The sequence below is a fragment of the Ensifer sp. Root423 genome (assembly GCF_001426275.1).
Taxonomy (GTDB): domain Bacteria; phylum Pseudomonadota; class Alphaproteobacteria; order Rhizobiales; family Rhizobiaceae; genus Ensifer; species Ensifer adhaerens.
On the sequence record NZ_LMEG01000016.1, the window covers coordinates 167,859 to 273,451 of the forward strand.

Consider the following 105,593-nt stretch of genomic DNA (forward strand, 5'->3'; position numbering starts at 1 on the left):
GACGTCGCTGTTCATGAACTGGTTCAATGCCCGCATGGCCCTGGTGGAGAGATAAGATCATGAACACACACCAGGCAACTTTTGTCCGTACCTCAATGATCGAAGGGTCCGCCCCGCCGGTCGCCGAAGGTGGCATCGTCCATTGGCTGCGCGAAAACCTGTTCGCGACGCCAAAGGATGCGGTGCTCACCATCGTCAGCCTGCTTGCGCTTGCGTGGCTCGTGCCTCCGGCCATCCAGTGGCTCTTCATCGACGCCGCCTGGACCGGCGGCGGCCGTGGCGTTTGCGCCACGGTTGCTCAAGGAGGCTCGCAGCCGGATGGCTGGAGCGGTGCGTGCTGGGCCTTCGTCAACGCAAAACTCGACCAATTCGCCTACGGCCGCTACCCGCTCGATGAGCGTTGGAGACCGACGCTGGTCGGCATCCTCTTCGTGCTTTTCCTCATTCCGATGTTGATCCCGAAGGCTCCCTTCAAGGGCATCAACGCCATCCTGCTCTTCGCCGTGCTGCCGATCATTTCCTTGATCCTGCTTCCCGGCGGCTGGTTCGGACTGACCTACGTCGAGACGCCGCTCTGGGGCGGTCTGATGGTGACGCTCATCCTTTCGTTCGTCGGCATTGCCGTGTCGTTGCCACTCGGCATTCTTCTGGCACTGGGGCGGCGATCGCATATGCCTGTGATCAAGATGCTCTGCACCGCCTTCATCGAACTGGTGCGCGGCATCCCTCTGATTACCGTGCTCTTCATGGCGAGCGTCATGCTGCCACTGTTCCTGCCGCAGGGCGTCACCTTCGACAAGTTCCTGCGTGCACTGATCGGCGTGTCGTTCTTTGCCTCGGCCTACATGGCCGAAGTGGTGCGCGGCGGCCTCCAGGCTATCCCGAAGGGGCAGTATGAGGGCGCGGATTCCCTCGGCCTCAGCTTCTGGCAGAAGATGAACCTCATCGTGCTGCCACAGGCGCTGAAGCTCGTGATTCCGGGCATCGTCAACACCTTCATCGGCCTCTTCAAGGACACGTCACTGGTGTCGATCATCGGCATGTTCGACCTGCTCGGCATCGTCCGCTTCAACTTCACGGACGCCAACTGGGCCTCTTCGGTGACGCCGATCTCAGGGCTAATTTTCGCTGGCTTCATATTCTGGCTTTTCTGCTTTGGTATGTCGCGCTATTCAGGTTTCATGGAACGCGTGCTCGACACGGCCCATAAACGATAAAATGAGGGGAGGATCGCATGGCAAACGCAGCCACTGCTTCCAAAATGACTGTTTCCGCAACGGATGTCGCAGTCGAAATCACTGGAATGAACAAGTGGTACGGGGACTTCCACGTCCTTCGTGACATCAACCTGAAGGTTATGAAGGGCGAGCGCATCGTCATTGCCGGCCCGTCGGGCTCCGGCAAGTCGACGATGATCCGCTGCATCAATCGGCTCGAAGAGCACCAGAAGGGCAAGATCGTCGTCGACGGCATCGAGCTCACCAACGANGTCGGGCTCCGGCAAGTCGACGATGATCCGCTGCATCAATCGGCTCGAAGAGCACCAGAAGGGCAAGATCGTCGTCGACGGCATCGAGCTCACCAACGATCTGAAGAAGATCGACGAAGTGCGCCGCGAAGTCGGCATGGTGTTCCAGCACTTCAACCTCTTCCCGCACCTGACGATCCTCGAAAACTGCACGCTTGCCCCGATCTGGGTGCGCAAGATGCCGAAGAAGCAGGCCGAAGAAATCGCGATGCACTTCCTGAAGCGCGTCAAGATCCCCGAGCAGGCGAACAAGTATCCGGGCCAGCTTTCGGGCGGCCAGCAGCAGCGCGTGGCGATCGCCCGCTCGCTGTGCATGAAGCCGAAGATCCTGCTCTTCGATGAGCCGACCTCGGCGCTCGACCCGGAAATGGTCAAGNCAGCAGCAGCGCGTGGCGATCGCCCGCTCGCTGTGCATGAAGCCGAAGATCCTGCTCTTCGATGAGCCGACCTCGGCGCTCGACCCGGAAATGGTCAAGGAAGTGCTCGACACCATGGTGTCGCTCGCCGAAGAAGGCATGACCATGCTGTGCGTGACCCACGAAATGGGCTTCGCCCGCCAGGTCGCCAACCGCGTGATCTTCATGGACCAGGGCCAGATCGTCGANCGAAGAAGGCATGACCATGCTGTGCGTGACCCACGAAATGGGCTTCGCCCGCCAGGTCGCCAACCGCGTGATCTTCATGGACCAGGGCCAGATCGTCGAGCAGAACTCGCCGGCTGAGTTCTTCGACAATCCGCAGCACGAGCGCACCAAGCTCTTCCTCAGCCAGATCCTGCACTAGAACCGGACGAGACGACACAAAAAGAAGCCCGCCTCATCGAGGCGGGTTTTTTCGTTCTGTCCGTTATCGATCCTACTCGACGCGATAGCGCAGGGTGCCGACTGACCAATGGATTCCGCGCGTGTCGAGATCTTCGGTCCAGTTCTTCTGCAGCCGCGCGATGATCTCGCTCAAGGTCTCGCGCGCATCGACCTCCACCTTGAGGCCCCGCGATATCGGCGCAAGATCGCTCAAGTCGACAGCATCGCTGACGACAAGCGCCACGAAAATGCCGTCCCCCTCGCCCGAGGCCTCGAAATCGAAGCCGTAATATTCATCCGGCAAGGTCAGCGGCACGTCCGGCGCCAACGTCGTGATCTTTTGCGCGAACTCGTTCGGGAAAATCTGTGTTGCATTGCCCTGGCTGTTGACGTCGAAAATCAGGAGATTGCCGGCCGTGTGGCTGTTGACCGTCAGTTTGAAGACTTCGCCGGCCTTCATGGTGGTCGGCTTGTCGATAGAGAGCATGACATCGCCGGCTTCGCTCTTGCCGATGATATCACCGACGGCATCGATGGGGTTGGCCGCCTGATAGCTCGGCACCGCTGCATTCGGAGTAATGGTATACGCACCCTGCCCGCTGCCATCCGCATCGCGCTTTTCCGGCACCATCGCGCTGTCGCCGAGCGCCTCGGGTCTGCCTTCCAACTGCGGGTCGAGATTGCCGCATTGCTCCTGCAAGGCGCAGTAGGAGGCAGATTGCGCCTTTACATATCCAAGAAGCTCGGCGTTGCTCGTCAATCCGTTGCCATTGCCATCGGCAGCGTCGCCGGTCTGGCCGGCGACGAAGGCTGCGGTGAAAACCCCGTGCCGATCCGCTGTCGGTAGCCGGACATCGTCCCAGGCGACCTGATAGGGCGCCGCCGCACTCCAGGCGGTCACCCCGGCATCGACGAGCTTCGGCTTGTCGACGAGGGCAAGATCAATCCTAAGGCCGCGGGTCAGCGCTTGCTCGACCGGCTTGGCATCGGGACGCGGGAGAAAGCGGGCGCCGTCGATAGGCTTTTTGATGTCCTCGGACAGCGACCGGGAGATCGTGCCGGAGTGACAGGCGTCGATCACGACCGTCACAGCGCGCCCCTTCAGGCGCTCCAGCACCGCATCGATCTCGTCGTCGAGGACAGCGCCTTGCCAGTCCGTTTCACCGGCGGCAATGTCGGCAGGCGCAATCGCTTCATCCAGCCCATCCGCTTCGTCGCCATCCGCATCCTTCACCTGCAGGCCGTGGCCTGAAAAATAGAGATAGACGCGATCGCCGGGCTTCGTCGCATCGACAAGCCAGCCGTTCATGGATGACAGGATTTCAGCTCTGGTCGCCTGCCCGTCCTTCAGCACGCGGATCGAGGCACTGTCGAAGCCGAGCCGTTCCGTGAGCAGCCTTTGCATCGCGACCAGATCGTTCGCCGGTCCGGGCAGGGAAAACTCGGTCGGCAGATTCTGATAGTTGCCGACCCCGATCAGCAAAGCCCGATCTCCGGCGACCGCAGGAGCAGCCAGCAGCATGAAACACGCAAGGGCGTGAAGGAACGGCACTCGCGATCTGGCGCCCATGCTCATTGGCCCTGACCTCTCGTGTAAAGCGGTTGAACCGCGATCGTACTCTCACTCCCTTCCAGGCGCGTTTCGAGCAAGCGCAGCAAGGCCGCTGCGTCGAGGTCCGAATTGGCAAAGGCGGCCGCGATCGCGTCGACAGGCGCATTGGTCGCGATGACGACCAGATGGTCCGCACCGAAGGGCTTGACCACCTCCAGGTCACGCAGCTTGAAGGCATGGCTTTCGCTGCCGGCAATCTGCACGTCGAGCAGTTGTGCTTCGCCGGTATTGGCGAGGTTGAAGACCAGCATGTTGGCATAGCCGCCCTGCGGCGCCTCGACGTTCAGGCGGTCGCCGGCAAAGTAGATGTCCTTGACGGGCTTCAGCGAAACGGCTCCCGGGCTCTGCGCCGCAAGTGCTTTCAGAAAATCCACCAGGATGAATTTGTCGACCACGCCCTGGAGCCTTTTGGGCGCGACATGTTCCGCGGCGACGTCCCCGTTCGGCGTATAGAAGACACCGGATGTCGCCTCCCACCGGTAGGGCACGCCGTCGCCACCGATATTGGCAAGATCAGGCATGTCACCGACGACGCTCAATGGCAAATTGCCCGTCCATCCGGTTTCGCGCGGCGACTTCAGTGCATGCTTCGTGCCGCTCACTGTTGGCGCCACGCCGACCTTGGCGCTACGCGGCAGGGACAGCACGATTTCCTTGTCGGAGCGCGCCAGTTGCGGCGTGAAGTTCGGCACCTGCAGGGCTTCCGACTGCAGCTTGACGTTGGAAAACACGTAGTCTTCGAGTTCGACCCGCGAAATCCGCCCGTCGCCATCGCGATCGGCGGCGCCTTCCAACGCACGGGCAAAACTCCAGCTCAGGGCGCCGCGGGGCTCGCCGCCGATAACCACTTCCGGGGTCGGCTGGCTTTCGAGCGATGCGGCGAGGATCGTCACCTGCGACAGCTCCACGTCCCTCACCTTGGCGCCGGACAGCGCCTCCTTGGATGGCGGCGGCAGCTTGGCGCGCACCATCGGCGCCAGCCGCGTCTTGCCGGAGATCGAGCGGTTCATGCCGCCTGAATAACAGCTGTCGGAGACGAACAGGACATGAATGCCCTTGGCTTCCGCCTCCGCGAACCAGGCGCTGAGCTCGTTGTCGACGATGATTTCGCTCGCCGTCTCCTCAGCACGCGCCCGGTCGAAGCCCGGCAACTCCAGGAATTCGTCGAGCCCGTCCTCCTCACTGCCGGCGACCAGCTCCGGCATCTGCGCACCGTGCCCGGCATAGGTGAAGACGATCGTATCGCCGCGCTCAGCGGCCGCCACAAGCTCGCCCCAGGCCGCACGGATTGCATCCTTGGTCGCCTGTTCGTTGATGAATTGGCGGATCGGGGCGACATCCGCCGCCTTCAGCGCCTGCGTGACGTCTTGCGCATCGCGGACGGCACCATCGAGGCTTACTTCGTGCGGATACTTGTCCACCCCGACGACCAGCGCCGAGGTCGAGGCCATCGCCGGGGCCGCCGGCAATGCGAGCAAGCTCATCGCAAGCAGGGTTCTGCACAGCACTGTCATTTCCCCACATCCACATCCACGCGCCGGTCGAGCTGGTGCAACATCTCCTCGCTATAGGCGGTCGGATCATCGGGTTTGAACGGTTCGTCCTCGCCCCTGCCGACAACCGTGCAGGTGCCGGGATAACCGGCGTCGACGAGGTATTGAGCCAACGCTTTTGCACGGGCGAGCGAGAGCGCCATGTTCGCCTCGGGGGTACCTACCGGATCGGTGTGACCGATCAGGGTGATCGCGGCCGGCTTTGCCGACTTCAGGCACTCGAACAGGTCCCTGGCCGACTCGAGGCCTTCGGGCGTAAACTCGGCCGTGCCGAAGACGTAGCGCACCGGCGTCGCCTTTTTCCGGATCGAAACACCGCGATAGGAGAACTTGCAGGCGCCGCGCGCGACGAGCTTGACCGGCTTGGTTGCAGCGAGCCGCATTTCCGAAGCCAGGCGGTCCAGCCGCTCGATGTAGGCCTTGTCCGGCGCCATCCAATCCGGTGTCAGTTCCTCGTTTGCCGCATCTTCCAGCGCTTGCTGATAGGAGGTCGCCGCGGCGTCGTAATCCTTGCGCTCACGCTTGATATCGCCGAGCGCATCGAGGATCTGCCAGGGGCCGCCGGCGTCGCGGCTTGCGGCCGTCAGTTCCGCTTCGAAGGTTTCAAGCTTCGCGCCTTGCCCCACTGCCGCTGCAACCCGGTTGAAGGTTGCGAGCGCCGCGATGCGCCGGGTGAGCGCGATCTCGGTCGCCGAGCAACCCTTCATGTTTACGGGGTCGGCCGCCACCTTAGTGCCGGCCTCGTCGGCGCGGTTCAGCGCCTCGGAGGCCAGGCGAAGACCGTCGCAGGCCATGACCGGCGCGGTGAAGACCGCCAGAACCGCCGAAGCGAGGAGAAATGCTCGTAGCTGAACCATGACTCGACCATCAATCCTTGATCTCGAACGTCACCATCTGAACACTGCTGGCACCCGCGTCACCCTGCGCCCGCTTGGCCAGGTTGATCGCGAGTCCCCGTGTCGGCGGCAACCGCGACGTCGCGACATATTGGCGTGCCTTCTCCACCGTCAGCTTCTGGTCACCGAGCCCGCCGGCACGGCAGAAGGCCAGCATCGTTTCGGCGGGCGCAGGTGTGTCGAAGGTGAGCGTGCCCGTGCCCGGCTGCGGGATCAGGCGTCTCTCGCCCGGCTTAAGCGTGGTGTTGCCGATCATCACGTCCGGGATGACCTCGACGTTGCCGTTCTCCTCGACATAGAGGATTTGCAGCTCGCAGGCCTGGTTGGCGCTGAGTTCGAAGGAAAGCTCGTCGCCAACCTTCGCCGTCGTCGACTTCACGTTCAGGGCCAGCTCGAGCTTGTGGCCAGTCCCCGCATCCTCCTTGCGATAGTCCGGCACGGCGGCCGCGACCGACTGCGGCCTGTCGTCCACCATCGGCTCGGAACCGGCAATGACGATCGCCGTCGTGTCGAGCGGACGGCGCTGGGTTAGCGGCGCCATCAGCAATGCATATTGTTGCTCGACCTCGTTGCGCGGAATGGTTCCGCCCGCTTCCAGCGTCGTCACCCAGTCGAGCCCGAGGCGCAGGACATCGGTGTTTGTCACCCGCTTGATCGTTTCTGAGAATTGCTTGGGCGTCATGTCAAACTCGGCCGCCAGGGCATCGAAGTCGAGCTCGTCTTCGTACTTGTCGGCAAAGTAGGTGATGAGCTCCGCCTCGCCCGGCGCATGCTTGCTCTGGAGGCCCCCATCGGGCGTCGGCTCCGTGATGCCCAGCACCTTCAACGCGTTGACGAAGCGCTCGCGGTCCTTGCGATAGGTTTCGTCCAGTTCCTCCTGCTTCACATACATGGCAAGCAGCACGTCCTGTTGGTCCTTGCTGAACAGCGTCGACGTCTCGATCTGCTCGCGCAGCTGATCGCGTTTCGAAAGGATGCCATCGGCGTGGCAATCGACACAGGACCGCGCGTTGATGATCTCGACGCCCTTGCCGATCGGGCGCTTGCGGAAGGACACGATGGTGGTCGGCCCGACATCAAGCTGCTTTCCTGCTGACGTCGAGAGGTAGTAGCCCTGCAGGCCGTTCGGCAACGAGAAGATCATTTCGCCGCCGTCGTGCTCGAAGGGCACGAGGCCCGCGTCGAGCGGTGCCAATTCCCGAGGCCCGTGCGGGAAGCGCTTCAGCACCTGCTTGCCGATGTCGCCGCCGAAATCATAGGACTTCCAGTAGTAGCCGCCGAACGGCATGTCGTGCCGTTCGAGCATGCGGTTGTGGTCGGAAACCCCGGACGAGCCGTCGGCGAAACCGGCCCGCAACACATCGCGCCTGCGAATGTTGCCGGCCACGTCGATCTTGAAGCGCTTTTCGAGTTCGGCGATCTCGGTCGGCAACTTCATCAGCCGGTTGTAGATCTCCGGGCGCGCGCCGTTGCTCATGAACCAGTCGACCCGCATGATCGGCAGTTGCGTCGCCGTTTCCTTCGAAAGGGCCGAAAGCGACGCATCGCTCTCGGGATCAATCCCATAGAAATAGCGTTTGATCAGGAAGTCATAGTCCGCCGCGTCCCATTGCAGTTCGCGCAGATCAACGCGCACCAGCAAGCCATTGGTGCCGTCGACCTCTGTCGGAAGCACCAGCTTTGGCCCGTAGGACAGCGAATTCAGCAACTTCTTAAAGCCGCCGGCAAGCACGTCCATGCGCTTCATGAAGGTCTGGTCGTCCTCGCAGCCCATCATGCCGTTGTACTGGTCGCGATAGGAAAAGTAGCGCATGTAGGGGCGGTCGAGGGCACTGACCGTCTCGATGTCCTTCAGCGCCGCATCGACGAACTGGCCATAACCCAACATCGGGCGGGCGCGCGCCGGTTTTGCGGCCACCGTCTGCGGCAGGCTCTTTTCGTTCAGTGCGTTGATCCAGTCCTCCAGCACCTTGATCTCTTCGGCAGAGGGGCGCTTGCCAAGCGGCATGCGGCCGCTGACCACAGTCGCGTAGAGCCGTGACTTCGAGGCATCTCCGGGGGTCACGAAGTTTGCGTCGGCGGCAATCGAGGCGAGTTCGCCCGCCGGGTAGCTCCCCTGCGAACTTTCGCCCGGCCCGTGACAGTTGCGGCAGTATCTGCCGATGAAGGCATCGGCCTGCTGCGCCAGCGCCGCATTGCCGCCGCCCAGCGCTTCGGTCGCCGTATTCTCCTTGCAGACGGCCGTGACCGACTGCGCCACCGGCGCGGGGGCCTTCACTTCACGATCGGCAAGGAAGGCATAGATCGCGCGGCGATCGTCGTCAGAAAGAACGCTCAGCCCCTTGGCTATACGCCGCATCACCGGATCGCTGATCGGCGCGCCCGAGAGCTTCTTGCCTTCCTCGATCAGGCCCCTGGTGAAAACGTCGGGCGAGGCAAGACCGGCCATCTTCGTCTTGCTGATGTCGGGCGCGACCGCGCCGCTCAAATCCTTTTCGCCCTCATAGGCGCGCTCCAGGTCGAGCCCATAGGTCGTGGTGCGCGGTGTGTGGCAATCGCCGCAGCCGCCGACATTCTCGACCAGATAGCGGCCGCGCTCGGCTTGCGTCTCCTCGCGCGGCTGGTAGGCCGGCACCGTGAAGTGGCTGCGCTTCCAGAGCGTGATCGTCGTCTGACGACTGAACGGAAAAGCAATCTCATCCTCTTTCGACACTGCATCCGCCTGGGGTAACGTCTCGATATAGGCTTTGATGTCGAGCGCATCCTCCGGCTTCATGCCGCCATAGGAGGTGTAGGGCATAACCGGATAGAGGTTGTTGCCCTCGCGATCGAGACCGACCAGAACCGCATTCAGAAACTGCGCATTGGTCCAGCCGCCGATGCCATTGGCGTGCGGCGAAATGTTCGGCGCATAGAAGGTGCCGATCGCCGTCTTCATCTCCATGCCGCCGGAGAGCAGTTCGGTGTTGTCGCCGGAGCCGTGGCAGGCGCCGCAGCCTGCGGCGTTGAACATGTATTTGCCGTTGTCGACGTTGGCCTTGTAGGTGGAGAAGGCATCCTCAGCGAAGGCATCGCGCGCCGAGGCACCAGCGGGACAGAGCGAGACTGCGACCAGCGCCGCAAATGAAACGGCCCAATATCCGCGGCCAAGACCGGACAATGACGAGGCGCCTTCTCGCTTTCTCTGCAGACCGCGCATGAAACCCACTCCCTAAAACAATAGAATCGCTACTGAAATCCGCTGCACTATCGAAACTGAAATCGCTCGAATTCAACCCGCTTCGGCCGCTTGCCGAGATCTTTCAGACCTTTGACGATCGCCTCCCTGAGAGGTGGCGGGCCGCAAAACCACAGATCGGCTTCCGCCGGATCGATCGCGCTACCGTTCGCGAGCTTGGCCGCATCCAGGCGCCCGTCCACGGAGGAATCGTGCAGGACAAAAGTGAAGTTGCCGAGCTTTCCGGCCTGCCCCTCGAAGGTCTCCAGCCCGATCGCCTCGCGCCGGTCGCGCACGCAATAGACCATGTGGATGTCCTGCCCCTCGTCGCCATTGAGATGCCGCGCCATCGCCAGGAACGGTGTAACGCCGATGCCGCCGGCGAGCCAGATCTGCTTCTTGCCGCCACGGCGGTGGTTGAAGCGGCCATAGCCACCCTCGAGCTTCAACCGGTCGCCGACAGCGATTCCGTCGCGCAGGGCCTGGGTGTAGTCGCCAAGCGGCTTGATCGCGAAGCGCACGACCCCGTCGGGCTCGATACCAGCGATCGTAAACGGATGCGGCTCGCGCAGCCCAGGCTTCAGCACCCGCAGAAAACCGAATTGCCCGGGCTTGGCGCGCAAGGCACGGCGCAGCGGCCGCGCCGCAATCACCGTCGCCCCGTCCTCCCGGGCGACATCGAAGACTTCGTAGCCGCGGGTTCGGAGCCAGGGCAGCAGCTGGGTATAGGTGTAGCTCAGGATGCCAAGTGCTGCGAAGGCGTTGAGGTAGACCGCCAGAAGCGCGGTACCGTCATAGGGGCGCTTGATGAACATCTGGTGGAAGGCGACCATCACGAAGAGCAGGCCGATGAAGCGGTGCGTGTAGCGCCACAGATGGTAGGGGATCTCGATCTTCGTCCGCGGTATGATCTTGACGATACTGAGAACGAGCAGCACGACGAAACCGTAAAAGGCATATTTGCCGGCGGATGCAGCAAGCTGGTTCAGACCGCTCGTCAGCGCCAGGCCCTTGAAGTCTGGTTTCAGGAAATAGTGCACGAGGATGAGGCACAGCACCGAGATGCCTATCCTGCGATGAAAATGATAGACACGGTCGAGCCCCCCGAAGAGAGCCTCGACGAACGGCGGGCGCGCGGCCATGAACTGCGCGACGGCCATGCCGACAAAGGCCGCCGACGACGCCATCAGCGAAAATGTCGTCAATGCATTGGTGTGACTGACTGCGGGTACGGCCAGCAGCGCCGCAAATGCCATCAAGGACCAGACCAGAAACGCGCCCACTTGCATCTTGCGCCCCTCAACGCCGATGGCTGACGGTTGTTGCCTTGCCTTGTGCCTGTTGCCTTCGATCCCTAGCGACCAAGGAAACATGCAACCAGCTTCTTGCCGCAACGACCCACGCGCCTCTTTCACGCCGGGCCTTTGTTGGGAGAGTGGCAAGCACCTCTCGGTTCGTCAACACGATTCCTATTGGAAACGTCCTATGAGGTTCGTTTATTCATGCCTTTGAAATTCGTATTTTTTAAGCATTCGCTTATTTTATTGATCACATAGGCAAACCACCCCCTTTGACCTGCACAAAGCCAGGCAACCGGCGCGCTTGCCTGGTTGTATGAAATCGTGCAAGCTACTGATATATCAGAACCAAAGGAACGGCATGTCACCGCAATCTCAGGCTCACCTCGCCTATCTCGCGCTCGAACGCCTGATCGTCACTCTGAAGCTCGAGCCCGGCGCCCTGGTCACCGAGAGGCAGTTGATCGAACTTGCCGGGCTTGGGCGAACACCGGTTCGCGAGGCGATCCAGAAGCTGGCCTGGCAGGGTCTCATGGATATCCGTCCCCGTGTCGGCTTGCAAATCACCACGATCCGGCCGGACGACCAGGTGCATGTCATGCAGACGCGCCAGAAACTGGAGCCGCTTGCCGCCGCCCTCGTCGCAACGCACGCAAGCGCCGAGGAGCGAAGCGCGATGAAAGCTTGCGGTGCGGAGATGGCCACCTGTCTTGATGCGGGCGAAATGGAGGGCTTTCTCGTCGCCGACAAGGTGTTCGACGAACTGATGGAAGAAGCCTGCCCCAACCGGTTCCTGACCGCAGCACTTGCCCCGCTGCAGACACATGCGCGCCGCATCTGGTTTGCTTCGTCCTCGCCTGAAAAGATGGCCGGATCGGTCCGCCGCCATGTCACGGTGATCGATGCGATCGAGCGGGCCGACGCTGAAGGCGCGTCGGCCGCGATGGCGGACCTGATGAGCTATCTATCAGACGCCTGAAGAAACCTTGCCTGCACGAGAAGAAACAACGGCAAGCGATTGCTTTCACGGTTGTTTCTTCAACACACTTCAGGCCGTCGGCATCATGCTGCCGGTCTTCAGCCGGCGCACATGCCAGTCGAAAGCCTCTTCCAGAATATGCGGGGTCTGTCCGCCACGGGTGGCGACCGCACGATTGAAGTAATCCGACAAAAGCTCCCGATAGGCCGGGTGGCAGCAGTTTTCGATGATGACGGGTGCGCGCTCCCGCGGCGCCAGGCCGCGCAGATCTGCAAGACCATGCTCGGTCACCAGAATATCGACGTCGTGCTCCGTGTGGTCGACATGGGACACCATCGGCACGACAGACGATATCGCCCCGCCCTTGGCAACCGACTTGGCGACGAAGATCGACAGGAAGGCGTTGCGGGCGAAATCGCCGGAGCCGCCGATACCGTTCATCATGTCGGTACCGCCGACATGGGTCGAGTTGACGTTGCCGTAGATATCGAATTCGAGCGCCGTGTTGATGCCGATGACACCGAGGCGCCGAATGATCTCCGGATGATTGCTCACCTCCTGCGGCCGCAGCACCAGCTTGTCCTTGTAGGCGCGGATGTTGCGGAACACGCGATCAGCCCAGGCGCTGGAAAGCGTCATCGACGAGGCCGAGGCGAAGCTCAGCTTGCCGGCCTCGAAAAGCTCGAACGTGCTGTCTTGCAGCACCTCGCTATACATACGCAGATCATGGAACGGACTGTCGACCAGGCCGCTCAGCACCGAATTGGCGATGACGCCGATGCCCGCCTGCAGCGGGTTGAGCGTCATGTCGAGGCGGCCCTTGCGCACCTCCTCCTGCAAGAAGGCGATCAGATGGCCGGCGATCGCCGTCGTCTCCGCATCCGGCGGAGAGATCCGTGCGGCGCTGTCCTCTTTCTCGGTGACGACGATTGCGACGATCTTTTCCGGATCGACAGGAATGTAGGGCGAGCCCGCACGGCTATCGCAGGCAACGACCGGGATCGGCGTGCGGCTCGGTCGCTTCGCCGGAATGAAGATATCGTGCAGGCCTTCGAGTTCGGGACTGTGGCTGAGATTGAGCTCGACGATCACCTTCTTCGCCAGGATCGCGAAGCTTGCCGAATTGCCGACCGATGTCGACGGAACGATGCCGCCGTCTTCGGTGATCGCCACCGCCTCGACCACTGCATAGTCGATCGGGCTGATCTGGCCGGACCGCAACTGCTCGACGGTTTCCGAGAGATGCTGATCGATGAACATCACCTCGCCGCGGTTGATCGCCGCTCGCAGAACCGGGTCCGACTGGAACGGCAGGCGCCGGGCAAGAACACCCGCCTCTGTCAGCGTCTTGTCGATGTCATGACCGAGCGAGGCGCCCGTCATCAGCGTGATGCGAAACTTCTCCCGTGCGGCCCGTTCGGCCATGGCAAGCGGCACGGCCTTCGCGTCACCGGCCTTGGTGAAGCCGCTCATGCCGATGGTCATGCCGTCCTTGATCAGCGCGGCCGCCTCTTCCGGCGTAGCGATGCGATCACGCAGCGATTTGCAGCGGATCCTGGCTTCCAGGTCGGTTGGCGGAACATGACTCATCGGGCACTCCCAGAAATGGCCCACGAGGCTCATATCAGGACGGCGCGGGCTTGGTTCGTCGTGCGCTTATTTTCGCATGTCTGCGTGCGCACGCTATGAAGATTTGCAGGAGCACGATAGCCGCTCGGACCGCAGGGCGGTACGCAGAATGGGCAAGGCGGAACTACCGCCGACGCATAGCTCGATGGCATTTCGCCTTAAACGACGCGGGGCGCACCCTTGGCGCGCCCCTCTAACGATAAACTGCACAAAAAAGGGTCAGCCGACGAAGGCGCGTTCGATCACGAATTCGGCCGGCTTGTTGTTGGCACCTTCGGTGAGACCAGCGGCCTCGAGGATTTCCTTGGTGTCCTTCAGCATCGCGGTCGAGCCGCAGATCATGCCGCGATCGACAGCCGGATCGAGCGGCGGCAGACCGAGATCGGAGAAGAACTTGCCGTTTACCATCAGGTCGGTAATGCGGCCCTTGAACGGGAAGTCTTCGCGGGTCACCGTCGCGTAGTGGCGCAGCTTGTCGCCGACAATCTCGTTCAGGAACTCATGGTTCCGGATTTCCTCGACCAGATCGAAGCCGTATTTCAGTTCGGCAACATCGCGGCAGGTATGGGTGAGGATCACTTCCTCGAATTTTTCATAGGTCTCGGGATCGCGGATCAGGCTTGCAAAGGGCGCAATGCCGGTGCCGGTCGAGAACATGTAGAGACGGCGCCCGGGAACGAGCGCGTCGAGCACCAGCGTACCGGTCGGCTTCTTGCGCATCAGCACCTTGTCGCCCGGCTTGATCCCCTGCAGGTGCGAGGTCAGCGGGCCATCCGGCACCTTGATCGAGAAGAACTCGAGTTCTTCGTCCCAGGCGGGGCTAGCGATCGAATAGGCGCGATAGACCGGCTTGTCGCCGACCATTAGGCCGATCATCGCGAATTCGCCCGAGCGGAAGCGGAATTCGGCAGGGCGGGTCATGCGGAAGCGGAAGAGCCGATCCGTATAGTGTTCAACGCTGGTCACCGTCTCGACGTAGACGCCTGCCGGTGCCTGGATCGCGAAATCTTCCGTTTTTGCCGGAGCATTCATCTTAGCTACAAGTCCTGTAAATGATGACCCTGTCTATCAACAATAAGCCGATATTCCAAGCTGCGCCTTGTTGAAAGGAAATCTCTTCCAAATATAGTCGCTTTTGGGGATTTCGGCGTGCTTCACACTGTCGCGGCCAACCCTACCCTATGACACCCGGCGCCAGCTATAGGATTTAGCATCGGTCGAGGGCTTGGCGGTCGGCTGGTAGTGCACAGCAATGCCCGGCAGGCGTCCTTCGGACAAACGCTTCAGCGCCGTCGCATTGCTGACAGCGAAGCTTTCGACGCCACAGCGCAGCATCAGCGGGATCTGGTCGATCAGCACGTCGCCGACCGCCCTCACCTCGCCGGTAAAGCCAAGGCGCGCGCGCAGCAGCGACGCATGGCTGAAGGCGCGGCCGTCATTGAACGCCGGGAACGCGACGGCGACCAGCGCAAGGCGATCAAGGTGCGGTGCGAGCTTCGTCACGTCGTCTGCCGGCGCGATGACCACGCCAAGACCGGTTTCGTCGCTGTCTGCAACCTTGGCCAGGAATGCGTCGAGACCGACGATCGCCTTCTCGTTCGAGCCTGCCTTGGTTTCCTCCGTCTCGATGACCCAGGGATCATCGCCCACGAAACCGGTTTCCTTCCAGATTTTCGTCATTTCCGTTCCTCAGCGCCTCAGGCAGCTTCCTGCGCGCTGCCGTAGAGCGCATCCTTGAAGGGTTGTGGGCCGACGCGGCGATAGGCTTCGAGGAAGGTCTCTTGACCGTCGCGGCGCAGTCCCAAGTAGGTGTCGACGATGGTCTCGACGGCGTCGGTCACCTTCTCCGGTTCGAAGCCGCGGCCGATGATCTCGCCAATCGAGGTGTTTTCGTCGCCGGAGCCACCAAGCGTAATCTGATAGAGTTCCGCACCCTTCTTTTCAACGCCAAGCAGCCCGATATGGCCGACATGGTGATGACCGCAGGCATTGATGCAGCCGGAGATCTTGATCTTCAACTCACCGATCTCGGCCTGACGCTCGGGCGAACCGAAGCGGGTCGAAATTTCCTGCGCCACGGGGATGGAGCGCGCATTGGCAAGCGCGCAGTAGTCCAGCCCAGGACAGGCGATGATATCCGTGATCAGGCCGGCATTGGCAGTGGCAAGACCTGAGGCGACCAGCGCGCGGTAGACCGGCTCGAGATCGGCCAGCGCCACATGCGGCAGGATCAGGTTCTGTTCGTGGCTGACTCGGATTTCGTCGAAGGCGTATTCCTCGGCGATATCGGCAACGGCATCCATCTGCGCGTCGCTGGCGTCGCCCGGAATGCCGCCGATCGGCTTCAGCGAGATCGTCACCATGCCGTAGTCCGGGTGCTTGTGCGGCTGCACATTCTGCTGCACCCAACGGGCAAACTCGGGATCGGTCTTCTTCCAGCGCGCGAGGCTCTCCCAGCCTTCAGCACGGTTTTCGAGGGCCGGTGGTGCGAAATAGGTGGAGATCGCCTGGATGTCGGTCTCCGGCAGCTTCAGCTCGGTGTCCTTGAGGGCCGCGAACTCGACTTCGACCTGACGCGACAATTCTTCGGCGCCGGTCTCGTGTACGAGGATCTTGATGCGGGCCTTGTACTTGTTGTCGCGGCGGCCGTGCAGGTTGTACACGCGCATGATCGCCGTCGTGTAGGACAACAGGTCCTCCTCCGGCAGGAAGTCGCGGATCTTCTTGGCGATCATCGGCGTGCGGCCCTGACCACCGCCGACATAGACGGCAAAGCCGATGCGGCCGTTTTCGTCCTTCTTCAGGTGCAGACCGATATCATGGACCTGGATTGCGGCGCGGTCGCGCTCAGCGCCAGTGACGGCGATCTTGAACTTGCGCGGCAGGAACGAGAATTCCGGATGTACGCTCGACCACTGTCTCAAGATCTCGGCGTAAGGCCTTGGGTCTGCGACCTCATCGGCGGCCGCGCCGGCAAAGTGATCGGCGGTCACATTGCGAATGCAGTTGCCCGAGGTCTGGAGCGCATGCATCTCGACGCTTGCGAGCTCTTGCAAGATATCCGGCGTGTCGGACAGACGCGGCCAGTTGTACTGGATGTTCTGGCGCGTGGTGAAGTGGCCGTAGCCGCGGTCATATTTGCGCGCGATATGGGCGAGCATGCGCATCTGGCGGCTCGACAGCGTGCCATAGGGAATGGCGACGCGCAGCATATAGGCGTGAAGCTGCAGGTAGACGCCGTTCATCAGGCGCAGCGGCTTGAAGGCGTCTTCGGCAAGCTCGCCACTCAGTCGCCGCTCGACCTGATCGCGGAACTGTTCGACGCGGGAGGAAACGAAGGCGTGGTCGAATTCATCGTAACGGTACATCGGGTATCGGTTCCTCAGGCAGCGTGTTTCGGGCCGGAAAGGCCATTGTAGCCGGCAGCGTAGGGGATCGAGGGGCCTTCAGCGCGGATGCGCTCGCGCATGCGCAGCGGGCGAAGTGTGCCGTTGATCTCTTCGACGTCGACGACGTTGGCATCGACGACCTTGTTGTCATCGAACGCCTGCTTACCGGTGGCTTCGAGCGCCGTCACGGCCTCGGCATGGCGAGCGATGAAGGCATCCTGAAGCTGCTCGACCCAGTTGCCCGCGGCATCCAGCCAGACGGAAATGCCGTCCGAAAGTCGATTTGCCGTCAAAACCTTACTCACCATGACCTCTTCCTCAGTTCAAAATCTGTTCGTCGCGCCCGAAAGCGGCTTCAATGTTTTTCTTCTCGCCACGTGCCTTGCCTGCGACAAGCGGTTCGGACCGCTCGAAATTGGCGCCGGCGACGGCATCGCCGATGATGACCATGACCGGACCTGCAAGCTCGCTGCGGTTTTCGAGATCCGGAAGGTCCTTCAGCGTGCCGTGCAGCAGGCGGCGATCGGCGCGGCTGGCATTCTCGATGACGGCAACCGTCGTTTCCGGCGGAAGACCTGCCTGCATCAGACGACCGGCGACCGACGCCGCAACAGTGCGCCCCATGTAGACGGCGATCGTTGCGCCCGAGACGGCAAGCCGCGCCCAATCGGGCAGGACTTCGCCGGTCAGATCGTGGCCGGTCGTGAAGACCAGCGAGGAGGCAACACCGCGAAGCGTCAGCGGCAGTTCAAAATCGGCCGCCGCGGCGAAGGCCGAAGTGATACCCGGGACGATCTCATAGCTGATACCGGCTTCGCGCATCGCCGCCATCTCTTCGCCGGCGCGGCCATAAACCAAAGGATCTCCGGACTTCAGACGGACGACGCGCTTGCCTTCGGCAGCCAGCGTCACCAGCAGCTGGTTGATCTCGTCTTGGGACTTGGTGTGGCAGCCCTTGCGCTTGCCGACCGACAGGCGCTCGGCGTCACGACGACCCATATCAACGATCGTCTGCGGCACCAGCGCATCATAAACGATCGCATCGGCTTCCATCATCACGCGCTGGGCGCGGAGCGTCAGCAGGTCTTCAGCGCCTGGACCGGCACCGACGAGCCAGACATGGCCCCTCGCCTTCTCGGGCGCATCGAGCAGACGCGAAGCCTCACGGCGGGCAGCAGCCAGATCGCCGCCGGCGACCTTGTCTGCCACCGGCCCCTGGAAAAACCGGCGCCAGAACATGCGGCGGGCAACGCCGCGCGGCACCAGGCGATCGACGGCCTCGCGATAGCTCGCGGCAAGCGAAGCAACGACGCCGAGCGAGGGGGACAGCAGCTGATCTATCTGCGCACGGATCATCTGCGCCAGAACGGGTCCTGCCCCTTCGGTCCCGATGGCGACTGCAACGGGGGCACGGTTCACGAGCGCCGGCGTGAAGAAGTCGCAGAAGTCGGGCTGGTCGACGGCATTTGCCGGGATCTTGCGTTCACGCGCTGCAAGGACGATGCGCTGATCCTCGACGGCATTGCCGGTGGCGGCAAAAACGAGAATAGCGCCGTCGAGCTGCTCGGGTGCGAAGGCGGCCGCGACATGTTCGATCCCACGGTCACGAAGGTATTGTGCGAACTCCGCTTCCGGCGCGTCGGCGAAGACGACGATCGACGCTTCGGTGTTCAGCAGCAGCCGCACCTTGGCAAAGGCTTCGTCGCCATTGCCGAAAACCGCCACGCGCTTTTGCGCGACGCGAAAGAATGCGGGGAAAACGGCGAGCTGCTGCGACATGGTCTGGCGGTCGTTCCTTCTACAGGCTGCGGCGAATATCCCTTATGGCGCACGACAATTGAAGGAACAGAAATTTCAATGCCTTTCCAGGCACGTATTGTTTTGCTCGGCGGTGCACCATTTTGAGCAAATATCTCCGAGCCTGTTCAATCGCCGACCTTGGCGCGGCCATTGCGCCGCATGGGTAACCTCCGTTAAATGCCGTCAACGACCTGCCGGAGGCCCAAGACATGACAAAACCCGAACTCGCCGAACGGCTTTTGACCGTCATCGAGCAGGATATCCTGCCGCTTACCGAAAAGGGTGTTGCCGCCGGCAACAAGGTCTTCGGCGCAGCGATCCTGCGCAAGTCCGATCTGTCGCTGGTGCTTGCCGAAACCAACAACGAGACGGAAAATCCGCTCTGGCACGGCGAAGTGCACACGCTGAAGCGTTTCTACGAGATGGCGGAGAAACCGGACACGCGCGACCTCATCTTCCTCTCGACGCACGAGCCCTGCTCCATGTGCCTTTCTGCCATCACCTGGGCCGGCTTCGACAATTTCTACTATTTCTTCAGCCACGAGGATTCGCGCGACGCGTTCGCGATCCCGCACGACCTCAAAATTCTGAAGGAGGTCTTCCGGCTGGAACCGGGTGGCTACGCGCAAGACAACGCCTTCTGGCACTCGGCCTCGATTGCTGCACTCTCGAAAGACGCCGATGCCGAAACCCGCGATCGGCTTTCCGCCCAGGATGCCCGCATCCGCGCCCGCTACCAGAGCCTTTCCGACAGCTACCAGTCGGGTAAGGACGACAACGCCATTCCGCTGAACTGAGATCCATGGAACCTTCACGCGACATAACGCGCCTGCTCGACATCATGGCGGCGCTCCGCCAGCCCGAGACCGGCTGCCCCTGGGACATCGTCCAGACCTTCGAGACCATCAAGCCCTATACGATCGAAGAGGCCTATGAGGTTGCCGACGCCATTGAGCGCGGTGACATGCACGACCTCTGCGACGAGCTCGGCGACCTGCTGCTGCAGGTGGTCTTCCACGCCCGTATGGCCGAAGAGGCCGGCGACTTCGCTTTCGGCGACGTCGTTGAGGCGGTGACCCGCAAGATGATCCGCCGGCACCCGCATGTCTTTGCCCGCTCCGACGCCGATACGCCCGAGGCGGTGAAGCTGCAATGGGATGAGATCAAGCAGGCCGAAAAGGCCGAGCGGCAAGAAAAGCGCGCCAAGCGCGGCCTCGCGCCTGATGCAGCCGCAAACCATTTGGGCTCGGTGCAGCGCTCATTTCCGGCGCTCGTAGAAGCCCTGAAGCTGCAGGAGCGCGCCGCAAAAGTCGGCTTCGACTGGTCGGAGCCGGAACCGATCCTCGACAAGATCGAGGAGGAAATCGGCGAGTTGCGCCAGGCTCTGCGAGAAAAGGACCGCGCCAAAGTCAGCGACGAACTGGGCGACCTGATCTTTGCCGTGGTGAACATCGGGCGCCATGTCGGCACCGATCCGGAGATGGCGCTTCGCGGCACCAACACCAAATTCCGCCGCCGCTTCGCCCATATCGAGCGGGAACTCGGCGCGGCCGGCGAGACGCTGGATGAGGCAACGCTGGAGCGGATGGAAGAGCTCTGGCAGGCAGCCAAGGCGATCGAGCGACAGCTGGGCTAGAACGAGCGGGACGCGTGCCCGCCATACGTCCCCTTTCCCAAAGCTGAGGCCGACAGCCCGCTAGCCGCCGACCCCTGGAAAGCTACGGCTTACCAGTCTTCCTCGACGGGCTTCGGCCCGTTTCCAAGGCGACGCTCCAGCTCGGAGGCCTCGTTCTCGGTCAACCTGAGATCAAGGCTCACACGCCCGTCTTCCAGGTCTTCGCGACCGTCGACGATCGCGTGCTGGTAGACCCAGGGCAGAAGCTGCAGCTGATCGATGCCGAGAACGACAGTGCATTCCGTCAGGACGCCGGAAAGACGACGGCCGATTTCGCCGAGCAGTTCGTCGACGCCGTCACCGGTGATCGCGGAAACGGCAACCGTGTTGTTGGACGTCGCCGCTTTGCCGCGCAATGCCTCGCGTGATTCGTCATCCAACCGGTCGATCTTGTTCCAGACCTCGATCAGGCGCTCGGAGGCTTCCTTCTCGTCGATGCCGAGATCGGACAGGATTCTGAGAACGTCGCTTGCTTGTGCCTGGTTGTCCGGGTCCGAGAGGTCGCGGACATGCAGGATCAGATCCGCCTCCAGCACCTCTTCCAGCGTCGCGCGAAACGCGGCTACGAGATGGGTCGGCAGGTCGGAAATGAAGCCGACAGTGTCGGAGAGGATGACCATCCGGCCATGCGGCAGCTTCAGCCGCCGAAGCGTCGGGTCGAGCGTCGCAAACAGCATATCCTCGGCCAGAACGCCTGCCCCGGTCATGCGGTTGAACAGCGTCGACTTGCCGGCATTGGTGTAGCCGACGAGGGCGACGATCGGGTGCGGTACCTTCTTGCGCTTAGAGCGATGCAACTGCCGTGTGCGGCGCACCTGCTCCAACTCGCGCTCGAGCTTGACGATGCGATCCTGCAGCAAGCGCCGGTCCGCTTCGATCTGGGTTTCACCCGGACCGCCCATGAAGCCGCCACCGCCGCGCTGGCGCTCAAGGTGGGTCCAGCTTCGGACCAGGCGGCCCTTCTGATAGTTGAGATGCGCGAGATCGACCTGCAGCGTGCCTTCCTTGGTGGAGGCGCGGCGGCCGAAGATTTCGAGAATGAGGCCCGTACGGTCAATGACCTTGGCGTTCCATTCCTTCTCGAGATTGCGCTGTTGCACCGGCGTCAGCGGATGGTCGACGATGACAAGACCGGCATCGAGCTCGACGAGGATGTGGCCAATCTCTTCGATCTTGCCGGTACCAAGCAAGGTGCCCGGCTTCGGCTGCGCCACCGGAACGATGGCGCCATGCACGACCTCAAGATCGATCGCCATGGCGAGACCGGTCGCCTCTTCGAGGCGACTTTCGTCCGAGCGCGTCGTGGTGGTCGAGAGCATATCTGCGGACTGCCGTCCGGTCTTTTTCAAGACTGGAACGATGACGACCGCGCGCATGTCGTCGCGGAGCTTCTCGAGCTCCGGAATGATCGACGACAATTTTGAATCACGTTTGGTAATGTGCCTAACGTCCCGTCAGGATGCGGCTTCTTCGTTCTCGAACATCTGCAGCGGCTGGCCGGGCATGATGGTCGAGATCGCGTGCTTGTAGACCAGTTGCGAGTGGCCGTCGCGACGCAGCAGGACGCAGAAGTTGTCGAACGAGGTCACAACGCCGGTAAGCTTGACGCCGTTGATGAGAAAAATTGTCAAGGAAATCTTTTGCTTGCGGACCGTATTGAGAAAGAGATCCTGCAAGTTTTGAGAACGTTCCGCCATCGCGCCGCTTCTTTCTTATTTGCCGGCGTTTTGCGCCGGTGCATTTTTGTCAAATTCAGCAATCAGAGGCGCCACAAGTACCTTCCCCGACACCTCTTCAGAGTTGGTATCAAATCAATGTCTTTTCCGCAACGCCGAAAAAGGCTTCGCGAATATTCTGTGCTATGCTTCCTGGATGGCCGTTGCCGATCGGCTTGCCGTCGATCGAAACGACCGGAAAACAGATGCTGGTGGCGGCCGTAATAAAGACTTCGCGCGCCGCGAGCATCTCATCGACCGAGAACGCCCTCTCCTCGATTTTAAGCCCAAGCGGCACCGCCACATCCATCAAGGTGGTGCGGGTGATTCCCTTGAGGATGCCGTGTTCTGCCGGTCGTGTGCGCAGGTTTCCGTCGCGGTCGACAATCCAGACATTGGTCGCTGCGCCTTCCTTCACCGTGCCGTCAGCATCGACGAAGATCGCCTCCTGTGCGCCTTCCTCCTTGGCTTTCTGGCGCGCCAGCACGTTGGGCAGAAGCCCGACCGACTTGATATCGACACGATCCCAACGGTTTTCCGGCACCGTGATCGCCGCAATGCCATGGGTCGCCTTCCTGGCAATGGCTGCAGCGTCGGTGCGCTTCGCCGTCACCACGATCGACGGGCGTGTTTCCGCTACGGGAAAGACGTGATCGCGGCGCGCCACGCCGCGCGTGACCTGCATGTAGAACAGGCCGTTTCTCACCCGGTTGCGCCGGATGACTTCGCGGATCACGTGGACGAGCGCGGCCCTTGTCATCGGCCAGTCGATGCGCAGTCCGCTGAGCGAGCGGCCGAGGCGATCGAGATGACGGGTGAGATCGACGATATAGCCGTGACGGACCTCGCAGACCTCGTAGACCCCGTCGGCGAACTGATAACCGCGGTCCTCGATATGGACGCCGGCGTCCGCGTGCGGCACGTAGGCGCCGTTGACATAGGCAATTCGGGACATCGTCTCGACCTTAGAAATACTGGATGCTGACGCGGAACAGTTGCTCGACATGGCGCACCGCATCGGCGGTGGCGAAGAGCACGACGCGGTCCTTCGCCTTGATCCGGGTGGCGCCATCGGGGCGGATGAACGTCTTGTCGCGATAGAGCGCGCCGATGCGGATTCCGTCGGGAAGTTCGAGGTCGCGCAGGGCCTTGCCGACGAGCGGGGACGTTTCCAGAGCCTCGGCCTCGATCACCTCGGCCATGCCCTTTTGCACCGCATAGACCGAGCGGATGCGGCCCTTGCGGACATGCTGCAGCACGCGCGAAATGGTCACCGCGCGCGGGTTCACATAGGCGTCGACGCCGGCAGTCGCGGCAAAATCCTGGTAGGACGGTTCGTTGATGAGGACGAGTGTGGACTTTGCACCCAGGTGTTTCGCCATCATGCTGCCGAGGATGTTGATCTGGTCGTTGTTCGTGAGCGCCACGACGAGATCGGCGTCCTGGACATCGGCCTGCGCGAGGATCCGCTGGTCCATGGCCGACCCGTTGAGGACAACCGTGCTGCTCAGCTTGTCGGCCATCATCACCGCGCGGTCGCGATCGCTCTCGATCAGCTTCACCCGCGTGCGCGGCTGGTGTTCCTCGATCGTCTTGGCGACGAAATAGCCGACATTGCCGCCGCCGAAAATGATGATGCGCCGCGCCTCCTGCTCTTCGTGGCCGAAGAGCGTCAGCGTGCGCCGCGCATGATCCCGATCGCAAACGACATAGGCGATATCGCCCGCCTGCAACTGGTCGTCGGAATGGGGCACGATCACCTTGCCGTTGCGGAAAATGCCGGTGACGGTCGCAAGCAGGTCAGGAAACAGTTCGCTCAACTGTTGCAGCGGCGTGCCGACGACGGGACAGTCTTCCAGGCACTCGAAGGCGACCATGGCGATGCGGTCATCGGCGAAACGCACAACGTCGATCGCGCCGGGAAAGGAAATGCGCCGCAGCACGAGCCGCCCGACCTCAACTTCGGGCGAGATGGTGACGTCGATCGGCACGTTCTCGCGCGAAAACAGGTTCGCATACTCAGGCGCGAGATAGCTCTGCGCCCGAATGCGCGCAACCTTCGTCGGCACGTTGAAGATCGCGTGCGCCACTTCACAGGCGACGATGTTGACTTCGTCGGACAGCGTGACCGCAATCAGCATGTCGGCCTGGTCAGCACCCGCCTTGGCGAGCACATCCGGATGCGCGCCATGGCCGACGTAACCGCGCACGTCGAGGCTCTCGGTGATGTTGGCGATCAGCGCCGCCGACGTATCGATCACCGAAACGTCGTTGTCTTCCTGCGCCAGTCGCTCGGCAATGCCGTAACCGACCTGCCCCGCGCCACAAATGACTACCTTCATGTCGTTCTTTCACATGCGAGCGCGGGCGGGTTGGCCGGAAATTCCGGTTCAGACGCCCAGCGACTTCAGCTTCCGATGCAGCGCCGACCGCTCCATACCGACAAACTCCGCCGTGCGCGAAATATTGCCGCCGAATCGGTTGATCTGCGCGATCAGATAATCACGTTCGAACATTTCGCGAGCCTCGCGCAACGGCAAGGTCATGATGTGCTGGTCGCCCTGGGCCGAAATCTTCGGCAGGGTGTCACCCACTTCGGTCGGCAGCATGTCGGCCGAGATCGGCGTATCCGGACCGTCGCTGCGGGCAAGGATCATCAGCCGCTCGATGTTGTTGCGAAGCTGGCGGATGTTGCCCGGCCAGTCATGCGCCTGCAGCACCGCCAGCGCGTCGTCGCCGATCTTGCGCGGACGGATGCCCGCCTGCTCGCTGACCTGGCGCATGAACATGTCGACGAGGAACGGAATGTCTTCGCGCCGCTCGGCGAGTGCCGGAACACGAACCGGAATGACCGCCAGCCGGTGGAACAGGTCTTCGCGGAACAGGCCCTCGGAGATCATGTTTTCGAGATTGTAGGCCGTCGACGAGATGATCCGGACGTCGACCTTCACGCGTTTGGTGCCGCCGACACGCTCGAACTGCTGGTCGACGAGCACGCGCAGGATCTTGTTCTGCGTCTCGCGCGGCATTTCGCCGATCTCGTCGAGATAAAGGATGCCGCCATGGGCTTCCTCGAGCGCGCCCGTGCGGCGCGGCTGGCCCGGCGTGCCCTCGGTCCCGAAGAGCGCGATTTCCATTCGGTCCGGCGTGATCGCCGCTGCGTTCAGCGCCACGAAGGGGCCCGTCGATCGCGTCGACTTGCGGTGGATCATACGCGCGACCAGTTCCTTACCGGAACCAGAGGGCCCCTGGATCATGATGCGGCTGTTGGTCGGCGCGACCTTTTCGACCGTCTGGCGAAGCTGCGAGACGGCAACGGACGTGCCGATCAGCTCGACCGGATCGCCGGACTTCTTCTTCAGCTCCGAGACTTCGCGCCTGAGCTTGGAATTTTCCAGCGCCCGTTCGGCGATCAGGATCAGACGGTCAGCCTTGAAGGGCTTCTCGATGAAATCATAGGCGCCGCGCTTGATGGCGTTGACCGCGGTCTCGATGTTGCCGTGACCGGAAATCATGACAACCGGAAGATCCGGGTGCCGCCCCTTGATCTCGTCGAGCAGCGCCAGGCCGTCGAGGCGGCTTCCCTGCATCCAGATGTCGAGGAAGACCAGCCGCGGCACGCGATCGCTGATCGCCGCCAGCGCGCTGTCGCTGTCGAAGGCGGTGCGCGTTTCGTGCCCCTCGTCGGACAGGATACCCGACACGATCTCGCGGATATCTTCCTCATCGTCCACAACCAGAATATCAGCGGCCATCGCTCGCACCCTTATCCTTCAAACTCTCTTCGCCCCCGGTTTCTCCGGCAGGCGGCAGGATCACGCGGATCATCGCCCCGACACCGCCGTCGTATTCGGCAGGCGCGTCGTGCAATTCCAATTGTCCGCCATGGTCCTCAATGATCTTCTTGACGATGGCGAGACCCAGGCCCGTGCCCTTCTCGCGCATCGTCATGTATGGCTCCAGAATACGGTGCCGGTTTTCCGTGGGCAGACCCTTGCCGTTGTCGATGATGTCGACGACAAACTGGCCGGTCGCCGCATCGGTTCGCGCACGCGCCACGACGACAGGCTGGCCGCGGACCGCATCTGCCGGCACCGCCTCGATGGATTCCACGGCATTCTTGACGATGTTGCCGAAGGCCTGACCGAGCATGCGCCCGTCGAACGAGCCCTCAAGCGGCTCCTCGCCGAGATCGCGCACGAAGTTGATGTGGTTGTTGCCCATTTCGCGCAGGAACACTGCATCCTTCAGGATCGCGCGAAGATCCGCCCGTTCCTTTGTCGGCTTCGGCATGCGCGCGAAGGCCGAGAACTCGTCCACCATGCGTCCGATGTCTTCCACCTGGCGCACAATGGTGTCCGTGCACTGGTCGAAAACGGCTTTGTCGTCCTGATTGATCTGTTTGCCGTAGCGCCGCTTCAGGCGCTCGGCGGAAAGCTGGATCGGCGTCAGCGGGTTCTTGATCTCGTGGGCGATGCGGCGCGCCACGTCCGCCCAGGCGGTCGAGCGCTGGGCGATGACGAGATCGGTGATGTCGTCGATGGTGATGACGTAGGATTCGTTCGCCTCGCCGCCCTCTTCGCGCGTCACCTGAACGTTCAGCGTGCGCTCGGTTCCGCCGCGCATAACGTTGATCTGCTTGCGGTAATCGTTGCGATGGCGCCCTTCGGCCTCGACCAGGACCTCCTCGATCTCGGGCGCGATCTGCCTGAGATCGGCACCGAGAAGATCCGGCGCGGCCTTCTTCAGGAAATCTTCGGACGACGGATTGGCAATGGTGATCTGGCGGTCACGACCGACACCGATGACAGCCGCGGTCACGCCCGACAGAACCGCCTCGATGAAGCGGCGGCGGTGGTCGACTTCGTCCTTGGCCTCCAGGATCTGCTCCTGCTGGCTGCGGATCTCAGAAACCATCTTGTTGAAGGTTCGTGACAGATTACCGACGTCGCCATCGACGGCGCGCACCGGCACGACGACATCGAGATTACCGGAAGCGACGCTGTCGGCGGCACCGATCAGCTGGCGGATGGGCCGGACAATCCGGTCAGCGACGGCGATCGCGGTCCAGATCGCGGCCAGCAGTACGATGAGGGCAAAGCCGAGATAGAGGACGCCGAAGGCGATCTGGGTGAAGGTTCGCCCGGCCTCGAGCATCTTGTACTCGGCGGTGTTCTCCTCCATCAGCCGGAGCGAGCGCATCACCTCCGGATCGACGTTGCGAACCGTGTAGAGGAAGGTGCCCGGGATGTCGTCAAGCGGGATGACTGCGCCGACAAGGTTGGTGATCCCTGGCGGGATCAGGGTCGGCTGGCCGGAGACGGAACTCTTCAACGCATCCGGCGGGATCGCCGGCAGCGGCCGATCGGTCGAGATGTTGGCCTGCACGATGGGGCTGCCGTCGGCACGCACAAGAAAGGCGCCAAGCATGCCGCGTCCGCGCGCCTGGCGGGTCATCAGCTCGGCAAAGCCCGTACGGTCGAGGCTGTAGAGCTGACGGTTGCGCTCGAGGTCGTTCGCCATCGAGACGGTCTGGCCCTGGAGATAGCTGGCATTCTCGAGCACGTAGGCCTGCGCCACGTTGATCGAGGAGCGGACGATCGCCTGGGTTCGGAGCGAGAACCAGCGGTCAAGGCCGACATCGAGCGTGATGCTGGCAAAGATCGCGACGAGAACCGCCGGCGTGATCGCCACGATTGAAAACAGCGCGACGATGCGCACGTGCAGTCGGGCTGCGGCACGGCCTTTGTGGCGGGCGCGCAGCAGACGCAGGATTTCACGGGCGATCAGATAGATGAGGCCGACGACGAAGAGGCTGTTGATCGCCGCACAGGCGATGACGATATTTCGTTCGAGCTTGATTGGCGTCAGGCCGAGAAGCACGAGCAGGGAGACGGTCGCACAGATCAGCGCGCCGGTTGCCAACATCAGGCCCGGCAGGGCAAAGGAGCCACGGCGATCCTGCGCCGCCAGTCCCTCATCTGTGCCCAGCGGCAAGGCCATTGCGTCCACCATGAAAAGCGTTCCCCCAACCGTCGCCGGCCGGCGACGGCATCTCTTGCTTGCATTCTCGGGTCAAAGGTTGACCTCACCACCCAGATGGGCTGCCGCGCGGCCCCCCCGTCAATCGATTGGGTCAAATCGATTGAACAGGACGGCAACGACGCGCGATTCGGCGGCCGTTATCCGTTCAAGCAACGCATTGTGGCGAAAATGCAACGGTGGGTGCGGCCAAGTCAAGCGCTGCGTGAGCTGCGATAGACCGAAACACCGAGCTCACGGATCTTCTTGCGCAGCGTGTTGCGGTTGAGTCCGAGCAGATCGGCCGCCTTGATCTGGTTGCCGCGGGTGGCGGTGAGCGCTGCGAGGATCAGCGGATACTCCATTTCCGCAAGTACCCGGTCGTAAAGGCCGGCCGGAGGCAAGGCCTCGCCAAAGCTTGCGAAATACTGGCGCATATTTTCTTCGACCGCCTGCGAAATCGTCAGCGAGCCCGGACGCGCCGCCGCCTTCTCGATTGGGCTATCCGGGATCTCGGAGCGAAGCTCGTTTTCGATGATCTCGCGGCTGATGACATCCTGTGGATAAAGTGCCGTCAGGCGCCGCACCAGGTTCTCCAGCTCGCGAACGTTGCCTGGCCAGGGGTGCGCCTTCATCAGCTCCAGCGCCTCATGGTCGAAGCGCTTGACGTCCAAGCCTTCCTTTTCCGCTTGCTGGACGAAGTGGCGCACGAGGTCCGGAATGTCCTCGGCACGGTCGCGCAGCGGCGGCAACCGCAGCGGCACGACGTTCAGACGATAGTAGAGGTCTTCGCGGAACAGGCCCTGATTGATCGACTGCTTCAGGTCCTTGTTGGTTGCCGCGACAATACGCACGTCGGAGCGGATCGGCGTGCGTCCGCCGACGGTCGTATATTCCCCCTGCTGCAAGACCCGTAGAAGACGCGTCTGCGCGTCCATCGGCATGTCGCCGATTTCGTCGAGGAAGAGCGTTCCGCCTTCGGCCTGCTCGAAACGCCCGGTCGAGCGCATCTGCGCGCCGGTAAACGCGCCCTTCTCGTGGCCGAACAGTTCCGATTCGATCAGGTCGCGCGGGATCGCCGCCATGTTGATCGCGACAAACGGACCGTTGCGGCGCTTGCCATAGTCGTGCAGCGCGCGGGCAACAAGCTCCTTTCCGGTGCCGGACTCGCCGGTGATCATCAGGGTCAGGTCGGTCTGCATCAGGCGCGCCAGCACCCGGTAGATTTCCTGCATCGCAGCCGAGCGGCCGACCAGCGGCATGCCGTCCTGGGTGTCGTCGTCGAGCTTTGCCGGCCGGCGCTTCGGCTCCGACAGCGCCCGGCCGATGATGCCGATCAACTCGGTCAGGTCGAAAGGCTTCGGCAGATAGTCGTAGGCGCCCTTCTCCGAGGCCTTGATCGCCGTCATGAATGTGTTCTGGGCGCTCATGACCAGCACCGGCAGGTCGGGGCGCGCCTTCTTGATGCGCGGGAGAAGATCGAAGGCGTTTTCGTCCGGCATCACCACGTCGGTCACGACCAGATCGCCATCGCCCGCCGCAATCCAGCGCCACAGCGTCGCCGCGTTGGAGGTGATGCGGACATCGTAGCCGGCGCGGCTCAGCGCCTGGTTCAGCACGGTGCGAATGGCGGCGTCGTCATCCGCGACGAGGATCGTGGCACCGGTCATGCAAGGTTTCCTTTTGTCATCGGCATGTCGTCGTCATCCGCGGCCTGGCCCTTGGAGGCAGGCATCAGCACGCGGAAGGTGGTGCGGTTCTGCTGGCTGTCGCATTCGACGATCCCGCCATGGCCGCCGATGATCTTGGCAACCAGAGCGAGACCCAGGCCTGAACCATTGGTCTTGGTGGTGATGAAGGGATCAAACAAGAGCGGCAGCAGGTCCTGAGGGACGCCTGGGCCATTGTCGTGCACGCAGAATTCCAGCGGCAGCGAGATCTTCTCGCGCGTCCCGGCAACCGACAGGCGAATGCCCGGCCGGTAGGCGGTCGTCAGCAGGATTTCGCCGTCGTGGCGTTCGCCGATCGCTTCGGCCGCATTCTTGATCAGGTTCAGGAACACCTGAACCAGCTGATCGCGGTTGGCATAGACGGGCGGCAGCGACGGATCGTAGTGCTCCGCGAACTTGATGTGGCGGGCGAAGCCGGCCTTGGCGATCGCCTTCACGTGGTCGAGCACCGAATGGATGTTCAGCGGCACGCGATCGACGGGGCGCTCGTCGGAAAACACCTCCATGCGATCGACCAGCGAAACGATGCGGTCGGTCTCGTCGCAGATCAGTCGCGTCAGCGCGCGGTCCTCGTCGTTGGCGGAGGTCTCCAGCAGTTGCGCAGCACCTCGGATGCCCGAGAGCGGGTTCTTGATTTCATGCGCCAGCATCGAGGCGAGACCGGTCACCGAACGGGCAGCACCGCGATGCGTCAGCTGCCGGTCGATCTTGTCGGCCATCGAACGCTCCTGGAAGACGACGACGACCGCACCCGGCTCGGACAGTACAGGGGCGACATAGAGATCGACCAGCTTGTCCGCCCCAAGGCGCGGCGAACTCAGGTCGACGCGATACTCGTTGACCGGCGCCTTGCGCTCGCGCACCTGCTCGATCAGCGTCAGCAGCGGACTACCAAAGGGAATGAAGGCGCTGATGTCATGGCGCGCCAGGTGGTTGGCGCTGGCGCCGAAAAACGATTCGGCCTCCCAGTTGGCAAAGGCGACGAGACCCTTGGCGTCCACCATGATCACCGGGTTCTGGATGGCGTTCAGAACCGCCATCGACAGACCGTTGGCGACGGCATCCGGCATGCTCGGTTTCTCGGTCATGCGGCAATTCCTTCTGCTACCGCCTCGCCTTCCGGCTTACTCGAGGTGGCGTCGAGCATCGCCGCACGGGCCCTGTCACGGACGAAACGGGCATCGGTCGATGTCAGGATTGCGGCCTTTTCCGGGCCCGCAAGGTCAGGGGCGGCGCGATCGAGATACCAGGCGACATGCTTGCGGGCATGCCGGAGGCCGACCTCAACGCCATAGAACTCGAGCATCATCTCGTAGTGCTCCGCAAAGATATCGGCGACCTCCGCCGCTGACGGATGCGTGACCGCCCCGGCGAGAAGCCCGACGTGCCACGGGCGCCCCTGCGAGGACCGGCCGGCCATGACGGCGTCCGCGCCCGATCGGCGGAGAATCTCTTCTGCATCGGCGACCGTCTCCACGTCACCATTGGCGACCAGCGGCACGGTGACGACCTCGCGGACCAATCGGATCGCATCCCAATCCGCCTTGCCGTTGTAGAACTGCATGCGCGTGCGGCCGTGCACGGTAATTGCCTTCACGCCCGCCTCTTCGGCGCGCTTGGCAATCAGCGGCGCATTGATCGAGTTTTCATCCCAGCCGAGCCGCATCTTCAGCGTAACGGGCACATCGACGGCGTTGACGGTCGCCTCGACCAACGACAACGCGTGATCGGGGTCGCGCATCAGGGCCGAACCGGAATAACCGCCCGTCACCTTCTTTGCCGGGCAGCCCATATTGATGTCGATGATGTCGGCGCCATTGTCGGCAGCGATCTTCGCGGCCTCCGCCATCCAGTGGGCCTCACGGCCCGCAAGCTGGACGATGTGCGGCTCGATCCCGGAGTTCTTCAGCCGCGCCCAGGATTCCTGGGCATTGCCGACCAGTTCACGGCTAGCCACCATTTCGGTCACGACGAAACCCGCACCGAAGCGCCAGGCAAGCCGCCGGAATGGGAGATCGGTGACGCCGGACATAGGCGCGAGCGCAACTCGGTTGCGGATTTCGATGGATCCGATGCGAAGCGGAGACGAAAGAGCCGGAATTGGCAAATGCATATCTTTCAGGCACATGTTGTTCCTGCACTATTTTTAGACACTGTTCTCGGACTTGCCAAGCGATTTCGGCGCGGCGCGCAAAATTCTAAGCTCAGCTGGCAAAGCACGACCCTTCGCGGTACATCACGGCGAAGATCGGCGAATGCGGGACCTCATACAGAAAATGCAGCCTCAAGAACAGTTCAAGTGCGGCGTGGTTATCGTCGCGGCAGGACGCGGCGAACGCGCCGGGCAATCCGCCGAGGGCCCGAAGCAGTACCGAACCATCGGCGACCGCCCCGTTATCGCCCATACGCTTGACACTTTCGCGACATGGCCGGGCGCCGGTCCGATCGTCGTCGTCATCCATCCGGACGACGAGGCGTTGTTCGACGCTGCATGCAAGCGCTCCGTGGCCAGCGACGTGATCATCGTCCACGGTGGCGCGACCCGGCAGATATCGGTGCTCGCCGGCCTCGAAGCCCTGGCCGACATCGGCGCGCGCCGCGTGATGATCCACGATGCGGTGCGCCCCTTTGCCGATCACGCGCTGCTGTCGCGGTGCGCTGCGGCATTGAGTGAGGACGTCAGGGCCGTACTGCCGGCGGTCGCCGTCGCAGACACGCTGAAGCGTGCCGGCAAGGATGGCATGGTCACGGAAACCGTGCCGCGCGACGGCCTCTACGGCGCACAGACGCCACAGACATTCGATCTCCAGGCCATTCTTGCCGCTCACCGGGAGGCGGCGAGAAGCGGCCGCACGGATTTTACCGACGACGCGTCGATCGCTGAATGGACCGGCCTCAAGGTCGTGCTCGTCGAAGGCGCCGTCGACAACGTCAAGCTTACGCTGAAAAGGGATATCGCCATGGCCGACGAGAAACTCAATCGGATTGCCCTGCCCGATGTGCGCACCGGAAACGGCTACGACGTGCACCAGCTCGTCGAGGGCGACGGCGTCACGCTCTGTGGCGTCTTCATTGCGCACACCAAGAAACTTTCCGGCCATTCCGATGCCGACGTGGCGCTGCATGCGCTCACCGACGCGCTGCTCGCCACCTGTGGCGCCGGCGACATCGGCGATCATTTCCCGCCGTCCGATCCGCAATGGAAGGGCGCGCCGTCTCGCATTTTCCTGGAGCACGCGGCCAAAATCGTGCGCGAGCGCGGCGGCATCATCACCAATGCAGACGTTTCGCTGATCGCCGAAGCGCCGAAGGTCGGGCCGCACCGCCTGACGATGCGCGAAAATCTCTCGGACATGCTGGGGATTTCACTCGACCGGTGCTCGGTCAAGGCAACGACCAACGAACGCCTTGGTTTCGTCGGCCGCGACGAAGGCATCGCCGCGATCGCCACGGCGACGGTCGTCTATGGGAACCTTTCGTGATGTGGTCCGCCGACATCGAAGTCAAAGCCGGTGAGATCATCGCGCAGTTCACGGCAAATGGCCGCAAGGTCGCGACCGCCGAATCCTGCACTGGTGGCCTGATCGCCGGTGCGCTGACCGAGATCTCCGGTTCGTCGGCAGTCCTCGACCGCGGCTTCGTCACCTATTCCAATGAGGCAAAGGTCGCAATGCTCGGCGTCGAGACGGCGACGCTCGTCGCCCACGGTGCCGTCTCGCGGCAGACGGCGATCGAGATGGCACAGGGCGCAATCGCGCATTCGGCGGCTGACTTCGCCGTTGCCGTCACCGGCATCGCCGGGCCGAGCGGTGGTTCGGCTGAAAAGCCTGTCGGCCTTGTGCATCTCGCTGCGGCAGGGCGAAACGGCGCGCTGCTGCATCGCGAGATGCGCTACGGCGATATCGGCCGCAGCAACATAAGGCTTGCGACCATCCGCACCGCACTCGATCTGCTCACGCAGATCGCTCAGGCCGAATAGATGCTGTCGGCGCGCTTTTCGAAGGCGTCGGAGAACATGCGGAAGGCACGGTCGAACATCGAGCCCATCAAGGCCCCGAGGATGCGGCTCTTGAACTCGTAGTCGATGTCGAAGTGCACGATCGACTGCCCCTCGCCCGAAGGCTCGAAGTGCCAGCGGTTGTCGAGATATTTGAACGGCCCGTCGATGTATTTGACGTCGATCGTCCGCTCTGCCTTGTTCAGCAGCACCTGCGTCGTGAAGGTCTCGCGGATCGCCTTGTAACCGACGGTCATATCGGCAAGCAGCAGCACTTTGCCATCGCGCTCCTTGCGCGAGCGCACCGTCAGCGCCTCACAGAGCGGCAGGAACTGCGGATACTGCTCGACGTCGGCAACGAGGTCGAACATCTGGTCTGCGGTGTGCTTGACGACGTGGTTGGTTTCGAAATGCGGCATAGAGGGGAGTTAAGCGGGAGAACCGAGAAGATCAAGGAGCCTGCGCATCTGGCGCCGCGATTTCAACTGCAGAACTGGCACGTTAGGGCCGTGCTTCGCCAGACCTGCGACGATGTGCGGCGTAAACTTCTGCTCAAACGTCCAGATGAACTGAAGGAAATCCCAATCGACCTTTTCGATGCAGCCCGGCGCCATCTCCGGGCGGGTGCGGCCGAAATGTTTCAGCCAGCGGGTGACGACGCCCCATATGCAGACAAGCCGCGGCATACGCACCCAGATCACGATGTCGCTCCTCGGCACCCGGATATCGAATGTGGACGGACCGGTGCCATCCATGACCCAGCGATCGGCGGCGATCCTCTCGACAATGCGCTGGCGCTGCTCCGCCCGGTCACGCTCTGCCCAACCCGGCAACCACCGGATATCGCGATCGATCGAGATGTAGGTGAACTGGAACTGACGGGCGAGCTTCTGTGAAAGCATCGACTTGCCGCCGCCGGAGCACCCGACAACGAGGATACGCCTGGCACTGCGAATATGGTCGGCGGCAACGGCATCGTCGACATAGTTGACGATTGCCGGTTTTGACAGCAGGTCCATGGAAACTCCCGCGGAACTCGGGAACAACGAAACCCAATACGAAACTCCGGCGCGGGGCCGGAGTTTCGGTCTTTTTTGAGCAGCCGAGCCGTCAGCCTGCCACGGCCGCCAGCTTCTTTTCGCGGGCTGCACGCAGCCGCGCAAAGTCGTCGCCGGCGTGGTGCGACGAGCGCGTCAGCGGGCTCGACGACACCATCAGGAAGCCCTTGGTGTAGGCGACGGTCTCGTAGGACTTGAACTCCTCGGGCGTGACGAACGCTTCGACCTTGTGGTGCTTGCGCGTCGGCTGCAGATATTGGCCGATCGTCAGGAAGTCGACATCGGCGGTCCTCAGGTCGTCCATCAACTGCAGCACTTCGTTGCGCTCTTCGCCGAGGCCGACCATGATGCCGGACTTGGTGAACATGGTCGGGTCCAGTTCCTTCACGCGCTGCAGCAGGCGGACGGAGTGGAAGTAGCGCGCACCGGGGCGGACCGTCAGGTAGTTGCCGGGAACCGTTTCCATATTGTGGTTGAAGACGTCGGGCTTGGCGGCAACGACGCGCTCCAGAGCGCCCGGCTTCTTCAGGAAGTCCGGCGTCAGGATCTCGATGGTCGTCGTCGGCGAGGCCTCGCGGATCGCCCAGATGACCTTCTCGAAATGTTCGGCGCCGCCATCTTCCAGATCGTCACGGTCGACCGAAGTGATGACGACGTGGCTGAGGCCCATCTGCTTGACGGCCTTGGCGATGTTGGCCGGCTCTTCCATGTCGAGCGCATTCGGCTTCCCGGTCGCGACATTGCAGAAGGCGCAGGCGCGGGTACAGATCTCGCCCATGATCATGAAGGTGGCGTGCTTCTTGTCCCAGCATTCGCCGATGTTCGGGCAACCGGCTTCCTCGCACACGGTCACGAGCTTGTGCGAACGCACCAACTCGCGCGTCTCCTGGTAGCCCTTGGACATCGGCGCCTTGACGCGGATCCACTCCGGCTTGCGCATCACTTCCGTGTCGGGCTTGTGGGCCTTTTCCGGGTGGCGGACGCGTTGCGCCCGGTCAGAGACGGCATCGAACACCGTTACCATACTGTCTTCCTCGTCGCGGCGGGTTCGGCATCAGGCCGGATGACCCATTTTCGCTCTATATAGACGGCCCGACCAGAAATGTCAGGCCGTCTATTTTCGAAGCCCGACGGAAGCACAGAAGGCCCGGCAGACTATCGTTTTACGACCCGACCAGCGGCGATCAACAGGCATGCGCCGATGAAGCCGATGATCAGGTAGGCGACCCAGCCGGCATAGGCCATGCCGAAGGCCGCCAGGACGAAATTCAGCACCACCGCACCGATGATGCCGAGCACTATGTTCATGATCAGCCCCATGCTGCTGCCCATGAACTTCTCCGCGAGCCACCCAGCCAAACCGCCGACGATGATCGCAGCCAAAATACCGACGCCGTTCACGCTCATTTTGGTCTCCGTGCATTGAAAATGCGCCCATTATCAATGCCAAAGCTACACCAAAAACGCCGGCGCCGAAACCATCAGGCGTTGAGCGCGCGGCCGTAGGCGTCGAGCACGCTTTCCTTCATCGTCTCGGAGATCGTCGGATGCGGGAAGATCGTGTGCATCAGATCTTCTTCGGTCGTCTCGAGGTTCATCGCGACGACGAAGCCCTGGATCAGTTCGGTGACTTCCGCACCGACCATGTGGGCGCCCAAGAGTTCGCCGGTCTTCTTGTCGAAGATCGTCTTGACCATGCCCTGGTCCTCGCCGAGCGCGATCGCCTTGCCGTTGGCCACGAAGGGGAAACGGCCGACGCGGATGTCGCGTCCGAGTTCCTTGGCCTTGGCTTCCGTAAGGCCGACGGAGGCGACCTGCGGGTGGCAATAGGTGCAGCCCGGGATCTTCAGCTTGTCCATCGGGTGGACGTTCGGCAGGCCAGCGATCTTTTCGACGCAGATGACGGCCTCATGCTCGGCCTTGTGTGCGAGCATCGGCGGTCCGGCGACGTCGCCGATGGCGTAGACGCCGGGAACGTTGGTCTTGCCGTAGCCGTCGATGACGATGCAGCCGCGGTCGGTCTTGACCCCGAGCGTTTCGAGGCCGAGGTTCTCGATGTTGCCCTGAACGCCGACGGCCGAGATCATGCGGTCAGCGGTGATCTTCTCGACCTTGCCGTCCTTCATCTCGACATGGGCGGTGATCGAGTTGGCAGCCTTCTCGACCTTCGTCACCTTGGCCTGGAGATGGATCTTCATGCCTTGCTTTTCGAACTGCTTCTTGGCGATGTTCGAAATCTCGGCATCTTCGACCGGCATCACGTTCGGCATCACTTCGACGACCGTCACGTCCACACCCATGGTGCGGTAGAAGGAGGCGAATTCGATGCCGATCGCGCCCGAGCCCATGACCAGCAGCGACTTCGGCATTTCCTCAGGCTTCATCGCCTCGAAGTAGGTCCAGATCAGCTTGCCATCGGGCTCGATACCCGGCAGCGCGCGTGGGCGGGCGCCGGTCGCGATGATGATATGCTTGGCGGTGTAGGTGCCCTCGCCCTTGGTGTTCTTCGGCAGCGGCGCCTGCGGCTGGACGACCGGCTTCGTCGACTTGCCGACGACGATTTCGCCGGGCTTCGTGAGCTTGGCTTCACCCCAGATCACATCGACCTTGTTCTTCTTCATCAGGAAGCCGACGCCGCCATTCATGCGCTCGGCAATGCCGCGCGAGCGTGCAACGATCGCCTTCAGGTCCGGCGTCACCGTGCCTTCGATCTTGATGCCATAGCTGCCCGGGTGCTGGGCGTAGTGCAGAACTTCGGCGGAGCGCAGCAGCGCCTTGGTCGGGATGCAGCCCCAGTTGGAGCAGATGCCGGCCAGATGCTCGCGCTCGACGACCGCGGTCTTGAGACCCAACTGTGCCGCACGAATGGCGGCGATATAGCCCCCCGGACCCGAACCGATGACGATGACGTCGTAATTCTCAGCCATGTGTTTCCTGCCTTTGTCTCAAGCGACTTTGCGGGTGAAGAGCACCCAGTCGTGTTTCTTGCTTTCCTCAAAGAGCGGAACCGCCTCGGCGCGCGCTGCCTCGCCGAAACCGTTTGCCCTGTATAGTGCCTGAGCCCTGCCGTTGTGGCTCTCGGTGATCAGGCTCACCGGCGCCGATCCGGCGCGTTCGAATTCCTTTGCCAGAAGCGCCTTGCCGATCCCCCGGCCGCGCTGATGGCGATAGACGCCCAGGCTCTCTATGAACCAGTGGCCGACGATCTGCCGCTGCAGCGCCAGCAGGGGCTCGAGAACCGGGTGCCCGGCAACAATCTCAGCCGCTTCCGGCCCGACCCCATAGCCGAGCGACAGTCCGGCAACCTCGTCATCGACCTCGGCAACCAGCGCATCACGCCAGTTCCCCGGACCCGGCTCTTCGCGCAGCTTGTTGCGCCCGCGCTCAAAAGCCGTATCCGTCACCCCATGCTGGACGGCGCCGTACCAGAGCCAGGTGGCAAAGCCATGCGCGGCGATATCGACGAGGATGGCGAGTTCCGCCGCCTCACGTCTTTCGGCCGGACGTATGGTGACGCCCCCGACCATTCTCAGACCCCGAGCATCATCCGCACGACCGGTTCCAGACCCCGGCCAATCGCACGCGTGTTTTCCGCATCGAGATGCACGCCATCGAGCGGCGTCGTCACCGCCACTGATCCGGCATCGAAGAAGCCGCAATCGAGTTCGTCGGCGAGATCGCGATAAAGGGGCGCCAGCATCGAAGACTGCTCGATGCCGCCTGCGAACATTGCGGCAAAGCCGGCGTCGGCAGTTTCGCAAAGCACCGGCGGCGACACGATCAGGATCTCCGGGCCGTCCTCACTCTCAACCGGCCAATCGTGACGGCGCACCAGATTGACCAGCCGCTCGACGCCCTTCACGGCGCCGAAGGCGGTTCCGTGGATCACCGGCTTCATGTCATTTGCGCCGAGAAGAAGAATGATGAGATCGAGCGGCGCGTGGCTGTGCAGCAGCGTCGGCAGCACCTTCGCACCATTGCGGTCGCAATCGGCGAGGTGATCGTCGTAGGCGGTCGTGCGGCCGTTCAGCCCCTCGGCGATGACCTGGACGTCCGGCCCCAGCGCCTTCTGCAAGACACTCGGCCAGCGATCGGCAAGCGCATGTCGACCGCCATCCGTGGCATCATAGCCCCAGGTCAGACTGTCGCCATAGCAGAGAACTGTTTTCATCGTCCGGGCCCGCCTTCGACTGCGCGAAAAGGAACGGACCGGCCCGAAGGCCGGCCCTCATCCAACTCAGACCAGCATGCCCATCGGGTTTTCGATGTAGCGCTTGAAGGCACCGAGCAGTTCGGCACCGAGCGCGCCATCGACGCAGCGATGGTCGGTCGAAAGCGTGACGGTCATGACGTTGGCGATGACCATCTGCTTGTTCTTGACGACGACGCGCTCCTCGCCGGCGCCGACCGCGAGGATCGTGGCATGCGGCGGGTTGACGACGGCGGCGAAGTTCTTGACGCCCATCATGCCCATGTTGGAGACGGCAGTCGTGCCGCCCTGGTATTCTTCGGGCTTTAGCTTGCGGTCCTTGGCACGCTGGCCGAGGTCCTTCATCTCGTTGGAGATGGCCGACAGGCTCTTCAGTTCCGCCTGGCGGATGATCGGGGTGATCAGGCCGCCCGGGATCGACACGGCAACGCCGACGTCGGCGTGCTTGTGCTTGACCATGTTGCTCTCGGTCCACGAGACATTCGCGTTCGGAACATCGCGCAGTGCCAGCGCCAGGGCCTTGATGACCATGTCGTTGACGGAGAGCTTGTAGACCGGCTTGCCACCCTGCTCGGGAGCCGCTGCGTTGAGCTGCGCACGCAGTGCCAGCAACGCGTCGAGTTCGCAGTCCACCGACACGTAGAAGTGCGGGATCGTCTGCTTGGATTCGACGAGACGCTTGGCGATCGTCTTGCGCATGCCGTCATGCGGCACGAGTTCGTAGGAACCCGGCTCGAACAGCTTGAGAACGGCGTCTTCCGACATGCCCTTGGCAAGCGGTGCGGCTGCAGGAGCAGCAGCGCCGGCGGCCGGTGCGGCGGCGGGCTTGGCAGCGCCACCGGAGACGGCGGCTTCGACGTCCTTCTTGACGACGCGGCCATGAGGACCGGTGCCGGCAACTGCCGACAGGTCAATGCCCGTGTCCTTTGCCAGACGGCGTGCGAGCGGCGAGGAGAAGACGCGTGCGCCGCCCTCGGCCCTGGCCGGCTGGGCTGCTGCCGGTGCAGCGGCAGGAGCCGCAGCCGGAGCGCTCGGCGCTGCCGGTGCAGGCGCTTCGGCCTTGGCGGCGGGTGCCGGTGCTGCCGCGCCGTTGCCGCCCTTGGCGGCGGCGGCGACATCCTCGCCATCGGCGGCGAGAACGGCGATCAGCGCATTGACCTTGACGCCATCGGTGCCGGCGGGAACGACGATCTTGGCAACGGTGCCTTCGTCGACGGCTTCGACTTCCATCGTCGCCTTGTCGGTCTCGATCTCGGCAATCACGTCACCGGACTTGACCTTGTCGCCTTCCTTGACGAGCCACTTGGCCAGATTGCCTTCTTCCATCGTCGGGGAGAGGGCAGGCATTGTGATGTTGATAGGCATCGAAGGGCCCTCCCCTTATTTGTAGCAAACGGCTTTCACCGCATCGACAACCTCTGCGACGTTCGGAAGCGCGAGCTTCTCGAGGTTCGCGGCGTAAGGCATCGGCACATCCTTGCCGGCGATCGTCAGGATCGGGGCGTCAAGGTAGTCGAAGGCCTGCTGCATGACGCGGGTTGCGATCTCGGTGCCGACGGAAGACTGCGGATAGCCTTCTTCGACGGTGACCAGACGGCCGGTCTTCTTGACGGATTCGATGACCGTCGGCAGGTCCATCGGACGGATGGTGCGCAGGTCGATCAGTTCGACATCGATGCCTTGGGCTTCGAGTTCGGCAACCGCCTTGACGGCGTAGGTCATGCCGATACCGAAGGAAACGATCGTTGCGTCCTTGCCGATCTTGTGGATACGGGCCTTGCCGATCGGCAGCACGAAATCGTCAAGCTTCGGCACTTCGAAGGAGTGACCGTAGAGGATTTCGTTTTCGAGGAAGATGACCGGGTTCGGGTCGCGGATCGCAGCCTTGAGCAGGCCCTTGGCGTCGGCAGCCGTGTAGGGCATGACGACCTTGAGGCCCGGGATATGGCTGTACCAGGCGGCGTAGCACTGCGAGTGCTGGGCGGCCACGCGGGCAGCGGCACCGCTCGGGCCACGGAAGACGATCGGCGCGCCCATCTGGCCGCCGGACATATAGAGTGTCTTGGCAGCGGAGTTGATGATCTGGTCGATCGCCTGCATGGCGAAGTTGAAGGTCATGAACTCGACGATCGGACGAAGGCCGGTCATGGCAGCGCCGACGCCGACGCCGGCAAAGCCGTGCTCAGTGATCGGGGTATCGATGACACGGCGGGCGCCGAATTCCTGCAGCAGGCCCTGGGTAATCTTGTAGGCGCCCTGATATTCGGCGACTTCTTCACCCATGACGAAGACGTCGTCGCTTGCGCGCATTTCTTCGGCCATGGCGTCGCGAAGTGCTTCGCGAACGGTCATCGTCACCATTTCGGTGCCGGCAGGGATCGCCGGATCAGCAGCGACTTCGACCTTCGGCTGGGCTGCAACCGGAGCCGGCGCGGAAGCGGCCGGCGCTTCGGCAGCGGCTGCCTTCGGCGCTTCGGCCTTCGGAGCGGCGATGTCGCCAGCGCCTTCGCCGTCTTGCAGCAGCACGGCGATCGGGGTATTGACCTTGACGCCTTCGGTGCCGGCGGCAATCAAGAGCTTGCCGATCGTGCCTTCATCGACGGCTTCGACTTCCATCGTTGCCTTATCGGTCTCGATTTCGGCAATGACGTCGCCGGAGGACACCTTGTCCCCCTCGTTCTTCAGCCATTTCGAGAGCGTGCCTTCCTCCATGGTCGGGGAAAGGGCGGGCATAAGAATTTCTACTGGCATGTTTGTCCCTCCCCGGATCAAAGCAGGATGTCGGTGTAGAGCTCGGATGCATCCGGCTCCGGATCGGCCTGGGCAAAATCGGCGCTGTCGGCAACGATGTCACGGACTTCCTTGTCGATCTGCTTCAGCTCATCCTCGTTCGCCCAACCCTTTTCGGTCAGACGCGCCTTCACCTGCTCGATCGGGTCATGCTCCGAGCGCATCTTCTGCACTTCGTCCTTCGAGCGGTACTTCGCCGGATCGGACATCGAGTGACCGCGGTAGCGATAGGTCTGCATCTCAAGGATGATCGGACCCTTGCCCGAGCGGCAATGCTCGACCGCCTCGTCGCCAGCGGCCTTGACCGCGCGCACGTCCATGCCGTCGACCTGGAAGCCCGGAATGTTGAAGGAGACGCCGCGCTGCGAGAAGTCGGTCTGTGCCGAAGCCCGCGAAACGGAAGTACCCATGGCGTAGCGGTTGTTCTCGATCACGTAGATCACCGGCAGCTTCCAGAGCTGCGCCATGTTGAAGCTTTCGTAGACCTGGCCCTGGTTGGCAGCGCCGTCACCGAAATAGGCAACGGACACATTGTCGTTTCCGCGATAGCGGTTGGCAAAGGCAAGACCGGTGCCGAGCGACACCTGGGCGCCGACGATGCCGTGGCCGCCATAGAAGTGCTTTTCCTTGGAGAACATGTGCATCGAGCCGCCCTTCCCCTTGGAAAGGCCGCTGCGACGACCGGTGAGTTCGGCCATGACGCCGCGGGCGCTCATGCCGCAGGCCAGCATGTGGCCATGATCACGGTAGGCGGTGATGACCTGGTCGCCTTCCTTCAGCGCCATCTGCATGCCGACGACAACGGCTTCCTGGCCGATGTAGAGGTGACAGAAGCCGCCGATGAAGCCCATGCCATAGAGCTGGCCGGCCTTTTCCTCGAAACGCCGGATCAGCAGCATCTCGCGGTAGGCACTCAGATCTTCCTGTTTGGAGAAGTCGGCGAACGTGCCGCCGTTGAAGTCTTTCTTCGCCGGCTTTGCGGCACTCTTGCGGCTGGAAACGGACGCGGATTTTCGCGGAGCCATTCGTTCCTCCCAATGGTTAGCCTTTTGCGGTTACCATAGGGAAAGAAAGCAGACACAGCAATGCCATATTTGCATGGCTCACATTCCACGCAAATAATTGATTTTGCTTTACAAATTTCAATTAACTGAATTCTGGTTAATTTGCGGCACGGTGAAAAATAACGATCTCGTCACTTCGCGACATGTTCAGCGCGAGGCGAGCCTTTTCATCCAGCATGTCCCGTTCCAGCGACCCATCACTCATCAGCTGAACCTCCTTTTCGAGGATCATTCGCTGCTTCGTGAGCTTATCCAGCCGCGCCTGCCGCTCGACGATCTGACGATCGAATTGCTCGGTCGCCTTCAGGCCATAGCCGCCGTGAATGGAATGATAGCCGAAGTAGGAGAGAAAGGCGACCGCGATCAGCGGCATCACCAGCCGACCCAGTTTCCGTTTCTTATGATGCCGTGTCCACATGCATTCCCGCCCTGATACGCAGTACGGCAATCAGATTAGCGTCGATTGATTAACCGACCGTTGACCATGAACGGCAGGAAAATAGAAACCCGCCCACACGGGGCTGTGTGGGCGGGCTCAGTTTTCAGACAAAAATCAGGCGGCGATCAACCGCGCAGGATCGAACGGCCGGCGTACTTGGCCTGCAGGCCAAGCTGCTCTTCGATGCGGATCAGCTGGTTGTACTTTGCGAGCCGGTCCGAACGGGCAAGCGAGCCGGTCTTGATCTGGCCGCAGTTGGTGGCAACCGCGAGATCGGCGATCGTCGCATCTTCGGTTTCGCCCGAACGGTGCGACATGACGGCGGTGTAGCGCGCCTTGTGTGCGGTCTCGACGGCGTCGAGCGTTTCCGACAGCGAGCCGATCTGGTTGACCTTGACGAGGATCGAGTTGGCGACACCCATCTTGATGCCGTCGCGCAGGCGGGCCGAGTTGGTGACGAACAGGTCGTCCCCGACGAGCTGGCACTTGTTGCCGATGAGATCGGTCACAGCCTTCCAGCCGTCCCAGTCGTCTTCGGCCATGCCGTCTTCGATCGAGAAGATCGGGTACTTGGCGGCGAGTTCGGCAAGATATTCAGCCATTGCGCCCGGCTCCAGCGTGCGGCCTTCGCCTTCGAGTACGTACTTGCCGTCCTTGAAGAATTCGGTCGCTGCGCAATCGAGCGCGATGAACATGTCTTCGCCCGGCTTGTAGCCAGCCTTCTCGATCGACTTCATGATGAAGTCGAGCGCTGCCGGGGCCGAAGCGAGACCCGGCGCGAAGCCGCCTTCGTCGCCGACATTGGTGTTGTGGCCGTCGGCTGCAAGCTGCTTCTTCAGCGTGTGGAACACTTCCGAGCCCATGCGAACAGCATCACGCATCGTGTCGGCGCCAACCGGAACGATCATGAACTCCTGGAAGTCGATCGGGTTGTCGGCGTGCGCGCCACCGTTGATGATGTTCATCATCGGAACCGGGAGCACGTGGGCGTTCGGACCACCGACGTAACGGTAGAGCGGCAGGCCGGCAGCTTCGGCGGCAGCCTTGGAAACGGCAAGCGAAACGCCGAGAATGGCGTTGGCGCCGAGGCGCGACTTGTTCGCCGTGCCGTCGAGCTCGATCATGGTCTTGTCGATCTGGATCTGGTTCTCGGCATCGAGACCGCCGATCGCTTCGAAGATCTCGCCGTTGACGGCTTCGACGGCACGTTCAACGCCCTTGCCGAGGTAACGCGTACCACCATCGCGCAGCTCAACAGCCTCATGGGCACCGGTCGAGGCGCCCGACGGGACTGCCGCGCGGCCGAAGCTTCCGTCTTCCAGGTACACGTCGACCTCGACGGTCGGGTTGCCGCGGCTGTCCAGAATTTCTCGGCCGATGATGTCGATGATTGCAGTCATGATCTCTTCCCTGTTGAGGACGGTGGGTGGTCGGGGCCTGTCATACGCCAAGGCCTCGAAATTACAATGGCGCGCAATATGCAAAAACAACCGCGCCATTGCGGTTCATGAAAATTTCACGAAGCGTCGCGCGGGTCTCAGCCCTTGGCGATCGCGTCGAAAGCCAGCAGCTTTTCGAGCAGCCTCGGCATATCCTTCAGATGCACCATGTTCGGGCCGTCCGAGGGTGCGTTGTCCGGGTCTTCGTGCGTCTCGACAAACACACCTGCGACGCCAACCGCCACGGCCGCACGCGCCAGGGTCTCGACAAATTCTCGTTGACCGCCCGAAGAGCCGCCCTGCCCGCCCGGCTGCTGAACCGAATGGGTCGCATCAAAGACGACCGGCGCGCCGAGCGAAGCCATGATCGGCAGCGAGCGCATGTCGGAGACCAGCGTGTTGTAGCCGAAGGAAGCGCCACGCTCGCAGAGCATGACATTGGGGTTGCCGCTCTCGGTGAACTTCGCCAACACGTTCTTCATATCCCAGGGCGCCAGGAACTGGCCCTTCTTGACGTTGATCGCGCGGCCGGTCTTGGCGGCTGCGACCAGAAGATCGGTCTGGCGCGACAGGAAGGCCGGGATCTGCAGGATATCGACCGTCGGCGCGACCAGAGCACATTGCTCTTCGGTGTGCACGTCGGTCAGAACCGGAAAGCCGAATTCCCTTTTCAGGTCGGCGAAGATTTCCATCGCCTTGTCGAGACCGATGCCACGCTTGCCCGAAAGGGAGGTGCGGTTGGCCTTGTCGAAGGAGGACTTGTAGACGAGGCCGAGGCCGAGCTTGTTGCAGAGTTCTGAGAGCGCGCCCGCCATCATGAAGGCGTGTTCACGGCTCTCCATCTGGCAGGGGCCGGCGATCAGCGACAACTTCTCGGTCTGTGCGAAGGCGACCTGACGGGCGCCCTCACCGACAACGACTCTGGCATTGGTTTTCATCATCAAGCTCCAAACGCGAAGATCACCCCTTGCCCCGGCATTTCGGGGACAATGAGGCGCCCGCCCATTTCTGCAAATTCGATATCGTTCTCGGCAAAGAGCGCCCGCGTTGCCTCGAGATCGGCAACACGGAAGACGACCGCCCGTCCGCGAAGGCCCCGTTCGGCACCGCGCACCGAGCGACCGAAGAAGGCTTCCATGCCGGCGGCGTTCAGCACCGAGATCTTGGCGTTGGTGGTCGCGACATCCATGCCGAAGGAATGCGCCGAAACCTCGCGCTCATCGACCGCTTCCTGCAGCAGATACTGGAAATCAGTCGGATTGGCTTCCGACAGCACCACTTCGCTTATGCCGATCACGCCGTTGTCGTGTCGCTCCAGCGCCGCCCGATCGGTGGGGAGTGCGCGAACGCGCTGACAGCTGAAAAGAAAGAGATCCGGCGCGCGCAGGTCGGCCGCAAAGGCAAGACGGAACGAGCCCAGTCCTTCGCGGCCATCCGGCAACTTCATCGGCCGGGAAAACTCCAGCATGTCACCGCCGGAGATGCCCCGCGCCCTAAAACGAATGTGGTCGCTCGCCGCATCCTCGGTGCCGAAGACCAGCGCCGAGAGGCCTTCCGGTCCCTGGCGGAAACGAAACGCCTGATCACGCGCCACAAAGGCGTTGCCGTCGAGTGCCGCCGCCTCGCACTCCTCGCGGGACGCTATGGCTAGCGGTTCGAGATAGGTGCCGTCGGCAAAGAAGACGCAGGCATTTTCGGTGCCGAACGGATGGCGGGCATCGTCGGCGACGGTGAAGCCGAGATTGGAAAGCCGACGCCGCGCCTGGGTAAGCGTATCCACCGGCAGCACGAGGTGATCGAGCGGGCGGGTGGTGCGCTTGGAGAGGCTCATGGCGTGTTCCCTGATGGTTCGCCGCTGTTTGCAACTTTTGGCCGGCGAATGCAAGCCGGGTCACCGCCAGGGGCCGGATCGGCCATCCGGGTTCGGGCCGTTGCCGCAAAGTGAGCCGTCCGCGGCCGGCTGCGCCCGCCGCGGATTATGCCTGTCAGCGGGAGACGAACCGCCGGAAGGTCAGTAGTAGCCCGGCGCCGTCGTGGCGTTCGCCGTGTTCCCCGCACCGAGACCGGGGGCGAACGTCTGGGGCTGCGTGTAGGATGTATTGGTCGAGGACGTCGAGGCACAACCCGAAAGCCCCAGCACGGCAACCGCCAAAGGCACGAACAACAAAGCGATGAAGCGCATATGGATTGACCCCTTTCCAGTTTCGCTGACGACAGGAAAGTACGAAACCGATGCGTTGGCGAGTACGTAACAGTAACGCGACGTAAAAAGGCGGTGCGGAAGCCGGGATCGGCAACCGCAGCGCCTTCCGGCCGCTGCGACTGCCCTCGTTGCGTGCGAGCTTGCGGGCCCGAACAGAGCGCCGGGCCTGCCGCATCAGGGATGAAGATCGCTCTTGATGGCAAAGGTGGCGATGAAAGTCGGCACGAACCTGTCGATCAGGAAACGAGCCGACGGCTGCCAATCCTCGTGAAAGCCGGCCAACAGGAAACCGACCTTCAGCTGCCCCTCGATCTGCGCAGAAAGGCTGTGTCCGAAGACCAGGGCCTCGCCCCGATCGACCTTGGCCTGCACGACATCGGGCGCGAGATGCTCCACCTCGGCAAAGGGGAGCCGGTAAGCCGGGCGGATAAGGCCCTTTTCCGCATGGGCCGGATCGCGGTCGCCGACGAAAACGATCGGATTGTAGAAGCTCGAAAGCAGCCGACCGCCGGTCTTCAGCACCCGGTGGCACTCCCGCCAGACCGGCTGGATGTCGGGAACATAGAGGTTCGAGATCGGATGAAAGACGATGTCGAAGGTTTCGTCCGCAAAGGTCGCGAGGTCCCGCATGTCGCCCTGCACGGTCAAAAGCGAAAGCCCTTCGCGTTCGGCGACGCGCCGATCCTGTTCGAGCTGTCCCTCGGAGAGGTCGAAGACCGTAACGTCCGCACCGGCGGCGGCCAGGGTCGGCGCCTGCTGCCCGCCGGCGGACGCCAGGCAGAGGATCTTCTTGCCCTTGACGTCGGGCAACCAGCCCTCAGGCAGATCGCCGGGCGTCAGCCGCGCCTGCCACTGCCCTTTGCGGGCGTCGGCGATCATCTCGCGTGTGACCGGGCGGGACCATTCGCAGTCCTGGCTTGCCTGCCTGTCCCACGCCTGGCGATTGTGATCGATGATATCGAGATTGGAGGAGGAAATGTCTTGCATGTTCGGTCCCTGGAACTTGTCCTGATGTGACCGCTCACGAAGGCGAATGGAGATCGCAGGCAGAAATGCCCTAGCGTTCGTCCGTCGATGCGGATCGCAGCAATGCCATCGTCCATCTTCTTCGCAAGCGAAGTTGAGGCGATTCGGTTTTCACCGGGCATTACTGGCGCATTGGACGACGCTCCCCTTACTGGAAGCCGCAAGCTAGCGGCTAAGTTGCGGATGGTCAACGCGAACGGAGGCCCACGGCTGCGACGTGCCGCCGCAATGGTTTCTCCGTCATGGTGTCGGCGAACGAATATCCGGCATGGTCTGCGCGTTATCATGTTGCGCATGATTTCAACCGCTTGAGAAGCCGTCACAATTGCGTAAAATTCGTCATTGCAGCCTGGAGTTATGCCGGGCAGCAGGCTGAGGGGCAGCATTTGATTATTGAGTCGCAAGACAAGAAACGCATCCGGGCACGGCCGAGTCACGCCAAGGGGCGCTTCGGCACACTGACTCGGCTCCCAACCGGGCACAAACCCACATGATGCGCGAGATGATGGCCAAGCTGGCTTCCATCGCCATCATGATGTTTGCGCGGGCGCTGACGGCGGCGCGCGCCCTCTGGCATGAGACCGGCCTGCCGCCGAAGCAGAGCATCTATTTCGCCAACCACTCCAGCCACGGCGATTTCGTGCTGATCTGGGCGGTCTTGCCGCCCTGGCTCAGGGAACGCGCGCGGCCGGTCGCAGGTGCCGAATACTGGCTGAAATCGAAGCTTTCGACCTTCATCGGCCGCGACGTCTTCGACGCGGTGCTGATCGAGCGCGACCCGGATGCGCGCACGCAGGACCCGGTCGAGCAGATGACGGCCGTGCTCAACGACGGATCGTCGCTCATTCTCTTTCCCGAGGGAACGCGCAACCAGACCGAAGCGCGACTGCTGCCGTTCAAGAGCGGGCTCTATCACCTCGCCTGCAAGCGCCCGGACGTGGCGCTGGTTCCCGTCTGGATCAACAATCTCAACCGCGTCATGCCCAAGGGGGAGTTCGTGCCGATCCCGCTCATCTGCACCGTCAATTTCGGCGAACCGATGCGCCTCAAGGCGCAGGAGACGAAGGAAGAGTTCATCGCTCGCGCCGAGACCGCCCTGCTTTCGCTCGCGCCTTCATCGACGGATGACGGCGCATGAGCGCGGCCAGCCTGGACATGCTCAAGCTGCTCTTCGGCGTCGGCGGCGTTCTCGTGCTGGCGTCAAGCGTCGGCTACATGCTCAAGCAGAAGCTGTCGCCTGACGGGTCGAACGGCTCGATCGAGAACCTCAACGCCCGCATCAAGGCGTGGTGGGCAATGGTAGTGCTGATCGCCATCGCCTTCGTTGCCGGACGGGTCGGCGTGCTCCTGCTCTTTGCCTTCTGCTCGTTTGCGGCGCTGCGCGAGTTCATCACGCTCATCAACACGCGGCGCGGCGACCACTGGGCGATCGCAGGCGCCTTCTTCGTCGTCCTGCCGATCAACTACTTCCTGCTCTGGGCCGAGCAATACGGCATCTATTCGATCTTCGTGCCGGTCTACGCCTTCCTGCTGATGCCGATCGTTGCGGTTCTTCGCGGCGACACGCGCGACTTCCTGGTCCGGATCTCCGAGGTGCAATGGGCGTTGATGATCTGCGTCTTCTGCGCCTCGCACGTGCCGGCGCTGCTAACGCTGCAGATTCCGGGCTATGAGGGACGCAACGTGCTTCTCATCGCCTTCCTCGTCATCGTCGTTCAGTCGAGCGACGTGCTGCAATATGTCTGGGGCAAGCTCTTCGGCAAAACCAAGATCGCGCCAACCCTTTCGCCGTCGAAAACGGTCGAGGGTTTCGTCGGCGGCGTTGCGAGCGCAACGCTGATCGGCGCCTCGCTCTGGTGGATTACCCCGTTCACCCCGGCGCAAGCCGCGTTGATGTCGCTCATCATAACCCTGATGGGATTCTTCGGCGGGCTCGTGATGTCGGCGATCAAGCGGGACCGCGGCGTCAAGGACTGGGGCCATCTGATCGAAGGCCATGGCGGGCTGATCGACCGGCTCGATTCCGTCGTCTTCTCCGCGCCGATCTTCTTCCACCTGACGCGCTACTGGTGGTCGCTGACATGAGCGCGAAACTGAAGGGGCTGGCATCAAGCGGGGTCGTACATGTGGCCTTCGCCTTTTTCGCCATGGGCGGCTGGGCGCTTTTCGCCAACCGCCATCACCCCATGCCCAAGCCGCTTGTTGCCGGCCTCGTCCAGGGAACGCTTTCGGCGCTGCTTACCCTCTACCTCAAGACGGCGATCGATGCGCTTTCCAGGCGGTTCAACGGCGCCAGGCGCCTGGTTCTGCCACCGCTCTTCGCGTGCCTCGGCTCGTCTGCAATTCTGGTCGCGATCCATGCCGCCAGCGGCACGCCCGAGATCCTGAAAACGATTGCGCTGCCGCTCACGGTTTCGACCACCTACGCCGCCATCTACAACTATTCCATCAGCCGAGGCGAACATGACCGAGACCGGTGACCGCAGGCCGCTCGCAAGCCGCAACACCCGCTGGGCGCAGGCCACTGCGCGCCGCCTGGCATCGATGAACCTCACGCCAAACCGGATCTCGCAGGCAAGCATGCTGGCGGCCGCCCTTGCCGGCCTTTCCTTCTGGCTCACGGGCGAAAGCGAGGACGGCGTAAGGGCGAGCCTGTTCATCGCCGCCGCGCTCTTCTGCCAGTTGCGCCTGCTCTGCAACCTTTTCGATGGCATGGTCGCCGTCGAGGGTGGCAAGGGCGAGGCCGATGGTCCCTTCTGGAACGAGTTTCCCGATCGCATCGCCGACATCTTCATCTTCGTCGGCGCCGGATTTGCCATCGGCGTGCCGGCTCTCGGTTTTGCCGCGGCCACCTTCGGCGTGCTGACCGCCTACGTGCGCGAGCTCGGCCGTGCCAATGGCGCGCCGGGCGATTTCTCCGGCCCGATGGCCAAACAACACCGCATGGCGACGATGACGCTGGCCGCCGTGGTGTCCGCCTTCGAAGGCCTCTGGCTCGGCGATGGCGAACTGCTGTGGATCGCGCTCCTTGCGATCTCGACTGGGGCTGCGCTTACGGCCCTGCTGCGCGCTCGTCGCCAGATTGCCTGGCTTCGGCAAAACGCTCCCCACAAAGGCTAAACACCCTCTTCACGCATCATGAACGAGGCCGCAGCAACATCGCGCGGCCCTCTTGACGTATGTCCATGCCAATTATTAGATAGATTAGTCTATTTATTAAATGCTACGAGCATCGGCGATGAACGAATGCTCTCGCGCACCAAGATCGGCGGGGATCAGGCACATGGTCGCAGCTTCCTGAAAGCAAACTTTTTCAATCGGTTACGGCGCAAATTTATAGCGCCTCCCGTAACGGAGAACACGAATGAGTACCCCAGACCGCATCGACGACGTCGATGCATTGCGTGGCTTTGCCTTGCTCGGCATCCTCCTTGTCAACATCATGGCCTTCGCCTCCGCCTTCTACGGGCTGGAAATTTCCGACCCCGCCTTCGGCGGCATCCTCGATCGCAGCGTGCATTTCGTGATCGCCCTGTTCTTCGAAATGAAATTCTACCTGCTCTTCTCGTTCCTGTTCGGCTACAGCTTCACCCTGCAGATGCGTTCGGCGGAAAAATCCGGCGAGGCCTTCGTTCCCAGGCTCCTGCGCCGACAGATGGGCCTCTGGCTGATCGGGCTTGCCCATGCGGTCCTGCTTTTCCATGGCGATATTCTCACCACCTACGCGGTGCTTGGCATCGTCCTCCTGATGCTCAAAAACCGCAGCGATGGGGCCCTCTTCCGCCTGGCGAAATGGCTGGTCCTTATCCTTGCAGTGGTCTGGGGCACACTCGGCATCCTCATCACGCTGGATCCGGTACCGCTCGATCGGTCTGCCATTCTTTCCGCCGCGGAGGCGGCCGAGCTTGCCTTCCAAGGCGACTGGCAAGCCGTCATCGGTCAGCACCTTACGGAGCTCAACTCGGTCTGGATCATCCTCGTCCTGCTGCAAGCGCCGTGCGCGCTGGCGATGTTCCTGCTCGGCCTGATCGCCGGGCGTCGCAAGACCTTGGCGCGGCCGGAGGAGAACACGGCGTTGTTCCAGCGCCTCGTTCGTACCGGTCTCTGGATCGGCCTGCCTGGCGCCGTCATCTATGCCTATGTCAGCGTCGAGATGCCCGAATCGCCAATCGCGGTCATCGCGCTTTCGATCGGGCTCGCCACCGGCCCGCTTCTCACCGGCGCCTATGTCGGCGCCATGATGCTGCTCTTCGGATCCGAAACCGGCCACAGCCTGCGCAACCTGCTGGCGCCTGCCGGCCGCATGGCGCTGTCCAACTATCTGCTGCAGTCGCTGATCGCGGCGCTGATCTTCCATGGTTACGGCCTTGGTCTCATCGGCCAGGTCGCGCCTTTGGCAAGCGTGCTGATCGCGCTTGCGATCTTTGCCGCCCAGCTCTTCATCAGCCACTGGTGGATGGCCCGTTTCGCCTATGGCCCGCTCGAATGGATCCTGCGCTTCATCACCATCGGCCGCGTGCCGCAGTGGCGCCGCCCGGCGGAGGCGCGCTGACGGACACCAGCCAATTCCCGCAACCAATGCTGCCCGGCGCCTTCGGCGCTGGGCATTTTCGCTTCCTGGCTTGAGACGCAGTTCGGCACTATTTCGCTTTGACTCTAATTAGATGTTTGTCTAAATATTGAGACAACAAGCGAGCGGAGACGATGCGGATCAACAGGGTTTTCGAGGCGCTTTCTCATCCCGTGCGGCGGCAGATCCTGGCACTGTTGAAGGCCGGGCCGATGAGCGCCGGCGAACTCGCCGAGCATTTCGACCTGACCAAGCCGACGCTTTCCGTGCATTTCAACAAGCTGCGCGAGGCAGAACTCGTCGCGGTCGAGCGGCGCGGCACGAGCCTCATCTACCACCTCAACATGTCCATTCTCGAAGAGGCGCTCGGCGGTCTCCTCAGCACAAGGGATCAAGCACCATGACCTTGCTTTTGCGTTCCCCGATCGCGCTGGTCGCTGGCGGCATACTTTTTTCCGCGACGCTCGTCGGCTATCTCGCAATCCCCGCCGAGGCGCTGCTTCCGATCCATTGGGGTGTTGACGGCACGGCCGATGCCTTCTGGCCGCGTAACCGGGCGCTAGCGCTGGCGCCTGTGGCGGTCGCCGTGCTTGCCGCATTCTCGTTCGTCGTCGGTCGGTTCGCACCACAGGCCGAGCTTCAGGCGGGCCGGCATATCGCCGAAGTCACCCTCCCGGCGATCCTCGCGCTCTTTGCCGCCATTCAAACTGTGATCGTGCTGATCGGGCTTGGCGGCGACCTCTCGATGACGCGCGTGATCGCCTTCGGCCTCGGACTTCTGTCGATCGTCGTCGGCAACGTCCTGCCGAAATCGCAGCCGAACGGCCTTGCCGGCATTCGGCTGCCGTGGACGCTCGCCGATAACGCCAACTGGCGGGCAACGCACCGGCTTGCGGGCCTGCTGATGGTCTGCGCCGGTATCACCCTGGCGCTGCTGGCCCTCGTCATGAGCACCGGTCCAGCGCTTGCCGCAGCGACGATCGCCGCGCTGCTGCTGCCGGTCGCAATTGCAGCGCTCTATAGCTACCACATCGCCCGTCGCAGTTAGTGGCTCCAGGCGTCGCAGCTCGGCCGCAGCGCAACGGCAGAAATGAAAAAGGCCGGTCTTGCGACCGGCCTTTTGCTTGTCTTTCCTGTGCGCCTCAAACGAGACGCGACTGTTCCAGTGCAGCTTCGATGAAGCTTCCAAACAGCGGATGCGGATCGAGCGGACGCGACTTCAGTTCCGGGTGGTACTGAACGCCGATGAACCACGGATGATCCGGATACTCGACCGTCTCCGGCAGGATGCCGTCCGGCGACATGCCCGAAAACACCAGACCGCAGGACTCAAGCCGATCCTTGTAGTCAACGTTGACTTCGTAGCGGTGGCGGTGACGCTCAAAGATCTCGGTCGAACCGTAGATCTCGGCAATCTTGGTGTCGGCCTTCAACGATGCGCGATAGGCGCCAAGCCGCATCGTGCCACCGAGATCACCCGATGCGGAACGCTTCTCGAGTTCGTTGCCCTTCACCCACTCGGTCATCAGACCAACGACCGGTTCCTTGGTCGGACCGAACTCGGTGGAGGACGCCTTCTCGATGCCGGCGAGGTTGCGGGCAGCTTCAACGACAGCCATCTGCATGCCGAAGCAGATGCCAAAATACGGCACCTTGCGCTCGCGGGCAAAGCGCGCCGCGTTGATCTTGCCCTCCGAACCGCGTTCGCCGAAACCGCCGGGAACGAGGATGCCGTGTACCTTTTCAAGGTAGGGCGCTGCGTCTTCCTTCTCGAAGACTTCCGATTCGATCCACTCGAGCTTGACCTTCACCCGGTTGGCGATGCCACCATGGTAAAGCGCTTCGATCAGCGACTTGTAGGCATCCTTGAGGCCGGTGTACTTGCCGACGATCGCGATCGTGACTTCGCCTTCCGGCGTGCGGATGCGATCGGCAACCCGTTCCCAGGCGTCCATGCGCGGCTTCGGCGCCGGTTCGATGCCGAAGGCTGCCAGCACTTCGTTGTCGAGGCCTTCCTTGTGGTAGGCGATCGGAACGTCGTAGATCGAGGCAACGTCGAGCGCCTGGATGACTGCCGACTGGCGGACGTTACAGAAGAGCGAGAGCTTGCGACGCTCGGCCTCCGGAATTTCGCGGTCCGCACGAACGAGGAGGATATCAGGGTGGATGCCGAGGGCCTGCAGTTCCTTGACGGAATGCTGCGTCGGCTTGGTCTTCAGTTCGCCGGCAGCCGGGATATAGGGCATCAGAGTGAGATGGACGTAGACGGCGGTGCCACGCGGCAGGTCGTTGCCGAGCTGGCGGATCGCCTCCATGAAGGGCATCGCCTCGATGTCGCCGACGGTGCCGCCGATTTCGCAGAGAACGAAGTCGTAGTCGTCGTTGCCTTCGGTGACGAAGTTCTTGATTTCGTTGGTAACGTGCGGGATCACCTGAACGGTTGCGCCGAGATAGTCGCCGCGACGTTCCTTGTCGATGATGTTCTTATAGATCCGGCCCGTGGTGATGTTGTCGGTCTTCGTCGCCGAACGCCCTGTGAAGCGTTCATAGTGGCCGAGATCGAGATCTGTCTCCGCGCCATCGTCGGTTACGAAAACCTCACCGTGCTGGGTCGGGCTCATGGTGCCCGGGTCAACGTTGAGATAGGGGTCGAGCTTGCGCAGTCTCACCCGGTAGCCACGCGCCTGCAGCAGTGCTCCGAGAGCCGCTGCAGCGATGCCTTTTCCGAGGGAGGAAACCACGCCGCCTGTGATGAATACATATCGCGCCATGGGAGTCACCGGATACCTTTTAACAAATGATTCCGCCACCGAAAAATTCATGTTCCAGAACTTTTCGTCTTGGGATGGAGGCAGATTTCACACAAAACAAAACCGGCGGATGAAACATCCGCCGGCGGGTTCTTCAGAATTGCGACCTTATTGGCCGCTGGGAACTTGCGATCCCGTATTGCTGTTGGCGCCAGCGGCGGGCGCCGGGGTCGTTGCGCCGCCGGCCGGGGCTTCGCCCGTCGTTGCCGGTGCGGTCGTCGAGGGAACGCCATTGTCGGCCGGAGCGGCGTTGCCGGTTGCCGGCTGCTGTCCAGTCGCACCGCCAGCCGGAGCCGGAGCGCCGCCACCGAGCGAATTGAGAACGCCACCGCCGTTCGAGCTGGTGCCCGGGATACGGTCGAGGATGTCGGTCGCCTGCGGCTGGTAACGCGCGAGAATGCCCATGCCGAGCGCCAGGACGAAGAAGAGCGCGGCAAGGATCGCCGTCGTGCGGGTCAGCGCATTGGCCGTGCCGCGCGCGGACATGAAGCCCGAGCCGCCGCCGATGCCCAGGCCACCGCCTTCGGAACGCTGAATGAGTACGACGCCGATCAGGGCGACGACGACCATGAGATAGATGACGAGTAGTACGGTCTGCATCAGCTTCCAGTCCTGCCCTTGGGGCACACGAATCAAACCCTGCGCAAACTCGGCATGGCCGGGCGCAATTTTCGCGCCTCTTTATACCATGCCGTGCGCCATTAAAAGCCCCTGCCCGGTAACCCGGGCGATCAGGCCGTCAATTCTTCATAAGCCCGGTAGATGGCGAGGAAGTCTTCGGCTTTCAAGCTTGCGCCACCGATCAGTGCGCCGTCGACATTGGCAACGCCCATCAATTCCTTCGCATTGGACGGCTTGACCGAGCCGCCATAGAGGATGCGCATCTTGGCGCCGGCGTCGGCAAAGCGTGCGATCAGCTCCTTGCGCATGAAGGCGTGGGCTTCCTCGACATCCGTGGCCGTCGGCGTCAGGCCGGTGCCAATCGCCCAGACGGGCTCATAGGCAATCACGGTGTTTTCCGCGGTTGCTGCATCCGGCAGGCTTTCGGCGAGCTGGCGCTTCAAAACATCGAGCGTCTTGCCGGCCTTGCGCTCATCACCGGTCTCGCCGATGCACACGATCGCGACGAGTTCGGCCGAATGGGCCGCTTCCGTCTTTGCGCGTACCAGCGCATCGCTTTCGGCATGATCGGTGCGGCGCTCGGAATGGCCGACAATGACGTGGGTGCCGAAGCAATCGGCGATCATTTCGGCGGAAAGGTCGCCAGTGTGGGCGCCCGACTGCTTCTGGTGGCAGTCCTGCGCGCCGATCAGCAGCGGGCTGTCGTCGCAAAGCGCCGTCGCCACGTAGAGCAACGTTGCCGGCGGGCAGATCAACGTTTCGACCTTGGCGGAGAGTTCGCCCTTGACCCCTTCGGCCATCGCCTTGATCTGATCGAGCGAAGCGCGGGTTCCGTTCATCTTCCAGTTGCCGGCGACGAGCGGGCGGATATCGGGCGTCATGCTATTTCCTCCGGGTACTTTTCTCCGGAAGCGGCCTAGCAAATGCAGCCGGCAAATAAAAGCACCGCCGGCGATTATTCATGGGCCGCGGGGCCGGTTGCCCTGCCCCGCCATCAGGCGTTGCGCGTCGCCAGCATCATGACGAAGGACGCCCTGCCTTCTCGCGATATTCCGCCGTCGACCCGACCTTTGCGGCCACAATCGCATACATCAGCGGCAGGCTCGGCATGGCCGCCGGCGGCGCCATGCGCCCGCCGCCAAGGTCGCGCATGCCTTCAAACGCCACCCAGCCATTGGCATAGGGGTATTCCTTCAGGACTTCCATCCGGAGCCCGGCGTCGATCAGCGCCTGCACAACATCGGCGATACCCCAGTTGAACTCGAAGGACGGGTGCGGATTGGCGAATCCCACCACGCCCTCCTGATAGCCGCCATGGGCAAGGCCTGCGCCCGAGTCGGCGACATAGTCACCGACGCCCGCTTCCGCGACCGGGTCTTTGGGCGCGTAGTCGTAGTGTGGCTTCCAGCCCTGATCGAAAACCATCGCAAAGGGATGGAATTCAACGAAGGCGAAACGCCCGCCGGGCTTCAGCACATCGGCAATGCCACGCGCCCAGACACCGAGGTTCGATAGCCAGCAAATGGTACCATAGGAAGCAAAGACGCGATCGAACCGGCGGCCGGCCTTGCGGGCGTCGTCGAACCAGCCGAACAGGTCGGACCGCTCGAAGACGGCGGCGATGCCGCTTTCCGCCGAAAGCCGTGTGGCAAAGGCGATCGCCTCATCCGAGATATCGACGCCGGTCACGTTCGCGCCGCGCCGCGCCAGGCTCAGGCTATCCTGGCCGGAATTGCATTGCAGGTGGAGGACGTCGAGCCCAGCGATATCGCCGAGCAACTCGATCTCTTCCGGATAGAGCGTGGAGCCGCCGGCGCGGAAGAAAGCGGCCTGGTCGCCCTTGTGACTGTTGTGCGCGACGGTCGCGGCATTCCACGAGAGGCGATTGGCCTCGTGAAGATCAATACTCATGTTCCAACTCTTGAACATCTGGGAGAGACACGGGAGGTTTTTTCCCCGTATCCCGGCGCCCTTAGAATTTCAGCACAGCCTCAAGCTCGTCATCATAGTACTCGCCCGTCGGCTTGAAGCCGAGGCCTTGGTAAAAGCCCTCAGGGCTGCCAGGGCCCTGCCCGTAACTCGTGTAGAGCTCATGCAGGCCCCGCGCCTTCAGATCGCGCACGACAAGGGCAATCGCCTGCTTGCCATACCCTTTGCCCTGGAAAGGCCGAGCGATCATGAAGCGCCAGAGATAGACTCCCGGGCAATCGATGCCGTCATCCCAGTCGGATCCTTCGTGCAGCATGATGAAGCCAATGAGCGTCTCATCGGCATAGACCCCACGGAACCAGGCATTCTCGGAAAAATGCGCCTCGGCGATCGAGGTGCCGTTGTCCGCCACCATGTTGCGCTGTTCGTCGCTCAGCGTCTCGCTGAGTTCGCAGACGTCGCAGACGGTCAAGGCTGATATGCGCCGAAGGGTAATTTCGGCATCGGACGGCAATACGGTTTCACTCACGGGAAACTCCTTAGAAAAATCAAAATGTTAAAAAAAGGCCCAAACCAGACCGGCGGACCTCGAATCACCCGTTAAAGGGGCAATCGGCGGATAAAATGAAATCATGGCGAGAAAACGCCAAAGTCAGAACTGCCGGCATCTCGCCAGATTCCGGCACCGCTGTTACTAGGCTATACGCCTGCCTTCACTTCGGGCGGCCGGCCGTCGGCTGATTGCCGCCGTTCTCCAAGCCGGCGATCGCCGCGTGAACGTCGGCTTCAGCGTCCTCGTCGAACTGCTCGAAGATCGCGTCGCCGATCAGGGCGTGAACCTCGCGGAGATAGGGTGCTGCCGCCTCGCCTTCGCCGAGCGCCAGATAAGCGCGCGCGATCGAAAGCGACGAGAGCGGCTGGCGCCGCGCGAGCGTCCACTCACGGGCAAGCAGGGAGACGGCAATGCTCTCCCGATGGTGCCCGGCATCGCAAAGGGCGGCGCCGTAGCCGCTCTTGACCCAATAATACATGTCCGTGAAAGCGAGGTGGACATCGGCTATGTTGGATGCCAGACGCCAGGCGTCGACCGCTTCGCCATAGTTGCCTTCGGTTCCAAGCCGGATGCCCGCGCGGCCGTGTTCGTAGGCTTCCCGCTCGTGCGGGTTCATTGGTGTCGTTTTCTTCTTTGTCATGTACGCCAGTCCACATGCTCCCAGGAACAACCCCTCCGTGTCCCCTCCACCAGCAAATGGACCATAGCTTGCCGAGATCAACAAGATCTCAGTGCAATTTTATGGTATTCTAGGCGAATAAAAGCACGAACTCATGAGTCTTACCGCAGTCGCCGAGCCAATAGCGGCCGGGCGAGCGACCATGGGGTCGAACATGCTGCGCAACGACAAAGCCGGATTTGGGTGGATCACCATCGCCCTTCACTGGGCGATTGCGGCATTGATCCTCACCCTACTCGGCCTCGGCTTCAGCATGCGGCGAACGCCCGTCGATCCGGTGCTGCAGTTTTCGCTTTACCAATGGCACAAGTCGCTCGGTTTCACCGCGCTCGGTCTGGCGACAATCCGCGCGCTCTGGCACCTGGTCGAGGTTCGTCCGCGTCCGCCCGCAGGCCTCAACGCGCTCGAGCGCCGTGCAGCCAGCGCCACCCATGTGGTGCTCATCCTCCTCGCGCTCGCCGTTCCGCTTGCCGGCTGGGCGGTGGCCTCGACATCGACGCTGAACATACCGAGCTTCTATTTCAACTGGATCGTCATCCCCCACCTGCCGATGGCGAAATCGGAAGCGGCCGAAGACCTCTGGACGCTCGTCCATATGACGCTCGCCTACCTCCTGCTCTGCTTCGTCGCGCTTCACGTCCTGGCCGCCCTCTACCATCACTTCGCACGCCGCGACGACGTCCTCGTCCGCATGCTTCAGACCGGATCACGCCAACGCGCTTCCTCCCAAGCGGCTGGTTCGGATCCGGTTATCGCCGGAAGGAAGAAACCATGACACTGCACTCGCAATCACCAACAAAGGCCATTGCCTTCACGCTGCTGCTCGCGCTCGGGAGCATTCCGTCGCCCGCCACGGCAGCCGCGCCGGACCTTGCCGATGCTGCCGGCAACTACGGGATCACGCCGGCTTCGCGTATCCATTTCACCGTTGCGCAAGCGGGCGGCGGCGGCATTGTCGGCGATTTCGCCAAGTTTTCCGGCAACTTCCGCATCGACCGAAATGATGTCGGCCATTCGACGGTCGAATTCACGCTTTACCCGGAGAGCGTGAAAACCGGAGAAAAGCGGATCGAGGACTTCCTGAAGTCGAGCGCCGTCTTCGATACCGCAAACTTCAGCACCGTCACATTCCATTCGACGACCGTGAAACAGACCGGACCGGACACGGCCGCGGTCGAGGGAACGCTGACGGCGCGCGGCACGTCGAGAAAGGAGCGCTTCTCGGTAACGCTGCTTGACTGGAACCGCGGCTCGATCGCCTTCAACATCCGCGGCAATATCCACCGATCACCCTACGGCATGGATGTCGGCACGCCGATCTATTCCAACGTCGTCGAGTTCGACATGAACATCAAAGGGCAGAGGCGCTGAACGCCCCTGTCCTTTGCAAGTCGATAGGCTTCTCGATCAACCGATCTGGCTGCCGACGAAATCCTTGACGATCCGCACGATGCCGCGGCCGAGCAGGTCGTCGAGGGCGGCGATGAACTGGTCGACATGACCGCGCTCGCAGATCAGCGGCGGTTCGAGCCGGATGACGTTGCGATTGTATTCGGTGAAGGCCACCAGCACGTCGTAGTCACGCAGGAGCAGCGCGCCGATGAAGCCGGAGAGCGAGCCTTTGAGCTTGTCGTCGAGCATCGAGACAACAGGACGCAGCACCATCGGCAGCGTCTGGCTGAAGTCCTGGAATTCCAGGCCGACCATCAAGCCCTTGCCGCGGACGTCCTTGATGATCTTCGGATACTTCTCTTTCAGCGCCTGCAGACGCTCGAGCAGATAGTTGCCGCTGTCGGCGGCGCGGTCGATCAGGTGCTCGTCGTAAAGCACATTGATGCCTTCAATCGCCGTGACGCAGGCCTCGCCCATGCCGCCGAACGTGGCCATCGCATGGATCATGGCGGTCTTCGGCGTGCCGTAAGCCTTCATGTAGACCTCACGGCGGGCAATCATCGCGCCGACGGCGGCCTTGCCGGCGCCCAGCGACTTGGCGAGCGCCGTCACGTCAGGCACGACGCCGTAATGCTCGAAGGCATAGAAGCGGCCGGAGCGGCCATAGCCGCACTGCACTTCGTCGGCGACCCAGAGCACGCCGTATTTGTCGCAGAGCGCACGCAGCTTCTGCCAGTACTCCGCCGGTGCCTGGATGATGCCGCCGCCGCCCTGGATGGTTTCGAGCACGATGACGCCGATTTCCGGGTCGGACTTGAAGGCATTCTCCACCGCGTCGATATCGGCAAAGGGCACGCGCACGGTGTTGTCCGTGATCTTGAAGTCGGCGCGGTAAAGCTGGCCATCGGTGATGGCGAGCACGCCCTTGGTCTTGCCGTGGAAGGAATTCTCCGCATAGACGACCTTCGGCCGCTTCGGGCCGGCGGCACGTTCGGCAAGCTTGACGGCAGCCTCCATGGCCTCCGAACCGGAAGAGCCGAGGAACACCATGTCGAGATCACCCGGCGAGCAGGCCGCGATGTTCTTCGCCAGCGCCGCTGCATATTGCGACATGAAGGCGATCGCGATCTCGTGGCGCTTTTCGTCCTGGAATTTCTGTCGGGCTTCCAGAATGCGCGGATGGTTGTGGCCGAAGGCGAGCGAGCCGAATCCGCCGAAGAAATCGAGGATCTGGCGGCCGTTCTGGTCGGTGTAGAACATGCCCTCGGCGCTCTCGATCTTCACCTTGTGGAAGCCGAGCAGCTTCATGAAGTGGAGCTGGCCCGGGTTCAGGTGTTCCTTGAACGCGGAGGTGATGTCGCCGATCGACATGGCTTTCGCCTGTTCGACGGTGATGAGATCGGGCCTGGCAACGCCGCCACCGAGCGAAGGGGCGGCAACGGCAATACGGTTCGGTCTGTCCAGCATGATCTCTCCCCTCATTCGGCCGGCACGGCGACAGTTGCAGGAACTGCGGCGCCCATCTTCTTGGCCCGATATTCATCATAGGCGGCGATCAACATGTCGCCATCGTTGAACTCCGCGCGCCAGCCGAGCTCGCGCTTCAGCTTGCCGGTCTCGCGCACGCACATTTCGTCGGCGATCAGGTACTGCTCCGGATCCATGATCGGCTTGTTGATCAGGTCGAACAGCGCCAGCGTCTGCTTCACCGCAAAGGCCGGTGTCGGCAGCAGGAACGACTTCGAGCCGGCGTGCTTGATCAGGTTGCCGAGCAACTCCCGCACCGAAGGCGGATTGTCAGAGCCGAGATTGTACGCTTCGTTCGGCACGCCGCCCTTCCAGGCAAGGCGCGCAGCTTCGGCGCAATCGAAGACCGAGATGAACTGGTAGGGCACCTTGCCCGAGCCGATCATCGGCACCGGCAGGTTCAGGTCGATCAGCTTGAACAATTTCTCGAGGATGCCGAGACGGCCGGGACCGATGATCAGGCGCGGGCGGAAGATCGAAATGTTCATGCCCTGCTTGCGCCACTGCATGGCCAGCTGCTCGGTTGCCCATTTCGACTTGCCATATTCGCCGAGCGGCTTTGCCGGATGGGTCTCGGTTTGCGGCGACTGGACGGTGTGGCCATAGATCATGTCGGTGGTGAACTGCACCAGGCGTGATGCGCCGGCGGTATCCATCCCCTTCATGATGTTTTCGGCACCGTAATAATTGACGGGCCAGAAGAACTCCCAGCGCTTGGCGCGGACCTGCAACGGCGACAGCATCTTGGCCGCCATGTTGTAGATCATGTCGTCGGCGCCGATGCCGACCTTTTGGACGGCTTCCAGATCGGTGACGTCGCAATGGACGAAGCGGACGCGGCCGTAGTGCGGCAGGTCGGACTTGACGATATCGGCGACAACGACGTCCTCGCCTTCCTTGACGAGGCGTTCCGCCAAATGACGGCCAACGAAGCCGTCGCCACCAAAGATGATGTGTTTCATGACTTGCTCCCGAATTCTGCGGTGCTCACCCCGGCGGCATCAGCCGATTTCTCGTCGGCGCTGGATGAGATGCCCGACTGGGCGATAAGAACGGTTCCGGCGCAGATCAGCGCGATGCCGGCGATACGCCAGGCATTGAGGTCTTCGCGAAAGACGAAATAGGCGAAGACCGCAACGAGAACGTAAGCGAGGCTCAGGAACGGATAGGCAAAGGAAAGCTCGACCTTCGACAGCACATAAAGATGCGACGCCATCGAGATGACGAAGGTCGCAAGACCGGCAAAGACCCATGGGTTGAAGACGATCTGAAACAGCCGGACGATCGCGGTTTCGGCAGTCATCGAAATCGGTCCGAGCGTCATCATGCCCTGCTTCAGCATCAGCTGAGCGGCGGCGTTGGTGAGCACGGTAAAGAGAATGAATGGAATATATTTCATAGTTTTACTCCCAGTCCCGAAAATCTACTTACGGGCAAGAGACGGATATTCCGTGAAGTTTGCGCATTTAATTGAATAAAATTGTCTGCATTCTCATTCTGGCAAAGCCAGAGCCGTGCGTTTCCAGAAGTTCGAAACCAGCGCAGGGTCGCGCAACGTTTCGATCTTTCTCCAGAAAGGAAAAGATTTTTCAAAGACTTGCGGGCTCATGCGGGCATCCTTGTACGGATTGATCGCACCGCCGGCCTCGACTACGATGCGATCGAGCGCATCGAGCAGCTTTACTGTCCGTTCACCTTGATTGGCGAAGTCCAGCGTCAAAGTAAAACCGGGACGCGGGAAGGACAAGATGCCCCGGGAGCCGATGTCGCCGAAACGCTTCAGGATCGTCAGAAACGACGCATGGCCGGCCTGGCGGGCGGTTTCCATGAGCTTGGCCGTGATCTCCGGTGCGTTTTCCGCGGGATAGACGCTCTGATGCTGGTAGAGCCCGCGCGGGCCATAGAGCCGGTTCCAGGCGCCGATCGCATCCAGCGGATAGAAATAGGACGTCCAGGGAACGGTCGTCACCGTCTCGCCCGGCTTCACCTTGCGGAAGTAATACTCGTTGAAGCCTTTGAGCGTTGCCTGGTTGAGGAGGTTGAACGGCGGCGAAAACGGCACGGACAGCTTCAATCCCTTGGGGATGTCGGGCAGTTCGCAGGAACCGTCGGCATGATCGCCGGCGAGCAGCACGCCCCTGCCCATTCGAGATCCCTTTGCGAGCTGGTCGATCCAGGCGACGGAGTATTCATGCTCGGCATCGACGCCGTCGACGAGGGCAAAATATTGGTCCAGGTTCTCGAAACGGATCGCGTGCTGCTGCACATGCGGCGACGGCACCTTCATCAACCGGATATCGACGGTGAGGATCAGTCCGGTCAGCCCCATACCGCCGATGGTCGCGGCGTAGAGTTCCGGGTTTTCGACCGGCGAGCAGGTCAGCCGTTCGCCGGTCGAGCGCAGCAGCGTGAAACGCGTCACGTGATTGCCGAAGGTGCCGCGCGCGTGATGGTTCTTGCCGTGCACGTCGTTGGCGACCGCGCCGCCAACGGTGACAAAAGCCGTGCCAGGCGTCACCGGCAGGAAGAAACGATGCTCGATCGCCCGTTCCAGCACCTGGCGCAGCGTCACCCCCGCCTCGCAGGTCATCATGCCGGTGCCGGGATCGAAGGCGAGTATCCGGCCGTGAAGGTTGCTTTCGATCAGCGTACCGCGATCGTTGTGGCAGCTGTCGCCGTAGCTGCGTCCGTTGCCGAAAGGCAGATAGCCTTCGGCCTCAAGGCTGCCGAGCCGGTCTTCATAGTCGTCAGGCGAAATTCCAGGCCGCACGCGATTGTCGATGCGGCCCCAGCTTTCATGGTCTTGCAGGGTCATTGCGGCCCGATGGCTCCAAATAGGATCAGCAGCGCGCCGATCAGCATGGTCAGTTGGCTGCGCCAGTCGCGCATGATGAAGACGACCGGATCCTCATGCAGCATGCCGCGGCGCGCAAGCATCCAAATGCGCAGCAACATATAGAGCACCAGCGGGCAGAGCGGCCACAACGCCCAGGGCGTGGTGTACATCTCCTGCAGTTCCTTGCTGTGCACGTAGAGCGCCAGAACCAGGGCCGAGGTGAAGGCGGAGGCAACGCCGGCCTGGCCGACCATCTCGAAGTCGACAGCGAGATAGCCACGCCCCGGCACGTTGCCGCCGTCCTTGTCCTCGAATTCGTGCAGCTCGACGTAACGCTTCACCAGCGCGAGGCTCAGGAAGAAGAAGATCGCAAAGGACACCAGCCAGAAGGACAGTTCCGTGCCGGTCGCGGCCGCGCCAGCGACGATGCGTGTGGTGTAGAGGCCGGCGAGCGTGAACACGTCGACGAGCAGCTTGCGCTTCAGCACGAAGGTATAGGCCGTCGTCGCGCAGGCGTAGAAGGCGAGCACCCCGGCAAACTTCCAGGGCAACAGAACGGTCAGCGCCACGGACGCGATGATGAGGCAGCCTGCAAGCACCAGCGCTGTCGGCACGGACATCTGGCCGCTCGCGAGCGGCCGGTAACGTTTCTTCGCATGGCGGCGATCGTTGGCAAGGTCCGAAAGATCGTTGATGACGTAGACGGCGGATGCGAGGAAGCTGAAGGCAAAGAAGGCGATGATGACGCTGACGATCGCATCGAAGTGCAGTACCTCGTGGTTGAGGATCATCGGCACGCCGATGAGCACGTTCTTCGCCCATTGATGCACGCGGATCGACTTCATCGGCGCAAGCGCGCTGACCTTGCCGGTATCGAGCCGTTCGGCATCATGGTTGCGACGCCATCTTTCCGCGGCCGCATCGGGCGAGACCACGATCGCGCGGCGTGCCACCTCAAAGACGGCGATATCGTCACGGCTGTTGCCCATGTAGTCGAAGGCGCCGTCGCCGTACCGCTCTACCAGCGCCCGGCGCTTGTTGCTGCTCGTCAGGTTGAGCGCGTCGGTCGAATGCATGACCGAGGAGAACATGCCGACATGGGCGGCAATGTCGTTTGCAACGGACGGTGCTGCGCCGGTCACGAGCACGAGTTCTCGCCCGCTCTTCTTTTCCTCCATGAGCCGGTCGATGACGGCCTGCCGATAAGGCCAGTCTTCCGCACGGCGGCCGGATCTAAGGGCCACTTCGTGCTTCAGGCGTGCCTTACCTTTTGCCAGCCAGACCAGCATCGGAAACAGCATCAGCGGATTGCGCAGCAGGATGATCGCCGCCCCTTCCCACAGGGTGTCGGCGGCCAGCAAAGTGCCGTCAAGATCCACACACAGCGGAATGTGCCGTGTCTCGGTGCGCGCGTCCATGAAGTCCATCCCAGCCATAGTTGCCGGTATCATCACGACTTCAACTTTCCAGAGTGGAAACGCAGGCCTTTGTTTCGCTCGCAAATTGGCGGGCTGGTTAACAAATCCGCAGCAGCAGGGCGACGCCTATCGCCTGTCGCGTGAACGAAGATTCACGCACCAGGCCTTAGGCTCTTGTTTTGATGCATGTCGCTGCAGCAAAACCGCTGCACACTTTTGCGCGACATGCATTAGCGGCTGCCGATCCAGTTCAGCGCATCGCGCCAGTCGGTCATGCGCACCGGCGTTCCGTGCGAGCCGGTTTCGAAAAGCACGAAGCGCGTCGGATAGCCCTTGGCCTTGAGAGAGCGATAGAGCGCCTTCTGGCCTTCGGCGGGATAGACGCTGTCACGGCTTCCATGGCTGAAGAACATCGGCAGCTTCGCCTTGTAGGCGGCACTTTTCGTGAAGTCCGGATCACTGACGCCGCCCATGACCATCATGCCGGAGAGTGCTGCGACGGCGGAGGCGTCGCGCGAGACACCCCAGCAGATGAAGCTTCCCATCGAGGCGCAGGCGAGCACGACCGGACGGCCTCCGGAACGTTCGGACGCGTATCGAACCAGGCCGGCGATATCGGCGGCACCTGCCGTATCGAAGGAGCGGACGCTCGGGGCGTAGTAGACGCCGCCATTGGCGACGGCGAGGTTCTTCAGCCGGTTGAAGTTTCCACCGAAGGAAAAGTCGTTGGCACCGAGCCGACGGTCGCCGCTGCGGCCATGGATGAAGATGACCGAGAAGCTGGCGCCGCGATCGGGGCCGACACGGGTCACGTCGAGCGCGCGGCCACCGATATCGAGCGTTTCATTGACCTGCTCGTTCTTCACGCCAAGCGACACATAGGCGCGCTTCACCCGGCGTTCCGGGATTTCGTCGCGTTCGTTGATATCCCGCAGTTCCTGGTAGTCGACCGTCAGGTCGTCACCACCATCCTCCTGGTCGAGCACCTTGGCATAGGAGAACAGATCGTCCTTGTAGGGCTTGAGCGTCTGCGCCTCTGCCGACGAGGCGGCAATTGCCAAGGCTAGGGCGAACAGGCAGGCACGAAACGGAAAAACAACTGTGGACACGGCCAAATGACGGGCTCCCTCTTTCGCCGCAAGCCTTGCCATTGGCCGCACCGCAAAGCAACACTTGGCCCGAAACACGGCCGTTCGTGCGAAAAATCATCGGCGGCCGGCGCCAGAAATTCTCCTTTTGTTCGCGTATCCTGTGAGAGTCTGGCAGAATTCAGGTGATTCGACCGCCGGGGGATGGCGGCAGAGCCTGGGGCTTGCTATGGCCTCTGGCATTCCCGAACGACAGGAACGATCCGAACGGCCCCATGGACGACAACAGCGACCTCTTCTCAATGCCCGAGCAACCGAAGGCCGTACAGCCGAGCGCCAAGCCGGCCGTGGCTGCAGCCCCCATCGCGCGCGAAGAGCCGCGCCCTGCCCCGAAAGGCAGCGATGGCAGCGATTACGATGCGTCGGCGATCGAGGTGCTCGAGGGCCTTGAGCCGGTCCGTCGTCGCCCGGGCATGTATATCGGCGGCACCGACGAGAAGGCGCTGCACCATCTCTTTGCCGAAGTCATCGACAACTCGATGGACGAAGCGGTCGCCGGCCATGCGAACTTCATCGAGGTCCATCTCGACGCGGACGGGTTCCTGACAGTCACCGACAACGGCCGCGGCATCCCGGTCGAAAACCATCCGAAATTCCCCGGCAAGTCGACGCTCGAAGTCGTCATGACGGTGCTCCATGCCGGCGGCAAGTTCGATGGCAAGGCCTACGAGACCTCGGGCGGTCTGCACGGCGTCGGCGTATCCGTCGTCAACGCACTCTCCGACGCGCTCGAAGTCGAGGTCGCCCGCAATCGCAAGCTCTATCGCCAGCGCTTCTCCCGCGGTATTCCGCAGGGCGGGCTCGAGGAACTCGGCGACGTGCACAATCGCCGCGGCACGCGCGTCCGCTTCCATCCGGACCCGGATATTTTCGGACCGCACGCGCATTTCGAGCCCGGCCGGCTTTTCCGCATGGCGCGCTCGAAAGCCTATCTCTTCGGTGGCGTCGAGATCCGCTGGTCCTGCGATCCGTCATTGCTGCAGGAAGGTTCGGAGATCCCGGACAAGGCCGTCTTCCACTTCCCGGGCGGCCTGAAGGACTACCTGGCGGCGACGCTCGGCAAGGAATTCACCGTTACCCGCGAGATCTTCGCCGGCAAATCGGAGAAGGCCAACGGTCACGGTTCGCTAGAATGGGCGGTCACCTGGTATGGCGGCGACCAGCAGGTTCATTCCTACTGCAACACCATTCCGACGCCTGAGGGTGGTACACACGAGGCGGGCTTCCGCATCGCGCTGACCAAGGGACTGAAGAACTATGCCGAGCTGAAGCAGAACAAGCGTGCAGCGCTCATCACCACCGATGACGTGATGATCTCGGCCGCCGGAATGCTGTCCGTGTTCATCCGCGAACCGGAATTCGTCGGCCAGACCAAGGACAAGCTAGCGACAGTCGAAGCACAACGCATCGTCGAAAATGCGCTGCGCGATCCCTTCGACCATTACCTTACCGACAATCCGGCCGAGGCCGACAAGCTGCTCGACTGGGTGGTCGAGCGCGCCGAGGAGCGCGTGCGCCGGCGCAAGGAAAAGGAAGTCAACCGCAAGACGGCCGTGCGCAAGCTGCGCCTGCCCGGCAAGCTTGCCGACTGCTCGCAGAACACCGCTGAAGGCGCCGAACTCTTCATCGTCGAAGGGGACTCAGCAGGCGGCTCGGCGAAGCAGGCGCGCAACCGCGCCAACCAGGCGATCCTGCCCTTGCGCGGCAAGATCCTCAACGTGGCGAGCGCTGGTCGAGAAAAGCTCGGCGCCAACCAGCAGATTGCCGACCTCATCCAGGCGCTTGGCTGCGGCACCCGCAGCAAGTACCGGGAAGAGGATCTGCGCTACGAGCGCATCGTCGTCATGACCGACGCCGACGTCGACGGCGCACATATCGCCTCGCTGCTGATTACCTTCTTCTACCAGGAGATGCCCGAACTGATCCGCGGCGGTCACCTCTATCTCGCCGTGCCGCCGCTCTATCGCATCAGCCAGGGCGCAAGGACGCTCTATGCCCGCGACGACGCGCACCGCGAGGAGCTGATGCGCACCGAGTTTGCCGGTCGCGGCAAGGTCGAGATCGGCCGCTTCAAAGGTCTCGGCGAGATGCTGCCGGCGCAGCTCAAGGAAACGACGATGGATCCGAAGTTCCGCACGCTGCTCAAGGTCGAGATCGACGATGTCGATTTCGAGGGCACGCGCGAAGCGGTCGACAACCTGATGGGCACGAAGGCGGATGCCCGCTTCCGCTTCATCCAGGAGCGCGCTGTCTTTGCGGACAACCTGGACATCTGAGCCGGCTTTCTGCCGGCAAGCAGGATCACAATAATCCATACAGAAACGGCGGCTCACAGGCCGCCGTTTCTGTATTCAGGGTTTGAAGGCCGCTCGAGCTTACGCAACGTGAACGGGCTTCTCCATGAAGAGGCTCAGCGGATCCGGCTGATACCCCCCGAACGGCGGGCGCTCGACGTAGCCGGCCGCCTTGTAAAGGCCTATCGCTTCGGGCTGATAGATGCCTGTTTCGAGGCGGATTGCCACCAGTCCGAGTTGCGCCGCGCGCACCTCCAGCGCCTGCAGCAACAACTTGCCGACCCTCAGCCCCCTCGCCTCGGGATCGACGAACATGCGCTTGATTTCCGCAGTCCCGTCACCGGCATCAACCAGGGCGCAGCAGCCGACGGTATCGCCGCCACGCCGTGCGACGAAGAACGATACCTCCGGCTTTTCCAGGTTCGACAGATCGACCATGTGATTGCTCTCGGCGGGGTAGAGCGAGGCGGCGTAGGCGTCAGAGAGTTCCAGGAGACGCAGAACTTCAGCTTGGCGCGGCGTCTCCTGGGCTATGATTACGGCAGGCAATCGGTCGTCCTTTTCATTCAGGCGTGGTTTTGCGCCAAACTACCGCCGGCCTACGCCCGGACCAATACGTCAAATGGCGCAGGCTCGTATGCCTCCCCATCAATCCGCCTAACAGGCTGAAACAATTTGTTCCGCGCTGCCGGCAGCATCGCCCTATTTCGAGGAGAATCATGCAGGCATAGGTTGATCCACCACAACCTGCAAAGACGATGGGAATGCGATGCAAGCGGCGCTGATAGTCATGACCATTCTCGGCTGCGACCACGACGTCAGCCAATGCCAGTACATCTCGACGGTCAACGGCAGTTGGCCATCGATCGCGCAGTGCGACACGGCTTCGAACGCGCAACTGCCGAAGTTTTCCAATGCGAACTATCCGGTCGTCGTTGCGGTATGCGAGAGCTCGGCGCCCAGCGTCGCCGAAATCCCCGCGCCGCCACCGGGCGCCCAGCAGAACCAGGCGCTGCCCGTTCCGGCAGCGGAGCCGGAACCCGAGCAAGGATTGCCGAAACGCACGCTGGCTTTCCTGTCGGGCGCCATCCCCGATCGGGAGAAGCTGAAGACCATCGTCACGAAGCCGGTGCGCTATGTCGAAGATGGCTATTCCTGGGTCGCGCGCCGCTTTACCGACTGACGCGCCAAGCACGCCTCAGACGAGGCCGGCCGAAATCAGGCTGTTCGCCGAGGCCACGACGGCCTCTTCGGCAGAGCGCGGCTGCCACCCGAGAACACGGCGCGCCTTTTCGTTGGAAATGCGGGGGTCATGCCCGAGTTCGCGCACGATGAGGCGCAGGCCCGCATCGAAGGGGGCGGCAAGCCCTGCCAGCCAATTGGGCAGCACGAACCTCGGAAGCCTGCCCGCATGTTCAGGGAACCTGCGCCGGAGGATGGCCGTGATATCCGCAAGGGAAAGCGCCTCTCCCGCAATCAGGAAACGCTCGCCTGCCGCTGCGGCGACGCTTAAGGCCTGCACATGCGCATCCGCCACGTCGCGGACGTCGACAACCGGCACGGCGAACTTCGGCAAGGCGGGATAGTTCCCCTTGAGCAGGTTGCGCACCACGGCGACGGATGTGCCGATCTCATGGCCAAGAACCGGCCCGAGGACGATTCCGGGATTGATGACCACAAGCTCCAGGCCGCTGTCAGCCGCATAGTCCCAGGCCGCGCGTTCGGCGAAGGTCTTGGAGCGGTAGTAGGGTGTCGCAAGCGATGACTGCGGATCGGTCCAATCGTCCTCCGTAAACGGCGCGCGCCCTGCCCCGTAGATGACCGCGGCGACCGACGACGTGAGCACGACGCGTTTGGCACCGGCCGCATGGGCTGCCCTGAGCACACGCAGCGTGCCGTCACGGGCCGGCCCGATCAGCTCATCTTCATTGGCAGGCAAGCGAACCGGAAATGGCGAGGCGGTGTGGACGACGTAGGAAACCTCGGCAAAGGCCTCAGCCCAGCCCCGCTCCTCCAGGAGATCCGCCTCTCCAAACGTCAGGCGCGCGGCATCCGTACCACCGGCCGCGCGAATGGATCGCTCGATCTCCTCGGCGCGCCCGAGCGCGCGAACCGTGCCGTGCACAGGATAACCTTCGCGCAGCAAGGCGAGCGCGACGTGCCGTCCGACAAAACCGCCGATTCCGGTCACGGCAACGGTCGCGGTCCTCGCGTTCATGGGTCCATTCCTCGCTAAAGCGGGTCGCGATCAGGCGGCCTGGCGTGCGGCAAGTTCCGCGTAGTCACGGGCCGACTGGCGTTCCTCGGCGAATGCCAGGCGCTCGAGCAGATCGATCATCGCTGCGTCGGTCGGCGATGTTGCCCGTCCACGTCGCAGGCGCACGAGCAGTTCTGCCGAGACCGTCGCGTGGCCGCCGATTGAACCCGGCCCGTCCTGACGCCACAGGAGGACCGCTGTCGCAAACGTCTCGCTGACGTCGCGGCCGAGCCCGGCGCTTTCGAACAGGGCACGGATCGAGTGGACGCGCCCACCGGACAGGATGGAACGCACGCGTTTTTCGCTGACGCCGGAGAGGTCGACGATTGCGGCCGAGAAAAACTCTGCACGGCCGGTCACGAGCGCATGCAGCAGGAAGGCGGGCGTCAGGCGGCCGGTCTCGCGCAGATGCGTGACGAGGTCCGGCAGCTCCTCGACGGCCGTCGTTCCAACCATGCCGACGGCGGCGATATCGCAGGCTTCGCGGGTGACCCGCTGCACGCGACCTTCTCCAATCGTCACCTGTACGAGGCCGAAGGCGGCAAGTGCTGCACCGACTTCTTCGACAAGCGCGTGGCGGGCGGCACTCGGCAGGTCGTTGCGCGCAAGAAGCAGGTCACGAACCGAAGCCGAATGGCCAAGACGCTCGGCAATGCGCTTCAGCGAACGGCGCGACAGAAGAGCGCCGGGGTTTTCGAGCAGGATCAGCATTTCGTCTTCGTCGCCGATTTCGGCGATCGCAGCGGCGACCCCGCGCGAAACGAAACTGCGCGCCGCGATCAGCGCGCGGGTCTCCAGCGTTCCCCGAGCCGCGAGGTCGACCAGGTCGTCGTCGGTCAGGACGGGAGAATGCGAAACGACGAGATAGGCAATTTCAGGCTGGTCCCCGGCAAGACCAAGAATGATGGCGCGCGGCACGGAAGAGCAACCGCAAAGGACTTCGGCCAAGGCAAGGCGAACTTTGGGCGACGGATCGTCCAGCAGGAAGGTCATCGCCATCTCGGCGGCGCGACGATCGAGGCCATTCAGTTGCGCGTCAACATAGGCGCGGCCGAGCGCGCTGGCGGCGCGAATGCGTTCGCCTGTTCTCGCCGTTTCCACCCAGCGAAGAAATGCTTGTATGATCACCTACGCCCCACTAGACCACGCCAATGCCACCGATGTTCTGAGCCTAGCGAGCAAAGGTTTAAGATTGGTTCACCATGTCTGTTAACCGCCTCCAAACCATAAGGCCGCTGCTGTTTGCGGACGACGACGCGCTTAGCCTGGACGTGAGCGTTCTCAACACATTGGCTGGGCTGATCCTGACTGCCGGCCTCGGCCACGAAACGCGTCTTGGCCTCGCCCGGATGGAAGGACGCGATCTCGCGCTGCTCGCCTGTGTGGAACCGGTAGGGCTGCTCCATGAAGACGACGTACACCGGCTGCTTGATAGCGGCATCGATGGCGTCGTGCTTACCGGATGCCGCGGCCGCGCGGACATACAGAAGCTCGACGTGATGCTGCGGGTTGCCGAAGCAAGGATTGGCCTTCCAGCCAATCGCACCCGGATTTACGCCGAATACGGCGCAGCACCCGAAGGCCTGCTGTCGCCGCACACACTGGCGGGGTGCTCGCAGCGACTGGAAGGATTGATCTTCAACGGCTCGGCGCTGGCAAAGGCAGTCGGCTGCAAGGAGCCGGCGAGTGCCGCGCATCAGGGCGTGGCCGCGCCCGTGCTCGCGGGTCGCGCCAATGTGGTGCTAAGGGCCCATGACGCCGGCATCCGCGCCTATGAGGTGCTGCCGCCCACCGCCGATGCTGCAGCCACACGCTGGGCGCTTTCACAAAGCAGTAACGACGGATTCGCTTCGGTCGTCTGCCGCTCGCCCGAGCAAGCAGTCATCGCCGGCAGCGTATGACGCCGAGCCGGCGCGGTAACCGTCAGCGCGTCGGGCGGGTCATCTGGAAGACGTCGCCGCCGTCGCAATAGTCCATGTAGCCGAGGCGGGCGAGCGGCTTGACCGTCGCCATGTCGAAACGGCCATCGCGGATCGCATCTTCGCGAATGTGGATGCCGACGACCTGGCCGATGACGACGTAGTTGTCGGACAATGCACCATCCAGATCCTTGGGCTGGAACATCTCGGTCATCCGGCATTCGAGCGCGGCATAGGCTTCACCGACGAACGGCGCCCCAACCAGCGCGCCGTCGACCGGCGTCAATCCGGCGATCTCGAATTCGCTCTCGCCATGCGGCGCCGGGATCGACGTCTTGTTGATGGCGGCCGCCAGGTCACGGCTGGCGAAGCTCGCCGTGAACTCGCCGGTTGCCTCGATGTTGCGAACCGAATCCTTATAGCCGCTCGATGAAAACATCACGAGCTTCGGCCGGTCGCTGATGGCATTGAAGAAGGAATAGGGCGCGAGGTTCAGCGCGCCCTCGGCCGACCGCGTGCCAATCCAACCGATCGGCCGCGGCGAAACAATCGCCTTGAAAGGATCATGCGGCAGACCGTGACTGTTCGAGGTCGTATCGTAAAACATCAGGCTTCCTCGCCAACCCAGGTGACGATCTCGGCCAGCTCCGGCCGCGGCCGCTCCGTCGGTGGCACCATGGCGGTACCGATATGGATGAAGCCAGCAATTTTCTCGCCCGGCTTCACGCCCAGCAGCGGATAGGCGCGCTCGTCGAAAGCATACCACTCGGTCAGCCAGTTGGATGCGTAACCGAGGGCGTTGGCGGCCATCAGCAGGTTGAGGCAGACGGCACCAGCGGACATGACCTGTTCCCATTCCGGGATCTTGAAATGCGGCGCGGCGGTGCTGACGACGGCGACGACCACAGGCGCACGCGACAGGCGAGTTTCCTCCACCTTGATCATCTCTTCCGACAGATCCGGCTTCAGCTCAAGCGCCATTGCCTTCAGCTTGGCGCTGATGCGTACCCTCTCCTCGCCGCGATAGACGATGAAGCGCCAGGGCGCGAGTTTGCCGTGGTCCGGCACGCGCGAAGCAAGCTTCAGCATTTCCTCGACCTCGGCCTTGCCGGGACCGGGACCTCCCATCTGGAAAGCGGGGATGGAGCGACGGGACGTCAGGTAGTCGACGAGCTTAATTTCGGTTTTCATGTCAGATGAATTCCACTAATTTGCCGCCCCACAGGCAGCCACGAAAATGCCATACCGGCGTCCCAAGTGGAGTCACTCAGTCAGGAAGTCAACTGTTCTCATGCGTGCACGCTCTCGTATTTTCCTTCAGACCGGTCTTGCGATCCTTGTCGCCGGCACCGCTACGGGAAATGTGTTCGCAGAGGATGCGACCCAGGCGTTTGAAAGTTTCCCCTCGATCGCCGGCCCGCGCAAGATGCCGAAGCTGACGGGCTTCAGCCCGATGACATCGGATCCGCTGGCGGACGGCACGCTGAAGGATATCAAGCTCGAGGCGCTGCTGACCGAAAAAGGCGGACCGGTCGAAGCTGGGCTCACCTGGCGTGTGTTCAGCCCGATCCCCGGAAGCGACGGCAAGCTGCCGCTTCTCGCAACGTCGGAAGGCGGCTCGACAGCGTTCAATCTGGTACCGGGCGAATATTTCGTCAATGTCTCCTTTGGACGCGCCTCGGCCACGCGCAAGGTCCGCGTGCCGGAGCAAGGCGCGCTCGACAAGCAGGTGCTGGTGCTCGATGCCGGCGGCATGAAGCTCAATGCGGTCTCCGGCAGCGACGTGCGCATCCCACCGGCCGAACTCAGCTTCGACGTCTATTCCGCCGACACCAAGAGCGACGGCGAACGGGCGCTCATTGTCGAGGACGTCAAGCCGAACACGGTGGTCCGGCTGGGTGCCGGAACCTATCACGTGACCTCCAGCTATGGCGGCACGACCAACGCCTCGACCGCGGCAGACATCCAGGTCGAAGCGGGCAAGCTGACCGAAGCAACCATGCAGCACCGCGCCGCCAAGCTCACGCTCAAGCTGGTTTCGGAACCGGGCGGCGAAGCGATCGCCAACACCGCCTGGACGATCCTCACCTCCGCCGGCGATACGGTGAGCGAAGCCAACGGCGCCTTCCCGACGCAGGTCCTGCTCGAAGGCAGCTATTCCGCCGTGGCGCGCTACAAGGACAAGATCTACGAGCGCGACTTCACCGTGAAGGCCGGCGTCAATATGGACGTGGAAGTGCTGCTCAGCAGCGGCGGCAACAATGCGAACACCAATGCGAGCGTTGTGTCGGAAGCACAGGACTGAGCTTCGACGTAACGGAACGCAGTTGACCTAACGTCAGCCTGCCCGTCGCATGAACCGCCGACGCGGCGGCGCCATGGAAAAGACCGCTTCATAGATGCGCGCCAAAAGGTCCTTGCGATCGCCACAGGCACAGAGATCCTCGGGCGTGAGCACGCCGCCGATGCGCGCCGCGATCGTCGTTCCGGACAGACGCCGGAATTCGCGGATCAAGAGCGACAGTCTCAGCGTCAGTGAAATCTTGCTCGCCAGGTGGAAGAACGGGCCGTTCTGCCCTTCGAAGTAGATCGGGATCACGCTCGCCCGCGCCGCCTGAATGAGCTTTGCCGGAAAGATCTTCCACGGCAGGTCCTCGGCCCGACCAAAACCCTTCGGCGCGGTCGCCACGCCGCCGGCCGGGAAGATGACGATGGTCACGCCTTCCTTCAGCAGTCGCAGCGCTTCATGGCGTGTCGCCATGTTGACGGCCAGCGCCTCCTTCGTCTCTTCGAACGATACCGGCAGCGAGTAAGGCGCCATTTCCGGCACCTTCAGCAGTTCGTTGTTGATGAGGACGCGGAAGGGACGGCCGAGCTGTTCGGCAAGCGCCAGCACGGCGATGCCGTCGCCGATGCCGAAAGGATGATTGGCGATGATGACGATCGGCGTATCGGGCAGGTTCCGCGGCGGCCACTCGCCTTTTGTCTGCAGCGTCACATCGATGAGCTGCAACATCTCCCCGAAGACGCGCTCGCTCTTGCCGACGATGTCGGACCGCCAGCGCGTATAAAGCTTGGCATAGCGGTTGCGGCCCGACAGGCCTTCCATGGAGCGAATGAACCAGCGCTTCAGGCGCCGGTCGTTCTCATTGGCGTAGGACAGCTCTTTGAACTGCACGGAAATCTCCGATGGATACGATCTTATCCGGATATTCCGCTAATATGACAGTTTGCTGACAAAGCAAGTGCTCGGGGTCTCAACCCCGAGCTTTCTTTTCTGCCTTGCGCTTGAGATCCGGCGCCATGGCTTCGAGCGCAAGCGATGCAATCGCCTCGTCGAGCGACATGGCGGTCTGGGCCTGCGAGCCCAGACGGCGGATGTTGACCGAGCGCTCTTCGGCTTCGCGCTTGCCGCAGACCACGATGACCGGAACCTTCGTGACCGAATGTTCGCGGACCTTGTAGTTGATCTTCTCGTTGCGGAAGTCGGTCTCTACAGTCAGCCCTGCATCACGCAGGAGTTCGGCAACCTCGCGACCGTAGTCGTCGGCTTCCGAAGTGATCGTCGCGACGACGACCTGCAGCGGCGAAACCCAGAGCGGCATGTGGCCGGCGAAGTTCTCGATCAGGATGCCGAGGAAGCGTTCCATCGAGCCGCAGATCGCGCGGTGGATCATCACCGGCTGGCGCTTTTCGGATTCCTTGTCGATGTAGAAGGCACCGAAACGCTCCGGCAGGTTGAAGTCGACCTGGGTCGTGCCGCACTGCCATTCGCGACCGATCGCGTCCTTCAGGGTGTACTCGAACTTCGGACCGTAGAAGGCGCCCTCGCCCGGCAGAATGCCGGTCTTGATTCGGCCTTCCGACTGCGCCTCGATCGTCTTCAAGACGTCCGTCATCACGCTTTCGGCGCGATCCCATAGCTCATCGGAACCGACGCGTTTGTCCGGACGGGTGGAGAGCTTGACCACGACTTCCTTGAAGCCGAAGTCCTCGTAGACCGAGAGGATGAGGTCGTTGATGCGCAGGCATTCTTCCGCCATCTGCTCGTCGGTGCAGAAGACATGCGCGTCGTCCTGGGTGAAGCCGCGCACGCGCATCAGCCCGTGGAGCGCGCCCGACGGCTCGTAGCGATGAACGTTGCCGAACTCGGCGAGGCGCACCGGCAGTTCGCGATAGGACTTCAGGCCATGCTTGAAGATCTGGATATGGCCCGGGCAGTTCATCGGCTTCAGCGCAAAGATGCGCTCGTCGTCGGTCTCGTCACCGGCAACGGTCACCTTGAACATGTTGTCCCGGTACCAGCCCCAGTGACCCGAGGTTTCCCAGAGCGACTTGTCGAGCACCTGCGGCGCGTTGACTTCCTGATAGGTGTTGGCGAGCCGGCGACGCATGTAGGCAACCAGCGTCTGGAACATGCGCCAGCCCTTGCCATGCCAGAAGACGACGCCCGGGCCTTCTTCCTGGAAATGGAACAGGTCCATTTCGCGGCCGAGGCGACGGTGGTCGCGCTTTTCGGCTTCAGCGAGCACGTGCAGGTACTGGTCGAGCTCTTCCTGGGTGTGCCAGGCGGTGCCGTAAATGCGGGTCAGCATCGCGTTGTTGCTGTCGCCGCGCCAATAGGCGCCGGCCACCTTCATCAGCTTGAAGGCGGTGCCGATCTGGCCGGTCGAGGCCATGTGCGGGCCGCGGCAAAGATCGAACCAGTCGCCCTGATAGTAGATCTTGAGATCCTGCCCTTCGGGGATCGCGTCGACGAGTTCGACCTTGTAGGCCTCGCCCTTTTCGGCAAAAACCTGGCGGGCCTTATCGCGCGACCAGACTTCCTTGGTGAAAGGCTTGTTGCGGGCGATGATCTCCTTCATCCGCTTTTCAATGAGCGGCAGGTCGTCGGGCGTGAAGGGCTCGTTGCGGGCAAAGTCGTAATAGAAGCCGTTGTCGATGACCGGGCCGATGGTCACCTGCGTTCCTGGCCACAGTTCCTGAACGGCCTCCGCCATCACGTGCGCGGCATCGTGGCGGATCAGTTCGAGCGAGCGCTTGTCGTCACGAACGACGATTTCCAGGCGACCATTAGTCACCGGATCGGACAGATCGCGCAGCTCGTCGTCGAGCGCGATCGCAACCGCCTTCTTGGCGAGCGACTTCGAAATCGATTCTGCCACGTCGCGGCCGGTCGTGCCGAAGGGATATTCGCGCACCGAGCCATCAGGAAATGTAAGGGAAACAGGATTCGACATAGTGATCTCCTATCCAGTCCCGCCAACGAATGCGGGTGGTATGGTTGACCGGCAAGGCCGGTGAATTGACGATACAGCGTCGCATCCGTCAGACGCGCAGAGATCGCTGTAGTGCTTTTGCTGCGTGTTTTTCCCCGAGCCGAAGGACGACCCGCGGAAATACGCCGTAGCCTGATAAAGGGTTTTCGAAAGTGAGTAAAGGCAAAGGCTGCGGCGGACGCTAGCTGCGCAGCATCTCGCAAAGCCCCTTCACGGTGTTCCAGTTGCGGAACGTCCCGATGCCCAGCCGCTTGGTGGTCATGGCGCCGAGCAGCTTCGATTCGCTCGCCTTGCCCGGGAAATGCACCCAGAGATCGCCATCGACGATCGCCAGTCGCTCGCCGGCGGTGCAGTAGCGCCGAAGCCCTTGGAGCGCCGCTTCCGTCAAAGGTTCGCGCATCACCCGGACATGAACCTGCGTCGCGTCCGCCTCGCCCTCCTCATGGAAGGGATTGGCTGCGGCAAGCGTCTGCCAATCGGCGCCCGACCGGACAAGAATGTCGACGTGCCGGCCAAACGTCTCGGCAAAGGCCTTCTCAAGCGGCATTTCGAGGTCCCGAGTGGACGTTTGTCCGGTCTGAAACACCAGATTGCCCGTTGCGACCAACGTCCGCGGCGCTTGATAGCCGAGCCCTTCAGCCATCTTCTTGAGGTCAGCCATGACGACCCGGCGGCCGGGCCCGAGAACGATGCTGTAAAGCAAGGCGACGTAGCTGTTCATCATTCCCCTTGTCAGGCGCGCCAGAAATCCGCAGCGCCCGCCGGCAGCCGCGCGAGCACCCGGTCGAGTTTCGCCTCGTCGATGTTGCGACGCAAGGCGCCAGCGACGTCTGCAATGGCGCCGTCCGGGGAAATATTGTGATCCGGGCGCAGCGCCTGTACCTCGCGGGTCATGGCGATGCGACCCGAAAACGGGAGCCGCGGCTCTTCAAGGTCCCACTCGGCAACGAAGATCGCCCGGATGACAGGCGGCAGGATGTCGGCAAACAGAATGGCATCCTCGATCTCGAGCCGGCGCCGAAACGTCTGCAGTACCGCCTGGACCATCGTATAGGCCTGGTTCGTCGTCTGCAGCCCGGCCAAGTCGCGGGCATCGAGAAGGAAGCGCTCGATGGCGGTCATCCAATCTTCGGCCGCGGCCGCCAAAAGCGCCACGGCGCGTACCATACGAGGCGCGGTTCAAGCCGCTCCGGCACAGGATCGAAACCATGCGTTCCGCCCGGCCCGCAGCGCGCCACGCGAAACAGCGTCATCCAGCCTCCGGCCCAGAAGCCGTGGCGGGCAATCGCCTCATAGCCATATTCCGAACAGGTCGGCAGGTGTCGGCACGAATTGCCGATAAAGCTCGAAAGCGTGAGCTGATAGGCGCGGATCAGCGCCATGCCGGCGAGCCGCCCGGGGGTCTTGCGAAAGGGGCCCGACCAGTTTCGGCCACGGACCGCTGGCGCTGCCTTTTCATGTGCAGCGTGTCGGCAATTCGGTTCGCCGCACATCTCAGACGGCCGCGAGCAGTCGCCTGGCCTCGATCTGCTCGATGGCATCGACGACCGCATCGAAGGTTAGCATGGTCGATGCGTGGCGCGCCTTGTAGTCCTTCACCGGACGCAGGAAGCGCATATCCTCGAAACGGCCCGAAGGCCCCTCACCGTCCGCCTTCAACATAGCCAGCATGTCTTCGCGCGCCTGGCGGATCTCCTCAGCCCCGGCGCCGACGACATGGCGCGCCATGATCGAGGACGACGCCTGGCCGAGCGCGCAGGCTTTGACGTCATGGGCAAAATCGGTGACGACGTCGCCATCCATCTTCAGCCAGATATGCACCTTGGAGCCGCACAGCTTGGAATGCGCCGTCGCGTCCGCATCGGCATCGCCGAGCGTCCCGATACGGGGAATGTTGCCGGCGAATTCGAGAATTCGGCTGTTGTAGATGTCATCCATCATTTGACGCGATCCGACTGATTTTTCGCGGTTTTGAGTGATCGACGCATGATTTTCTCCGGTAGACGGGAAAAAAGCACGACGCGACACGCTCCGCCTCTTTCATCTCTATGGCACCATACTATATGCTATGTCGTGTTGGGGCGACAGTTCCGCAAGAGGAACAATGTCGCCTGTTGTTTGGGAAACCGTGCCGGAAGGTCCAGTGCACTGCTAAGCCAGGACCGGAAAGCCCCGGAGCCCGCCAACGGAACCCAAGCCTGCAGGGTTAGGCGAATGGCCAGTGGCGAGTTGTCCGAAAGATAAAACGTCAAGCAATCCCGTATTGCTAAAAGAGGCCATTATGGATGCCATAGTGAAGAATTTTCCTGTGCTCGACGATGCGAGCGGCCGCCCCACCCAGAAGGAGGCCGAGGAAGCGGTGCGCGTTCTTTTGCGCTGGGCTGGCGAAGACCCGCAGCGCGAGGGGCTTTTGGATACGCCCGCGCGCGTGGCCAAGTCCTACCGCGAGCTTTTCAGCGGTTATGATCTGGCTGCCGAAGACGTGCTTGGCCGCACCTTCGAGGAGGTTGCCGGCTACGACGATATGGTGCTCGTCAAGGACATCCCGTTCTATTCGCATTGCGAGCACCACATGGTGCCTATCATCGGCAAGGCGCATGTCGCATACCTGCCGAACGGGCGCGTGCTCGGCCTGTCGAAGATCGCCCGCGTGGTCGATATCTACGGCCGCCGACTGCAGACGCAGGAATCGATGACGGCGCAGATCGCCAGGGCGATCGACGAATCGCTCGCCCCGCGCGGCGTTGCCGTGATGATCGAAGCCGAGCATATGTGCATGGCGATGCGCGGCGTGCAGAAGCAAGGCTCGACAACGCTGACGACCACATTTACGGGTACCTTCCAGACGGAACCGGCCGAGCAGGCGCGGTTCATGACGATGATCAGGGGCTTCAAGTAAGGCTCCGACAGACGGAGCCTTTCCATGACGCTCACCTTCGACGCTCCCTCCTCAGACAAGGCCGAACTGGAAACCGGTCCGGCCTTCACTCCCCGTTTTGATGAAAAGGGGCTGATCACCGCCGTCGTCACCGACGTCAGGGACGGCGAGTTGCTGATGGTCGCCCACATGAACGCGGAGGCCCTGGCCCTGACGATCGAGACCGGCGTGGCCCACTACTACAGCCGCTCGCGCAAGAGCCTCTGGAAGAAGGGCGAAAGCTCCGGGAACCTGCAGGCGGTCAAGGAAATCCGCACCGATTGCGACCAGGATGCGATCTGGCTGAAGGTTTCCGTCGCCGGCCACGACGCGACCTGCCATACCGGCCGCCGCTCCTGTTTCTACCGCACCGTCGGCACCGAAGACGGCAAGGCCTCGGTCAAAATCACCGACGACCACAGGCATTTCGACCCCGCCGAGATCTATGATAAAAATTAAGCATCGCGCATCTTTTTGGCGCGGGTGCATGCTATATTTATATTTTGGAAACCAACCGGGCGCCTAATCCTTAAGCAGGGATGCGGCGCAATCGGAACGATCTCGTTCCAAACTGTATTGCAAACTGTATCCAATGTTTATCGGTCGTGCCGCAATCGTCGGTGGGATCGGTGATATACCTTAGACAAAGGTGCCAGTCTTTCAGCAATGAAGCGGACAAGGCCAGCACCGGCGCCGGCTTGGCGGAGCCTCCCCAGGACGCGCGCATGAAATTGCCTCTCTCCAGGATCAATCCCGACCCCTGGAAGTTTAGTCAGCGATGAATTGCCACAGCGACCTTCGCGCATTCTCATCGACGTGTCGCGCTGCGGAGTATTCGGCGGTGTTGGAGGTGCCGGATGTTGAATTGGACGTTTACGCGTAACAATCAGATTACGGATCTGTCCGGACCGGACGGAACATCGATTTCGACAACGCCACCTGAACCGGCGCCACCTCCGCAAAAACCGAAGATCGCAATCGCGCTTGGCGGCGGTGCCGCGCGCGGCTGGGCCCATATCGGCGTGCTGCGCGCGCTCGACGAAGAAGGCATCGAAGTCGGCATGATCGCCGGCACCTCGATCGGCGCGCTCGTCGGTGGCTGCTATCTTGCCGGCAAGCTCGACGAACTCGAAGCCTTCGCCCGCTCCCTCACCGTACGCCGGATCGCCGGCCTGCTCGATTTCGCCATCGGCGGCGGCGGCCTTTTCGGCGGCCTGCGGCTCACCAAGCGCATGCAGGAGCATCTGGAAGGCCTCAGCATCGAAGGCCTCGACAGGCCGTTCATTGCCGTTGCAACGGAAGTTCACAGCGGCCACGAGGTGTGGCTTGAAAAGGGATCGCTGATCACCGCGATCCGGGCCTCCTACGCCCTGCCCGGCATCTTCGAGCCGATCAAGGCGAATGGACGCTTGCTGATCGATGGCGCGCTCGTCAATCCGGTTCCGGTTTCGGTGTGCCGCGCCCATGAGCAGCAACTCGTCGTCGCGGTGAACCTCAACTACGATCTCTATGGCCGCTCGGCCGTCGTCAAACACAGCGCCGGCGCTGAATCCCTGGATGCGCCCGCCAAGGAAGCGCCGCACCAGTCGCGCCTCGGCATGACCAGCGTCATGGTCCAGGCCTTCAACATCATCCAGGACCGGATTTCCCGCGCCCGGCTTGCCGGCGACCCGCCGGACCTGGCGCTGCACCCGAAACTCAACGACATCGGTCTTTCGGAATTCCATCGCGCGGGCGAAGCAATCGATCGCGGCTACCACGAGGCAAAAGCGAGGCTGGTTGAAATTCGCCGCATGCAGGAAGTGCTCGTTCGCTGACGGAGCGTGCCCGGCATGAAAGCCGCGATACGCGGCGGCGCACTTACCGGTCGCCCAGGGTGCATCCTGAACACACGGGTGCTTCGCGGCTCCCAGGGGGATTAAGAGGGCGGCGCAATGCCGCCCTTTTCTCTCAGCCGGCGATATAGGCCTTGATCTGTTCGGTCTCGTGCTCGATGGCGCGGATGTGATGCTTGATCACGTCACCGATCGAGACGATGCCGGCAAGCTGGCCGTTCCTTTCGACCGGCAGGTGACGGGCCCTGAGCTTGCTCATCATTTCCATCAGGGTCTGAACCGACATGTCCTCGGTGCAGCAATAGACATTCTGCCACATGACCGCTGCCACCGGCCTTTCGAGACAGGTCGAACCCTGCTTGGCAATCGCTGCGACGATGTCGCGCTCGGTGAGGATGCCTGCGATCTGATCGTCCGCGTCGAGGATGACGACCGCACCGATATGATTGTCACGCAAGAGGATGGCAGCCTGTTGGACTGTCATCTGAGGGCCGACCGTTACGACATTCCGGCCCTTTTCATCGAGTATGGCTTTTACTGACATGCGCACATCTCCCGTTGCGACAACACCGGGTCGGCAGGGATAGGTCCAGCCATCTCACGTGCGGTACGGTCGGGCGATGGAACCTGTACCCTGGCCGCTTGCGAAAGCCGTCTCGCGTGCTCCTCAGACGCGGATGGCATTCGATACCCGGCCTACACGGGTCGCCCAGTCTTTCGATCACGGGCGACCGTAACAAATGGTGCGCCAGCGCCTTGGGGAAATCAAGCGCTCACAAGCGCCGTCCGCCGATCTTTCGCTCCGTCAGTCACGCGGATCGAAAAGGCTGAAGAGCAGAAAGCCGAAGAGGAAGCCGCCGATATGCGCTTCCCAGGCGACGCTGCCCGCTCCGCCGGGGGTAAACATGCCAAGGCCGATTAGGAAATTGGTCAGGAACCAGATACCGGCGAAGACCACAACCGAGCGGTTGGCCAGAGCCTCACCGACGTCGAGCCGGCGATTGAGATGGGCAAACTGCCGGCTGATGCGTCCGCTCGGCGAAAAGACGAAGCGCGCGGCAGCCCCCATGAATCCGGACACCACGCCGGAAGCGCCGACGACGACGATCATTTCCCCCCAGTGAAACGCCGTATGCAGCGCGACTGCGGCCGCCGCCGACAGGCACCAGAACACGGCGAGACGCCCCATGCCGATCCGCCGCACGACCGGCGCACCGAAGGCCACCATCCAGAAGATGTTGAAGATCAGATGCTCCCAGCTTCCATGCAGGAAGGAATAGGTGACGGGGCTCCACAGCCAGGCAAGCCCCTGCTCGGCCAATGGGTGATCGTAGCGGGCCGGGAGAAAGGCGAAGTTGAAGATGATCTCCTGATCGATCGCCGGCGGCAGCACGTAGGTTCGCAGAACATGGATTGCGATCAGAAACAGCAGGATGAAGGTCAGCCCCGCCGGCAGATTGAAGGCCGGCTCGCGCGCCGGGTTCGCGGCGCTGTCGCGCTCTGCTTCCGGTGGCGTCGCCGTCTGATCTCGTTCCATGGTTGCTGTGTTCTCCTCTCAATGCGGCCCACACATTCCTGTGCGATCGCGGCAATGGCATGGCATCACCGGAATTAGGACTGGAGTTGGGGCGACCAGCCATAAGCAAACAAAAAAAGACCGTCCAGCAAAAACTGAACGGTCGCCAAGCTCAGATCCGAGCTCCAGTTCAAGTGCCGAAGACAACGCTTCGTAAAGTGATGTCCTCCCCTGCCAGTTGCGGCGGCGCACTGCAACGGAAACCGTTTGTTAACCTTAATTTCCGGCTGGCACGGTTTTCGCTCCTTAATCCTCAGAACCGAAATGCATGGCCGAAGATGTCTCGAACCGGGACACAACGGGCCGCAGGAATGGAATGAAAGAAGCGATGCGCAGCAATACGACGACGGAGCTTTTCCGATACTGGAACACCATTCGCGGGAAGCGCGAGCTTCCGCGCCGCGACGAGCTTGAACCTTCCGACATCAGAACGCTGCTGCCGAACCTGTTCATTCTCGAGCGCGACCGCAATGCCGGCATCTCGTTTCGCCTAGCGGGAACCCAGGTGTGCGCCCTCTTCGGGCAGGAGCTGCGCGGGCGGCAATTCGGCATGCTCTGGCTCGGCAGCCAGGCGGCGAAAACGCAGCGCATCACCGGCCAGGTCATGACGCACCGTGTGCCGCTCGTGCTTTCGGCCAAGGGCCGTACCGCCGACGCGCGGGAAGTCGATATCGAAACCCTGCTTTTGCCGCTTGCCTCCAGCGAAGGCGAAAGTGACCGGGTCCTTGGCGCCCTCTCACCTCTTTCCCGCCCGTATTGGTTGCATGCAACCTCAATCGAATGTCTCGATGCGACGGGCATGAAGGTTCTTGACCCTGATCGGACCGCTGTTTTTCGCGACGAGGAAACCGAACGACAGAGCGATGCCTTTGCGAAATCGCCTGCCGCCGGCGCATTTTCGCGCGAATTCCGCCAGTTCGGGCATCTCCGCATCCTCGAGGGCGGGCGCCGCGATTGATCGCGCCGACTGTCCCGAGATGATGTCAGGGACCAACCGGAGGACGAACCTTCTATTAACTTGAAAAGGCTAAGCTCCGCCAGCCAAGCTATGTCGCCACAGAGTCAACATGTTCTCGTTTCAGCACGCACAGAATACCGCTCCGAAACCGCACCACGAAGGTGCGTTCCAGCGCGTTTCCGTGAATCTGGCGGGGCGGCTGATGCTTGCCAATCGTGACGAGTTCGAGTGCACCGCCATCGACATGTCGCCCGGCGACGTCCTGCTTTCCTCGCCGGCCCAGCCGCGCGCGGGCGAACGCATCATCGCCTATGTCGATCACGTCGGTCGCCTCGAAGGCACGGTGTCTCGCATCGCCGATGGCGCTTTCGTCATCCAGCTCAACGCGACCGAGCGCAAGCGCGAGAAGCTCGCGGCCCAGCTCACCTGGATCGCCAACAAGCATGAGCTCGGCCTGCCCGAAGACCGCCGCCACGATCGCCTTGCGCCGCGCAAAACGGTAACCGAATTGACGCTCGACACCGGCGAGAAGTTCCCGTGCCGCATCATCGACCTTTCGCTGTCCGGTGCTGCCGTCGACATCGAGAACCGCCCGCCGATCGGAACCGCCATCCTCCTGGGAAATATGAAGGGCCGGATCGTCCGTCACTTCCAGGAAGGCTGCGCCATCGAGTTCTTGGGCATCCAGTCCCGTGAGGCACTGACCGAATTCCTCTAACGGCGCGCCTGCGCCGTCCTTCGGCTACCCGCCTTGCATTGAGCAACGCTCCTAGCCCCCATCTCCCGAACTGTCCTTCAGACATAAAACCGTCTTCGTGCTTCTTTTGTGCGGCAAAGAACCCCCGCTCCCACATCGCTCCGCTCGGCTACGCCCGAGAGAACGCGCTAAAGGCGTGCTCGCTTAGGCCCTACGTCCCCGAGCCCGAAGACACACGATGATCGGTGGCAACCGGAGCGGTTTTCGCGAGTAAGAAGCGCGCCGCATCCGCGCCTGGATCATTTCGAGACAAGTCCGGCGCCGCGATCAAAATGCTCTCGTCGTCCGCAAATATTTTTCCGGTGGAATTCAAGCGAAAACGCATATTTCAAGTCAAAACTCTCCCGAAGTGGCAAGTACAGACGCTGCAAAGATGCATCTCCTGCCGTGGCCGCGCCGCAGTTTTTGCACCGCCCAGTCGCTCGTTTCGCGCATACCCAAACAAATACAGCGGGTTAAATGCTTAACAAATTACACCTCCACGAGCGGGCGGAGCTAAAATCGATAAAATTTGATTCAAATTCGATTCAAATACAAATAAAATTCTATTCTTGTTTTATTCTTATACGACTTTCATTTGTACTTGTTTTTAGCTCGCAAGTTCGCGAGCGATAAAAACGTCTGTGCCATTGTCGAACCATAACGGGGAGACAATCATGCTCAAGACAATCACCAAGCTGATCGCGGTTGCGGTCCTTTTCACCGGCGGCCTTTTCGGCACGGCTCAGGCGCTTCCGGCCAACATGGTCGTGACCGGCTCCACCAACCCGCCGATCGGCCACTACGAGTTCTGCAAGATCTATGCGTCGGAGTGCACCTCCAACGGCAAGGACGGCGGCCCGATGGTGCTGACCCGCGAAGGCTGGCAGAAAATTCTCGAGATCAACTACGACGTGAACCAGGCGATCACTCCGATGACCGACATGGAAATCCATGGCGTCGAAGAGAAGTGGTCCTATCCGGAAACCGTCGGCGATTGTGAAGACTACGTTCTCCTGAAGCGCCGCAAGCTGATCGAAAACGGCTTCTCCGCATCCGACCTGCTGATCACCGTCGTGCTGCAGCCGAATGGCGACGGCCATGCCGTCCTCACCGTTCGTACCGACCGCGGCGACTTCATCCTCGACAACATGCGCAACAAGGTGCTGCTGTGGTCGGATACCGAATACACCTACCTCAAGCGCCAATCGACCGAGCATTCCGGCCGCTGGGTCAAGCTTCAGGACGGCCGCACCGTTGCCGTCGGTAGCGTTCGCACGCAGTAAGATCTGAAATACAGGCGAGCCGCCACCCGGCGGACGTCTCCCAACGGGCCTCGGTCAGTCCATTTTCCCCGTCCAGACCGAGCCTCGGCCGGTTCCGTGTCCCTCGGAACCGGCCATTTTTTTATGCGGCCTTGTCTCCCCGGACGCACGCGGGCATAGGGCATTCATCGAAAGTTAACCGTCTTCGACCAGCGTCGGGCAAGCGGCGTCCGCCACACTTCGGTCCGCCGCCAACCAGGGGCTCGACACTCGACTTGGGCGCGGCCAACGCGACGGGACGGCCACCATGAGCAACGCTCCAAACGGGATAGACGAACCGGAACTCCGGCCGCTGCTGTCGGCCCGCTTCATCTACCGGGTGACGGCGGTCGTTGTTGTGCTCGCAGCCCTGACGGCGGCAATCGCGTTCGCGGGAAGATGGTTCGGCGAAAACCTGGCGCTGGCCGGTCACACCGCCAGCAGAGAGCCCTACGATATCTTCATCGGACAGGATCATCTGCGGCTGCCGGCGAACATGATCCGCTTCGAGGCCCAACGCGCCACCTCGATCGTCGGGCGTGTCGATGTCTATCTGACATGGCCCAGCCTTGAAGGTTACAGCGACGAAAATCGCGACCTCTTCAACGACGTCGACGCGCCTGAAAATCTGATCTTCCTGCAGATTTCGCAAAGCACGATGTCCCGCGACATGTCGGGTCGGGTGGAGCCGATCTACAAGCAGGTTTTCGACGGCCCTCCATCCCGCGGGCCGAACGGACTGCTTTTACATGCGACCAAAGCTGCCTCCAGCTATGCAGGCGAAGTCTTTTATACTGCGGAGCGGACAGGCCAGGCGCCCTACGTGGTGCGCTGCCTGAAATCCGACGCGCAAACCATATCGACCAGCGCCGACTGCCAGCGCGACATTCATGCCGGCAAGGACCTCGTCGTCCTCTACCGCTTCGCCAATAAACTGTTGCCGCAATGGAAGGAAATCGACAACGCGATTACAGCTTTCATCAAAAGCCGAATCGTGCCCTGATTTCGTCCAACTGATGTGGTGCAGGCAGGCACCGCATCATTGCGCTACACCGGAATTGTCTTTGTACGAATGCGTCCGATTCCGGAAACCAATCATTCATCATAAACCGATTGGTAACGCTATGCCGATACTGTCTCGAGAACGGTCGTTCCCGGAGGCGGCGTCCGGACAACCCCATGACATGAGAATAAAGAGCAGCGTAGTGTCCCAAACCGGTTTTTTTGATCTCGCGAAGCGCCCGTTCGGCGCTCTTTCAAAGATGGTAAAGCGGGTCGTCCTGGCAGGCACCATTGCCTCGGTCGCCTTTGTGTTGCCCGGCTTTGCGGCGTCGACCTACGCCAATCCCAAATATTCGGGCATCGTCGTCGATGCCAAGACCGGCAAGATCCTCTATGGCGAGGATGCCGACGAACTGCGCTATCCGGCGTCTCTCACCAAGATGATGACGCTCTACCTCACCTTCGAGGCGCTCGAAGCCGGTCGGATCAGCAAGTCCACGCAGATTCCCTTCTCGAAAAATGCGTCCGCGGAACCTCCGTCTAAGCTCGGCGTGCGCGCCGGCCAGTCGATCACCGTCGAACAGGCGATCCTTTCGCTCGTTACACGGTCGGCCAACGATGCCTCCACGGCACTTGGCGAGTATCTCGGCGGCTCCGAGCAACGCTTCGCCCGCATGATGACGAACAAGGCGCGCGCGCTCGGCATGACGCGCACGACGTACCGCAACGCCAACGGCCTGCCCAATCCGGAACAGCGCACGACCGCACGCGACCAGGCCCGCCTCGGCCTCGCGCTTCGCCAGCATTTCCCGCAGTATTACGACTACTTCTCCACGCGCAGCTTTCGCTTCGGCAAGCAGACCATCGGCAACCACAACCGCCTGCTCGGCAATGTGCGCGGCGTCGACGGCATCAAGACCGGCTACACGCGCGCTTCCGGCTTCAACCTCGTGACCTCGGCCCAGCTCGACGGCCGCAGCATCGTCGCCGTCGTCATGGGCGGCACCTCGGGCGCCAGCCGCGATGCACAGATGCGCCGCCTGGTCGCGAAGTACATGCCGGACGCATCGCGTCGCGGCAACGGCAACCTGATTGCCGAGACCAAGCCGACCCCCGTTCCGGCCGAAGAGACCCAGGTTGCAGCCGCAGCGCCCGTTGCCGAGACGCCGGTCGTCGCAGCCGTCGCCGCTGGCCATGACCTGCCCAACACCGGTCCCGTTCCGGATTTCCGCTACAACGGCGAAAGCGCCAGCAGCGTGCAGATGGCCTATGCCGGCAACAAGCGTGCATCGGACAACCCTGTCCTTTCTCCGAAGATCGTTCCCAACACGCTCGACGCGCAGAGCCTGAAGCTTCGCCAGCCTGTGACCGCAGCGATGGTCGACACCCAGATCACCAATTCCGTGCCGAAGAAGGCAGAGGCTGTTGCCAAGGCAGAGCCTGCTGAAGTCGCAAAGGCCGAGCCGATGCCGGCGCAGCCGCAGGGCTGGGTGATCCAGATCGGTGCCACTCCGGACAAGGATCAGGCCATGACGCTGCTCGGCAACGCCAAGGACAAGGGCGGCAAGGCACTGCGCAACGCGCAGCCGTTCACCGTCGCCTTCGGCCAGGTCTACCGCGCCCGCTTCGGCGGCTTCGATGACCAGAATTCGGCAGTCAACGCCTGCAAGGCCTTGAAGAAGAAAGGCATCTCCTGCTGGGCCAGCCAGCAGTAACGACGAAATTTGGCGGCCGGATGTGTTTGTTTTCCGGCCGCCTTCCTCGGATTTGTACAGCGTAACGAGGTTAAACATGGCAATGAACGAGAACGTTCCGGGTGTCACCCCGCTGCCGGGGCGACGGGCTAAACCGTCGCGCATCAATCTGCACCCCCTGCACGAGGCGGCCATGCGCATCGCCGATCTCGGCCTCAATCGATCGAAGGCCAAGACACGCGATCTCGTCGGCATGCTTTTGACGCACGGAGCTCGAGCCTGGCGCTCGACCCAGCCGCGCGCCGGCATCCACCTTCACGTGACGGCGCCAAACCGGCGCCATCCGCTGAAGATGCGGATCACCTGAACATTCACAGTCCGGAAGGCGGCCACGGCCGCCTTTTTGCTTTCTGGCTGGATGATGGTGCGGCCTCGGCAGGGCCGTTTCGCGCGCGCAGAAGAGTGCGAAAGCAGGCGACACCTTCAAGGACGCGTTGGTTGCCGCTCGATTGCCAAGAGCTCAGCAAAATGCCCGCGGCATAGGACTTCTAGAGAAGCCCGAGTTCGGCCAGTTCGCGCCGCAGTTCGAGCGGCATCTCGGAGCCGCCGCCCGATAGCGACGCCAGGTCGCGCGGGGCGTCCTTGTCGGTCAGGTAACGCCATCCCTGAAACGCGCGACGCGGCTGCAGTTCGGTTTCGATCACTTCCGGACCCAGCAGCAGATTACAACGGCCGATACCTTCGCCGTCGGTAAAGGTCTCGATGCCGATGAGCGGCTGGCGCGCCTGCACGCTGCCCTTGATCACCCAGTAGAGCGAGCCGCCTTCCAGCAGTTCCTCCACGCGCTTGGGCACCATGCGCGTCGTGTGGAACGAGTGCGGCTCGAGGCCGGCGGCCATGGCCGCCATCGCCTTGCGCGAGACCCATTCGCGCAGGTCCTCGATCGATTCCGCTCCGACGCAAAGCTTTATGAGATGTAGAGACATGGCTTTTTTTGAACACCCGTCCGGCCGTTGCGGTCAAGCGGCCAGACGTCGTTCATCCACAATCACCGCAATACGTCCGGTCGATACACCGGCGTCTGGGCTTCGAGAGGCTTGCAAGCCTCAACATTCGACAACGTTGACCGCAAGACCGCCGGTCGATGTTTCCTTGTACTTCTCGTTCATGTCGACGCCCGTCTGCCGCATCGTCTCGATGCAGGCGTCGAGCGGCACGAAATGCTTGCCGTCACCTTTGAGCGCCAGAGAAGCGGCCGTCACCGCCTTGACCGCTCCAAGCGCATTGCGCTCGATGCAGGGCACCTGCACGAGGCCGGCCACAGGATCGCAGGTCATACCGAGGTGATGTTCGAGTGCAATCTCGGCCGCATTTTCGATCTGCTCGGGGGTACCGCCCATAACGGCAGCAAGGCCCGCCGCCGCCATCGCGGACGCCGAGCCGACTTCGCCCTGACAGCCGACCTCAGCGCCGGAAATCGAGGCGTTGTGCTTGATGATGCCGCCGATCGCGGCAGCCGTCAGCAGATAGTCGCGAATGCCTTCCTGGTCGGCGTCGTCATGGAAATGCATGTAATAGCGGATCGTCGCCGGCACCACGCCTGCGGCACCGTTGGTGGGCGAAGTGACGACGCGGCCGCCGGCGGCATTTTCCTCGTTGACCGCCATTGCGTAGACGCTCAGCCAATCGTTGGCGAGCAGCGGATTGGCCTTGTTGGAACGCCACTCTTCCTGCAGCTTGTCGTGGATCGAGCGGGCGCGGCGGCGAACCTTCAAGCCGCCGGGCATGATGCCGTCCTGGCTCAAGCCCCGGTCGATGCAATTGCTCATGGCGCCCCAGATGCGGTCGAGCCCGGCGTTCAGTTCGTCCGGCGACATCGTCGCCTCTTCGTTCGCCCGCTTCATCTGCGCAATCGTCAAGCCGGAGCGCGCCGACATGTCCAGCATTTCCTGGGCCGAGGAGAACGGGAACGGCACCTTGACGCCCGTCGCCTTGTTCTTCGAGGCGCGCATGGCCTCAAGTTCCGTGTCGGTCACGACGAAGCCACCGCCGATCGAATAGTAGATGCGCTTCAACAGCAGGCGGCCGTCGCGGTCGAAGGCAGAAAACGACATGCCGTTGGCATGGCCGGGCAACGGCACCTTCTTGTCGAAGACCAGATCGGTCTTCGGCTGGAATTCGTAGGACGGATGGCCCGGCGGTGTAATGCGGCCCGTGCGTTCGACCTCATCGATGAGGGCATCCATGCGATCCGGATCGACGAGATCCGGGCGTTCGCCAACGAGTCCGAGGATCACCGCCCTGCCCGTTCCGTGGCCGATGCCGGTGTGGGCGAGCGAACCGTGCAGGCTCACCTTGATTGCCGCAACGGAGGCATGGGACGGACGTGGCCAGTCGTCGGAAAGGATGAGATCGAGAAAGCGATTGGCGGCCGACATCGGCCCCATCGTATGCGAGCTCGAAGGCCCGATACCAATCTTGAACACGTCGAAGACGGAAAGAAACATAAGCTGCCTGCCCCGGAGACTGACCCGCGACGCACGGGCATGATCGCCCGGCACCGCATTAACGATTGCCTCGATACCACGCTTCGAAGTCTATGCGAACCGGCGTGATACCGTCTTATTTGCTGGTGGATTTTACGCCTTGATCGGTGCCGATTTAAGGAGATCCGCAAGCAGATATAGGAACGAAGCCTAAGCGATCCCATAGCAGGCCGTCAGGCGGTCAACCGACATTCGATCCCGTCCGTGCGACATTGACCTCCCGCAAGGGCTCCGGGTAGCGCCACTGGTTGCCTGGAATCAAAAACGGCGCGGCTTTTGGGAAGCCGCGCCGTCAATCAGTGGACTTTTCTAGATACTAGATATCAAAGGCCGCCGAAAAGATAAGCAAGAACAAGAACGCCAGCGAAACCAGCCACGGCGCGTGCAGTTACGCCCCAGCAAGACTTCTGAATTGTATTGTCCATGATGTCTCCGAAAACACTCTCAACGGCCGCGGGCAGCACCGTAGGCGCCCGCGTCTGGGGCCATGCATATTGAAGAAAGCGTAAATGCGCAATGGGGGAATGTGGCGGAAAGGTGTCAAGCCCGTGCGACCGAACACAGGATCCTGGTGAAAACCGCACAAATGGTCGGTACGGCCGGGAAGAAATTCCGCCGCAATTTCATCACAGTAGTTGACGCGTCGCGGATTCCGACACCGCCCCGGCCACCTTGCAATTTCCAAAAGCCATGCCAAAAACACGTGTATGACCTTCGAAGATTACATAGCGCTTGTCGTGTTTATCCTGCTTTGGGCGGGTTTCAGCTGGGCGACCGATGGCACGCGCGGCTTCAAACGCGTGAGTCTTACGCGCCTCATGAACGAGCATCGCGGCCGCTGGATCCGCAATTCGCTCAACCGCGACCTGAAGATGATCGATACGCAGATCATCGCGGGGCTCCAGGCCGGCACCGCTTTCTTCGCTTCAACGACCATCTTCGCGCTCGGCGGCTGCTTCGCACTGCTCGGCGCTACCGAACAGGCGCAGATGATCTTTGCCGACATGCCCTATGTCTTCCATGGCGGGCGCACGGCGTTCGAGCTGAAGGTCGGCGGCCTCACCTGCCTCTTCGGCTACTCCTTCTTCAAGTTCGGCTGGTCCTACCGGCTGTTCAACTATTGCTCGATCCTGATGGGTGGCATCCCGATGACCGCCGACATGCAGCGGGATCGACATGCGGCGGAGAAGGCGGCCGAACGGGCGATCCGCATGAACGTGCTTGCCGCCAAGCACTTCAACGCCGGTCTCCGGGCGATCTTTCTTTCGATCGGCTATCTCGGCTGGTTCATCAGCCCCTATGTGTTCGTGGCGCTCACCGTCTTCGTCATCTTCGTCTTGACCCGCAGACAGTTCTTCTCGGAGGCGCGTTCCGCGCTCCTCAAGGACGCAACACCCTGACAATCCGCGCAACCGGCGCGCCGGACGGCTGCGGATCGCAGCCGCGGCGTTCCATCAGCAATCAAGGACGCGTGCCTGGCGCAAGCCAGGCCTGCCACTCTTCCTCACGCCAACAGGATGGCGAATGCCCATGTCCGATATCCATGTGACCGCACCGGCAGCAGAGACCCCAGCGAAACCGACAGGCAGGCGGCTCGCCTTCATCGATGTCGCGCGCGGCGTGGCGCTGCTTGCCATGGCGACCTATCACTTCGTCTGGGACCTCGAGTTCTTCGGCTATGTCGCAGCAGGCACGGCCGGCACCGGCGGCTGGAAGATTTTTGCGCGGCTGATTGCCAGCAGCTTCCTGTTTCTTGCCGGCTACAGCCTCGTGCTCGGACAATGGCCGACGATCCGCATCAACGCGTTCCTGCGCCGTTTCGCCAAGATCGCCGGCGCCGCAGCGCTGATCACGATTGCCACCTATTTTGCCTTCCCGGACACCTTCATCTTCTTCGGCATCCTGCATGCGATCGCCGCGGCAAGCCTGATCGGCCTGATATTCCTCAGGCTTCCTGCCGTCGTTTCCTTCGCCGCAGCCGCCGCGGCCATCGCGGCACCCTTCTATCTGCGCTCGCCGATCTTCGATGCGCCCTGGCTCTGGTGGGTCGGTCTGTCCGAGACGCTGCCACGGTCCAACGACTACGTGCCGCTGTTGCCGTGGCTCGGGCCGTTTCTGCTCGGCCTTGGTGCCGCCAAGCTCTTCCACGCGCGGCTGGTATCCGCGCTTGCAAGCCGGCCCTCCACAGATGGCAAGGGGCGGCTGTGGATGACGCCCCTCGTCTTCGGCAGCCGTCACAGTCTGGCCATATACCTCATTCACCAGCCCGTGCTCATCGGACTGGTCTATCTCTTCTCGCTGATCTCTCCGCCGACACTGCCGGATCCCAAGGAAGCCTACCGCAGCAATTGCGTTGCGGCCTGCAACCAGGGAAATCCTGCCGTGCCGTGCGACAGCTTCTGCGGCTGTACCCTCGACCGTCTGGTGGAACAGAACCTGTTCGACAGCCTGAACAGGGGAGAGATCAACGTCAGCAGCGATGAACGCATTGCGCGAATCGCGCAGCAATGCACAATCAACGTGCAATCAGGGGACTAGGACATGAATGCCTATCGTGCCAAGCCGCTGAACTTCCCATGGCCGGCCCTTCTCTACGGGGTCGCCACTCTTGCGGCGCTTCTACTGGCGCGACATTTTCCCATTCCGGTGGCACATGGCCACGGCTGGTTTCCCTGGATCAGCGGCGGCGCCCTGATTATCGTCGCGATCTGGCTGGCCCTGTGGGCCGTCAAAACGCTGCTCGATCGGCATACGGCGGTCATGCCCTACCGATCAGCCACATGCCTGGTCACCTACGGTCCGTTCCGCTTCACGCGCAATCCGATCTATCTCGGCTACACCTTGATGATGATCGGCTTTGGGCTGGCGACGCTCAATCCGTGGTTCTTCATCATGGCGATTGCAGCCGTGATGCTGACCACACTCTTTGCCATCCGCAATGAAGAGCGGCACCTGCTGTCGCGCTTCGGTTTCGAATTCGAGCGCTACTGCCGGCATACCAGCCGTTGGATCTGAGCGCCGGCAGGGATACACGCAGCAAAAAGGGCAGCGCGAACGCTACCCTTCGAAAATTCCAGACATAAACCAGCGACCCTTCAGGTGCCGACGCCGATTTCGGCCAAACGCGTCAGGCACGCTTCCTCGACATTGTCGAGTTCCGCCAGCGTATCGTCGATGTCCTTGCGCTTCTGGCGCAGCTCTTCGCGCTTTTCCTCGACGCGCGACATCAGCAGCTGAAGCTGGCCGAGCTCGCCGGGAGGGTCCTTGTAGACCTGAATGATTTCACGGATCTCGGCGATGGTGAAGCCGATGCGGCGCCCTCGCAGAATCTCCTGAATGAGCCGCCGGTCGGCCGGCCGGAACAGGCGCGTGCGACCACGGCGCTCCGGATGGATGAGGCCCTCGTCCTCATAGAAACGCAGCGTTCGCGTGGAAATGCCGAATTCCCGCGTCAATTCGGTGATGCTATAGTATTTATCCACGCTGCCATTCCATGTGTTCCTGAGCATGCACTATCGTTGACCTTGACGTAAAAGTCAAACAACGCGCCACGTTACGTGACGTGGAACCACCAGGTGGCGATGCCGAGAAAGCTGAAGAAGCCGGTGATATCGGTAATGGCCGTCACGAAGACGGCGGAAGAGACCGCCGGGTCGGCGCCGAAGCGATCGAGGCAGAGCGGCACGAGGATGCCGCCAAGGGCCGCAGCCATCATGTTGATCAGCATCGCAGTTGCGATGATGCCGCCGATGTTCAGGTCCTGAAACCAGAGACCGGCAAGAAGCCCGATCAGCGTGCCGAAGATCATGCCGTTGAGCAGCCCAACGCCGGCTTCACGCCGGATGATGCGCGGCGCGTTGTGAATGTCGAGACCCCGTGTTGCGAGCGCGCGCACGGTAACGGTCATCGTCTGCGAACCGGCATTGCCGCCCATGCCCGCAACGATCGGCATCAGGATGGCGAGAGCCACGATCTGCTGGATCGTCGCGTCGAAGAGGCCGATGACCGAAGCGGAGATGCAGGCGGTCATCGAATTGATGAACAGCCAGGGCACGCGCGAGCGCGATGCCTCCCCGACGGAGTCCGAAAGCTCTTCGTCGCCGACGCCGCTCAGGCGCAGCAAGTCTTCCTCGGCCTCTTCCTGAATGACGTCGACGACGTCATCGATGGTGAGCACGCCAACAAGCCTGCCATTGTCATCGACGACGGCCGCAGAAAGAAGGTCGTATTGCTCGAATAGCTGGGCCGCCTCTTCCTGGTCCATCTCGGCCGGAATGGCATGGCTGGTGTCGTGCATGATCGCATCGACCTTGACCGAACGCTTGGTTCGGAGGATGCGGTCGAGGTCAATGGCGCCGAGCAGCTTGAAGGTCGGGTCGATCACGAAGATCTGCGTGAAACTCTCCGGCAGGTCCTCGTCTTCGCGCATGTAGTCGATCGTCTGGCCGACAGTCCAGAATGGCGGCACCGCCACGAACTCGGTCTGCATGCGCCGGCCGGCCGTGCTTTCGGGGTAATCCAGCGAGCGTCGCAGGCGAACCCGTTCGGTAAACGGCAGCTTCGCCAGGATCTCGTCCTGGTCTTCCTGGTCCAGGTCTTCCAGAATGTAGACCGCATCGTCCGAATCCATCTCGCCGATGGCCTCGGCGATCTGTTCGTTCGGCATGTGCTCGACGATATCGAGACGGATCGCTTCGTCGACCTCCGTCAGTGCCGAAAGGTCGAATTCCTTGCCGAGCAGCGAAACCAGCGCCAGGCGCTGATCGGGCTGGATCGCCTCGAGCAGGTCACCCATTTCCGACGAGTGCAGGTGGGCAACGTGCTGGCGCAGATAGATCGTATCGCGGTCGGCGATTGCCGCGCCGACATGCATGAGAAAATCAGAGCGGATAGAACCGTCGTCGGCATAAATGTCCGAGCCGTCAAAGGCCTTGACGTCTTCTGAGCCGCGGTCTTCGTCGCCAGTATTGCTCATGCGCGCCCTCGAAACGATTTGCTGCTTCCCGGCCGTCCGCCTCGCGAGCCGGAAAGAATGCGTCCACTGACGTTTGCCTCGCCCTCATCCGCCGCCATGGGCGGGAATTCTGGCCTTACAGCCTGCTAGCGCAAAGCCCTGCCGAGGTCCACAGCACAGATACCACCGGGCGCGCCGCAACAACAGATTTATTCAAGCTGTTGCAAATACATGAAAAACCGGCTGCTTCTCGACACAGTCGACATCGACCGCGCGATCGGCTAGCACTTCAGTCGAGATATCGGAGGCGCAACACCCATTTGGCGCCGCCAAGGAAGATCTGATGGCCATTCGCCCCATTGTCCGCTTTCCCAACCCGCTGCTGACGCGGAAGGCGGAGACGATCACCCGCTTCGACGCGGCATTAGAGGCGCTGGCCGCGGACCTTCTCGACACGATGCGGGACGCCCCCGGCGTCGGCATCACCGCGCCGCATATCGGCATCCTGGAGCGCGTGACGGTGATCGAGTTCGATCGCGAAAGCGGCGCCAGGACCTTCGTCAATCCGGAGGTCATCTGGTGTAGCGACGAGAAGGCGACCCATACGGAAGGCAGCGTCTCGATGCCGGGCATCCTTGAAGAGGTCGAACGCCCCCGCGCCGTTCGCGTCCGCTACCAGACGCTTGGCGGCGAGACGATCGACGAGGAAGCCGACGGCTTCATGGCCACCTGCCTGCAGCACGAAATCGACCAGCTCGACGGCATCTTCTGGACACAACGGCTCTCGCGCCTGAAGCGCGATCGCGCCATCAAGAAGTTCGAAAAGCTGACCAGGGAGCAGGCGCGCGGCTAGCGCACCGATTCCCTGCTCGCAACATCACGTCATAGTCACCAAGGACCGAACCATGAAACCGACCTATCTCGCCCTCATCGGCCTCCTCGCGCTCGCCGGCTGCAACAGCGCCCAGCAAGATCTCGAGCCCCTGCCCCAGAGCCTGACCTATGGCGAGAACGCGGCCAGCAGGAAGACACAGGCCGCACCGGGCGCCATGATCCAGAACCGCTTCATGTATGAAGGCCAGATGGTCTACGAGACCTACGAGGTTCAGCCCGACCGCACCTACAAGCTCGTCCGCCGCCGCATGGACCAGAGCGGACCTGCCGGCAACAACTGACACGGATCAGGGCGGACGGGCGCAGCGACCTCTGTCGCCCGTCGCCGCTATGTATTTCGAGCCGCGTACACCGCCGTTTCGAAATCGAGATAGCTCCCGAACGAAGCGGGATCGGCAAAGGGCAGTATCTGTGTCGCCCACAGGCCACCGAGACCGTTTTGGCGATCTATCCAGTAGTAGAGGTTCGCAAGCCCCGCCCAGGCTAACGCACCGGCTGGCCGTCCCGTCGGTGCTGCTTCATCGTTGATCATGAAGCTTATCCCCCAGGACTTCGGCATGCCGGGGAAAAATTCGGCGTCGTGCGACAGGCTTCTTATTACCCCCGGGAGCCTCTTGATCTTCCTTTCTCCGAGGCCGTTCCTTGCCGCCATTTCGACCGTTTCCGTCTTCAGCACCCGACCGCCGGGTGACATCCCGTCGTTGAGCCACATGCGGATAAATTTGGCGTAGTCGACGGCCGTCGAATAGAGACCGTGCCCGCCCATCTGGACCTCCGGGTCCTGCGGGAGCCTGAAATCAGGCAACGGCGACAAACGTCCGGCATCGTCCCTTTGGTGCAAGGTAACCACGCGGGATGTCATGGATGCGGTCATTGCAAAGCCGGTGTCTTCCATGCCAAGCGGCTGGAGGATGCGTTCCGCCATCACAGCGCCAAGCCGCTTGCCGGTGATGCCCTCCACGACCTGCCCGGCCCAGTCCAGGCTGCTCCCATATTCCCAGTCGTCGCCCGGATCGAAGAGCAAAGGCGTCCGGATGGATGCATGGGAGGCGGTGATCACGCTCGGCTGTCCATGTTGCCGCGCCAACCGGGCATAGGTCTCGTTGAAAAAATCGTAGCCAAAACCGGCCGTGTGCAGGAGCAGCATGCGCGTGGTGATGTCTCGTTTGGGCGGGCGGAGTTTCGGATTCCCGGCGAGGTCAAAACCTTCGATCACCTGCAGCGTGCCGATTTCGGGCGCGTACTGCCTGGCGGGAGCGTCGAGATCGAGCTTGCCCTCCTCGACCAATTGCAGGCAGGCCGTCGCCGTGATCGCCTTCGTCATCGAGAAGATCGCAAAGACGCTGGCGATGGTCATATCCGTCGCGCCAGCCAAAGAGCGCTTTCCGGTGGCGCCCGCGTAAAAATTGCCGTGGCGATCCGTGGCGATTGCGACAACGCCTGGCACGCCATCGGCGGAAGCGACCGCGGCGTTTAGGATTGCATCGGCAGCAGTCTTGAGATCGCCGGACAAAGGAACCTCCCGCACAGCCAAGGCTTCGACACGCGTGGCGGTCGTGCCACCCTTCACGTTGAACCGCCGCACAAATCTTAACATCAAAGGGCGACCCAAGCCATTTTCTACCGGCCAACTCAGCGCGAAACGAGCGAGACTCGGATTGCCAGAAGGCATCACGATGCCGCCGATCAGGGCGCGCCAGAACGGGGAAGCTAAACATGGATTTGAAACAAAAAACCCGGCCGAAGCCGGGTATTTGGTGCGGTCGAGAAGACTCGAACTTCCACGGGTTGCCCCACAGCGACCTCAACGCTGCGCGTCTACCAATTCCGCCACGACCGCATCGTGGTAGGCGGCTGCATGTAGCAAAAGCCCCTTGAGTGCACAAGGGATGGCTGTGGACAAATTAAACGATGGCGACGGACGGGAGGGCATTCACAGTGCGGCGCGAAAAGACGGCGTTCAGCGCGCGCATTTCAGACCAGCGAACGAACCTTCCCGACGCCTTTCGAGGCTCGCTCTCGCCACGACGGGATCGTCGGCAATTCGTTCGGCATTCGCGCGCAAGATCAGCGACGGCCGCCACCCCTATTCGAACGCATGATATGGACTGGAAGACAAAGGGATGCGCCGGTTGCGCCCGGGCAGAAGGCCTAATTGGATAACACCAGGATTAAAAACAAAAAACCCGGCCGAAGCCGGGTTTTTTTGGTGCGGTCGAGAAGACTCGAACTTCCACGGGTTGCCCCACAGCGACCTCAACGCTGCGCGTCTACCAATTCCGCCACGACCGCATCGTGGTAGGTTGCGTCGACGGGGCTGCATGTAGCAAAAGCCCCTGGGGGGCACAAGGGGATCACGACAGAATTTTGACGGGAAATGAAACTATTTCAACAGCCCGCCCAAGGAGCCCCGGAAACGCTGGACTCTTGCCTCGCGCCATCCCATGTACAGGCTCTAAAAAACAGGAATGCCGAGCGAATGCAGCGTGAAAATCTGAGCCAGGACATGTTTGCCCCTCCGGAATCACCCCCGGTTCGCTGGCGGATTGCCTCCGAACTGGTCGATTATCCGCAGGCCGTCGAGCTGATGGAGCAGGAAGCCGCGGCGATTGCCGCCGGCACCGCAGATGAACTGGTCTGGCTCGTCGAGCATCCGCCGCTCTATACGGCCGGCACCAGTGCCGACGCCGCCGATCTCGTCATGCCCGACCGTTTTCCGGTCTTTGCCACCGGCCGCGGCGGCGAATACACCTATCACGGCCCGGGCCAGCGCGTCGTTTACGTCATGCTCGACCTCAAGCGCAGGAAGCAGGACGTACGCGCTTTCGTCGCGGCACTCGAAAGCGTCGTCATCTCCACGCTCGATTCGATGAACGTTCGGGGCGAGCGGCGTGAAGACCGGGTCGGTGTCTGGGTGCGGCGCCCGGAAAAGCCTGCCCTGCCCGACGGCTCCATGTCGGAAGACAAGGTCGCCGCGATCGGCATCCGCCTGCGCAAATGGGTGAGTTTCCATGGCTTTGCGCTCAACGTCGACCCGGATCTCGACCATTTCGGCGGCATCGTGCCCTGCGGCATTCGCGGTTATGGCGTCACCAGCCTCGTCGATCTCGGCCTGCCCGTAATGATGCCGGACGTGGACATCCGCTTGCGCGAGGCCTTCGAGACCGTGTTCGGTCCGACGCGGAACGACGCGCCGTAAGCCCGTTCAACTTGCCGTTCGACGTCCAGCCTGCCGCTCACGCCAGATGATGAAGAGGCCCGAGCCAACGATGATGGCGATACCAAGCCATTTGGAGAGCGACGGAAAGTCTCCGAAGATGAGATAACCGAGCGCCGTCGCCGTGACGATCTCGAAATAATGAAACGGCGCGAGCAGCGAGACGGGTGCCGCCCGGAACGCCTTGACCACCAGCAGATGGCCGTAGCCGGACAGCGCGCCAAGCACGATCACGAGCATCCAGCCAAGCGGCGACTTCGGCAGCGACGGCACGAAATCGGCGCTGCCCATGCCGTTGCCGATCAGGATCACCAGCGCCATCGTCAATGTGCCGCCGATGCCGGCTATTGTCTGCATCGTCAGCGGCGAGTCGCCGGTACCGACAGCACGGTTGAGGAGCAGGTAGCAGGCAAAGACGAAGGCGCAGGCAACCGGCAACAGCGCGGTCAGGCCGAAAGCGGCAAAGCTCGGCTGGATGACGATCATCGCTCCACCGAAACCGACGACAATGGCGAGCCAGCGCCGCCAGCCCACTCTTTCCTTGAGGAACACCGCCGAAAGACAGGTCAGGATGAAGGGCTCGACGAAATAGATGGCGAAGGTGTCGGCAAGCGGCATGTACTTCACCGATATGAAGAAGAACAAGGCCGCGGTCGCCAGCAGTACACCGCGCAGCAGATTGGCCCAGGGCCGCTTTGGCCTCAGCGCCCGCAGGCCACCGGCGCCAAGCAGCATCGGTAGCGTCGCTACCAGTTGGAAGAAGAAGCGGTAAAAGGTCACCTGCCCCGGCGACATGCCCTCATAGACGGCCATGTATTTCGCAATCACGTCCATACCCGGCAGGATGACCATGGCAAAGAGCATGATGGCGACGCCCTGCATCACCGTGTCGGCGGGTTCGGTGGTCGCAGTTCGGGCGTCTGTCATGGGGCAAGCTCCTGTGGCCGCCGCACATTAGAGCCTACGCGTTGGTTTTCAACGGCCGAGGATGCGACGGAGAAAGAACTATCCGCGCCCTAGCCGCAATTGACGGTGTTTTTGGCGCTTCGGGGTGGTCCCTCGCCGCCCAAATGCCTATAAGCTCAGGACAATCTTCCGCCCCGGATCCAAAGGTCGGCCGTCGGCCCCCATGGTTCGGGACCTTTGAACGTGACCGTGGCAAAGGAGATGTCCATGCGCTTGTCCACCGAAACGATGATTGCCCGCCTGCGCGACACCAGCGACGGTGATACGCTGGGAGGACGCATCTGGAGGGCGCGCGACGCCGCAAATCTCAGCGCCAAGGAACTGGCCGATCAACTCGGCGTGCGCACGGAGACGATCGCGGCCTGGGAACGGGATCGGGCCGAACCCCGCACAAACCGGCTGTTCATGCTTGCAGGCGTACTCGGCGTCACCCCGGCCTGGCTGATCGCCGGGCTCGGCCGCGCGCCGGATGCCGACGCAATCGACGAGAAGGACGGCCTGCGCGAGCAGCTCGCCCTCGTCAAGAAGCTGCACGAACAGACCGGCAAGGCGATTGCCGCTCTTGAGATGGAACTCAATCGCGTTCAACAGAACATTCGATAACCTATTGCGATTCCACTTAGGGCCGCCGTTCTGGCGGCCCGACGTCATTTCAGTCCAAGGAGAAAATAGATGGATGTACGCGCCGCCGTTGCCGTTCAGGCAGGCAAGCCGCTCGAGGTCATGACGGTTCAGCTCGAAGGCCCGCGGGCCGGCGAAGTGCTGATCGAGGNGGTTGGCCCTTGCACGCGATTGAAGCATCAACGAAAGGATACCACAGTGGATGTACGCGCCGCCGTTGCCGTTCAGGCAGGCAAGCCGCTCGAGGTCATGACGGTTCAGCTCGAAGGCCCGCGGGCCGGCGAAGTGCTGATCGAGGTCAAGGCCACAGGCATCTGCCACACCGACGATTTCACCCTGTCCGGCGCCGATCCGGAAGGCCTGTTCCCGGCGATCCTCGGCCATGAAGGCGCCGGCATCGTCGTCGACGTCGGCCCGGGYGTGACCTCGGTSAAGAAGGGCGAYCAWGTCATYCCGCTCTACACGCCCGAGTGCCGCTCCTGCCCGTCGTGTCTGTCGCGCAAGACCAATCTGTGCACCGCGATCCGCTCGACRCAAGGCCAAGGCCTGATGCCCGACGGCACCTCGCGCTTCTCGATCGGCAAGGACAAGATCCACCACTACATGGGCTGCTCGACCTTCGCCAACTACACGGTGCTGCCGGAGATCGCGGTTGCCAAGGTCAAYCCGGACGCSCCSTTCGACAAGATCTGCTACATCGGCTGCGGCGTGACGACCGGCATCGGCGCCGTCATCAACACGGCRCAGGTGGAAATGGGKGCGACTGCGATCGTCTTCGGTCTCGGCGGCATCGGCCTCAACGTCATTCAGGGCCTGCGCCTTGCCGGYGCCGACATGATCATCGGTGTCGACCTCAACAACGACAAGAAGGCCTGGGGCGAACGCTTCGGCATGACCCACTTCGTCAACCCGAAGGAGGTCGGCGACGACATCGTGCCTTACCTCGTCAACATGACCAAGCGCGGMGCCGACCAGATCGGCGGCGCCGACTACACCTTCGACTGCACCGGCAACACCAAGGTGATGCGCCAGGCGCTCGAGGCCTCGCATCGCGGCTGGGGCAAGTCGGT

General features: G+C 62.2%; 104 protein-coding genes, 2 tRNA genes and 3 pseudogenes (1 of these 109 only partly in view). 41 read left to right on the forward strand and 68 right to left on the reverse strand.

Going from position 1 to position 105,593, the window contains the following annotated elements; all coding sequences use genetic code 11:
* The 6 genes and pseudogenes from ASD01_RS17140 to ASD01_RS36040 all read left to right on the forward strand — a co-directional run.
* Nucleotides 1–55 carry the 3' portion of an amino acid ABC transporter permease gene (locus ASD01_RS17140; protein WP_034796751.1) on the forward strand. 1,139 nt of this gene lie to the left of the window's left edge, so the window shows 55 of its 1,194 coding nt (coding positions 1,140–1,194); the start codon falls outside the window, past its left edge; the stop codon is at nt 53–55.
* A 4-nt stretch (nt 56–59) separates the two neighbouring features.
* Nucleotides 60–1,217, forward strand: a complete 1,158-nt coding sequence (locus ASD01_RS17145) for an amino acid ABC transporter permease (RefSeq protein WP_034796753.1) — start codon at nt 60–62, stop codon at nt 1,215–1,217.
* 17 nt (nt 1,218–1,234) lie between these two features.
* Nucleotides 1,235–1,488 (forward strand): ATP-binding cassette domain-containing protein (locus ASD01_RS37605; protein ID WP_458574500.1); only part of this gene is annotated, 254 nt, incomplete at its 3' end.
* A gap of 1 nt (nt 1,489) precedes the next feature.
* Nucleotides 1,490–1,904: pseudogene (locus ASD01_RS36795) on the forward strand (amino acid ABC transporter ATP-binding protein); the annotation flags it as partial.
* A 1-nt stretch (nt 1,905) separates the two neighbouring features.
* A pseudogene (locus ASD01_RS36035) lies at nt 1,906–2,132 on the forward strand (AAA family ATPase); the annotation flags it as partial.
* Nucleotide 2,133: 1 nt separating this feature from the next.
* Nucleotides 2,134–2,311 (forward strand): annotated as a pseudogene (locus ASD01_RS36040) (amino acid ABC transporter ATP-binding protein); the annotation flags it as partial.
* 72 nt (nt 2,312–2,383) lie between these two features.
* Here the strand turns inward: ASD01_RS36040 and ASD01_RS17155 are convergent.
* The 5 genes from ASD01_RS17155 to ASD01_RS17175 form a co-directional block, all read right to left on the reverse strand.
* Entirely contained in the window at nt 2,384–3,814 is a 1,431-nt protein-coding gene (locus ASD01_RS17155) for a caspase family protein (protein ID WP_034795696.1), read from the reverse strand.
* Nucleotides 3,815–3,903: 89 nt separating this feature from the next.
* Nucleotides 3,904–5,457: a caspase family protein gene (locus tag ASD01_RS17160; RefSeq protein ID WP_082572996.1), complete on the reverse strand. Its 1,554-nt coding sequence runs from the start codon at nt 5,455–5,457 to the stop codon at nt 3,904–3,906.
* Nucleotides 5,454–6,353, reverse strand: a complete 900-nt coding sequence (locus ASD01_RS17165) for an OmpA family protein (protein ID WP_034795701.1) — start codon at nt 6,351–6,353, stop codon at nt 5,454–5,456. The genes ASD01_RS17160 and ASD01_RS17165 overlap by 4 nt, the downstream gene beginning before the upstream one ends.
* A 10-nt stretch (nt 6,354–6,363) precedes the next feature.
* Nucleotides 6,364–9,591, reverse strand: a complete 3,228-nt coding sequence (locus ASD01_RS17170; protein WP_060644189.1) for a c-type cytochrome — start codon at nt 9,589–9,591, stop codon at nt 6,364–6,366.
* Between the two features lie 47 nt (nt 9,592–9,638).
* Nucleotides 9,639–10,898 (reverse strand): ferredoxin reductase family protein, encoded by a 1,260-nt coding sequence (locus tag ASD01_RS17175; RefSeq protein WP_034795708.1) that lies wholly within the window; start codon nt 10,896–10,898, stop codon nt 9,639–9,641.
* Nucleotides 10,899–11,268: 370 nt separating this feature from the next.
* Here ASD01_RS17175 and ASD01_RS17180 point away from each other — a divergent pair, with 370 nt between their 5' ends.
* Entirely contained in the window at nt 11,269–11,886 is a 618-nt protein-coding gene (locus ASD01_RS17180) for a GntR family transcriptional regulator (protein WP_034795711.1), read from the forward strand.
* 69 nt (nt 11,887–11,955) lie between these two features.
* Here ASD01_RS17180 and ASD01_RS17185 read toward each other — a convergent pair whose 3' ends face one another.
* From ASD01_RS17185 to cysG, 6 genes are all read right to left on the reverse strand, one after another.
* On the reverse strand, nt 11,956–13,476 hold the full coding sequence (locus tag ASD01_RS17185; RefSeq protein WP_034795713.1) for an acetyl-CoA hydrolase/transferase family protein: 1,521 nt from the start codon (nt 13,474–13,476) through the stop codon (nt 11,956–11,958).
* Nucleotides 13,477–13,734: 258 nt separating this feature from the next.
* Nucleotides 13,735–14,547, reverse strand: a complete 813-nt coding sequence (locus tag ASD01_RS17190) for a ferredoxin--NADP reductase (protein WP_034795721.1) — start codon at nt 14,545–14,547, stop codon at nt 13,735–13,737.
* A gap of 147 nt (nt 14,548–14,694) precedes the next feature.
* Entirely contained in the window at nt 14,695–15,195 is a 501-nt protein-coding gene (locus tag ASD01_RS17195; RefSeq protein ID WP_034795725.1) for a DUF934 domain-containing protein, read from the reverse strand.
* Nucleotides 15,196–15,212: 17 nt separating this feature from the next.
* Entirely contained in the window at nt 15,213–16,883 is a 1,671-nt protein-coding gene (locus ASD01_RS17200) for a nitrite/sulfite reductase (RefSeq protein WP_034795728.1), read from the reverse strand.
* A gap of 14 nt (nt 16,884–16,897) precedes the next feature.
* Nucleotides 16,898–17,212: a DUF2849 domain-containing protein gene (locus ASD01_RS17205; RefSeq protein WP_034795732.1), complete on the reverse strand. Its 315-nt coding sequence runs from the start codon at nt 17,210–17,212 to the stop codon at nt 16,898–16,900.
* Nucleotides 17,213–17,222: 10 nt separating this feature from the next.
* Nucleotides 17,223–18,683 carry a siroheme synthase CysG gene (gene cysG, locus ASD01_RS17210; RefSeq protein WP_034795735.1) on the reverse strand — a complete coding sequence of 487 codons (1,461 nt, stop codon included), beginning with the start codon at nt 18,681–18,683 and terminating at the stop codon, nt 17,223–17,225.
* 230 nt (nt 18,684–18,913) lie between these two features.
* Here cysG and ASD01_RS17215 point away from each other — a divergent pair, with 230 nt between their 5' ends.
* Both ASD01_RS17215 and mazG read left to right on the forward strand, forming a co-directional pair.
* Nucleotides 18,914–19,501 carry a deaminase gene (locus ASD01_RS17215; RefSeq protein ID WP_034795738.1) on the forward strand — a complete coding sequence of 196 codons (588 nt, stop codon included), beginning with the start codon at nt 18,914–18,916 and terminating at the stop codon, nt 19,499–19,501.
* 5 nt (nt 19,502–19,506) lie between these two features.
* Nucleotides 19,507–20,340, forward strand: a complete 834-nt coding sequence (gene mazG, locus ASD01_RS17220; RefSeq protein ID WP_034795753.1) for a nucleoside triphosphate pyrophosphohydrolase — start codon at nt 19,507–19,509, stop codon at nt 20,338–20,340.
* Between the two features lie 89 nt (nt 20,341–20,429).
* Here the strand turns inward: mazG and hflX are convergent, their stop codons facing one another.
* From hflX to dusB, 9 genes are all read right to left on the reverse strand, one after another.
* The gene (gene hflX, locus ASD01_RS17225; protein WP_034796024.1) at nt 20,430–21,755 is read right to left on the reverse strand and encodes a GTPase HflX; all 1,326 of its coding nucleotides are present in this window, start codon (nt 21,753–21,755) and stop codon (nt 20,430–20,432) included.
* A gap of 78 nt (nt 21,756–21,833) precedes the next feature.
* On the reverse strand, nt 21,834–22,076 hold the full coding sequence (gene hfq / locus ASD01_RS17230; protein ID WP_003535434.1) for an RNA chaperone Hfq: 243 nt from the start codon (nt 22,074–22,076) through the stop codon (nt 21,834–21,836).
* Nucleotides 22,077–22,185: 109 nt separating this feature from the next.
* Nucleotides 22,186–23,049: a D-amino-acid transaminase gene (locus ASD01_RS17235; RefSeq protein WP_034795762.1), complete on the reverse strand. Its 864-nt coding sequence runs from the start codon at nt 23,047–23,049 to the stop codon at nt 22,186–22,188.
* A gap of 10 nt (nt 23,050–23,059) precedes the next feature.
* Nucleotides 23,060–24,436 (reverse strand): Trk system potassium transporter TrkA, encoded by a 1,377-nt coding sequence (gene trkA / locus ASD01_RS17240; protein WP_034795767.1) that lies wholly within the window; start codon nt 24,434–24,436, stop codon nt 23,060–23,062.
* A gap of 48 nt (nt 24,437–24,484) precedes the next feature.
* Entirely contained in the window at nt 24,485–25,849 is a 1,365-nt protein-coding gene (ntrX, locus tag ASD01_RS17245) for a two-component system response regulator NtrX (protein ID WP_034795770.1), read from the reverse strand.
* Complete coding sequence (locus ASD01_RS17250; RefSeq protein WP_034795774.1) at nt 25,839–28,109, reverse strand: sensor histidine kinase NtrY-like; 2,271 nt, start codon at nt 28,107–28,109, stop codon at nt 25,839–25,841. The genes ntrX and ASD01_RS17250 overlap by 11 nt, the downstream gene beginning before the upstream one ends.
* 221 nt (nt 28,110–28,330) lie before the next feature.
* Nucleotides 28,331–29,785: a nitrogen regulation protein NR(I) gene (gene ntrC / locus ASD01_RS17255; RefSeq protein ID WP_034795776.1), complete on the reverse strand. Its 1,455-nt coding sequence runs from the start codon at nt 29,783–29,785 to the stop codon at nt 28,331–28,333.
* Entirely contained in the window at nt 29,782–30,933 is a 1,152-nt protein-coding gene (locus ASD01_RS17260; RefSeq protein ID WP_034795779.1) for a two-component system sensor histidine kinase NtrB, read from the reverse strand. The genes ntrC and ASD01_RS17260 overlap by 4 nt, the downstream gene beginning before the upstream one ends.
* Nucleotides 30,930–31,973, reverse strand: coding sequence for a tRNA dihydrouridine synthase DusB (gene dusB / locus ASD01_RS17265; protein ID WP_034795782.1), 1,044 nt, complete (start codon nt 31,971–31,973; stop codon nt 30,930–30,932). Before dusB ends, ASD01_RS17260 begins: the two co-directional genes overlap by 4 nt.
* Before the next feature lie 148 nt (nt 31,974–32,121).
* Here dusB and ASD01_RS17270 point away from each other — a divergent pair, with 148 nt between their 5' ends.
* Both ASD01_RS17270 and ASD01_RS17275 read left to right on the forward strand, forming a co-directional pair.
* Nucleotides 32,122–33,327 carry a bifunctional 2-C-methyl-D-erythritol 4-phosphate cytidylyltransferase/2-C-methyl-D-erythritol 2,4-cyclodiphosphate synthase gene (locus ASD01_RS17270; protein WP_177235725.1) on the forward strand — a complete coding sequence of 402 codons (1,206 nt, stop codon included), beginning with the start codon at nt 32,122–32,124 and terminating at the stop codon, nt 33,325–33,327.
* Nucleotides 33,327–33,824: a CinA family protein gene (locus ASD01_RS17275; protein WP_034795789.1), complete on the forward strand. Its 498-nt coding sequence runs from the start codon at nt 33,327–33,329 to the stop codon at nt 33,822–33,824. Before ASD01_RS17270 ends, ASD01_RS17275 begins: the two co-directional genes overlap by 1 nt.
* Here the strand turns inward: ASD01_RS17275 and ASD01_RS17280 are convergent.
* The 15 genes from ASD01_RS17280 to ASD01_RS17350 form a co-directional block, all read right to left on the reverse strand.
* Nucleotides 33,812–34,261 carry a type II toxin-antitoxin system RatA family toxin gene (locus ASD01_RS17280; RefSeq protein WP_034795795.1) on the reverse strand — a complete coding sequence of 150 codons (450 nt, stop codon included), beginning with the start codon at nt 34,259–34,261 and terminating at the stop codon, nt 33,812–33,814. The two genes, ASD01_RS17275 and ASD01_RS17280, sit on opposite strands and share 13 nt — an antisense overlap.
* A 9-nt stretch (nt 34,262–34,270) precedes the next feature.
* Entirely contained in the window at nt 34,271–34,861 is a 591-nt protein-coding gene (locus ASD01_RS17285) for a P-loop NTPase family protein (RefSeq protein ID WP_034795798.1), read from the reverse strand.
* A gap of 91 nt (nt 34,862–34,952) precedes the next feature.
* On the reverse strand, nt 34,953–35,924 hold the full coding sequence (gene lipA / locus ASD01_RS17290; protein WP_034795803.1) for a lipoyl synthase: 972 nt from the start codon (nt 35,922–35,924) through the stop codon (nt 34,953–34,955).
* Between the two features lie 131 nt (nt 35,925–36,055).
* Entirely contained in the window at nt 36,056–36,307 is a 252-nt protein-coding gene (locus tag ASD01_RS17295) for a GlsB/YeaQ/YmgE family stress response membrane protein (protein ID WP_034795805.1), read from the reverse strand.
* Nucleotides 36,308–36,381: 74 nt separating this feature from the next.
* Nucleotides 36,382–37,827, reverse strand: a complete 1,446-nt coding sequence (gene lpdA / locus ASD01_RS17300; protein WP_034795808.1) for a dihydrolipoyl dehydrogenase — start codon at nt 37,825–37,827, stop codon at nt 36,382–36,384.
* An 18-nt stretch (nt 37,828–37,845) separates the two neighbouring features.
* Nucleotides 37,846–38,427: a GNAT family N-acetyltransferase gene (locus ASD01_RS17305; protein WP_034795811.1), complete on the reverse strand. Its 582-nt coding sequence runs from the start codon at nt 38,425–38,427 to the stop codon at nt 37,846–37,848.
* 2 nt (nt 38,428–38,429) lie between these two features.
* The gene (locus ASD01_RS17310) at nt 38,430–39,071 is read right to left on the reverse strand and encodes an SGNH/GDSL hydrolase family protein (protein WP_034795815.1); all 642 of its coding nucleotides are present in this window, start codon (nt 39,069–39,071) and stop codon (nt 38,430–38,432) included.
* Between the two features lie 66 nt (nt 39,072–39,137).
* The gene (locus ASD01_RS17315) at nt 39,138–40,475 is read right to left on the reverse strand and encodes a pyruvate dehydrogenase complex dihydrolipoamide acetyltransferase (RefSeq protein WP_034795817.1); all 1,338 of its coding nucleotides are present in this window, start codon (nt 40,473–40,475) and stop codon (nt 39,138–39,140) included.
* 15 nt (nt 40,476–40,490) lie between these two features.
* Nucleotides 40,491–41,861, reverse strand: coding sequence for a pyruvate dehydrogenase complex E1 component subunit beta (locus ASD01_RS17320; RefSeq protein WP_034795821.1), 1,371 nt, complete (start codon nt 41,859–41,861; stop codon nt 40,491–40,493).
* A gap of 17 nt (nt 41,862–41,878) precedes the next feature.
* Nucleotides 41,879–42,925, reverse strand: a complete 1,047-nt coding sequence (gene pdhA, locus ASD01_RS17325) for a pyruvate dehydrogenase (acetyl-transferring) E1 component subunit alpha (protein WP_034795824.1) — start codon at nt 42,923–42,925, stop codon at nt 41,879–41,881.
* Nucleotides 42,926–43,061: 136 nt separating this feature from the next.
* Nucleotides 43,062–43,382 carry an FtsB family cell division protein gene (locus tag ASD01_RS17330; protein WP_034795840.1) on the reverse strand — a complete coding sequence of 107 codons (321 nt, stop codon included), beginning with the start codon at nt 43,380–43,382 and terminating at the stop codon, nt 43,062–43,064.
* A gap of 146 nt (nt 43,383–43,528) precedes the next feature.
* On the reverse strand, nt 43,529–44,803 hold the full coding sequence (gene eno / locus ASD01_RS17335; protein ID WP_034795843.1) for a phosphopyruvate hydratase: 1,275 nt from the start codon (nt 44,801–44,803) through the stop codon (nt 43,529–43,531).
* Between the two features lie 137 nt (nt 44,804–44,940).
* On the reverse strand, nt 44,941–45,783 hold the full coding sequence (gene kdsA / locus ASD01_RS17340; protein WP_034795847.1) for a 3-deoxy-8-phosphooctulonate synthase: 843 nt from the start codon (nt 45,781–45,783) through the stop codon (nt 44,941–44,943).
* Nucleotides 45,783–46,673 (reverse strand): VOC family protein, encoded by an 891-nt coding sequence (locus tag ASD01_RS17345; protein ID WP_034795850.1) that lies wholly within the window; start codon nt 46,671–46,673, stop codon nt 45,783–45,785. The genes kdsA and ASD01_RS17345 overlap by 1 nt, the downstream gene beginning before the upstream one ends.
* Nucleotides 46,674–47,219: 546 nt before the next feature.
* The gene (locus ASD01_RS17350) at nt 47,220–48,032 is read right to left on the reverse strand and encodes a class I SAM-dependent methyltransferase (RefSeq protein WP_034795853.1); all 813 of its coding nucleotides are present in this window, start codon (nt 48,030–48,032) and stop codon (nt 47,220–47,222) included.
* 532 nt (nt 48,033–48,564) lie between these two features.
* On the opposite strand from ASD01_RS17350, the gene ASD01_RS17355 reads away from it, so the two are divergent.
* The 7 genes from ASD01_RS17355 (at nt 48,565) to ASD01_RS17385 (ending at nt 53,689) form a co-directional block, all read left to right on the forward strand.
* Complete coding sequence (locus tag ASD01_RS17355; protein ID WP_034796029.1) at nt 48,565–49,209, forward strand: lysophospholipid acyltransferase family protein; 645 nt, start codon at nt 48,565–48,567, stop codon at nt 49,207–49,209.
* Nucleotides 49,206–50,156, forward strand: coding sequence for a phosphatidate cytidylyltransferase (locus ASD01_RS17360; protein ID WP_034795857.1), 951 nt, complete (start codon nt 49,206–49,208; stop codon nt 50,154–50,156). Before ASD01_RS17355 ends, ASD01_RS17360 begins: the two co-directional genes overlap by 4 nt.
* Nucleotides 50,153–50,551 carry a hypothetical protein gene (locus ASD01_RS17365; RefSeq protein ID WP_034795860.1) on the forward strand — a complete coding sequence of 133 codons (399 nt, stop codon included), beginning with the start codon at nt 50,153–50,155 and terminating at the stop codon, nt 50,549–50,551. The genes ASD01_RS17360 and ASD01_RS17365 overlap by 4 nt, the downstream gene beginning before the upstream one ends.
* Entirely contained in the window at nt 50,535–51,191 is a 657-nt protein-coding gene (locus ASD01_RS17370; RefSeq protein ID WP_034795863.1) for a CDP-alcohol phosphatidyltransferase family protein, read from the forward strand. The genes ASD01_RS17365 and ASD01_RS17370 overlap by 17 nt, the downstream gene beginning before the upstream one ends.
* A gap of 244 nt (nt 51,192–51,435) precedes the next feature.
* Nucleotides 51,436–52,623 (forward strand): DUF418 domain-containing protein, encoded by a 1,188-nt coding sequence (locus ASD01_RS17375; protein WP_034795866.1) that lies wholly within the window; start codon nt 51,436–51,438, stop codon nt 52,621–52,623.
* Nucleotides 52,624–52,775: 152 nt separating this feature from the next.
* Nucleotides 52,776–53,045, forward strand: coding sequence for an autorepressor SdpR family transcription factor (locus tag ASD01_RS17380; RefSeq protein WP_197067148.1), 270 nt, complete (start codon nt 52,776–52,778; stop codon nt 53,043–53,045).
* Nucleotides 53,042–53,689 carry an SdpI family protein gene (locus ASD01_RS17385; protein ID WP_034795869.1) on the forward strand — a complete coding sequence of 216 codons (648 nt, stop codon included), beginning with the start codon at nt 53,042–53,044 and terminating at the stop codon, nt 53,687–53,689. Before ASD01_RS17380 ends, ASD01_RS17385 begins: the two co-directional genes overlap by 4 nt.
* A 94-nt stretch (nt 53,690–53,783) precedes the next feature.
* Here ASD01_RS17385 and ASD01_RS17390 read toward each other — a convergent pair whose 3' ends face one another.
* The 6 genes from ASD01_RS17390 to ASD01_RS17415 form a co-directional block, all read right to left on the reverse strand.
* Nucleotides 53,784–55,421: a CTP synthase gene (locus tag ASD01_RS17390; protein ID WP_082572995.1), complete on the reverse strand. Its 1,638-nt coding sequence runs from the start codon at nt 55,419–55,421 to the stop codon at nt 53,784–53,786.
* A 138-nt stretch (nt 55,422–55,559) separates the two neighbouring features.
* Entirely contained in the window at nt 55,560–56,051 is a 492-nt protein-coding gene (gene secG / locus ASD01_RS17395; protein ID WP_034795875.1) for a preprotein translocase subunit SecG, read from the reverse strand.
* Nucleotides 56,052–56,182: 131 nt separating this feature from the next.
* Nucleotides 56,183–56,953 carry a triose-phosphate isomerase gene (gene tpiA / locus ASD01_RS17400; protein WP_034795878.1) on the reverse strand — a complete coding sequence of 257 codons (771 nt, stop codon included), beginning with the start codon at nt 56,951–56,953 and terminating at the stop codon, nt 56,183–56,185.
* A gap of 136 nt (nt 56,954–57,089) precedes the next feature.
* Nucleotides 57,090–57,983, reverse strand: coding sequence for a class I SAM-dependent methyltransferase (locus tag ASD01_RS17405; RefSeq protein ID WP_051659339.1), 894 nt, complete (start codon nt 57,981–57,983; stop codon nt 57,090–57,092).
* 61 nt (nt 57,984–58,044) lie between these two features.
* On the reverse strand, nt 58,045–58,530 hold the full coding sequence (locus tag ASD01_RS17410) for a GNAT family N-acetyltransferase (protein WP_034795892.1): 486 nt from the start codon (nt 58,528–58,530) through the stop codon (nt 58,045–58,047).
* A gap of 184 nt (nt 58,531–58,714) precedes the next feature.
* Entirely contained in the window at nt 58,715–59,194 is a 480-nt protein-coding gene (locus ASD01_RS17415) for a hypothetical protein (RefSeq protein ID WP_060539243.1), read from the reverse strand.
* A 193-nt stretch (nt 59,195–59,387) separates the two neighbouring features.
* Between ASD01_RS17415 and ASD01_RS17420 the strand changes: the two genes are divergently transcribed.
* Nucleotides 59,388–60,008, forward strand: a complete 621-nt coding sequence (locus ASD01_RS17420; RefSeq protein WP_060644194.1) for a cytochrome b — start codon at nt 59,388–59,390, stop codon at nt 60,006–60,008.
* Nucleotides 60,005–60,604 carry a YceI family protein gene (locus ASD01_RS17425; protein WP_060516885.1) on the forward strand — a complete coding sequence of 200 codons (600 nt, stop codon included), beginning with the start codon at nt 60,005–60,007 and terminating at the stop codon, nt 60,602–60,604. Before ASD01_RS17420 ends, ASD01_RS17425 begins: the two co-directional genes overlap by 4 nt.
* Before the next feature lie 36 nt (nt 60,605–60,640).
* Here ASD01_RS17425 and ASD01_RS17430 read toward each other — a convergent pair whose 3' ends face one another.
* The 6 genes from ASD01_RS17430 to ASD01_RS17455 form a co-directional block, all read right to left on the reverse strand.
* Nucleotides 60,641–61,996: an aspartate aminotransferase family protein gene (locus tag ASD01_RS17430; RefSeq protein ID WP_371273179.1), complete on the reverse strand. Its 1,356-nt coding sequence runs from the start codon at nt 61,994–61,996 to the stop codon at nt 60,641–60,643.
* Between the two features lie 107 nt (nt 61,997–62,103).
* On the reverse strand, nt 62,104–63,114 hold the full coding sequence (locus tag ASD01_RS17435; RefSeq protein ID WP_034795903.1) for an NAD-dependent epimerase/dehydratase family protein: 1,011 nt from the start codon (nt 63,112–63,114) through the stop codon (nt 62,104–62,106).
* A complete protein-coding gene (locus ASD01_RS17440) occupies nt 63,111–63,551 on the reverse strand; it encodes an EamA family transporter (protein WP_034795905.1) in 441 nt (146 codons plus the stop codon). The genes ASD01_RS17435 and ASD01_RS17440 overlap by 4 nt, the downstream gene beginning before the upstream one ends.
* A 93-nt stretch (nt 63,552–63,644) precedes the next feature.
* Nucleotides 63,645–64,967, reverse strand: a complete 1,323-nt coding sequence (locus ASD01_RS17445) for an FAD-binding oxidoreductase (RefSeq protein ID WP_034795908.1) — start codon at nt 64,965–64,967, stop codon at nt 63,645–63,647.
* Nucleotides 64,964–66,406 carry a UbiA family prenyltransferase gene (locus ASD01_RS17450; RefSeq protein WP_034796036.1) on the reverse strand — a complete coding sequence of 481 codons (1,443 nt, stop codon included), beginning with the start codon at nt 66,404–66,406 and terminating at the stop codon, nt 64,964–64,966. The genes ASD01_RS17445 and ASD01_RS17450 overlap by 4 nt, the downstream gene beginning before the upstream one ends.
* Before the next feature lie 230 nt (nt 66,407–66,636).
* Nucleotides 66,637–67,557, reverse strand: coding sequence for an alpha/beta hydrolase (locus ASD01_RS17455; protein ID WP_063979520.1), 921 nt, complete (start codon nt 67,555–67,557; stop codon nt 66,637–66,639).
* 212 nt (nt 67,558–67,769) lie between these two features.
* Here ASD01_RS17455 and parE point away from each other — a divergent pair, with 212 nt between their 5' ends.
* The gene (gene parE / locus ASD01_RS17460) at nt 67,770–69,830 is read left to right on the forward strand and encodes a DNA topoisomerase IV subunit B (RefSeq protein ID WP_034795915.1); all 2,061 of its coding nucleotides are present in this window, start codon (nt 67,770–67,772) and stop codon (nt 69,828–69,830) included.
* 99 nt (nt 69,831–69,929) lie between these two features.
* Here parE and ASD01_RS17465 read toward each other — a convergent pair whose 3' ends face one another.
* Nucleotides 69,930–70,397: a GNAT family N-acetyltransferase gene (locus tag ASD01_RS17465; protein WP_034795918.1), complete on the reverse strand. Its 468-nt coding sequence runs from the start codon at nt 70,395–70,397 to the stop codon at nt 69,930–69,932.
* Nucleotides 70,398–70,617: 220 nt separating this feature from the next.
* Here ASD01_RS17465 and ASD01_RS17470 point away from each other — a divergent pair, with 220 nt between their 5' ends.
* The gene (locus tag ASD01_RS17470; protein WP_034795922.1) at nt 70,618–71,031 is read left to right on the forward strand and encodes a hypothetical protein; all 414 of its coding nucleotides are present in this window, start codon (nt 70,618–70,620) and stop codon (nt 71,029–71,031) included.
* A 15-nt stretch (nt 71,032–71,046) separates the two neighbouring features.
* Here ASD01_RS17470 and ASD01_RS17475 read toward each other — a convergent pair whose 3' ends face one another.
* Both ASD01_RS17475 and ASD01_RS17480 read right to left on the reverse strand, forming a co-directional pair.
* The gene (locus ASD01_RS17475) at nt 71,047–72,066 is read right to left on the reverse strand and encodes an SDR family oxidoreductase (RefSeq protein WP_034795925.1); all 1,020 of its coding nucleotides are present in this window, start codon (nt 72,064–72,066) and stop codon (nt 71,047–71,049) included.
* A 30-nt stretch (nt 72,067–72,096) separates the two neighbouring features.
* Nucleotides 72,097–73,233: a DUF2336 domain-containing protein gene (locus tag ASD01_RS17480; protein WP_034795928.1), complete on the reverse strand. Its 1,137-nt coding sequence runs from the start codon at nt 73,231–73,233 to the stop codon at nt 72,097–72,099.
* A gap of 74 nt (nt 73,234–73,307) precedes the next feature.
* Between ASD01_RS17480 and ASD01_RS17485 the strand changes: the two genes are divergently transcribed.
* A complete protein-coding gene (locus ASD01_RS17485; protein WP_034795930.1) occupies nt 73,308–74,006 on the forward strand; it encodes a hypothetical protein in 699 nt (232 codons plus the stop codon).
* A 22-nt stretch (nt 74,007–74,028) separates the two neighbouring features.
* Here ASD01_RS17485 and ASD01_RS17490 read toward each other — a convergent pair whose 3' ends face one another.
* Together ASD01_RS17490 and ASD01_RS17495 are read right to left on the reverse strand one after the other, a co-directional pair.
* Nucleotides 74,029–74,631 carry a flavin reductase family protein gene (locus ASD01_RS17490; RefSeq protein WP_034795932.1) on the reverse strand — a complete coding sequence of 201 codons (603 nt, stop codon included), beginning with the start codon at nt 74,629–74,631 and terminating at the stop codon, nt 74,029–74,031.
* Nucleotides 74,631–75,215 carry a nitroreductase family protein gene (locus tag ASD01_RS17495; protein WP_034795936.1) on the reverse strand — a complete coding sequence of 195 codons (585 nt, stop codon included), beginning with the start codon at nt 75,213–75,215 and terminating at the stop codon, nt 74,631–74,633. The genes ASD01_RS17490 and ASD01_RS17495 overlap by 1 nt, the downstream gene beginning before the upstream one ends.
* A gap of 100 nt (nt 75,216–75,315) precedes the next feature.
* Here ASD01_RS17495 and ASD01_RS17500 point away from each other — a divergent pair, with 100 nt between their 5' ends.
* Nucleotides 75,316–76,329, forward strand: coding sequence for a hypothetical protein (locus ASD01_RS17500; RefSeq protein WP_034795940.1), 1,014 nt, complete (start codon nt 75,316–75,318; stop codon nt 76,327–76,329).
* Nucleotides 76,330–76,362: 33 nt separating this feature from the next.
* Here ASD01_RS17500 and ASD01_RS17505 read toward each other — a convergent pair whose 3' ends face one another.
* The 6 genes from ASD01_RS17505 to ASD01_RS17530 all read right to left on the reverse strand — a co-directional run bounded on the left by ASD01_RS17505 (nt 76,363) and on the right by ASD01_RS17530 (nt 81,244).
* The gene (locus ASD01_RS17505) at nt 76,363–77,202 is read right to left on the reverse strand and encodes a lysophospholipid acyltransferase family protein (protein ID WP_034795943.1); all 840 of its coding nucleotides are present in this window, start codon (nt 77,200–77,202) and stop codon (nt 76,363–76,365) included.
* A gap of 79 nt (nt 77,203–77,281) precedes the next feature.
* On the reverse strand, nt 77,282–79,264 hold the full coding sequence (thrS, locus tag ASD01_RS17510) for a threonine--tRNA ligase (protein ID WP_034795946.1): 1,983 nt from the start codon (nt 79,262–79,264) through the stop codon (nt 77,282–77,284).
* Nucleotides 79,265–79,484: 220 nt separating this feature from the next.
* Nucleotides 79,485–80,024 carry a DUF1697 domain-containing protein gene (locus tag ASD01_RS17515; protein ID WP_034796039.1) on the reverse strand — a complete coding sequence of 180 codons (540 nt, stop codon included), beginning with the start codon at nt 80,022–80,024 and terminating at the stop codon, nt 79,485–79,487.
* 11 nt (nt 80,025–80,035) lie between these two features.
* On the reverse strand, nt 80,036–80,425 hold the full coding sequence (locus ASD01_RS17520) for a DUF2267 domain-containing protein (RefSeq protein WP_162251004.1): 390 nt from the start codon (nt 80,423–80,425) through the stop codon (nt 80,036–80,038).
* Nucleotides 80,422–80,796 (reverse strand): membrane protein insertion efficiency factor YidD, encoded by a 375-nt coding sequence (gene yidD / locus ASD01_RS17525; protein ID WP_034795951.1) that lies wholly within the window; start codon nt 80,794–80,796, stop codon nt 80,422–80,424. The genes ASD01_RS17520 and yidD overlap by 4 nt, the downstream gene beginning before the upstream one ends.
* A gap of 1 nt (nt 80,797) precedes the next feature.
* On the reverse strand, nt 80,798–81,244 hold the full coding sequence (locus tag ASD01_RS17530; protein WP_034795955.1) for an iron-sulfur cluster assembly scaffold protein: 447 nt from the start codon (nt 81,242–81,244) through the stop codon (nt 80,798–80,800).
* Nucleotides 81,245–81,584: 340 nt separating this feature from the next.
* On the opposite strand from ASD01_RS17530, the gene folE reads away from it, so the two are divergent.
* The 3 genes from folE (at nt 81,585) to ASD01_RS17545 (ending at nt 84,037) form a co-directional block, all read left to right on the forward strand.
* A complete protein-coding gene (gene folE / locus ASD01_RS17535; RefSeq protein WP_034795957.1) occupies nt 81,585–82,202 on the forward strand; it encodes a GTP cyclohydrolase I FolE in 618 nt (205 codons plus the stop codon).
* Between the two features lie 24 nt (nt 82,203–82,226).
* On the forward strand, nt 82,227–82,679 hold the full coding sequence (gene hisI / locus ASD01_RS17540) for a phosphoribosyl-AMP cyclohydrolase (RefSeq protein WP_034795960.1): 453 nt from the start codon (nt 82,227–82,229) through the stop codon (nt 82,677–82,679).
* 398 nt (nt 82,680–83,077) lie between these two features.
* Complete coding sequence (locus ASD01_RS17545) at nt 83,078–84,037, forward strand: patatin-like phospholipase family protein (protein ID WP_034795962.1); 960 nt, start codon at nt 83,078–83,080, stop codon at nt 84,035–84,037.
* 133 nt (nt 84,038–84,170) lie between these two features.
* Here ASD01_RS17545 and ASD01_RS17550 read toward each other — a convergent pair whose 3' ends face one another.
* Together ASD01_RS17550 and ASD01_RS17555 are read right to left on the reverse strand one after the other, a co-directional pair.
* A complete protein-coding gene (locus ASD01_RS17550) occupies nt 84,171–84,599 on the reverse strand; it encodes a CBS domain-containing protein (RefSeq protein WP_034795965.1) in 429 nt (142 codons plus the stop codon).
* A 261-nt stretch (nt 84,600–84,860) separates the two neighbouring features.
* Nucleotides 84,861–85,592: a rhomboid family intramembrane serine protease gene (locus tag ASD01_RS17555; protein WP_034795968.1), complete on the reverse strand. Its 732-nt coding sequence runs from the start codon at nt 85,590–85,592 to the stop codon at nt 84,861–84,863.
* A gap of 355 nt (nt 85,593–85,947) precedes the next feature.
* Here ASD01_RS17555 and ASD01_RS17560 point away from each other — a divergent pair, with 355 nt between their 5' ends.
* The 6 genes from ASD01_RS17560 (at nt 85,948) to ASD01_RS17585 (ending at nt 91,692) form a co-directional block, all read left to right on the forward strand.
* Nucleotides 85,948–86,589: a PAS domain-containing protein gene (locus tag ASD01_RS17560; RefSeq protein WP_234798738.1), complete on the forward strand. Its 642-nt coding sequence runs from the start codon at nt 85,948–85,950 to the stop codon at nt 86,587–86,589.
* 109 nt (nt 86,590–86,698) lie between these two features.
* The gene (locus tag ASD01_RS17565) at nt 86,699–87,307 is read left to right on the forward strand and encodes a PilZ domain-containing protein (RefSeq protein WP_034795971.1); all 609 of its coding nucleotides are present in this window, start codon (nt 86,699–86,701) and stop codon (nt 87,305–87,307) included.
* Nucleotides 87,308–88,002: 695 nt separating this feature from the next.
* The gene (locus ASD01_RS17570; protein WP_034795974.1) at nt 88,003–88,611 is read left to right on the forward strand and encodes a transglutaminase-like cysteine peptidase; all 609 of its coding nucleotides are present in this window, start codon (nt 88,003–88,005) and stop codon (nt 88,609–88,611) included.
* A gap of 286 nt (nt 88,612–88,897) precedes the next feature.
* Entirely contained in the window at nt 88,898–89,632 is a 735-nt protein-coding gene (locus ASD01_RS17575) for a hypothetical protein (protein ID WP_034795976.1), read from the forward strand.
* A gap of 181 nt (nt 89,633–89,813) precedes the next feature.
* Nucleotides 89,814–91,346: an SPOR domain-containing protein gene (locus ASD01_RS17580; RefSeq protein ID WP_034795980.1), complete on the forward strand. Its 1,533-nt coding sequence runs from the start codon at nt 89,814–89,816 to the stop codon at nt 91,344–91,346.
* A 76-nt stretch (nt 91,347–91,422) separates the two neighbouring features.
* Nucleotides 91,423–91,692 carry a hypothetical protein gene (locus tag ASD01_RS17585; protein ID WP_034795983.1) on the forward strand — a complete coding sequence of 90 codons (270 nt, stop codon included), beginning with the start codon at nt 91,423–91,425 and terminating at the stop codon, nt 91,690–91,692.
* Between the two features lie 181 nt (nt 91,693–91,873).
* Here ASD01_RS17585 and ASD01_RS17590 read toward each other — a convergent pair whose 3' ends face one another.
* Together ASD01_RS17590 and ASD01_RS17595 are read right to left on the reverse strand one after the other, a co-directional pair.
* Nucleotides 91,874–92,311 carry a DUF1489 family protein gene (locus ASD01_RS17590; RefSeq protein ID WP_034795986.1) on the reverse strand — a complete coding sequence of 146 codons (438 nt, stop codon included), beginning with the start codon at nt 92,309–92,311 and terminating at the stop codon, nt 91,874–91,876.
* 120 nt (nt 92,312–92,431) lie between these two features.
* Nucleotides 92,432–93,832: an L-serine ammonia-lyase gene (locus ASD01_RS17595; RefSeq protein ID WP_034795990.1), complete on the reverse strand. Its 1,401-nt coding sequence runs from the start codon at nt 93,830–93,832 to the stop codon at nt 92,432–92,434.
* A gap of 746 nt (nt 93,833–94,578) precedes the next feature.
* Between ASD01_RS17595 and ASD01_RS17600 the strand changes: the two genes are divergently transcribed.
* The 3 genes from ASD01_RS17600 (at nt 94,579) to ASD01_RS17610 (ending at nt 96,886) form a co-directional block, all read left to right on the forward strand.
* On the forward strand, nt 94,579–95,271 hold the full coding sequence (locus ASD01_RS17600; RefSeq protein WP_034795992.1) for a DUF599 domain-containing protein: 693 nt from the start codon (nt 94,579–94,581) through the stop codon (nt 95,269–95,271).
* 130 nt (nt 95,272–95,401) lie between these two features.
* Nucleotides 95,402–96,409: a heparan-alpha-glucosaminide N-acetyltransferase gene (locus ASD01_RS17605; protein WP_034796001.1), complete on the forward strand. Its 1,008-nt coding sequence runs from the start codon at nt 95,402–95,404 to the stop codon at nt 96,407–96,409.
* A gap of 3 nt (nt 96,410–96,412) precedes the next feature.
* On the forward strand, nt 96,413–96,886 hold the full coding sequence (locus ASD01_RS17610; protein ID WP_034796004.1) for a methyltransferase family protein: 474 nt from the start codon (nt 96,413–96,415) through the stop codon (nt 96,884–96,886).
* Between the two features lie 80 nt (nt 96,887–96,966).
* Here ASD01_RS17610 and ASD01_RS17615 read toward each other — a convergent pair whose 3' ends face one another.
* On the reverse strand, nt 96,967–97,380 hold the full coding sequence (locus tag ASD01_RS17615) for a MerR family transcriptional regulator (RefSeq protein WP_034796007.1): 414 nt from the start codon (nt 97,378–97,380) through the stop codon (nt 96,967–96,969).
* A 44-nt stretch (nt 97,381–97,424) separates the two neighbouring features.
* A complete protein-coding gene (gene mgtE / locus ASD01_RS17620) occupies nt 97,425–98,846 on the reverse strand; it encodes a magnesium transporter (RefSeq protein ID WP_034796009.1) in 1,422 nt (473 codons plus the stop codon).
* 322 nt (nt 98,847–99,168) lie between these two features.
* Here mgtE and ASD01_RS17625 point away from each other — a divergent pair, with 322 nt between their 5' ends.
* Together ASD01_RS17625 and ASD01_RS17630 are read left to right on the forward strand one after the other, a co-directional pair.
* Nucleotides 99,169–99,678 (forward strand): peptide deformylase, encoded by a 510-nt coding sequence (locus ASD01_RS17625; protein ID WP_034796011.1) that lies wholly within the window; start codon nt 99,169–99,171, stop codon nt 99,676–99,678.
* A 52-nt stretch (nt 99,679–99,730) separates the two neighbouring features.
* Nucleotides 99,731–100,000, forward strand: coding sequence for a hypothetical protein (locus tag ASD01_RS17630; protein WP_034796014.1), 270 nt, complete (start codon nt 99,731–99,733; stop codon nt 99,998–100,000).
* A 47-nt stretch (nt 100,001–100,047) separates the two neighbouring features.
* Here ASD01_RS17630 and acmB read toward each other — a convergent pair whose 3' ends face one another.
* The 3 genes from acmB to ASD01_RS17645 form a co-directional block, all read right to left on the reverse strand.
* Nucleotides 100,048–101,232 (reverse strand): methyl acetate hydrolase AcmB, encoded by a 1,185-nt coding sequence (acmB, locus tag ASD01_RS17635; RefSeq protein WP_034796015.1) that lies wholly within the window; start codon nt 101,230–101,232, stop codon nt 100,048–100,050.
* Nucleotides 101,233–101,474: 242 nt separating this feature from the next.
* Nucleotides 101,475–101,559 (reverse strand) — tRNA-Leu (locus ASD01_RS17640).
* Nucleotides 101,560–101,926: 367 nt separating this feature from the next.
* A tRNA-Leu gene (locus ASD01_RS17645) sits at nt 101,927–102,011 on the reverse strand.
* Nucleotides 102,012–102,198: 187 nt separating this feature from the next.
* On the opposite strand from ASD01_RS17645, the gene lipB reads away from it, so the two are divergent.
* Nucleotides 102,199–102,918 (forward strand): lipoyl(octanoyl) transferase LipB, encoded by a 720-nt coding sequence (gene lipB, locus ASD01_RS17650; protein WP_034804378.1) that lies wholly within the window; start codon nt 102,199–102,201, stop codon nt 102,916–102,918.
* 6 nt (nt 102,919–102,924) lie between these two features.
* Here the strand turns inward: lipB and ASD01_RS17655 are convergent, their stop codons facing one another.
* A complete protein-coding gene (locus ASD01_RS17655) occupies nt 102,925–103,863 on the reverse strand; it encodes a DMT family transporter (protein WP_234798737.1) in 939 nt (312 codons plus the stop codon).
* A 246-nt stretch (nt 103,864–104,109) separates the two neighbouring features.
* Here ASD01_RS17655 and ASD01_RS17660 point away from each other — a divergent pair, with 246 nt between their 5' ends.
* On the forward strand, nt 104,110–104,505 hold the full coding sequence (locus ASD01_RS17660) for a helix-turn-helix domain-containing protein (protein ID WP_034804375.1): 396 nt from the start codon (nt 104,110–104,112) through the stop codon (nt 104,503–104,505).
* A gap of 216 nt (nt 104,506–104,721) precedes the next feature.
* On the forward strand, nt 104,722–105,593 hold an 872-nt coding region (locus tag ASD01_RS17665), incomplete at its 3' end, for an alcohol dehydrogenase catalytic domain-containing protein (protein ID WP_060644195.1).

What these genes read in the sequence shown, in the direction of transcription:
- ntrX (WP_034795770.1), bottom strand. Translation starts at nt 25,849, where the DNA reads ATGGCCGCTGATATTCTGGTTGTGGACGATGAGGAAGATATCCGCGAG.
- ASD01_RS17655 (WP_234798737.1), bottom strand. Translation starts at nt 103,863, where the DNA reads ATGACAGACGCCCGAACTGCGACCACCGAACCCGCCGACACGGTGATG.
- ASD01_RS17435 (WP_034795903.1), bottom strand. Translation starts at nt 63,114, where the DNA reads ATGAAACACATCATCTTTGGTGGCGACGGCTTCGTTGGCCGTCATTTG.
- ASD01_RS17375 (WP_034795866.1), top strand. Translation starts at nt 51,436, where the DNA reads ATGAGTACCCCAGACCGCATCGACGACGTCGATGCATTGCGTGGCTTT.
- ASD01_RS17175 (WP_034795708.1), bottom strand. Translation starts at nt 10,898, where the DNA reads ATGCAAGTGGGCGCGTTTCTGGTCTGGTCCTTGATGGCATTTGCGGCG.
- ASD01_RS17180 (WP_034795711.1), top strand. Translation starts at nt 11,269, where the DNA reads ATGTCACCGCAATCTCAGGCTCACCTCGCCTATCTCGCGCTCGAACGC.
- ASD01_RS17350 (WP_034795853.1), bottom strand. Translation starts at nt 48,032, where the DNA reads ATGCAAGACATTTCCTCCTCCAATCTCGATATCATCGATCACAATCGC.
- pdhA (WP_034795824.1), bottom strand. Translation starts at nt 42,925, where the DNA reads ATGGCTCCGCGAAAATCCGCGTCCGTTTCCAGCCGCAAGAGTGCCGCA.
- ASD01_RS17285 (WP_034795798.1), bottom strand. Translation starts at nt 34,861, where the DNA reads ATGGACCTGCTGTCAAAACCGGCAATCGTCAACTATGTCGACGATGCC.
- ASD01_RS17605 (WP_034796001.1), top strand. Translation starts at nt 95,402, where the DNA reads ATGTCCGATATCCATGTGACCGCACCGGCAGCAGAGACCCCAGCGAAA.
- tpiA (WP_034795878.1), bottom strand. Translation starts at nt 56,953, where the DNA reads ATGACGCCCGATATCCGCCCGCTCGTCGCCGGCAACTGGAAGATGAAC.
- lipB (WP_034804378.1), top strand. Translation starts at nt 102,199, where the DNA reads ATGCAGCGTGAAAATCTGAGCCAGGACATGTTTGCCCCTCCGGAATCA.
- ASD01_RS17495 (WP_034795936.1), bottom strand. Translation starts at nt 75,215, where the DNA reads ATGAAAACCGAAATTAAGCTCGTCGACTACCTGACGTCCCGTCGCTCC.
- ASD01_RS17420 (WP_060644194.1), top strand. Translation starts at nt 59,388, where the DNA reads ATGCTGCGCAACGACAAAGCCGGATTTGGGTGGATCACCATCGCCCTT.
- ASD01_RS17615 (WP_034796007.1), bottom strand. Translation starts at nt 97,380, where the DNA reads ATGCTCAGGAACACATGGAATGGCAGCGTGGATAAATACTATAGCATC.
- mazG (WP_034795753.1), top strand. Translation starts at nt 19,507, where the DNA reads ATGGAACCTTCACGCGACATAACGCGCCTGCTCGACATCATGGCGGCG.
- ASD01_RS17470 (WP_034795922.1), top strand. Translation starts at nt 70,618, where the DNA reads ATGCAAGCGGCGCTGATAGTCATGACCATTCTCGGCTGCGACCACGAC.
- ASD01_RS17425 (WP_060516885.1), top strand. Translation starts at nt 60,005, where the DNA reads ATGACACTGCACTCGCAATCACCAACAAAGGCCATTGCCTTCACGCTG.
- ASD01_RS17270 (WP_177235725.1), top strand. Translation starts at nt 32,122, where the DNA reads ATGCAGCCTCAAGAACAGTTCAAGTGCGGCGTGGTTATCGTCGCGGCA.
- ASD01_RS17515 (WP_034796039.1), bottom strand. Translation starts at nt 80,024, where the DNA reads ATGAACAGCTACGTCGCCTTGCTTTACAGCATCGTTCTCGGGCCCGGC.
- ASD01_RS17200 (WP_034795728.1), bottom strand. Translation starts at nt 16,883, where the DNA reads ATGTACCGTTACGATGAATTCGACCACGCCTTCGTTTCCTCCCGCGTC.
- ASD01_RS17370 (WP_034795863.1), top strand. Translation starts at nt 50,535, where the DNA reads ATGACCGAGACCGGTGACCGCAGGCCGCTCGCAAGCCGCAACACCCGC.
- ASD01_RS17630 (WP_034796014.1), top strand. Translation starts at nt 99,731, where the DNA reads ATGAAACCGACCTATCTCGCCCTCATCGGCCTCCTCGCGCTCGCCGGC.
- ASD01_RS17275 (WP_034795789.1), top strand. Translation starts at nt 33,327, where the DNA reads ATGTGGTCCGCCGACATCGAAGTCAAAGCCGGTGAGATCATCGCGCAG.
- ASD01_RS17305 (WP_034795811.1), bottom strand. Translation starts at nt 38,427, where the DNA reads ATGGTCGGGGGCGTCACCATACGTCCGGCCGAAAGACGTGAGGCGGCG.
- ASD01_RS17315 (WP_034795817.1), bottom strand. Translation starts at nt 40,475, where the DNA reads ATGCCTATCAACATCACAATGCCTGCCCTCTCCCCGACGATGGAAGAA.
- lpdA (WP_034795808.1), bottom strand. Translation starts at nt 37,827, where the DNA reads ATGGCTGAGAATTACGACGTCATCGTCATCGGTTCGGGTCCGGGGGGC.
- ASD01_RS17555 (WP_034795968.1), bottom strand. Translation starts at nt 85,592, where the DNA reads ATGGAACGAGATCAGACGGCGACGCCACCGGAAGCAGAGCGCGACAGC.
- lipA (WP_034795803.1), bottom strand. Translation starts at nt 35,924, where the DNA reads ATGGTAACGGTGTTCGATGCCGTCTCTGACCGGGCGCAACGCGTCCGC.
- ASD01_RS17575 (WP_034795976.1), top strand. Translation starts at nt 88,898, where the DNA reads ATGAGCAACGCTCCAAACGGGATAGACGAACCGGAACTCCGGCCGCTG.
- ASD01_RS17320 (WP_034795821.1), bottom strand. Translation starts at nt 41,861, where the DNA reads ATGCCAGTAGAAATTCTTATGCCCGCCCTTTCCCCGACCATGGAGGAA.
- ASD01_RS17440 (WP_034795905.1), bottom strand. Translation starts at nt 63,551, where the DNA reads ATGAAATATATTCCATTCATTCTCTTTACCGTGCTCACCAACGCCGCC.
- ASD01_RS17195 (WP_034795725.1), bottom strand. Translation starts at nt 15,195, where the DNA reads ATGACGAAAATCTGGAAGGAAACCGGTTTCGTGGGCGATGATCCCTGG.
- ASD01_RS17415 (WP_060539243.1), bottom strand. Translation starts at nt 59,194, where the DNA reads ATGACAAAGAAGAAAACGACACCAATGAACCCGCACGAGCGGGAAGCC.
- ASD01_RS17500 (WP_034795940.1), top strand. Translation starts at nt 75,316, where the DNA reads ATGCGTGCACGCTCTCGTATTTTCCTTCAGACCGGTCTTGCGATCCTT.
- parE (WP_034795915.1), top strand. Translation starts at nt 67,770, where the DNA reads ATGGACGACAACAGCGACCTCTTCTCAATGCCCGAGCAACCGAAGGCC.
- trkA (WP_034795767.1), bottom strand. Translation starts at nt 24,436, where the DNA reads ATGAAGGTAGTCATTTGTGGCGCGGGGCAGGTCGGTTACGGCATTGCC.
- ASD01_RS17405 (WP_051659339.1), bottom strand. Translation starts at nt 57,983, where the DNA reads ATGAGTATTGATCTTCACGAGGCCAATCGCCTCTCGTGGAATGCCGCG.
- hisI (WP_034795960.1), top strand. Translation starts at nt 82,227, where the DNA reads ATGACGCTCACCTTCGACGCTCCCTCCTCAGACAAGGCCGAACTGGAA.
- ASD01_RS17165 (WP_034795701.1), bottom strand. Translation starts at nt 6,353, where the DNA reads ATGGTTCAGCTACGAGCATTTCTCCTCGCTTCGGCGGTTCTGGCGGTC.
- ASD01_RS17445 (WP_034795908.1), bottom strand. Translation starts at nt 64,967, where the DNA reads ATGACCCTGCAAGACCATGAAAGCTGGGGCCGCATCGACAATCGCGTG.
- thrS (WP_034795946.1), bottom strand. Translation starts at nt 79,264, where the DNA reads ATGTCGAATCCTGTTTCCCTTACATTTCCTGATGGCTCGGTGCGCGAA.
- ASD01_RS17250 (WP_034795774.1), bottom strand. Translation starts at nt 28,109, where the DNA reads ATGGTGGACGCAATGGCCTTGCCGCTGGGCACAGATGAGGGACTGGCG.
- ASD01_RS17570 (WP_034795974.1), top strand. Translation starts at nt 88,003, where the DNA reads ATGCTCAAGACAATCACCAAGCTGATCGCGGTTGCGGTCCTTTTCACC.
- ASD01_RS17660 (WP_034804375.1), top strand. Translation starts at nt 104,110, where the DNA reads ATGCGCTTGTCCACCGAAACGATGATTGCCCGCCTGCGCGACACCAGC.
- ASD01_RS17475 (WP_034795925.1), bottom strand. Translation starts at nt 72,066, where the DNA reads ATGAACGCGAGGACCGCGACCGTTGCCGTGACCGGAATCGGCGGTTTT.
- ASD01_RS17595 (WP_034795990.1), bottom strand. Translation starts at nt 93,832, where the DNA reads ATGTTTCTTTCCGTCTTCGACGTGTTCAAGATTGGTATCGGGCCTTCG.
- hflX (WP_034796024.1), bottom strand. Translation starts at nt 21,755, where the DNA reads ATGCGCGCGGTCGTCATCGTTCCAGTCTTGAAAAAGACCGGACGGCAG.
- folE (WP_034795957.1), top strand. Translation starts at nt 81,585, where the DNA reads ATGGATGCCATAGTGAAGAATTTTCCTGTGCTCGACGATGCGAGCGGC.
- ASD01_RS17295 (WP_034795805.1), bottom strand. Translation starts at nt 36,307, where the DNA reads ATGAGCGTGAACGGCGTCGGTATTTTGGCTGCGATCATCGTCGGCGGT.
- ASD01_RS17625 (WP_034796011.1), top strand. Translation starts at nt 99,169, where the DNA reads ATGGCCATTCGCCCCATTGTCCGCTTTCCCAACCCGCTGCTGACGCGG.
- ASD01_RS17280 (WP_034795795.1), bottom strand. Translation starts at nt 34,261, where the DNA reads ATGCCGCATTTCGAAACCAACCACGTCGTCAAGCACACCGCAGACCAG.
- eno (WP_034795843.1), bottom strand. Translation starts at nt 44,803, where the DNA reads ATGACTGCAATCATCGACATCATCGGCCGAGAAATTCTGGACAGCCGC.
- ASD01_RS17565 (WP_034795971.1), top strand. Translation starts at nt 86,699, where the DNA reads ATGTTCTCGTTTCAGCACGCACAGAATACCGCTCCGAAACCGCACCAC.
- ASD01_RS17610 (WP_034796004.1), top strand. Translation starts at nt 96,413, where the DNA reads ATGAATGCCTATCGTGCCAAGCCGCTGAACTTCCCATGGCCGGCCCTT.
- ASD01_RS17205 (WP_034795732.1), bottom strand. Translation starts at nt 17,212, where the DNA reads ATGGTGAGTAAGGTTTTGACGGCAAATCGACTTTCGGACGGCATTTCC.
- hfq (WP_003535434.1), bottom strand. Translation starts at nt 22,076, where the DNA reads ATGGCGGAACGTTCTCAAAACTTGCAGGATCTCTTTCTCAATACGGTC.
- ASD01_RS17185 (WP_034795713.1), bottom strand. Translation starts at nt 13,476, where the DNA reads ATGAGTCATGTTCCGCCAACCGACCTGGAAGCCAGGATCCGCTGCAAA.
- ASD01_RS17550 (WP_034795965.1), bottom strand. Translation starts at nt 84,599, where the DNA reads ATGTCAGTAAAAGCCATACTCGATGAAAAGGGCCGGAATGTCGTAACG.
- ASD01_RS17215 (WP_034795738.1), top strand. Translation starts at nt 18,914, where the DNA reads ATGACAAAACCCGAACTCGCCGAACGGCTTTTGACCGTCATCGAGCAG.
- ASD01_RS17170 (WP_060644189.1), bottom strand. Translation starts at nt 9,591, where the DNA reads ATGCGCGGTCTGCAGAGAAAGCGAGAAGGCGCCTCGTCATTGTCCGGT.
- ASD01_RS17160 (WP_082572996.1), bottom strand. Translation starts at nt 5,457, where the DNA reads ATGACAGTGCTGTGCAGAACCCTGCTTGCGATGAGCTTGCTCGCATTG.
- ASD01_RS17355 (WP_034796029.1), top strand. Translation starts at nt 48,565, where the DNA reads ATGCGCGAGATGATGGCCAAGCTGGCTTCCATCGCCATCATGATGTTT.
- ASD01_RS17330 (WP_034795840.1), bottom strand. Translation starts at nt 43,382, where the DNA reads ATGTGGACACGGCATCATAAGAAACGGAAACTGGGTCGGCTGGTGATG.
- ASD01_RS17485 (WP_034795930.1), top strand. Translation starts at nt 73,308, where the DNA reads ATGTCTGTTAACCGCCTCCAAACCATAAGGCCGCTGCTGTTTGCGGAC.
- ASD01_RS17360 (WP_034795857.1), top strand. Translation starts at nt 49,206, where the DNA reads ATGAGCGCGGCCAGCCTGGACATGCTCAAGCTGCTCTTCGGCGTCGGC.
- ASD01_RS17365 (WP_034795860.1), top strand. Translation starts at nt 50,153, where the DNA reads ATGAGCGCGAAACTGAAGGGGCTGGCATCAAGCGGGGTCGTACATGTG.
- ASD01_RS17190 (WP_034795721.1), bottom strand. Translation starts at nt 14,547, where the DNA reads ATGAATGCTCCGGCAAAAACGGAAGATTTCGCGATCCAGGCACCGGCA.
- ASD01_RS17450 (WP_034796036.1), bottom strand. Translation starts at nt 66,406, where the DNA reads ATGGACGCGCGCACCGAGACACGGCACATTCCGCTGTGTGTGGATCTT.
- mgtE (WP_034796009.1), bottom strand. Translation starts at nt 98,846, where the DNA reads ATGAGCAATACTGGCGACGAAGACCGCGGCTCAGAAGACGTCAAGGCC.
- ASD01_RS17380 (WP_197067148.1), top strand. Translation starts at nt 52,776, where the DNA reads ATGCGGATCAACAGGGTTTTCGAGGCGCTTTCTCATCCCGTGCGGCGG.
- dusB (WP_034795782.1), bottom strand. Translation starts at nt 31,973, where the DNA reads ATGTGCCTGAAAGATATGCATTTGCCAATTCCGGCTCTTTCGTCTCCG.
- ASD01_RS17520 (WP_162251004.1), bottom strand. Translation starts at nt 80,425, where the DNA reads ATGACCGCCATCGAGCGCTTCCTTCTCGATGCCCGCGACTTGGCCGGG.
- ASD01_RS17585 (WP_034795983.1), top strand. Translation starts at nt 91,423, where the DNA reads ATGGCAATGAACGAGAACGTTCCGGGTGTCACCCCGCTGCCGGGGCGA.
- ASD01_RS17235 (WP_034795762.1), bottom strand. Translation starts at nt 23,049, where the DNA reads ATGTCCCGAATTGCCTATGTCAACGGCGCCTACGTGCCGCACGCGGAC.
- ntrC (WP_034795776.1), bottom strand. Translation starts at nt 29,785, where the DNA reads ATGACCGGTGCCACGATCCTCGTCGCGGATGACGACGCCGCCATTCGC.
- ASD01_RS17455 (WP_063979520.1), bottom strand. Translation starts at nt 67,557, where the DNA reads ATGGCAAGGCTTGCGGCGAAAGAGGGAGCCCGTCATTTGGCCGTGTCC.
- ASD01_RS17145 (WP_034796753.1), top strand. Translation starts at nt 60, where the DNA reads ATGAACACACACCAGGCAACTTTTGTCCGTACCTCAATGATCGAAGGG.
- ASD01_RS17560 (WP_234798738.1), top strand. Translation starts at nt 85,948, where the DNA reads ATGAAAGAAGCGATGCGCAGCAATACGACGACGGAGCTTTTCCGATAC.
- ASD01_RS17310 (WP_034795815.1), bottom strand. Translation starts at nt 39,071, where the DNA reads ATGAAAACAGTTCTCTGCTATGGCGACAGTCTGACCTGGGGCTATGAT.
- kdsA (WP_034795847.1), bottom strand. Translation starts at nt 45,783, where the DNA reads ATGATGAAAACCAATGCCAGAGTCGTTGTCGGTGAGGGCGCCCGTCAG.
- ASD01_RS17260 (WP_034795779.1), bottom strand. Translation starts at nt 30,933, where the DNA reads ATGACCGAGAAACCGAGCATGCCGGATGCCGTCGCCAACGGTCTGTCG.
- secG (WP_034795875.1), bottom strand. Translation starts at nt 56,051, where the DNA reads ATGCAGACCGTACTACTCGTCATCTATCTCATGGTCGTCGTCGCCCTG.
- ASD01_RS17430 (WP_371273179.1), bottom strand. Translation starts at nt 61,996, where the DNA reads ATGTCGATCGGCGACATCACCTCCGCGTTCAAGGAACACCTGAACCCG.
- ASD01_RS17545 (WP_034795962.1), top strand. Translation starts at nt 83,078, where the DNA reads ATGTTGAATTGGACGTTTACGCGTAACAATCAGATTACGGATCTGTCC.
- ASD01_RS17530 (WP_034795955.1), bottom strand. Translation starts at nt 81,244, where the DNA reads ATGATGGATGACATCTACAACAGCCGAATTCTCGAATTCGCCGGCAAC.
- cysG (WP_034795735.1), bottom strand. Translation starts at nt 18,683, where the DNA reads ATGTCGCAGCAGCTCGCCGTTTTCCCCGCATTCTTTCGCGTCGCGCAA.
- yidD (WP_034795951.1), bottom strand. Translation starts at nt 80,796, where the DNA reads ATGTGCGGCGAACCGAATTGCCGACACGCTGCACATGAAAAGGCAGCG.
- ASD01_RS17490 (WP_034795932.1), bottom strand. Translation starts at nt 74,631, where the DNA reads ATGTTTTACGATACGACCTCGAACAGTCACGGTCTGCCGCATGATCCT.
- ASD01_RS17385 (WP_034795869.1), top strand. Translation starts at nt 53,042, where the DNA reads ATGACCTTGCTTTTGCGTTCCCCGATCGCGCTGGTCGCTGGCGGCATA.
- ASD01_RS17600 (WP_034795992.1), top strand. Translation starts at nt 94,579, where the DNA reads ATGACCTTCGAAGATTACATAGCGCTTGTCGTGTTTATCCTGCTTTGG.
- ASD01_RS17580 (WP_034795980.1), top strand. Translation starts at nt 89,814, where the DNA reads ATGAGAATAAAGAGCAGCGTAGTGTCCCAAACCGGTTTTTTTGATCTC.
- ASD01_RS17590 (WP_034795986.1), bottom strand. Translation starts at nt 92,311, where the DNA reads ATGTCTCTACATCTCATAAAGCTTTGCGTCGGAGCGGAATCGATCGAG.
- ASD01_RS17345 (WP_034795850.1), bottom strand. Translation starts at nt 46,673, where the DNA reads ATGAGCCTCTCCAAGCGCACCACCCGCCCGCTCGATCACCTCGTGCTG.